Raw genomic sequence first — 114,015 nt, 5'->3', positions numbered from 1 at the left:
GGACGATGTCGCGCAGGTCGTAGGCGAAATGCTTGAGCGGCGAGAGACTGCCGGACTTCGCGTGCAGATGCGGAAAGTCGAAGCTCCAGCCGTATTCCTGCTTGCCGCCATGCTTGCGCACGAGGCGGTAGAGCCAGCGCTCCAGGCCGCCGGTCAGCCTGAAATAGTTGCGGTCGATCGTGAGGACGAGCGCATCATCGAGGACAGCCGCGTAGAACCAGTCGGGTACGATCAGTTCGAGCCCGAGCGGGCGGCCGCGGTGATCGGCTCGCTCCTTCCATTCGTTGATCCAGGAGAAGCGGTGCATCCGCCGCTCGGTCGGCTGGCGGATTGAGGTCGCTATGGTGGTGGACTGGAGGCGGTCGAGCGCGGCCTTAAGCCGGTCGTAATCGCGCAGCGAGACACCGCGTCCAATGAAGTTCAGAATCTCGTAAGGCGTGGTCGCCATCAGGCGTGACGGGCGCAGGCCGACGTCACGGGCCTCGACGATTTGCGAGGCCGCCCAGATCAGAACGTCCGCGTCCCAGATCGTCGCCATGCCGTGCTCGGGCACGGCTTCGACACGGATTTTCACCGAACCCGCCTTGAAGTCGATCGGCGTCAGGCGCTTCGACTTGGCAAGCGAGAAGAACGGATAGGCCATGAGGTCCTGCGCGTCGCGCGGCGCGAGATCGCCGGGCAGCGCCCGGAACAGATCGAGCTGCGCACGCTCGTCGTGCTGTGTGTGACGGGACGACATGGCGTGTCGTCTCAGCGCGGCTGGCGGCCGGCGAAGCGGCGATCCGACGGCTCCTGCCGCTTGGCGGGGAGCACCGTGCCGCGCGGATCAGAGGTCGAATTGACGAGGCCGCGATCGGCCCACGTCTGGAGATCCTCTATGGCGTAGACGACTCGGCCGCCGAGCTTCCTGTAAGACGGGCCGGTGCCGTAGGTGCGGTGCTTCTCCAGTGTGCGCTCGGACAGTCCGAGGAAGCGAGCGGCCTCCTGCGTGCGCAGGTAGCGTGGCGGGATGCCGGCGGTCGTATCGGCCATTGTCGAGCCTCCGTGGTCTCATCGGGGGCCGCTGCCGTCAGGCGGCGGTTCGAGAGCACGGTGGCGTGAAGGCGGTGGGTCGGACGATGTCGGAGATAGGAATCTAGTTTCGACACGCCGCAGGCGGTCGATGGCGGGCTATGATCGGCGGGGTCGGCGCAGGAGGGAGCGGTAGCCGCCTTCAACGAGTTTCACGCCGTCGCGCGCCAGCCGGATCGTGATTTCGCGCAGCGCGTCCCCGGCCCAGGAGGCGGCGTCGATTTTATGACCAGGGAACAGAACCTGCCCGATCGATCGATATGTCGCGCCGGCACGACGTCCATCGACCGCACGCAGCATTTGGCGCGCGCGCTCGCGGCGTTGCGGCGTCATTCGAGGGTCGTTCGGGACGCGCTTGCCTTTGATCGCGCTCCAGAACCGGGTCAGCGCGGTCTGTCGATCCGGTGTGAGGTCATCGAACATGACCATCGCCGCGAGCGGGTTCTCGTCCTGCGGGTCTGCGAGCGTGACGTCATACTGCTCGCCGCGGATATCGAGCCTGAGATGAGCAGGGTCGTGCTGGAATATGGTACGGAGGCGTAACTCGTCGGCAGTGATGGAAAACCCTTCAGGGCGCGGACCTGCGGCGAACATTATTGCCGACGGATCGACTTGAGGGGTCCAAAAAATCTGCTGGGCATGAGCCGCGATGAGCGGGTCGGCGCCGAAATCGCAACCCCCATAGGTTCGCAAATTCTTCGGCCGTTTCGAGTGAGAGTCGGCCGCTGGACACAAGCTCCCGATAGGCTTTCCGGTAGTCGGGGTTTCGGCGCAGAAATTCCCAGGCAAGGTCACCCGGAGTTAGATTGTCGATATAGTTGTAGGCGGTCTCAGACCGCCAACTTTCATCTTCGGACATCCTCCACCGCCTCCGCGAAATTATGACGCAACGCGAGTCAAGCAGCGGTCACGATCCCAAGTTGAGCGTGGCGTGGGAAGAACGAAGTCGGATCAACGTGATGCAGGTTCTGCATCACCTCAATGGAGGCGGGGGCCGAGAAGCTCGCAAAAGCCGTTCTCGGTCATCCATTTCGCGCGAGCGAGGTGGGCGGCATGAATTTTCGCTGCACGGTTGGGGTCCGCTGCGGGATCGAGGCCGAAGAGAAGCTCGACGACTTCCTCCCAGGTCGCACCGTCCGCCTCGGCGTCGAGCAGCCTCAGGTACAGCTTCAGATGCGCCTGGTCATAGGCGGTGAGCGCCGCGCCGAGCGGCGGTTCGTCCAGATATTCTGCGTTGGTCACAATGAGCCCCACGAGTCATTCGTATCCAATTTGGAGCAGTTTGTTAACCGTAATGATATCCCGCGCCACACCGCCGCGGTTTGACGCAAAATCAGGATGGTCGGGCGGGTTCGCCCGAAAAAGTCGTCAAGGGTTGTCCTTGTCACCAACCAGCATCACTCCCACGCTTTGGCCGGAGTTGAGCAGGACGATGCCACCGCCTTCAAAGGCTCGACGGACCTGATCGCGTGTTGATTCATACACCTCGAGCCCGCTGTCGGATTCAAGGCGCTTCAACGCGGTCAGTGATACCCGGGCCTTGTCAGCGAGCGTCTCCTGTGTCCAGCCGAGCAACGCGCGTGCGGCCCGTGATTGTCGGGCGGTGATCATGCATGATCACCTCCCACTCGGACCTACGCGTACGCCAGAACTACGGCTATAATAGTCGTTCTTACTGGAAAAGACCAGCGGTTCTGGCTTTAGCGGGCGCGATTCCGGTGTCCAGAACCAGAGGTGATTCGTTCCACCGTCAGGCGTTTGGCCCCGCCCGGATTGTCCGGGCGGGGCGTCGCGCTGGCCTTACTCGCCGTTGCGGCGGCCGCTAGGGCGGGACCAGATGAGGCTGAAGCCTTCGCCTTCCTCGTCGTCGAAGAGGTTGGCGTAGATCGGGGCATTGAAGCTGGGATCGTCGAGCTTCAGGCCCAGATAGGCGCGCCCCTCGTTGGAGGTCTTGGACCAGGCGGCGCCGATCTCGGCGCGGCCGACGAAGACGCGGTGGCTGGGGGCGTTCTCTCCGGTAGCGCGGGCCTCGGAGACGATGCGGACGTTCTTGGTCTGCAGGCTGAGGGTGACGATTTCGCCGGTGTACTCGTTGTTGCCGGTCTTCTTGAAGGTGCCGATGGTCGCCATGGTAGTTCTCCTTGAACTCTGTTCCGAGCCCGCACCATTGCGGCCTCGATGGCGATCGACAGGCCGGAGGCGATTGACGGCGCACCCCGCAGGGGCCTGACAGCAAAGGAGGGGCTTTCTTGGCTCGCGAGGAATGACGGCGCAGCCGGCAGGGGAAGAAAGTTTCGACGCCGCTGTTGCGGCATAGGCGATCGAGGCGCAGCCGACCTTCGGCCAGATCAGCCCATTGAAGAGGCCGTTTTGGAGCGGTCGACCTGACAGAGACGGCATCACAGGAGAACGCGGCGACCGCCCCGGACCGATGGACCGTGACGACGCCTGACACCGCGGTTCAAACCAGCTCCGGCGGACGCTCCGTTCCGCCGGCTCCTGCCCGTCGCCCACGCGATCGCCCCCTCTCAGCACTCGCACCGTCGTTGGGCGCGCCGTCAGGGCATTGCCCCCACCACCGTCACCGAGGGCATGGCGCGTCAGTTGGGTTAGCCGTTGATCCGATCAACGCGATTGCGAACGACCCTGCCGACGAAGAGCGCGACACGTAAGACATCAACCCACCGTCCTGCCGCCGCCGGCAACGATGTCAGGCGCGCGCGACGTTCTGCCCGGTTGGCCCGGGCGCGGCCATTGCTGTCACCCGAATCAGCGCCGTGACACCAACGGCGACTGCGCCGATGACGGAGAAGATGATCTGCCAGGTGTCGGAGGGCATGGTGTGTTTCACGATGCCATGTGTCGCATGGTAGCCGGCGAGCGCCGCAGGCGCGACGAAAGCGAGTGCGATCGCGAGCCGTATCCAGAGCGGACGGATGAAGGCGAGCAGGAACTGCCCGAGGCCGAGCGTCAGTGCGGCGGCGGCGAGGCCGACGAGGATTGCCCCGAGCCAACCGGCGCCGGTCTGGAAGGCCCAAGTCCCGGCACTGACGCCCGCGAAGAACGGAAGCGCGAAGACAGCCAGTGTGAATAGAAGCCAGCACAGGGCGCCGATCGCCACGATGCTGGAGAGGATGCCGATGAAAACCATGGTGGTGTTCTCCGTGAGATAGAGGTCTGACGGTCGCGCCTCCACCACCACCACGGCGCGTTGCCAGTATAGCCGAAGAGAAGGCGGGACGGGAGCGGAAATCCCGTAGGATTCCCGCTTGCAGTCGCGACGCCTTGCCCGCGGTCAGCGGGCGAAGGGATCGATCTCGTGAACGATGGCGGCGAGTTCGCCGTCATATTCGCCGGCCGGCATGACGCCCATGGTGCCGTCGCCGGCCTGGAAGATGACGATGGTGACCATGAGGCTGGTAGCGAGGCTGAAGGCGAAGGCGTGAGCTTGATTGAGGGACATCTGACCGGCTCCTGTCTTGGAGGCGGGAGACCATCTCCCGCGCGACAGGCGCCCGATGTGTCCGGCCGATGGCCGCGATCACCGCGCAGGCGAAGCCGGAGCGGCGGCACGCTTTGCGTAGTCCGACCCTTTACGGGTTGATGGCGTCAGGCCAGCGGCTGGACCAAGGATCAGCGCATTGGAAGCGGGGGATGGTTTTCCGCCATGACCGGGGCCACCATGGAAACGCCCGTTCAATGCTTTCGCGCCAAAGCATCGCCGCCATGCTGCCGGTCGTGATGCTGCCGACATGGCCGGGTATGATCATGCAAAGCGCAGTTGTCGAAGAGAATGCCCATGCCGAAGGTGCCTGAGAAGACCGACTTCCCCGTCAGCCAGGTGCGGCGCTATCTGGAGCCCGGTCCGATCGTGCTGGTGTCATCAAAGTGGCAGGGCGCGACCAACATCATGACGCTCGGTTGGCACACGATCCTGGAATTCTCGCCGTCTCTGGTCGGCCTGATGATCTCCGGCGGCAATCACAGCCACCACATGATCCGCGAAAGCCGGGAATGCGTGGTGAACCTGCCGACGACGGCGCTGACCGATACCGTGGTGGGGATCGGCAACACGTCGGGGGCCGAGATCGACAAGTTCGCCAAGTTCAATCTCACGCGGCAAGAGGCGAGCAAGGTCGATGCGCCGTTGATCGGCGAATGCCATGCCAGCTTCGAATGCCGCCTTCACGACGACGCGCTGGTCGACAAGTACAATTTCTTCATCTTCGAGGTGGTGAAGGTGCATGTCGCCACGTCGCCAAAGCATCCCGAGACGCTGCATTACACCGGCGATGGCGTGTTCGTGGTGTCCGGCAAGGTCATCAGCCGCAGATCGCTGTTTCGACCCGAGATGCTGTGAGAGGCAGCGCTCACGCGCCACCTCCCTTCGGGCGGAAGTCGAACAGCGGGATGCCGAGCTTCCTCGCCTTGTCGGCGAGATTGTCCTGAATGCCGGTGCCAGGGAAGACGATGACCCCGATCGGCAGGACGTCCAGCATCTGATCGTTGCGCTTGAACGGTGCGGCCTTGGCGTGTTTCGTCCAGTCGGGGGCGAAGCCGACCTGCGGCACCTTGCGGGCGTCGGCCCATTTGGCCGCGATCTTCTCGGCGCCCTTCGGCGACTTGCCGTGCAGCAGCACCATGTCGGGGTGCTTGGCGTGGACCTGATCGAGCTTGGCCCAGATCAGGTGGTGATCGTTGAAGTCGAGCCCACCGGTAAAGGCGATCTTTGCACCGGCAGGTAGTAGCACCTGATTGTCGGCGCGCTTCTTGGCGGCGAGGAAGTCGCGGCTGTCGATCATCGCCGAGGTCAGGTTGCGGTGGTTGACCATCGATCCGCTGCGCGGTCGCCAGTTCGATCCGGTGTGGCGCTCGTAGTGCTCGGCGGCCTGGTCGCGCATCAGCTCGAAGGCGTTGCGGCGTTCGATCATGGTCTGGCCCTCGGCCGTCAGGCGTTCCAGCTCGACGGCCTTCACTTCGCTGCCGTCCTGTTCGCGCTGGCCGCGGCGCTGCGCCTGCTCGTTGTCGTCCAGCTCGCGCTCGATCCGGTCGGTGGCTCGGTGGAAGACGTTGACCGTCGACCAGAGGAGATCGTCGAGGTCGGGCTCGAGGCGGGTGTCCTCAAGGGTGACGATCAGGGCGTCAAAGATGTCGGCGATGGCGCCGGCGACATGGTCGCCTTCCGGAAGCGGTCGGGGATCGGGTTCATCCGTGAAGGGACGGTAGCCGTAAAGCTGGAGTTCGCTGAGGACATGGTCGGTGGGTGAAGAGGCGTGGTGCGGTTCGTAGTCGTCGTGCTCGCTCATCGGGATGCTCCGTCGGTTCGACCGCGACCCTCGCGGCCTTCATGGCGACGAAAGCCGGCGGGCGGGCCGGACCTGCACCCGCAGCGAGGCGGAGGGCCGGAGCACAGCGGAGGATGACGAAGGCGGGCTATTTTGCCTCGCGATGGAAAGGCCCGCAGGGCCGCCGGAAAATAGTCCGCCGCAGGCATTGCGGGTCCAGGCCGTTTGCTGGCCGATCGCCCTCTCGAAGGCCGGGGCGCGGTTCTCTCCGACATCAAGATCATCCGAGCGACGCCGACGACGGCGCTCCCGCCGTCTGCATTCTCCTGTCGGCCTATGCCGCCAGCGCCATGAAGCGTGCGACGTCCTGGGGCGCGATCTGCACCCGGGCCGCTGCCCGGAGGCTGTCCAGACCAGCCAGGCGGAGATCCTCGTTGAAGTCGCCCAGGCGCGGAGACACCACGACCGCCTCGATCCCGGCGGCGTTCGCCCGTTCGATCAAGGTCGTCATCGCACCGTCGCCGGCCGGATCATTGTCGCGGGCGATGTAGAGCCGGCGCAGCGTGTCGGGGAACAGGATGGCCGAGAGATGCGCCGCCGAGAGCGCCGCCGCCATCGGCATAGTGGGCAGCGCCATTCTGAGCGACAGCATCGTCTCTATGCCTTCGCCCGCCGCCATCACTTCGCCCGCCACACCGAAGCGAACGGCGTGTCCCAGGAGGTCGCCCATCGCCCGTCTCGGTGTGTCGATCGGGGCCTTGTCCGAGCCGTCAGGGGCGAGCCAGGTGCGATGCGCGCCGGTCTGATGCTCGGCGAGATCGGTGACCGATGCGATCATCGCCGGCCAGGTCTCCGTCGGGGAATACTCGTCGGGCCGATAATAGCACCTGGGATGAAAACGCAGGCTTCCGGTTCCGTGCAAAGCCGTAATCGCACGGTTCCGTAGATACGTTTCCACGACAGTGCCCAAAATCGGCTGCGACATCCCGACGAGCCGCCGCGCTGCTTCCGGCGATCCGATCGGCGCTGGTGCTTTGCGTTCGCCATCATGCCGGCGGTCCGGCTCGGGATGCGGCATCGACAGGAAGGCGCGCGCCTCATCGGCGACGTCCTTGAAGTCGACCAGGCCGCAGCTCTCGCGGATGACGTCGAGGAGATCGCCATGCTCGCCGGTGGCGGCGTCGGTCCATTTGCCGGCGGTGCCCTTGCCGGTTTCGCCGCCCTTTAGCCGCACGAACATCGAGCGGCCGGGCGTGTTGCGCACATCGCCGACCAGCCAATAGCGGCCCTCCCGATGACCGGCAGAGAGGTAGTGGCGGCACACCGCCTCGGCCTGCCGGCCGAGACGGATTGCCAGTTCGGAGGCGTCCTGCCGTGCCATCACGCCGCCTCCCGCTCGCCGATACGCTCGACGGGATAGCGCTCCAGCACCTTGGCGAGGATGGTCGCCCCGGTCGTATCGGTCGGCACAAACATTCGCAGCTTCCACGAGATGATTTCGTGGAATAGGCCATATGCCCGCAGGCGATCGCGCATGGCGTCGGTGAAGCCCGACAGTTCGATGCGGTTGGCGCCCATGACCCGGACGCGGCGAAGCTGGAGACCCTCGGTCAGATCGAGGATGGTCTTGCCGTCCATCAGCGCCATGAACGCGTAGTCGGGCGTCAGGGTTGACGTGCCAGCCGCGAGCGCGCCGGCCACCCATGCCGGGGAGACGCGGCGGCCAACGATGCGCTCGCCGTCATCTGTCTGGAGTCGATAGACCCGCGTCGACTCGTTCGGCAGCCGCTTCCAGATCGGCAGCAAGAGCCCGCTGACGACATGGATGGTGCTATCGGCATATTCCGGCACCTCGGCGGCCTCGGCATTCCAGGCCGCTGTGAAGCCAGCCCGATCCGCGTCGACCCAATGGGTCTCGTCCATCATCTTGATGGGGATGTTGTGCGCCTCCATGGGCCGGATCAGCCGCACGCGCCGTTCGATCTCGCCATCGTCCAGCATGATGCTGGTGGTTGGTATCTGCACGGCGGCGCGGCCCGAACGCTCGTTGACCAGCAGCTTCGCGCCTGCGTCATCGAGATGGTCGAGCGCCTCGGCCAGCGTCACGGGACGGTTGCGCTGGCGCTGGTTGATGGTCAGCAGCCGGGCCTCGGCCCCGGTGCCAGGATGAACGTGGATCGTTCGGCGGTCGGTGACGATGAAGCTCTCGGCCTGCAGCGTCTCCAGCCCGACGTCGTAGCTGCCGGAAGCGATAGCGCCTTCGATCTTGGCGTTCAGCAGCCGCTCGAACGCCGTGAACAGGACGCCCTGAAGTTCGATGGTCAGCGCAAGCAGCCGGTTGAGAAAGGTGGTGATCGGCGGCAGTTCGTCCTTGATGCCGGTGGAATCCATCAGCGAGAGGCCGGTGGCATCCTCGAACATCTGGAGCGAGCAGCCGTCGACCTTGCCGCGCACCAGCAGCAGGTAGAGTTGCCGCAGGGCGTCGCGGGCGTAGTGGCTTTCCAGATTGTCTTCGGGCCGGAACAAGCCCTGGCCGCCGGTCTGGCGCTGGCCGCGCGTGATCGCGCCCAGGGTGTCGAGGCGGCGGGCGATGGTCGAGAGGAAGCGCTTTTCCGCCTTCACGTCGGTCGAGATTGGCCGGAACAGCGGCGGCTGCGCCTGGTTAGTCCGGTTGGTGCGGCCCAGGCCCTGAATGGCGGCGTCGGCCTTCCACCCCGGCTCCAGCAGGTAGTGGACGCGCAGTCGCTGGTTCCGCGCCGACAGGTCAGCATGGTAGCTGCGCCCGGTGCCGCCGGCGTCGGAGAAGATCAGGATGCGTTTTTGATCGTCCATGAACGCTTGGGTCTCGGCCAGATTGGCCGAGACGGCACGGTTCTCCACGGCGAGGCGGTCAATGCCGCCGGGACTGGTCTTGCGAACAATGCGCCGCGAACGTCCCGTCACCTCCGCTACGACATCGGTTCCGAAGCGCTGGACAATCTGGTCGAGCGCGCCGGGGACCGGTGGCAGCGAAGCGAGCCTCTCGATCAAACGGTCTCGACGGGCAACAGCGTCACGGCTCTCGACCGGCTGGCCGTCGCGAAACACCGGTCGCGACGACAGATTGCCCTCGCTGTCGGTGAACGGCTCGTAGAGCTGCACCGGAAAGGAATGGGCGAGGTAATCCAGAACGTATTCGCGCGGAGTGATGTCCACCCGGACGTCGTTCCATTCCTCGGTGGGGATTTCCGCCAGGCGGCGCTCCATCAGGGCTTCGCCGGTCGACACGATCTGGATCACGGCGGCATGGCCGTCGATCAGGTCCTGCTCGATCGAGCGGATCAGGGTTGGCGTCTTCATCGAGGTCAGCAGATGGCCGAAGAACCGCTGCTTGGCGGATTCGAAGGCTGAGCGCGCCGCGGACTTGGCCTGGCGGTTCAGCGTGCCGCCGTCGCCGGTGATGTTGGCGGCCTGCATCGCCGCGTCGAGATTGTTATGGATGACAGCGAAGGCGCCGGCATAGGCGTCGTAGATGCCGGTCTGCTCGGGGGTGAGCTGGTGCTCGACCAGTTCGTATTCGACGCCGTCGTAGGAGAGCGACCGGGCCGTGTAGAGCCCGAGCGAGCGCAGGTCGCGGGCCAGCACCTCCATCGCCGCCACGCCGCCGTCCTCGATCGCCTCGACGAATTCGGCGCGGGTCGAAAACGGGAAGTCCTCGCCGCCCCAGAGACCGAGGCGCTGGGCGTAGGCGAGATTGTGGACGGTGGTCGCGCCGGTCGCTGAGACATAGACGACACGCGCGTTCGGCAGGGCGTGCTGGAGCCGGAGGCCCGCACGGCCCTGCTGCGAGGCGGCGACGTCGCCGCGTTCGCCCTTTCCACCAGCGGCGTTCTGCATGGCGTGGCTCTCGTCGAAAATGATCACTCCATCGAAGTCGGAGCCCAACCATTCGACGATCTGCTTGACGCGGGAAAGCTTCTCGCCGCGATCGTCGGACCGTAGCGTGGCATAGGTGGTAAATAGGACGGCTTCCGAGAGCGTGATGTCCTTGCCCTGCGGGAAGCGCGACAGCGGCGTGACCAGCAGCCGCTCCATGCCGAGGGCGGACCAGTCGCGCTGGGCATCCTCCAGCAGCTTGTCGGATTTGGAGATCCACACCGCCTTGTGGCGGCCCTGCATCCAGTTGTCGAGGATGATGCCAGCCGACTGGCGACCCTTGCCAGCGCCGGTGCCGTCGCCAAGCATGAAGCCCCGGCGGAAGCGCACGGCGTTCGGCGCATCGTCGGGCGCGGCCGAGACGACGTCGAAGGCCTCATCGAGCGTCCATGATCCCGCGAGGAAGTCGGAATGCGCCTCGCCGGCGTAGATGACGGTTTCGAGCTGAGCATCGGAAAGAAGACCATCTGGGACGATGTTGGCGGGCAGCCGGGGCCGATAGCTGGGCTTCGGCGGCGCGACCGAGGCCATCGCCACGGATTGCACCAGCTTGGTCGGATGGGCCTGCGCCCCGGGAATAAGGATCGCCTGCAATCGGTATTCTTCATAAATTGCATCGGTGATCCGGCCGTCTTCGGCGGGCGTCCAGTCCACGGTTTCATAGGCGAGTTCGACGCCTTCGGGCTCGATGGACGCGGGCGTGGCGGGACGTGCAGCAGTGGTGCGCGCGAGATATCCGCGAACGGTCCGGGGCGTCGCGGCGGGTGCCAGGGCCGCCGCTGGCGGGAGGGCCGCAGTCTGGCGCGGTGGAACTTGCGCCTCGATCCAGCCGAGCAGCGTGGCGACGTCGGGCGCGGTGCCTGGCGAAGGGGGAAACGTAGCCTGATCGTCGGCCGGCAGCTTGTCGATGACTGTCAGCCGGGTGTCGATGGTCGTGCCGTGCTTGGCATAGACCGAGCCGTCCACAGCCGCTGTGAAGACGACGCGGCCACGCTCCTGAAGCCGGATGAAGGCCGCAGCCCAAGCCGGATGGTCGGGGCTGAAGTTGGCACCAGTGATCGCCACCAGCCGCCCGCCATCGGAGAGCCGGGCCAGCGCGGAAGCGACATGGCGATAGACTGTATCGGCCACGCGGCCGGTGACGTTTGCCATGGCAGAGAATGGCGGATTCATCAGCACGACGGAGGGGACGGATCCAGTCGCGAGATGATCATTGATCTGGGCAGCGTCGAAGCGCATGACGGCGACAGCCGGAAACAGCGCAGCGAGCAGATCAGCTCGGGTCTCGGCCAGCTCGTTGAGGAGGAGCGTTCCGCCTGATATCTCGGCCAGGATGGCGAGAAGACCCGTGCCAGCAGACGGCTCCAGCACGATGTCGCCAGCAGCAATGGAGGCGGCCGCCACGGCGGCGAGACCGAGCGGCGCCGGCGTCGAGAACTGCTGGAGCGCCTGCGATTCTTCCGAGCGCCGCGTATGCGTCGGCAGGAGTTCGGCGATCTTCGCGAGAGCGGAAAGCCGTGAAGCCGGAGACGCGGCCTTACGGAAAAGCGCCTTTCCGTATTTGCGCAGGAAGAGGACTGTCGCGACCTCGCACGCCTCATAGGCGGCCTTCCAGTTCCAGGCGCCGCTGGTGTCGGATGCGCCGAAGGCTTCTTCCATCGCTGCACGGAGGATCGCGGCGTCGATACGCTGGCCGCGCTCTAGATGATCGAGAAGCTGTAGCGCTACGTTGAGGATCGAGGACGCGGGGGTGACGGGCGCGGCCGGAAGGGCCACGGGAGACAGAATGTTCATGGAGGAACCTCGGGAGAGCGGAAGGGACAAACCCGGACGGCGCTCTCTCTCAACCGCCCGGACTCGACCCGTCCCGGCCGTCCTCTTCCTCTGATCAGCCGACATAAAAAAACGCCCGACCGTGAGGCCGGGCGCTGAGGGAGAGGGCAAATTTCAGTCGATCGCCTGGAAGATCTCGGCGGCTTCCAGATGGTCCGCGGCGTAGTCGTAGAGGCGGCCATATCCTTCCGACATCGCGTCGATCGGATATTTGAAGGAGAGATGGGAGAAGGCGAACAGCGTCGCGATGATGCCCGCGGCGTCGGCCGATACCTCGCCCTCATAGCCGTTAGTGTCGCAGACGATCTGAAAGCGGGGCTTAGAGGTCGGCGCGAGGTAGAGCGGCCTCCCGCCGCGCTCATAGAAGTCCCAGAGACCGCCACGATAATCGAGCGGGCTCAGGCGTCCCATCAGGTGATAGACGGTCATCTCCGCCACCAGGACGTGCTCACGGCCGAAGAGCAGCGGCAGGAAGCCCATCCGGCGACCCTCCGGTACGATTGCCACGGCGCGCGCCGCGGAATCGTCAGTGCTGGGGTTGGTGTCGGGCATGGGGGTTCTCCGGAGAGCGGATCGGGACGAACCGGCGGCGCTCTCTCTCGACCGGGCCGGCTCGAACCCGTCCCGGCAAACCTCTCGCTCTGACGCGCCGCATGAACGCCTGATCGCGCGGCCTTCCGAAGCGGGCCGCGCGCCACTACACTCCTTCATCTAACACATGGCGGACGGCGACCCTGGCGATCGGGGACGCATGTCCGCCCGACCAAGTGAGGTTCCGGAAGGAGACGGTGATGAAGGGAAGTGTGATCGGCATCGTGCCGCGGGCTGCCTCGTTGTGGGCTTCGGGGCGGGCTTTGCGCTCCGCCCGGTGATCGCACCGGGCGACGCATCGGCCGCTGCGGTCGCGGGCGTGGCTCAGCCGACGGAAGAAGAGGCCATCGCAGCCGTCCGCCGCCATCGCCCCTTCACGGGGACGTCGCTCGCAAATGCGACACTCAAGCTCGGTGATTGCTCGCCGGGCGGTGTTGGACCCGGCGTGACGTGCATGACGCAGCTCACGATGGATGTGACCCGGGCGAACGCCACGCCCCAGAACCGACCGGTCGGCTTCGCGCGCGTCAACGGTCAATGGGAAGTGGCCGTCTGGTAGAATTCAGGCAGCTATTTCGCCACCCGTATTGGGCGGAAGGTAGGCGTCGTAAGGATTGCCATCTGCCAGATGGCCGAACGGCGTGAACATATAGTCGCCACCGTCACGGCCGACCGCACAGATGACATAGCGCGGCTCGCCGGTCGCGGCGTCCGTGCATTCCATCAGCGCCAGATCGCCGCTTTCCGCGGCGCGCAGCAGGGTTTGGAAATTGGCTCGCGCATGGTCGGGGATCATCGCGCACCTCTTTCGGCGAGCCAGCGGCCCGTGCTCATCCATTCGATCGTGTGGCCTGTGGAGAGATCGAGCAGATGGGCGCCGCCGGAGAAACCGTCGACGACAGGTTCCGAGGCGACGCCGGCCCACTGAAAGCCCCAGGTGCCGGTGAGCCCGAACGTCTCCGCGCAGCGGGTGACGAAGGTGATCAGCAACTGCGGATCGGCGGTCCCGGGGTCGCGAAGCCAAAGTCGCGTGGCGCCATGCTCGGGCGTCAGCGAGAGCAGGAACGGCTCGGCGGGCGGATCCTCGCGACCGTTCTCGGCCATCAGCGCGGTGTAGATGTCGAAGGCCCGCGCGACATTGGCGACTGAGCCGACGTCGAGCAGGCAGGAGAAGCGGGTGAGAAAATCGGGCATGTCGGGCTCCTGAAACGAAAAGAGCCCGACGCTGGGCCGGGCTCGGGTGGATCGGGATCGTGGTTGAGAGGGGCTAGTAGCCGAATTGCCATGACGGCCACGATTGGCCGTCGTCGGCAGCCGCCGCGGCCTGGGTGAGGTATTCGGGATCGCGGTCGGCCACGGTGGGGTTGCGGACAGGCGTCTCGTCGATGACGGTCACGCGGGAAACGAGGCCATCCTCGACCTCGACGTGGACCGGCACGAAATACTGGAAGACGACACGCCGGATCGGCGCGGGGCTGAATTGCACCATGTGAACGCTCCTTCGATTGGGGGAGAGGTGCGGAGCGGCCGAAGCCGCCCCGCGAGCCACTCATTCGGCGGCTACGAGGTGACGGTCGTCATCCTCGCCATCGGCCGGCGATTCCGAGTCGTCGTCGGCGCTGAGGAAGTCGGGCAGCTCGGCCCCCTCGGCTTCGCTGCCGCCGTCCGCGCCCGCTGCAGAATCGCCGTCAACGCCAGCAAGCCGAAGCGGCTCAGGCAGCCAACCGCTATCGGCCAGGAGACGCTCGGCCTCCTTGGCCATGTCGCCCTTTTTCAGATGACCGATAAGCTCGGCCGCTCGCTCGCCGGCGCCTTCGCGGACGGCTTGGAGGATGCGCGGCTTGGTGACACGGTTGAGGTAGTTGCCGAAGGTCGGGCGCCAACCAGCCTCCACTATGTCGAGCCCGGTCGTCCGCGTCAGCCGGTCGGCCTGCGCGAGCCTCATGTCGAGCGTGTGCTGCGACACGCCGCCAGCGCTGTGCGGGTTCGGCCGCTCATAGAGCGCGTTGACCCCATAGCTGACGCAATGTGCCAGCAGCGCCATACGGCTGGCATCGTCGAGACCGGCGAGCCAATCCCACAGGGCGTCGTCGTCCTTCGGGATGTCAGTGGCCCAGGCGTCGTGACGCTCCTGCACGGCCCGCGCGGAGGGGCTGTCCTTCAGCGCCTCGTCCTGAACGGGGAAGAAGATGTGCTTCACCCCGGCCTCCATAGCGCCCGTGTACATGCGGGTCATGAAGTTGTCCGAGACGAGTTTGTGGAGAAGCGCCGTCATGGCGATGTGCGGGTTTTCAGCCACCGCGTTGCGCAGCGCGAGGGTGCGGTAGGCGGTCAGCTCGACGACGAGGCGTTCGGGCAACGGTTTGATGCTGTCGTCATCATCGTCCTCCTCCGGTTCGACAGGCCGGCCGCCGATAGTGATGACAGCGCGTTGCACCGAGGGGCTCGCGGTGCCGGCGGATTCGGTATCGGTCTCCGATCCTTCCTCACCATCGGTCCGGACCTGAGGCACATCCTCGGGCCGGACGAAGCCGCGATCGACCGAAAGCGATCCGTCGGCGTCGATGCTGACAAAGACGCCGGCGATGGCGATGTCGGCCGGATCGAAGTGCTCGGGGCGATCGTCGAACGCGGCCAGAGCCGTCTCGATCTCGCCCATGCGCTCGTCGACCTCATCGGGCAGTTCGTCGGCGTCCTGATATTCCGCTTCGAGCCTGGCCTGCTCGGCGGTGAGCGCCTCGATGGTCGCCTGTTCCTCCGCCGATAGATCGATCGGCGTGCCGGAGATTTCCTGCAGACCGCGCACGGCGTCGTAGGGGAAACTGACCGCGACCTCGATCCACTTCCAACCCTCGGCGGCGATCACCTCAGCCTCGGCCTTCAGCTTCTCGGCGACGAGGCGATCGAGAAGCCCGACGTCCTGCAGCCAGCCGCCATCGTCGGCCTGGAACAGGTCGCGCATGACGATGCCGCCAGCCGCCTCATAGGCTTCGAGGCCGAGGAAGACGGCACGCTTGTCGGAGGCGCGCACCGTGGTCTCGGTCAGCATGCGCCGGATCTGATAGGGCTCCTTCGACCAGGCGTCCTTGATCGCGTCCCAGACCTGGGTCTGACGCTCGTGGTCTTCGGAGACGGTGAAGGCCATGAGCTGCTCCAGCGTCATGCCGTCGTCGGCATAGACCTCGTGGAGGACGGGCGAGACGGCTGCGAGGCGCAGCCGCTGCTTGACCACGTTGACGGGGACGAAGAAAGCCGCAGCGATCTCCTCCTCGGTCATGCCTTTGGTCAGCATGTCGTGGAAGGCGCGGAACTGATCGAGCGGATGGAGCGGCGCGCGCTCGATATTCTCGGCCAGCGACACCTCTTCGGGGAGGATGGCGCCATCGCGATCACGGACCACGCAGGGCACTGGAGCGATCTTGGCGAGACGCTTCTGCTTCACCAGCAGTTCGAGCGCCCGGAAGCGGCGACCGCCGGCGGGCACCTCGAACATGCCGGTCTCCACGCCCTCGGCGTCAACGACGGGAAAGACGCTGAGACTCTGGATCAGGCCGCGACGAGCGATCGAGGCCGCAAGGTCCTCGATCGAGACGCCGGCCTTCACGCGCCGGACGTTGGACTGGCTGAGCACCAGCTTGTTGAAGGGGATGTCGCGCGAGGACGACAGGATGATCTTCTGAACGGCAGTAGCCATCGGGATTTACTCCGCGACGGGCGGCCGAGAGACTCTCTCTCAACCTCCAACCCGTCACGAAGCGAAGCGCCGCCCTCTTCCTCTAAAGGGGGCAGCGCAACGGACCGGCGAACCAGAAAGGCACGGAAGCGCAAAGCCGGAGATACGGAAAACCGCATCCCCGGCTTCGCGGAAATCAGGCGGCTCGATCGAGCAGCTTCTTCGCCTTGCCCTCCATGTCGAGGCGGGCGTCCTGATGGGGCTTGTCGCGCGCGACGGCGGTGATGCCCTGCACGAAATCGAAGATGGACTCCGGAGGGCGGCCTTCCTCGGCCAGCACTCTGTCGATGATCTTGCCAGTCTCGGCCTTGGAGAAGCCGCGCCGACGCAGGAAGTCGGTGCGGTCTTCGTCGGTCCTGGCGACGATCCGCTCGCGGGCGGCCCTGATGCCGTTGACGAACGGCAGGGGTGAGGAATTCGCGAAGTTCAGCAGCGCCGGGGCCGCCTCGTGCGCGAAGCGGTTGGCGGCATATTTGGAGTGGCGGATGGTGATTTCCTCGAAATCCTCCACGCCCCACAAATTGCGATTCTGGCAGACCGCCCGGAGATAGAAGCTCGCCATGCCGAGCGTCTTGGCGCCAACCTCGGAATTCCAACAATAGAATCCGCGGAAATAGAGATCCGGCGAGCCGTCAGGCAGGCGGCCAGCTTCGATCGGATTCAGGTCGTCGACCAGGAACAGGAAGACGTCGCGGTCGGAGGCATAGAGCGTGGTCGTATCCTTGGTGATGTCGACCCGCGGATTGTAGATGCCGGTCGACCAATCGAGCACGCCCGGCACCTTCCAGCGGGTGTCGCCCGTGCCATTGCCCGCGATACGCTGCACCGCCTCGACCAGTTCGTGGTCGAAGATCCGGCCGTAATCCGGGCCGGTGACGGCGCGCAGTTCGACGCGGCCAGTATCGGTTTCCAGCGTCTTGATCTGCTCGGCCCGACTGGAGGTCAGGCCGTATTGCAGGTTGATGGCGGCGAGCGCGGCCGGGAGCTGTCGCAAATAGGCGGCTGGTGCGCCGACCAGGCTGGCGAGCTGGCCGAAGGACCAGTGCGTCGGCGCGATTGACGCATCGGTGCCTGGCAGGATCAGCGCCAGCCGCTCCGAATCGTTGCGGTTCGCCTCGACGTGGATGAGCGCGCTTTCCACCACCCGCGTCCGGCTTCGTTCGGTGCGGTCGCGAACCGTGTGGGCCAGTTCCGACAGGGAGAGATAGCGCTCGTCGGCCGGACGCGAGAACCATTCCGACGAGACGCGGCCGATCCACTCCCCCCGGCTGACATCGACCTTGTAACCGCCGTTTGTGTCGCGGCGGGCGTCGAGGACTGAATCTTGGGACATGGGAACAATCTCCATGACGGGCGCCGGAGACCTCTTCTCCAGTCCTCAACCCGTCACGGAAATCAGTCCACTCTCTCACTCTCAGCAGGGCGTTGCGGGGCAGCCGCCCCGCAGAAGGGGTCGGTCGAGACCAGCGGGCTCGGGCGCAGGGGAAGGCTTTCCCCTCAAGGTCTAGTCCGGAGTAGAGATGCCTACTCTGGGCACGTTTCATGTCGAGCAAGTCGGATAGTGAAGAATCGTGTATTGGAAGAGTTAGTGCGATCGCAAAGGAAAACAGGTGGGCGACGTTTCAACCGAGAAAGAAACTTTCCGGGTGCTCAGCTTAGATGGCGGAGGCGCAAAGGGCTTCTACACACTGGGCGCGCTGAAGGAGATTGAAGCGCTCGCGGGTTGTAGATTGTGCGAGAAATTCGACCTGATCTACGGGACTTCGACTGGCTCCATCATCGCCGCGCTACTAGGCCTTGGGAAATCGGTGGACGAAATTGAGGCGCTCTACCGCAAGCATGTGGTGACCGTCATGTCGGCTTGGCGCCCGAGCCAAAAGACCGCGGCACTCGATGCGCTCGCAGCAGATGTTTTCCGGGAGCTGCGTTTCGACGCCTTCAAGACGGACATCGGCATTGTTGGCACGAGATGGAAGGAGGAGCGTCCCATCATCTTCAAGACGAACCGGCGTCAGGCTTTTCGTGGCAAGGCGACGTTTGAGCCCGGCTTTGGTTGTACGATCGCCGACGCGGTGATCGGGTCGTGCTCGGCGTATCCATTCTTCGAGAAGAAATTTGTAACTACCTCCGCAGGTGAGAGGATCGAGGTCCGGGACGGCGGTTTTGTCGCGAACAATCCTACGCTCTACGCAATCGTTGACGCGATTGAATCGTTGGGGATCGCGAGGAGCGATGTTCGCGTGGTGAGCATCGGCGTTGGCGAATATCCGTCACCGAAGCTTCCGACCTGGAGCGTTCGAAAATGGGCAAGCAAGCTGCCGACGATGGTCTTCCTTCAAAAGACGATGGAGATCAGCGCCCAGTCGATGGATCAGTTGCGGCGCGTGATGTTTCGAGATGTTGCGACGGTTCGGGTTCACGCCCGATATACCCAGCCAGAGATGGCGACGGACATGTTGGAAGTCGATTTGGAAAAGCTTGGCTTGCTGTGGCAGCGCGGGCGCGATTGCGCGCGCGAGGCGGAGGAGGAACTGAAGTCGTATTTGGCTTAAACGGGGGGAATTATGGCGATCGCGGAAGCGCAACTCGAGACGTGGTCTCAGCAAGGCAAGACGGGCCAGTTCACGGACACCTATAATTCAATTAGGGGGAATCTTCTCGACGGGTCGGCCTTCTATCCGGTGAAGGACATAGAAGTTCACCTGCAGGGCTCTTACGGCAACGATACGAACGTGTGGGCGGACAGCGACGTGGACGTCGTCCTCTGCCACAATGGCGCGTTCTACTACGATATTTCCGCGATGAGCCAAGCCGAACAGGATGCCTTCAAGGGCGTCTTTTCAGCAAATGCCGCATACGGTTATAACGAGTTCAAAGGCGATGCCGAGAGGTACATCAATCAACTGTACAACGGTGTCGTTGCGGGCGGAAAGGCGCTGCATGTTCCGGTAAATAATGGTCGCCGCAACGCGGACATACTCATCTGCCAGCAATTCCGGCGTTACTATTCCTATCAATCCGGCGTTCACGGCTACCATTCCGGGGTAGCGTTTTACGTGAACGGATCACGGATCGAGAATTTTCCGAAGCAACACTCGGACAACTGCACCGCAAAGCATCAGGCCACGAACCAGAACTTCAAGCGTGTGGTCCGGATCTTCAAGAACATGCGCAACACGATGATCGGCAAGGGGTTGCTCGCCGACAAGATCGCGCCCTCATACTTCATCGAGGGGATGCTTTCGAATGTGCCGAACGACAAATTCGTGGGCAGCTATCAGGATATGTTCGTCGAGTGCTTCAATTGGGTCGTGAACGCGGATCGGACGAAGTTGACGACCGCGAGCCAACTCCATTGGCTCGTAAGGGATGGTTCCTCGGTCTGCTGGTCGACGGCTAGCTTCGATGACTTCACGGCAGCGCTCAAGGAATTTTGGGAGAGTTGACGAACAGCGCGTAGTCGGGATCGGGACGAGACAGGTCGAGGATTTCGGGATCAAAGGTGTAACCGACGAAGTCGCGGACGTGCGGAGGCAGTTTACAGGCGAAGACCTGGCGGCAGGTGCAGGTCAAAGCCTCGTTTCGTTAGGAACAGGAACCGGGTGACGGCTGCGATCGCTTCCCGGCCGATGGCCGCGCGTGGACGTGTTTGCGATGCTGTCGATCAGCGTTCGTTATTGTCGTCTTCATAGTTGGACCAATCGTCGGCAGGCGCATAATATTCTGCCGCGTCGTAGGTCTGGGTTTTCTTGTAGCGATCGCTGAGACCCACGACAGCGAGTCTTGAGAGACCGGCGATCTTGAGACCGCATGCGACGCATTCGAAGTGGGTCGGAAGATACTCTTGGGTTTCGATGATTTCGTCGTCGTCGAGCTTCTGTGTTGGAGCAGAAACTGGCTCCCCCAGGACAAGAGCCGCCGAGCCGCACGATGGGCAGTCGACTCGGTGGCCGTTCTGACGGGTGGCCCACACTGCGGCCTGGGTTTGTAGCGTCGAGCGGTCGTCATCGAGCTTGGCGTTCCAGACCTTTTTGTGCGCCTCTACATCGCCCTTTACGGCCTTCGCGCTTTCGTCGTCGGCTGCGTCGATAAGCTTTTTTGCAACCTCCGCTTCGTCTTCACCTACGAACTCTGGGAGCGTCACTCCCATTGATGTCAGGAGGATCGCACAAGTCTGATAAAAACGTGGCTGCCAAGTCGACCCCTTGACGCCGTCGAATGCCAGTTCGCCGGAGTGGAGTTCGGCATTGCGCTTGCCGGTATGTACGACCCCGAAGCTCTCATGCTCCTTGGTAAATTCCGGCAGGATGCCTGAAAGGCGCTTGAACACCTCACTGATTGGAATGGATCTTGGTGAGAACCTCTCTTCGAAGGGAGCGAACCCCAACGCGAACAGGAGATTTGATCCGTTTTTATCGGCCTCAGCTAGCAGCGCTGGGCTGACATTCGCCAAAGCTGCGCGAGCGAGGAATTCCAGGGAGAAGCTAGACCAGAGCGCGTATTCCCATTCATCGCTGTCATAGTCATCCATGTTTTGAATGTAGCGCTCGGCCTTCGCGTATAGCGCTTCTGGATGATATGTTGCCGGTGTTGCGCCCGGCTCGATAGTCTTCTTCATTTAAGTGCCCCCAAATATACCCTTTGTATTGAACGATCCTCGCGCCCGGGTGGGATCGGAGACCGAGCGTGCAACATGCGCCAGTTGTCGATGATCAGAGTATCGCCAGGATGGGCGAGCGCGATCGACAATGGGACGCTCTTAGCGAGCCAATCGCGGATCTGCGTGTCGGCCGCGTCGCCAATTCTGCTTGCTGGCCGAAGGAATATTTCATCCCACCGTAATAGGTCGGCGCCATCCGCAGATTCGAAAAGGTGAAGCAGCGCAAGGGTGCCGTCGCGTGGACGCCGCGGTTTGAAGATTGCCCGTGTGAGAGTGTCGCGGGAAACGGCATCGATGAGCGCGCGACCGTCAAACAGCAGCGTGGGGACGTCGTCATATCCCACTTGGCATCGCAGCAACAGATAGCGCGGGGGCCGGCGCCAGTGTGCAAGATCGGTATGGAACGGAAAGCTGCCCAAGCCGAAGTTCCCGCTATAGGTATTTGGAGCAGCGTCCTCGCGAGGCACCAGGGTTTGAACAAGGCCTCCTTCCCAGGGCGTCAACGGATCGCCAAAATCGCTGGCGACTTCGACAGTACCGATGCCCAAGCGATGCCGTGGAATGAAGGAGTAACCGTTTTCGGCAATTTTGCTTCTGAGATCGGACGCTGTCACTTTTGCAGTCCCTCAGATTGCGTTCTCGGCCTTCAGCAGATCCCGAACACGGGCGCCGAGCGGCGTGAGGATGTAGACGGTTCCGCGATAAGCGCCATCGGGGAAGTGTGTCTTCTTGGGGATTGCGAGGCGGCGGACTGCTTGGTCGTGGGCGAAGACGGTTTTCAGTGCTTTAGAAATCGCCCCCATGGCGTTTCTGAGGGCGGGATCGGCTTGGCCGGTTTGGTTGCTGAAGGTGTCGTGGCCACTGAGAAGCTTTTGGAGCGCTTCTCTCCGCAGGGGCTGGCTGGGTTTGGGACGAACTGCGTCTACGACCTTTTGTGCAAGTTTCGCCAGTTCGTCGTCACCTTGGTCCTTTGGGACCGCAATCGGGCTGAAAAGCTTGAGATTTTCGTGCTTAACGTACGGAGACAAGGCCTCAAGCGCGCCCTTCAGACTGTGATCTGGTATCTCTGCAATAAGCGTCGCCATAGCTCTTCTCATTAGATCTGACTAACGAGAAACCTAAGGGGGTCGCTTGCCGCTTTCAAGGCCGATCGTTAAAAATCATCGAAAATCCCGCGTCTTCACCTTGATCGAGTCGATGTGCAGATCGCGGACGTAGATGTCGCGTGTGCGCAGCCCCTTCGGTGCCAGACCGCGCGGATCGGGGGTCGGCGAGCCATGGTGGAATTCGTCACCGCGTCCATGCGGCAGCGGGAATGCGGCGTCGCGATCGCCGACACTGGCGAGGTCCGCCGAGAGATCAGTCAGGCGCTGGGCGACGAGATGCACGACTTCGCCCTCGCGCTGGATGCGGCCGCGCACGGCGAACATGCCGGCTGACAGTATGATGCGCCGGTTCGGGACGATTTAGCGCTGTCTGCTTTTCGGGAAAACGGGACCGAAACGCTTGGCCCTCGCGAGGCGCTCGGCGCTCTCCAGTCTGCGCCGCGGCGCATCGGCGTCCTGACGGCACCTCAAAGATTGCCGCATCGGGACAATCTGAGTTTGCTAATCGGGCGACGCGACGGGATCATCCATCGAGCACACGAAATCAGTGAGGCCGAACTGGACGATGGAATGCGCCACGCAAGGCGCTTCATCGAGCGGTTTGCGAAATCGCTGCTCGATCTGAATCTTCTGCAGTAGGCGATCGTAGGGCCAGGCTGGGTGCCTATGGATTCTGCAGTTTCCATAGGCGGTATTGCTCGCGCAGCTTCGCTTCTATCGCCATCAGTTGGGCGGGATAGTGGTATCCTTCGAAGCCACGCGCTGCAATATCGGTTGACAACTGGACTAGGCGCCAAGGTGTGTATTCGTGAAATGGGTTTAGACCGATGACATTGCCAAGAGACAGGTCAGCCGGCGCCGGCGCCGTCAAGAGCTTCGCAAACGTTGCGATTGCCGCGTTCATATCCCACCGGCAGACAAACAACGACAGTGCGCAGAGGGCAAGGAGTGGAATCGGCGGTCCCTTCCACCTGTAGGAATCAGGATTGATCGGACTGAACTTGATGCCAGCGTTCTTCGCGACAAAACCACAGAGCGTGAGCGCTGCGTCGTAGTGCGGCCGCAAGGCACTGACGTCGAAAACCTCCTGATCCTTGTGCTTCGTGGCCAGTTCCTGGGCCCGACGCCAATGCGGCGGCTCGACCGGCGTCTCCCTGAGAAGTTCAAACAGGGCAAGGTGCTCTTCTGTGAATTGGTACTTTGCCGCGGCTGCCCAATCGAAGCCTGGCATTTCTGCTTGGGCAGGATGGAAGGTCCAGCGTTGATAATGCGAGTGGCGCCGTAGGCATCGGGTCCATTCAATTTGCTCAGGTGTGACCGTCACCCGGACGCGGCTAGAGGCTTTCAGTTCGAAAAACCATTGGCGCATGGCGCGGATCGTCGACTGATCGAATAGCTTCTGCTCGATACCTTTGCACACAAGCTCTCTGATCAGTCGTGTTTCTGCAGATTTCTCAGACCCGAGATTCACGAGCCCGTCAGGTTGGGTGAGCACGCCATCGTCTTCGCCATAGAATTCACAGAAAGGATGATGCGCGTCGTTGCCGTCCTGCCCGACGAACCGGAAGTGAGATTGCCTGATCAGCTTTTGCGTTGCGCGGGCGCGAGCCGAACGCACGACATGAGCGCCGGTGCTGCCGCACGACGAACATCGAACGTCCGAGCGAATCCAGTCGCTCCATTTGGGATCTATTTCGGGAACCTGCTCGGCGGCAATGGGCTGCCTTCCGCTCAGCAACCATGCGAGTTGCTCGACGTCGATCTCGCGAGCGTAGTGTTGCGAGTAAGCAGTGGTTGCCATAAATCCTCCTAGAATGACCTTCTATGTTCGTTGGACGTGTTGCCATTTGTCTTGGCGCAATGCTTCCACCGAGTTGTTGTTCTGAGTGAGAAGCGCGCTCTACGCCGCAGGCGTGAAGCGGACGCTCGGCGATATAATTCTTATAGTTTTCGTCGCGCGCGTGAGCGCTACATACAAATCCTTGCCGCTCATTGCGTCGGTTGATGTCACGATGGCTCGGTCGAACTCCAAACCTTTCACCAAGAGCGTGCTTCCAATACTGCGGATTCCCAATCGGCGACCGGCGTGACGACTTCGATTTTGAACCTCCCAGATCGACGCGTGGAGGCTCGGGGGTTGGGTCTTCGTCGTGGTCTGGAGGGCCGATTGCATCGCAAAGTACATTTCGCGGCGGTAGATGCGGACGCCCGGCCGATCTCGCAGCGCCTGGAGGAAGGCGAGCATCGAGTCATCGCCACCGTCCTGGATGATCGCATCGGTGAGCTGCAAAAGATCGCCGAATTTAGCCTGGCCCAAGCGGCGGCCCTGTTGGCGGGCGTCAACGGCGCGCTGGAGTTCTGCCTTGTCGGCCCCGATCATACATTTGGCGGCGAAAGCCAGGAGCATCTTGAAACGCGCTTGTCCGACCGACCCATCAATGGCTCTGGCCGTGGCGAAAAGCGTCTTGCAGCCGACCGCCTCGATATTGACGAACCCTTGCTGTGCGAGCTTCTGCGCCAGCGCCGATCGACGGTTTTCGCTAGTGCTGTCGCCGATGACTATGAGGTTTCCAAGCAGGTCATCGCGCATCGATTCGAGGCATTGCCGGACTACTGTAGCCTGCTGATGGCGCGGATCGGCGGGCAAGGCGGTCCAGGTTACGCAACTTGGACGATTGCTGAGATCAAGAATTTCGCCCTTCTGAAGCGCCAGCCGCACGGCTCGAAGCCATTCGGCGAGATCCTCGTTCCCGGCGTTCTTCCATCGCCATGGAGTTGCCAGTTCGGCTGCTTGTCCAAAGTTTGGAAAGACATCCTTCTCCCAGCTAACCGGCGTTTGGCCCCGGAAGTCGAAGATGGCCTGAAGCGGGTCGCCAAAAACGCACGTCGGCAAATGATTGGCGAGCCGTCGGATCACATCGTGCTGCTGCAGGGTGCAATCTTGGTACTCGTCAACGAAGCAGCCACCATATGAAGAATTGATCACCCCATCCACGGCGCCACTATCGAGTAGGCAGGCTCCGGCGGCATAAACTGCGTCCCACTCCGCCGTGGAGTTGGGGGCGGTCGAAAGGATGCCGGAGCGCCGAGGAAAGGAAGCCGCAAACCGGAGGCACCAGCCGGCGATCGTGTCGATGCGATACTTACCGCTAGGAATTTGAAGTTTCTTGAGGCGTCGCGTGAGCGCGTCGACGCCGGCATGCGTGTGCGTAAGAATGAGCCGGCGATGTTCGGACACGCCCACCGCACGGGCAATTTGCTCGGTTTTCCCGCAGCCAGCGGCCGCAATGATGCTCCCCCGTCGAACGCCGGCCGCCAATCGCGCAATATCTGCGTCTACCTCAGGAGCCATCGATCCATGTCCGCATGGCATCGAGCCCTTGGGCGAGTGGAGTTGCAGCCACGTTGGCCAAATGGGGGCCGACAACTGATGCCAACCCTTCGCCGCGTGAAATGTCCTTGAACCAACTCTTGTCGTTCGCGACCTTACCAATCAGCCGACGCAAATCCACGGTGTCGCGCTCCGGTCCCAGCTTGGCGGCGGAAACGGTCGGAAGGCCGGCGGCGTTCAAGGCATTGTCGAGGACGGCGATGACGCTGTCCTGTCCGACGCACTCGATTGCGAGGGCAATCAGTGCGCGTACTCCGGCCCAGGGTAGGTCGAGAAACAGCCGTTGCTCGGTCGAGCAGTTGTCAGGCCATTGCCAGAAGGCCGCGCCTTTGTCGGTCGCTCTGCGCAAGGCCTCCGCGTTTGGCGGCTGGTCGGAGTCCAGAAGAAGCCAGACCTCGTATCCAAGATCGCGAAGATGCTCGGCGATAAGTGGGGCCTTATCCTTGCCCCCGCCATCGATCGGGACCGCTCCCTGCAATGCGAACGAATCTCGGCCGCTAGTATGCCACCATCCATCTAGCCCGCGCATAAGGCCCTGTTCCGTTCGCCCCTCGCCAACAAGAACCTTGCGCGCGAGGAAGGCCTCAGGCGTTCCGCGAAGGTGACGCTGCGCCGTGTCGAGGTCTCTGGCCAGTCCCGAAACTGACGCCACGGTCGTCACACCCGCTGACGATCGAACGGCAAAAATATCCGAGGCGGTTAGCTCGCGGATGACGACTGGCGAGTGTGTCGTCACGAACATCTGCGGCTGGACGGCACCTTCCCCGCCCTTGGGCGTTTTCAGATACTTGAGCAGCCGGGCGACGCGATGCGGTTCCAGACCATGTTCGATTTCGTCGACGATAGCGATATGAGGCGGGCCGGCGTCGTGCTGAAGCGCGGACACGAGAAGGCGAGAGGACCCAGTTCCAAGTCGGCGGAGTGGAAGGTTGCCGTCATGCAATGCAATCCCGCCAGAGGTGATGCTGACCCCTTGAACGTCCAGTTCGGCTGTGAATTTCCCTCGGACGGGCACGGCGAATAGCTTGCTCAGCTCCTCTGCCCGGTCGACGGCTTTTTTGAAGATACCTTGATCGCCGGCCTTGAAGGCTGTGCGGGCCGCCCGGCCGGCTTCCGCCAGTTGAAGGCTATATCCCTCACCAGCCTCGCCGATGCGTGTCAGGACGGAGGTTCGGCCCCAGCCGAGATGTCGTTCGGCATACGGTCCCAAGCGATTGGTGCCCATCCGCTTGGCGTCTTTGTAACGTACGGTCGGTGGGTCCTTGTCGATGGCATCGATACGATCATTGTGGATCGACCATCGCGCCTCTAGCGATTGATCGATAACTACGGTGATGGATAGCGCGTCTTCCAAACCCGCGCCGGACTCGTCCTCGATTTTCGTAGCTGCCTGGTTCCAGCCCCGAAGGTGTAAACCGTATCGGTCCTCGGCTTTGAAGTCGCCGGGTAGCCCGGCCAACGTTACAGTGATCCGCAACGGCTTCTCGATATCGAGGTCGAAGAAGTCGCAATCATCGGCGAAGCTATACGAGCGGGGATTTAGACACAGCTCGATGGCATCGAGGATGGTCGTTTTTGTGGAGTCGCCGGGGCCGATCAGGCAGTTCATGCCCGCCGCAGGTGCCCAAACCAGAGATTTGATTCCACGGAAGTTCTGGACCTCCAGATAGACGATGCGCATTCCTGCCCCCAGGCCGCTGACGCAGATCGTCAGTCAAAGTTCTTTCTCATGCCAAATCGCTCACAAGGATCCTCGATCCGGGTAACTAGCGCCCACGGGCACCGCCGATCTGCGCGCCGATGCGCGGCCGACGAGCCGATTTCTGCGGTGCGGCACCGTCATCGCCGAGATGGTGAATTCGCAGAGCAGGACGCTCCGGCAGTTTGACGGTCAATTCGAGCTTACCCCCCACCGCCTCGACATAGCTGCGAAGCGTCGAGAGATACATGTCGGTCTGCTTCTCAATTTTAGAGACCGAAGGCTGCTTGATATTGAGCGCGGAGGCGATATCGGCCTGGGCCTTACCCGCTATCTGGCGCAACTCGCGCAGGCCTTCGACCTCCTGCTTGAGCTCCTGATAGCGCGTATCGATCGCGACCTGCTCCCCCGGAGGCAGCGTTGCGATGAAGTCGTTCAGGTTCCGGCCCATCTCACTTTCCCTTCTTTACGGCTTTCAGGCTTTCCAGATGCTCGGAAAACCGGAAATCCGCTTTTGCTATCAGCTTCCTATAGAAGCGTTTCTGGCTTCCGCCCGACTTGTCTCCTGCTACCAGCAGGATTGCTCTTCGTTCTGGATCGAAGGCGAAGGCTGCGCGCCATTCGCCGTCGGCCACTTCGAACCGCAGCTCCTTCATATTGGCATGGCTAGACCCCTTGAGCGTATCGGCATGGGGCCGACCAAGCTGCGGGCCGTAATCCGACAGCAGCTTGGCAACCGCGAGCAACGCCTCGCGGACATCGCGCTCAAAGGCCAAAACCTCGCCCTCAAAGGCCGGGTGGATTTGGACTTCCCACTTCATATAGCCTCCGGGCTATGTCGGGTCAATGGGAAGGATGCGCGGAGCGGCCGGCGACGCCGTGGTCACGCGACGGCAACTTTCGGCCCAAACATCGAGATCATCGACCGCGTAGCGGACCCATTTTCCAAACTTGTGAAATACGGGTCCGCCACCCAGCGAGCGGTAGCATTCCAGCGTATGCCCTTCGAGGGCGAGGTAGCGGGCGGCCGCCTCGGTATCGACGAAGCGGATCGGGCCTGCGTCATCGACAAACCTCGCGCGACGCAGGATGTCCGCCGTAGGCCACCGGCGCCGCTGGTTGGCGTCCTTACGCATGGCTCGCCTCCTTTGGCTCGTCGTGCTTGGTGCCGGGCGGAACGGCGCGATTGTCGCCGGAGCGATGACGGAACGGCCGATAGTTTCCGAGCTTGGTGCGCGAACCATACTGGCCGTCCTCGTAGCCGAGGGGTTTGCCGGTCGCGGTCAACACCGGCTCGATAACCTCGACTTCGGGCGCAACCGAAGGCACTTCCACAACCGGCGCCCGCGTAGGTGTGGGAGGCGGGCTCGCCGAGTGACCGCCAAGCAGAGCCTGCCGTCGCTGGTTCACCGCCTCCGCTGCGGCTCGCACCGGGTCGTCCTCGGTGTGGACGTACTTCATGAACATAGTCACCGTCTTGTGGGCGGTGAGCGCCATGCCGACTTTCACCGGGATGCCGGAGTTTGCAATGTCGGTCGCCGAGCGATGCCGGATGCCGTGAGTTCCGATATGCGGGAGGCCTGCACGCTCAAGGATGCGTCGCCAGCCCTGATAATAGGTGTGCTTCGACATCGGCAGGTCGGGGTCGAAGACGGACGGGCAGACGAAAGGCGATTCCTCAAGGAGAGGAGCGGTCTCGAACAGCCGCTGCGCTTCGGCACTCATGGGTTTGGACATGCCGCCGGTCTTGCTGTCGGGCCAGACGACGCGCCGGTTGTCGTAATCGACCCACGACCATTCGAGCTGGATGATCTCCGACATGCGCGCCGCGAATTCGAACTGGAGCCGGATCGCGAGGAGGATGAAGGGATGCTCAAGGCCCTCCGCCTCGGCGCGCGCAAGGTAGGCGAAGAGCTTCTTCATCTCGCTGTCGGTGATCAGCCGGGTCTTTCCCCGTTCCGGGTACTTCGGGACGTGGCGGCATGGGTTCGACCCGTCGGCGCGCATGCCCCAGACCTCGGCCATGTTGAACATCTTCCGCACGGCCGCCAGGACGCGGTTCGCGTTCGTGGGCTTGTGCGACATCTTCTTCATCAGATTCGAGATGTCGGCGCGGGTGACGTCGGGCACCTTCAGTTGGCCGAGCACCGGGATAATGTAGCGCTTGCCGTAGCCGCGGTTCGAATGAACGGTGGACGGCTTGTTGCGGCTCTCCGAGTAGTCGGTGATGAAGCGGTCGAAGAGTTCTTTGACCGTGGGTGCCTGCCGAGCTGTGGCCCGCTCGGCGCTGGGATCGAGGCCGCGGCGAACCTCGGCCAGCCAGTCCTGAGCGATCCCGCGGGCCTGCTCGACGGTGATCTCGCCGTAGCGGCCAATAGCGGGCTTTCGGCGCTGCCCGTTATGGGCGACATAGGCCACCATGAAAATCTTGCGACCGGCCGGGGTGACCTTGACAAGGAAGCCGGGTATCGTCGTATCCCGGAGTTCGTAATCGCGCTCCTGCGGGGTTGCGGCGTCTACAGCGGTCTTGGTGAGTTTGATTTTGGGCATTCCTAACCTCCGATGAGGTCGGATTTCAGGTGCAACATAGGTGCACCTAGAAAGCCAACCGTGGCGTACATCCGGTTAGGTATGGGTGACTCGATATCCGAAAAAAGCTAGTGCTGACAGTCGGTTATCGGGAAAACGGATACCCCCGGATACACAAAGGATAGGGCATCTGGGGTCTCTCAAAATCCGCCGTCCTCACGGATATGTCGGTTCGAGTCCGACCGCCCGCACCATCTTCGTTTTTCGAAATGCCGCAAGCAGACCCGCCGCACGGCCCCGCCGGCACGTTCGCGCCTGCGAGCGCCGCTTGCATCCTCATCCGACCACGCTGAACCAAATCGCCCCGCCGGCATTGACTGCAGGATGCAAGCTGGAGCGACGACGCCATGGCCGAGATGACGCTGGATGAAGTGGTTGAGAAGATGCGCGACATCGATTTCACCACCCTCTTCACCAAGACCGAGGCCGGCGCGCTGGCCGGTCGGCCCATGAGCAACAATGGCGACGTGGATTACGACGGCAGCAGCTTCTTCTTCGCGCAGGAGGACGCCCGCGCGGTGAGCGAGATCGCCCGCGATCCCAATGTGGGCCTCGCCCTCCAGGGCACGAGTGGCATTCTCGGCCAGCGCCCCTTCTTCACCACCGTGGAGGGGAAGGCGCAGATCATCCGCGATAAAGCCGCCTTCGAGGCGCGCTGGACCTCCGATCTCGACCGCTGGTTCCCCGCCGGCATCGATACGCCTGGCCTCGTCCTCATCAAGGTCGCGGCCCAGCGCCTTCATTGGTGGAACGGCGAGGACGACGGCGAACTCGTTCTTTAGAGATCGTCCATCCCTTGCGTCGGGCGTCGCTCAGGGTGGAGGATCGCCGCAAGGAGGAGCCTCATGGCCGCACAGCACACGCTCGACGCCCGCGTCGGGGAAATCACCGAGCGCATCGCAAGGCGCAGCCACGATGCCCGCCGTCGCTATCTCGATCGCATCGCGGCGGCAGCCCAGCGCAGGCCGCAGCGGCAGGCGCTGGGATGCGCCAACCAGGCCCACGGCTTCGCGGCCTGCGGTCCCTCGGACAAGGCGATGCTGCGCGCGGGCGACGGCCCTTCGCTGGGCATCGTCACCGCTTACAACGACATGCTTTCGGCCCACCGGCCCTATGAGCGCTATCCCGAGCTGCTGCGCGAGGCGGCGCGCGAGGCCGGTGGCGCGGCGCTGGTGGCGGGCGGCGTGCCCGCCATGTGCGACGGCATCACCCAGGGCGAAGCGGGGATGGAGCTTTCGCTGTTCTCCCGCGAGGTGATCGCCCTCTCGACTGCCGTGGCGCTTTCGCACCAAACGTTCGATGCGGCCGTCTTTCTCGGCATCTGCGACAAGATCGTGCCGGGTCTCGTCATCGGCGCGCTGTCGTTCGGCCACCTGCCGGCGGTGTTCATCCCCTCCGGCCCCATGACCAGCGGCCTGCCCAACAACGAGAAATCCCGCATCCGCCAGCTGTACGCGGAGGGCAAGGTCGGGCGCGACGCTCTGCTGGAGGCGGAAAGCCAGTCCTACCACGGCCCCGGCACCTGCACCTTCTACGGCACCGCCAACACCAACCAGATGCTCATGGAGATCATGGGCCTGCATTTGCCGGGTGCCTCCTTCGTGACGCCGGACACGCCCCTGCGCGATGCCCTCACCAAGGCCGCCGCCCAGCGCGCGCTCGCCATCACCGCGCTCGGCAACGACCACATCCCCGCCGGCCGGATGCTGGACGAGAAGGCATTCGTGAACGGCATCGTTGGCCTTCACGCCACCGGCGGCTCCACCAACCACACGCTTCACCTCGTCGCCATGGCGGCGGCGGCGGGCATCGCCCTGAGCTGGGACGATTTCTCCGCACTCGCCGAGGTGACGCCGCTGCTCGCCCGCCTCTATCCCAACGGCTCGGCGGACGTGAACCACTTCCACGCAGCGGGCGGCGTGCCCTTCGTGGTGCGCGAGCTGCTCTCCGCCGGCCTGCTGCACGCCGATGCCGAGACCATCCTCGGCCGCGGCCTGGAAGCCTATACCCGCGAGCCGGTGCTGGCGCCCGACGGCTCCCTCGACTGGCGGGACGGCGCGGCGACAAGCGGCGACGACAAGGTCTTGCGCGGTGTCGAGGCCCCGTTCCAGAGCACGGGCGGGCTCAAGGTGCTGGACGGCAGCCTCGGGCGCGCGGTCATCAAGACCTCAGCGGTGGCGCCCGAACGGCATGTGATCGAGGCGCCAGCCAAGGTCTTCCATTCTCAGGAGGAGCTTCAGGCCGCGTTCAAGGCGGGCGAACTCACGGGTGATCTCGTGGCCGTGGTGCGCTTCCAGGGGCCGAAGGCGAACGGCATGCCGGAGCTGCACAAGCTCATGCCGCCGCTGGGCGTGCTGCAGGATCGCGGGCAGAGGGTGGCCCTCGTCACCGACGGCCGCCTCTCGGGCGCGTCCGGCAAGGTGCCGGCGGCCATCCACGTCACGCCGGAGGCGCTGGACGGCGGCGCCATCGCCCGCATCCGCGACGGCGACATGATCCGGGTCGATGCGGTGGCGGGCCGGCTGGAGGTGCTTGTCCCGCCCGGCGAATGGGCTGCACGACCGAGCGCTACGGCCGACCTCTCCGCCAGCCATGTGGGCGTTGGCCGTGAACTCTTCGCCCCCTTCCGCGCCGCCGTGGGCGAGGCGGAGAACGGGGCGTCCATCTTCGCGGGGGTCTGAGGAGACAGAGCGCCATCATCCCCCGGCTCGTCCGGGGGATCCACTCCGCCGCTCTTCCGGCTGCTCGCGGTTTGAAGCACCCTTGCGGCCGGCCCATGGATGGCCCGCACAAGGTGGGCAATGACGGCAGGCTTCAGACTCAGCCCAGCGCTGTCCCATTGGCGGCGAGTACGGCGCCGGCCAGATACAGCGAACCGGCGATAAGCACGCGCGGCGGCGGCACCACGGCTTCCCGCGCGATGCCATCCAGCGCGCCGGCGACATCCCGCGCCACGCTCGCCTTCATGCCGAGGCCCACGGCGGCGGCCGCCACGTCCTCCGGCTTCAGGCCCGCATGCTCGCCGGGAACAGGCACGGCGATGGCTTCGCGCACGAGGCCGGCGAAGGGCTGGAGAAAGCCGGTGACATCCTTGGTGCCGAGCATGCCGAGGATCAGCACGAGGGGCCGCGAATAACGCTCCTCCAGCTCGCACAGGGCATGAGCGAGGGCGGCGCCGCCGGCAGCATTGTGCCCGCCGTCGAGCCAGAGCTCCACGCCCGCCGGCGCACGCGCGGTCAGCGGGCCGGGCGCGAGGCGCTGGAGGCGCGCCGGCCAGTCGGCCCTCAGGATTCCGGCCTCGGGGGCGGCGGGCAGCTTCACCGCGCGCAGCGCCGCGACCGCGAGCCCGGCATTGTCGATCTGGTGCGGCCCGACGAGGCGCGGGCGCGGCAGGTCGAGAAGGCCGTCCTCGTCCGCATAGACGAGCCGGCCGCCCTCCTCCTGCACATTCCACTGCTGGCCGCGCACGAACAAGGGCGCGAGTTTCCGTGCCGCCGCCCGCTCGATCACGGCGAGCGCCTCCGCCGTCTGGGCGCCCACCACGACCGGGCAGCGCGGCTTGATGATGCCGGCCTTCTCCCCCGCGATGGCCTCGACCGAGGTGCCGAGGAAGTCCACATGGTCGATCGAGACCGGGGTGATGACGCTGGCCAGCGGGTGATCGACCACGTTGGTGGCGTCGAGCCGGCCGCCGAGGCCCACCTCCAGCAGCAGCACGTCCGCCGGATGCTCGGCGAACAGCAGGAATCCCGCCGCCGTGGTGATCTCGAACAGGGTGATGGGGGCGCCGTCATTGGCGGCTTCCGCCCGGTCGAGGGCCTCTGCCAGCGCCGCGTCCGAGACGAGCCGCCCGCCGTCCCGGGCGCCGAGGCGGATGCGCTCGTTGAACCGCACCAGATGGGGCGAGGTGTAGACATGCACGCTCTGCCCGGCCGCCTCCAGCATGCCCCGCATGAAGGCGATGGTGGAGCCCTTGCCGTTGGTGCCGGCGACGTGGATCACCTTCGGCAGGCGCCGCTCGGGATGGCCGAGCGCCTCCAGCAGACGCTCCATCCGCGCGAGGGACAGATCGATCTTCTTCGGGTGAAGCGCGGCGAGGCGGGAGAGAATCTCGTCCGTGGCGCGGGCGGGCAGGGGCAGTGCCATGGTGCATCGAGCCGGGGCCACTGAGGCCCGCGATCAGGCCTCCCTCACGCCGCCGCCTGGGGAGCCGGTAGCCGGCCCTTGGGCGGCAAAGCCGGCGCCTTGGTCAGCATCCGGCACAGGCGGCCCAGCGTGTCGCGCATCTCGTGGCGATGCACCACCATGTCGAGCATGCCGTGGTCGCGCAGATATTCGGCGCGCTGGAAACCGTCCGGCAGCTTCTCGCGGATGGTCTGCTCGATCACGCGCGGGCCGGCGAAGCCGATCAGCGCGCCGGGCTCGGAGATCTGGATGTCGCCCAGCATGGCATAGGAGGCTGTGACGCCGCCGGTGGTCGGGTTGGTGAGCACGACGATGTAGGGCTTCTTCGTCTCGCGCAGTTCCTGGATGGCCGCGGTCGTGCGCGGCATCTGCATCAGGGAGAGGATACCCTCCTGCATGCGCGCGCCGCCGGAGGCCGCGAACATGATGAAGGGGGTGCCGCGCTCGGCGGCCGTCTCCAACCCCTTCACGACCGCCTCGCCGGCGGCCATGCCGAGCGAGCCGCCCATGAAGCCGAAATCCTGCACGGCGATGGTGACGGGCAGTTCGGTGAGCATACCGGTCGCGACCTTCACCGCGTCCTGGTAGCCGGTCTTGGTGCGGGCGTCCTTCAGGCGGTCCACGTAGCGGCGCTCGTCGCGGAACTTGAGCGGGTCTGTCGCCACCTCGGGAAGGGTGACCTCCTCGTAGGCGCCGTCGTCGAAGGTGTTCTTCAGCCGCGTCACCGCATCCATGCGCATGTGGTAGCCGGACGCCGGGATGACGTAGAGGTTCGCTTCCAGATCCTTGTGAAACACCATCTGCCCGGTCTCGGGGCATTTCACCCAGAGGTTCTCGGGCACCTCGCGCCGCGCCAGGAAGTCGCGGATCTTCGGGCGGACGACGTTGGAAATCCAGTTCACGGGATCATCTCCGGTACGGAGGGGCGCAGCGCCACGCTGCGGCGCACATAGTCCCCCCTCCGCCCTAATGGCAAGTCCGACACGGCGAAAGTACGGCAGCCGCCGCTATTCCCGGCGATCATACCACCTTGCTGACGCTGGGTCGAAGCCGGCTCAGCGCCGCACGCCGCGCACCGCCTCGGCCAGCTCGCTGACGAGGGCTTCCACGCCGATCACGGTGTTGGACGTGGCCTTGCCCTCCTCGTCGAGGGTGCGGCGCACCACCTCGACCAGCGCCGAGCCCACCACCACGGCGTCGGCGCCGGCAGCGATGGCAGCCGCCTGCTCGGGGGTCTTCACGCCGAAGCCAACGGCCACCGGAAGCGCGGTGTGGCTCTTGATGCGCGCCACCGCGGTCGCCACCGCATTCGCGTCCGGCGTCGCCGCGCCGGTGATGCCGGTGATGGAGACGTAGTAGACGAAGCCCGCGGTATTCGCGAGCACGGTGGGCAGGCGCTTGTCGTCGGTGGTCGGGGTGGCGAGGCGGATGAAGTCCAGTCCCGCATTCAGCGCCGGGATGCAGAGCTCGTCGTCCTCTTCCGGCGGCAGGTCGACGACGATCAGGCCATCGACGCCCGCAACCTTGGCGTCCACCAGGAAGCGATCCACGCCATAGACGTAGATGGGGTTGAAGTAGCCCATCAGCACCACCGGCGTCTTCTGGTCCTCCTCGCGGAAGACGCGGACCATCTCCAGCGTCTTGGCCAGCGTCTGGCCGCCCTTGAGCGCGCGCAGCCCCGCCGCCTGGATGGCCGGGCCATCGGCCATGGGATCGGTGAAGGGCACGCCCAGCTCGATCACGTCCGCCCCCGCGCCCGGCAGCGCCTTGAGGATGGCGAGCGAGGTCTCCCCGTCCGGATCGCCGGCGGTGACGAAGGTGACGAGGCCCGGCCGGCCCTCTTCCTTGAGGGCGGCGAAGCGGTCGGAGATGCGGGTGGTCATGGGCCTGCCTGGATGAGAGGAGATGCGGCGCTCTATTTCTGCCCGGCCAGCGTGCAGGTGGCGCGGGTGGCGTTGGTGCCGCCGAGGAAGCGCACCTGATCGGTACCGGTGACGCCGCCGACAATGGAGAAGAGCTTGGTGGATGCCTTGCCGAGGGAGCGCTTGCCGGCGAAGAACTCGCACGAGACCTGCACCTCGCCCACCGTGTCGGTGCCGGTGTTCTTCACCGCCACAGACACATAGGCGCCGGCCGCGTCCGTGTAGATCTTGCCCGGCGTCAGCTCGAGGCCGGCCGCCTGCGCAGCGCCGAGGCTGGCGGCGACCGCCGCGCCGACGATCGCGAACGACCCGACTTTCCCCCAGATGCCCTTCATGGTCATGCCCCCAGACGCGTTCCAAGAATTTCCGCCACCTGGGGGACATCCTTGTCCCCACGGCCGGAAAGGTTGACGACCATCAGGTGGTCCGCCGGCAGCTTGGGCGCGTGCTCGATCACCTTGGCGATGGCATGGGCCGTTTCCAGCGCGGGAATGATGCCCTCGAGCCGGGTCAGCACCTGGAAGGCGTCGAGCGCCTCCTGGTCGGTGCAGTTGAGGTAGGTGACGCGGCCCACGTCGTTCAGCCAGGAATGCTCCGGCCCGATGCCGGGATAGTCGAGGCCGGCCGAGATGGAATGGGCTTCAGTGATCTGGCCGTCGCCGTCCATGAGCAGGTAGGTGCGGTTGCCGTGCAGCACGCCCGGGCGCCCGCCGGCGATGGAGGCCGCATGCTCGTGCGTGTCGATGCCACGACCCGCCGCCTCGACGCCGTAGATCGCGACGCCCGGATCATCGAGGAAGGGGTGGAACAGGCCCATCGCGTTCGACCCGCCGCCGACGCAGGCGAAGAGGCTGTCGGGCAGGCGCCCTTCCATCTCCAGCATCTGCTCGCGGGTCTCGCGGCCGATGATGGACTGGAAGTCGCGCACCATGGCCGGGTATGGGTGCGGGCCGGCCACCGTGCCGATGCAGTAGAAGGTGTCGTGGACGTTGGTCACCCAGTCGCGGAGCGCCTCATTCATGGCGTCCTTGAGGGTGCGCGAACCGGACTGCACGGGCACCACCTCCGCACCCAGCATCTTCATGCGGAACACGTTGGGGGCCTGCCGCTCCACGTCCACCGCGCCCATATAGACGACGCACTTCAGGCCGAAGCGGGCGCACATGGTGGCGGTGGCGACGCCGTGCTGGCCGGCGCCGGTCTCGGCGATCACCCGCTCCTTGCCCATGCGGCGGGCGAGCAGGATCTGGCCGAGCACGTTGTTCACCTTGTGGGAGCCGGTGTGGTTCAGCTCCTCGCGCTTCAGGTAGATCTTGGCGCCGCCGAGATGGTTGGTGAGGCGCTCGGCGAAATAGAGCGGCGAGGGGCGGCCCACGTAATGGGTGAGGTAGCCGGCCATCTCCGCGTGATAGGCGGGATCGACCCTGGCGGCCTCATAGGCCTGCTCCAGCTCCAGGATGAGCGGCATCAGCGTCTCCGCGACGAAGCGGCCGCCATGGATGCCGAAATGGCCGCGGTGATCGGGGCCGGTGCGATAGGAATTGAGAACGGTCACGACGCGCGGGCCTTCGATAAGGGGTCTTGCAAGGATGAGGTGGATGCGGCGCGCCGCGCCGCAGCGACGAAGGCACGGATCTTGTCGGGACTTTTCACGCCGGGCGCGTCCTCCACGCCGGACGATACGTCCACGCCGTCCATCCGGACCAATCCGAGGGCCTGCGGCACGTTGTCGGCGGTAAGGCCACCGGAAAGCATGAGAGGCCGGTTGACGTCAAGGCCAGCGACCAGCGCCCAGTCGAACGGCCGGCCGTTGCCGCCGGGCAAAAGCGCGCCAGGATCGGGCTTGGCGTCGAACAGAATGCGGTCCGCCACCGCCGCGTAGGCGGGCAGGACGGCAAGGTCCTCGCGGCGGGCCACGGGCAGCGCTTTCATCACCGGCAGGCCGAAGCGGGCGCGGATGTCGGCGACGCGCTCGGGCGTCTCATGGCCGTGCAGCTGGAGAATGTCGGGCGAGACGGCGGCGATCACCGCCTGAAGCAGCGCGTCGTCCGGGTCCACCAGCAGCGCCACCTTGCCCGCCCGACCGGCGGCGCGGGCGACGAGGGCCGGTGCATCGGCCAGCGCGAGGTGACGCGGGCTCTTGGGAAAATGCACGAAGCCGACAAGATCGGCGCCCGCCTCAAGGGCGGCATCGAGGGCCTCCGCCGTGCGGATGCCGCAGATCTTGATCTCGAAGCGCCTGTCGTCGCCAGCCATGGATGAACCTGCGGTAAGCCTGCCGGTCGTGAACCTTCACACCGTGGAGGTGAGGGCCGCCATTGCGATGGCCCCGCGCGATGCGTCGGGAGCGACCGGCGCGCCGGTCAGGTCTCGACGCGGGTGAACTGGCCCGCCTTGCGGAACCGCCAGAGATAGGTCGGCAGCACCACGGCGAGGGAGGTGGGGGTCAGGCCGAGGCCGGCGAGGGTCCGGCCTTCGGCGATCGCAGCCTGCGACACCACATTGTCGGAGCGCAGCATCTCGACCTGATCGACGGTGAGCGGCGCGCCGGGGGCCCACTGGGTCAGCTTGGCCATCAGCGTCGCGAGGCCGAACGGCAGGTCCACCAGAACCCGCTTGGCGCAGATCTCAGCGAGCATCAGCTCCATCAGCTCCCGGAAAGTGCGCACCTCGGGGCCGCCCAGCTCATAGGTAGTGCCGGCCTTGGCCTTGCCATCGACTGCGGCGAGCACGGCCGCCGCCACATCGCCGGCAAACACCGGCTGGAACTTCGTCACCCCACCGCCGATCAGCGGCAGCGCCGGGGACAGGCGCGCCATGGCGGCGAAGCGGTTGAAGAACTCGTCCTCCTGCCCGAACACCACGGAGGGGCGGAAGATCACCGCATCGGGGACCGCGGCGCGCACCGCAGCCTCGCCGGCGGCCTTGCTGCGGCCGTAGCCGGAGGGGGAATTGGCATCGGCGCCGATGGCCGAGAGATGCACCAGCGGCACACCCTGGGCCGCGGTCGCCGCCGCCACGGCGCGAGCGCCGAAGGCATGCACCGCGTCGAAGGACTGCCGGCCGCCCTCGGCCAGCACGCCCACGAGGTTCACCACCGCCTCGGCGCCATCGACCGCGCGGGCGACGCTCTCGGGATAGCGCACATTGGCCTGGGAGATCTGGATCTGGCCAACGAAGCCCAACGGCTGGAGGAAGCCGGCCAGCTCCGGCCGACGCACCGCCACGCGCACGCGATAGCCGCGCATGGCCAGCGCCCGCACCACATGCCGGCCGAGAAAGCCGGAGCCGCCGAAGACCGTCACCAGGCTGTCGTTCACCGGACGATCGGTCACCGTCACATCGCTCATGCCGAACCCCCGCCTTGATGCGCCGCGCCGGCCTCAGCCTCGCGCTGCCGACATGCCATCCTGCCGGCATGCCATATATAGAGTGCGCGCAGCACATACGCGATGCCGGCGGGTTCCGTAAAGCCGCCACGGCGCCACGCTTGCAGGACTTTTCCGCACAACGTGTTGACGCGGACGCCGCGCGACCGTATAAGCCCGCCACCTAGCTGGCGGCATGGGCTGCCGGCTTGTTCACTCATTCATGCGCGACGCGAAGTGGCCAGATGGCCGTGCCGCCGGGCGCGAACCAGCAAGGACGGCCGATGGCCAATACGCCTTCCGCCAAAAAGGCGGTGCGCAAGATCGAGCGCCGCACCGAAGTTAACCGCTCGCGCCGTTCCCGCGTGCGCACCTACCTGCGCAAGCTTGAGGACGCGCTCGCCACCGGCGACGCCACCGCCGCTTCCGCCGCGTTCAAGGCGGCCGAGCCGGAGATCATGCGCGCCGTCACCAAGGGCGTCATTCACAAGAACACCGCGTCGCGCAAGGTCTCCCGCCTTGCCGCCCGCGTGAAGAAGCTCAGCGCTTGATCTAGATCAATCAAGTAGACTGACTGATCTTGAAGGCCCGGCTCTGCCGGGCCTTTTTGCTTTGGCTTGGCCGTGAAAGTCTCTCGACGCGCTTGTGGCGCGCGAGTCCCGATTCTCTTCCCGCGTCAAGGGCGCAGCGACGTGGGAGACGGCGGAATGCGGGGATTTCTCTCTGTATGGCGGGACTTTGAAGGCTGCCGCCAGAGCCGTCCCGACCGATCAGAAAAACCCGATCCAAGAGAACGGCTTAGAGGCCAAAGCCCGGAAGGCACCAAACCGGCCCGTTTTCTGGAGTATCCGGAAACCTTCTCACCGCGCGGGACGGGGCGTCGCATTTGCTTTGCCGACGTGCCGATTCTCATTGTCGCGACAGAGGTTTGCCGGCTGATGGGAATTCGGGGGTGTGGCGCGGGCGCACCGGCTTTTGCCCGCTATTCCGCGGCCAGGGTCAAAGGCGTTGCACCCCCCAAACCGGCTGTGTATGTTCAATCTCACTCCGGGAGCGACCTCGGGGTTCACCGATAGAATGAAGTTTTCACGGCTCTTCGTGGATGAGGAGGGGATGTATCGTGTCTGATTTCGTTCACGTACTCCTCGTCTCGGGCCGTACCCGTACTCTGCGTTACCTTCATTCGTTGGAGCCATGCTAAGGGCGGACATCTGCTCCACCCTGCAGCATCTACAAGACCAAACAAAAAACTGGTTTATTCCAACACCCGTCGATGGTTCGCATCGTCGGAGATGGGGCGGCTATGACTTCGGGCACATGCGCGGCAGCGGACACAGGATCTGGTCCTTTGGGCAATACGGTTCCGCGTTGCGTTCGAGCCTTCCGGAGCACCGTGTTCCGCTCCAGTTGCGCCCCGCCGCCCTGTAACGGCCAGGAGAGCGCATGACGGTGGACTGACCCCCGTTGCGCTTGTGCCGTGGGTGCCGTAGCACCCGTTTCTGAAACTCCCCATGAGACTGCGGCCGCGCTGCCCGCCCCAGGGCGCGGAAGGCTTTTGCGTCTCCAACCAGGGAACCGCGTTCCACGCGGTCGCGATCTTTATGCTCAAGCCTCATGCGCCGGTTGCCGCGCGCACCGTTCCTTTTCAGTCGACCCTTGCGGAGGCCGCCGAGATGGATTGCGCACCGACGTCCAGCGCGCCCTCTGCCCCGTGGGACCGGGTGCTGCAGCGCCTGCGCGAGGAGATCGGCGAGGAGAAGTTCACGAGCTGGTTCGCGCGCATGGACCTCGACGCGCTGACCGCGGACGTGGTGCGCCTGTCGGTGCCCACGCGATTCCTCAAGTCCTGGATCCAGGAGAATTATCTGCCGCGCATCGCCGACATCTGGGCGGAGGAGACCGGCGCCCGCCGCCGCGTGGATCTCGCCGTGCGCAGCGCCTTCGCACGCCCGGTGGCGCTGAAGGCGTCGACCCCACGCGAAGTGGTGAGCGAGCGCACCGAGCGTCCCGTCGAGACGAAGCCGGCGCCGCGCGCCGCCGAGCCGCGTGGCGAGGTGCGCGAGATGGTCGCCACCGGCGGTGACGTCGCCTCCGGCTCGCCGCTCGACCCGCGCCTCACTTTCGAATCGTTCGTGGTGGGCAAGTCCAATTCGCTGGCGTTCGCCGCCGCGCGCAAGGTGGCGGAAACCCCTGCCGGTGCCGCGCCCGTCTATAATCCGCTCTATCTCCACGCGGCCGTCGGCCTCGGCAAGACGCACCTCCTCCAGGCGGTGGCGCGCGCCGGCGCCGCCCATGGCCGGCGCACCACCTATCTCACCGCCGAGCGCTTCATGTACGGCTTCGTGTCGGCGTTGAAGTCCCATTCGGCCATCGCCTTCAAGGACACACTGCGCACCATCGACACGCTGGTGATCGACGACCTGCAGTTCCTGAAGGGCAATAATCTCCAGCAGGAATTCTGCCACACCCTCAATGCTTTGCTGGATGGCGGGCGGCAGGTGGTGCTGGCGGCGGACTGCCTGCCCGGCGAGCTCGAGCACCTCGACGAGCGCGTGCGCTCGCGCCTCGCCGGCGGTCTCGTGGTGGACCTTGCGCCGCTGGAGGAAGACCTGCGCCTCCAGATCCTGAAATCGCGCTACCAGACCCTCGCCGAGCAGCACCAGGGTTTCGCCGTGCCGGCGCCGGTGCTGGAATTCCTCGCCCGCAGCGTCGGCCAGTCCGGCCGCGACCTCGACGGCGCGCTCAACAAGCTGCTCGCCTTCAACCAGCTCACCGGCGAGCCGGTGACGCTCGACATGGCGGAAAATGCGGTCAAGGACCTCATCCGCCCGACCGATCCCAAGCGCGTGCGGGTGGACGACATCCTGCGCGTGGTGGCCAAGCACTACAACGTCTCGCGCGCCGACCTCCTGTCCCAGCGCCGCACCGCGACGGTGGTGAAGCCGCGCCAGATCGCCATGTATCTCGCCAAGACGCTGACACTGCGCTCCCTGCCGGAAATCGGCCGCCGGTTCGGTGGGCGCGACCACACCACCGTGCTCCACGCGGTCCGCAAGATCGACGGCCTCGTCGCCACGGACCGCGCGCTCGCCGACGAGATCGAGGTGCTGAAGCGGCTCGCCCTCGAAAGCTGAGCCACGCGCCTGTTGGTGAGGTGGAAGGGCGGCGCCGTACTGGTGCCGCCGGCCTTTCCTGCGCGAAAAGCCGGCCCTTCATCCCCGCCAACCAAAATCTCCCCGCGAGCCCTTGCCTTGCGCCCCTTGGGGCGGCAATGTCGGCGGCCCGGCGCCCGTACCCTCGGACGCCTGACGGCGCGCCCTGCGCCGTCGCGCCACGCCACACCGGCGCACGCGCCCCTCGCCCGCACCGGCGGATGAGGGGTTCCGCGGGCGTCATCCTTAGAATGTCGAGACGGACCCACCGGTGGGACATGCGATCCCGCGGCAGGCCGGCTCGGAAGCGAAGAGTGAACGGGCCAGGACGATGAAGGTCACCGTCGAGCGCGCCGAGCTTCTGAAATCGCTCAGCCACGTCCACCGCGTCGTCGAGCGGCGCAACACCATCCCGATCCTCGCCAACGTGCTCATCAAGGCGGCCAAGGGCACGCTGGAGCTGAAGGCCACCGATCTCGACCTCGAAGTGGTCGAGAGCGTGCCGGCCGAGACCGGCCAGGCGGGCGCCACCACCGTCCCCGCCCACGTGCTCTACGACATCGTGCGCAAGCTGCCCGACGGCGCGCAGGTGCAGCTTGAGGCCGGCGGCGAGCGCGGCACCCTCACGGTGCGCGCCTCCCGCGCCCGCTTCTCGCTCCAGACCCTGCCGGAAGCCGATTTCCCGGATCTCGCCGCGGGCGAATTCTCCCACACCTTCAAGGTGAAGGGCGCGGAATTTCGCCGCCTGGTGGACAAGACCCAGTTCGCCATCTCCACCGAGGAGACGCGCTATTATCTCAACGGCATCTACCTGCATGTGACCGAGGCGAACGGCAAAGCGATGCTGCGCGCTGTCGCCACCGACGGCCACCGCCTCGCCCAGGCGGAGCTGGAAGCCCCCGCCGGCTCGCAGGGCCTGCCGGGCGTGATCGTGCCGCGCAAGACCGTCGCCGAGATCCAGAAGCTCTTGGAGGACAAGGAAGCGGAGGTCACCATCTCCCTCTCCGCCACCAAGATCCGCGTGCAGGTGGGTGCCATCGTGCTCACCTCCAAGCTGATCGACGGCACCTTCCCGGACTATGGCCGGGTGATTCCCCAGGGCAACGACAAGACCCTCATCGTCGACAAGGACGAGTTCGCCGCCGCCGTGGACCGCGTGTCCACCGTGTCCAGCGAGCGCGGCCGCGCGGTGAAGCTGTCGCTGGGCGACGGCAAGATGGTGCTGTCCGTCACCAACCCCGATTCGGGCAGCGCCACCGAGGAGCTGGAGGTGGACTACACCGCCGAGCCTCTCGATATCGGCTTCAACTCCCGCTATTTGCTGGACATCACCTCCCAGCTCGAAGGCGACACGGCCGAGCTGAAGCTCGCCGATCCCGGCTCGCCCACGCTGGTGCGCGATTCCACCAAGACGGATGCGCTCTACGTCCTCATGCCCATGCGCGTTTGAGACTGCGGGTGTGAGGCGCACAAGGGCCTGTCCGGCAGCCGGCCGGGCGTGCCTGACGCCGCGGCGATCGTGACACCATGCTCCACGCCGGCATCCTGAAGCTGTCGCTCACCGGTTTCCGCTCCTATCCGGCGGCTCAGGTCGCGGTGGAGGCGCGCGCCATCGTGCTCACCGGGCCGAACGGCGCCGGCAAGACCAACATCCTCGAAGCCCTCTCCTTCCTCTCCCCCGGCCGCGGCCTGCGCCGGGCGCAGCTCGCCGACGTGGGCCACCGCCCGCTTGGTGCCCACGCGCCGGACGCGGACGGCGCGCCCTGGGCAGTCTCGGCCTTCATTGAGGGTGCGCTGGGCGAGGTGCGCCTCGGCACTGGCTATGATCCGGCGCAGGAAGGCGGGCAACGGCGCTGCCGCATCGACGGCGAGGCCGTGCCCTCGGCCAACGCCTTCCTCGATCATCTCAAGGTGCTCTGGCTGACCCCGGAGATGGACGGCCTGTTCCTCGGCCCGCCCGGCGACCGCCGCCGCTATCTCGACCGGCTGGTGCTGGCGGTGGATGCCTCCCACGGCACACGGGTCAACGGGCTGGAACGCGCTCTGCGCTCCCGCAACCGCTTGCTGGAGGAGAACGGCTCCGCCCGCTTCCTCGACGCGATGGAGCACGAGGTGGCCGAGCTGGCGGTGGCGGTGGCCGCCGCGCGGCTGGAGACGGTGGCCCGCCTCTCGGCCGAGATCGCCGCCCATCGCGACGAGGCCTCGCCCTTCCCCTTCGCTGAGATCGTCCTCGACGGCGCCGTGGAGCGGCTCATCGCGCAGCATCCGGCGCTGGAGGTGGAGGACCGCTATCGCGCGCTGCTGCGCGACAACCGCCCGCGCGACCGTGCGGCCGGCCGCACCCTTGAAGGTCCGCACCTCACCGATCTCTCGGTAAGTCACGGCGAGAAGCGCCTGCCCGCCGCGCGCTGCTCCACCGGCGAACAGAAATCCCTGCTGATCGGCCTCACCTTGTCCCACGCCCGGCTGGTGGGCAGCATGCAGGGCTTCTCCCCCGTGCTGCTGCTCGACGACGTGGTGGCCTATCTCGATGCCGCGCGCCGCACCGGCCTGTTCGAGGCGCTGGCCCGCCTCGGGGCGCAGGTCTGGATGACCGGGGCCGACCCCTCCGCCTTCGCCGCGCTGGAGACGGCGGCGCGCTTCACCGTCGCACCGGGCGCGATCACGCGGGCCTGACCTTTCGGCAAGCTTGGCGGAAGCGCGGCGGCGTCCTAAAAGAGGGTATGCCGATCCGTCCTACCACCCCCGCCGACATTCCCGCCATCACCGCCATCTATGACGAGGCGGTCCGCAATGGCACCGCCTCCTTCGAGCTGGAACCGCCGGGTCCCGAGGAGATGGCGCGCCGGCAGGCCGCCCTGATCGAGGGCGGCTATCCCTATCTGGTGCTGGAAGAAAACGGGAAGGTACTGGGCTATGCCTATGCCAGCGCCTTCCGTCCGCGCGTCGCCTATCGCTACACGGTGGAGAATTCCATCTACGTGGACGAGGCGGCCCGAGGAAAGAAGGTCGGCCGGCGGTTGCTCGAAGCGCTGATCGCCGAATGTGAGGCGCTGGGCTTCCGCCAGATGGTGGCGGTGATCGGCGACAGCGGCAATGCCGGCTCCATCGCGCTGCACCGCGCCTGCGGCTTCGGCTCCATCGGCACCCTGCCGGCCACCGGCCTCAAGTTCGGCCGGTGGATCGATACGGTCCTGATGCAGCGCGCCCTCGGCGAGGGCGCGAGCACCATTCCCGCGGACGCCGACCTCCTCAAGGGGTGACGTCAGCGAGTGATGAGCGTGCCGGCGCCGTGGTCGGTGAGCAGTTCCAGCAGCACGGCGTGGGGCACCTTGCCGTCGAGAATCACGACGCCCTCCACGCCCTTCTCCAGCGCGTAGATGCAGGTCTCCACCTTGGGGATCATGCCGCCCGAGATGGTGCCGTCCGCGATCAGCGCATGAGCCTCGGCGATGGTGAGCCGGGGGATCAGCTGCTTGTTCTTGTCGAGCACGCCCGGAACGTCGGTGAGCAGCAGGAAGCGCTTGGCGCCCAGCGCACCGGCGATGGCACCGGCGAAGGTGTCGGCATTGACGTTGTAGGTGCCGCCGTCCACCGCCGCCGCCACCGGGGCGAGCACGGGAATAAGCTCCCGGCCGAGGATCTGGTCGAGCACGGTGGTGTCCACGGTGTCGGGCTCGCCGACGAAGCCGAGGTCCACCTCCTGGGCATCGTCACCGGAAGAGACCACGACACGGCTCGCCTTGCGGGCGCGCACCATGTTGCCGTCCTTGCCGCACAGGCCGATGGCCTTGCCGCCCGCCTCGTTGATGAAGCCGACGATCTGCTTGTTGATCGAACCGGCCAGCACCATCTCGACGATCTCGACGGTCGCCTTGTCGGTGATGCGCAGGCCGGCCGCGAATTCCGACTTGATGCCGAGCTTGGCGAGCATGGCGCCGATCTGCGGGCCGCCGCCATGCACCACCACCGGATTGATGCCCGACTGCTCCATGAGCACGATGTCGGAGGCGAACGTGCGCGCCACGTCCTCGCTGCCCATGGCGTGGCCGCCGTATTTCACCACCACGATCGCATCGTCGTAGCGCTGCATGTGCGGCAGCGCCCGCGCCAGCACTTCGGCCTCGTGCTGGGCTTCCGACACGGACTGGGAACGGGGCTCGGTCATGGGGGGCTCGCAGGTGGTGCTCGCGGGGGCCGGCGGCGGGGCCACCGGGCGGCGCCCTTCTAGCGGTTTCGGTCGAGCGGTGAAAGGCCCGCCCGTCCGAGGGCCACGGCCGGCGCGGCGGAAATCTTCCGGGCAGCCTTTCTTCGCTCGCGAAAAGGTGATGATAAGCGGACCCGGCCGACACAATGGCGGCGTCAACGCCGGTCACCCGTTCGCCCGCCACAGCCCTCACCCGCCGCTGCTCCAGCCGTCGCCAGAGAGACCCGGCCTTCATGACGCCCCCGATTCTGCCTGCCACGCATTCCACGAGCGCCGCCGCGCACGCCCATCACCCGCCGGAGCGCCGGCCGCACGATTTGCGCGCCACGCAGATCCTGCTCCTGTTCGTGGCCTGTCTCGGGCTCGTGTCCATCCCCATCCTGACCCATCCGCTCCCGCCGCTGTCGGACTATGTGAACCATCTGGCGCGGATGCACGTGATCGCCTCGATCCCGCAGGATCAGGACCTGGCGCGCTTCTACACGCTGAAATGGTCGATCCTGCCCAACCTGATGATGGACCTCCTGGTCCCGGTCATCGACAGGGTGGTCGACATCTACACCGCCGGCGAGATCTACACCCTGATCTGCTTCGCGCTGATCGCCGGGGGCGTCATGACGCTGAACCGCGCGCTGTTCGGGGTGTGGTCGGCGCTGCCGCTCCTGGCGTTCCCGCTGCTCTACAACGGCATCTTCCTCATCGGGGTGATGAACTATTATTTCGGCATCGGTCTGGCGCTGTTCGCGCTCACGGCCTGGGTCGCGCTCAGGGACAGATGGTGGCCGTGGCGCTACCTCGTGTCGGCGGCGTTCGTGGTGGCGCTCTTCTTCTGCCACCTGTTCACGGCGGGCATCTACGGCATCGGCATCCTCGCCTACGAACTCGACCGCCTGCGCCTCGGCCGCGGGCCGATCTGGCCGCGGATCGGCGTGTTCGTCAGCGGAGGCCTGCCCTTCCTGCCCATACTCCCGCTGCTGGTGGCGAGCCCCACCTGGGGCCTCAGCGGACAGAATTACTGGGAGCCGCAGGGGAAGATCGACGGCATCGAGATGATCTTCAACGTCTACGTCGACCATGTGGCGGTCGCCGTGGCGGCGATCTTCATCCTGGCCGGCGTCTGGGCGGCGCGGCATCGCCTGCTCCACGTCCACTCGCTCATGCTGCCGCTGCTGCTGGTGGCGGGGCTCGTCTATCTCGCCATGCCGCGCGTGGTGTTCGCCACCTACATGGCGGACCAGCGCCTGCCCGTGGCCATCGCCTTCATGGTGCTCGCCGCCATGCGGGTCGACCTGCGCCACCGCCTCGCCCGTCGCGGTTTCGCGGTGGTTCTGGTCCTGATGCTGGCGGTGCGTGTGGGCGAGGTCCAGGTGGTCTGGGACCGCCTCTCGCAATGGACGGTGGCGTTCCGCGAATCGGTCGTTCAGATCCGTCCGGGCTCCCGGGTACTCGTCGCCTACGCCGACATCCAGGGCGGCAACGATCCGACCGATCTCGGCCTGATGCACGCCGCCTGCCTCGCCATGATCGAGAAGTCGTCCCTCGTCACCACCGCCTTCACGGTGGAGGGCAAGCAGATCCTGCGTGCCCGCAAGCCGTTCAACGCGCAGGTGGACACCGAGGACGGGACCCCGCCCCAGATCGAGCAGCTGCTGATCACCGAGGAAGACCCGACGCCCGATGGCCCGCGCTACTGGGACCTGTGGCCGTCGAAGTTCGACTATGTGTATCTGCTGTTCACCGAGCGCGGCGCGCGCAACCCCGACAGCGACCACCTCAAGCTGGTCGCCGAGGGCGAACGCTTCCAGCTCTACGAGGTGGTGCCGCGCCCGCCGGCACCGCCCGCCCCGCGCTCCTGAACGGTTTCGCTCAACCCGGGCGACGTCACCCGGGTGTCACGATAGGGTGCAACGCAGAACATCCGCGGGCCCGGCCGGAAGGCTGGCCCGCGCGTCTTTTTTTGACGACCCTGCTCCGGAGCCCCGATGGATACCGTTCTCACCAACGCCCGCCTCGTCCTCGACGATGCCGTCGTCGCGGGAACCATCACGCTGCGGGATGGGCGCATCCTCGCCATCGACGAAGGGCGCGCCACCGCGCCGGGCGCCGTCGATTGCGACGGCGATTTCATCGCCCCCGGCCTCATCGACCTGCACACGGATGCGCTGGAGGGCCATTTCGTCCCGCGGCCCAGGGTGTTCTGGCCGGACGCACGGGCGGCGGCTTTGGCTCATGACGGGCAGACCGTGGCGAGCGGCATCACCACCGTGTTCGATGCCATCTGCGCGGGCGGCTTCGACCAGGCGAAGGCGGAGCGGCGCGACCTGTTCGGCGTCATGCTCGATGCGGTGGAGCAGGGCGCGCCCCTGTTCCGGGCGGACCACAAGGTCCACCTGCGCTGCGAGATGACCGACCCGGATCTGCTGGATCTCGTCGAGCCGACGCTCGCGCGCCCGGGCCTCGCCTTCGCCTCGCTGATGGACCACACCCCCGGCGCCCGGCAGTGGCGCAACGTGGACGTGCTGCGCAACTTCCTGCTGGGCATCGGCAAGGATGCCGTCGAGGCCGACCGCGAGATCGGCGAGCGCACCGCCCGCGGCCGGGCCAATGTGGCGCGCAACCTGCCCCCGCTGGTGGAGATGCTGGCGGCGACTGGCCTCGTTTTGGCGAGCCACGACGACACCACCGAAGACCATGTGGCCGAGGCGCGGGCTGCCGGCTGCACGGTGAGCGAGTTTCCCACCACTCGCGGGGCGGCTGCGGCGGCCCGCGCGGCTGATCTCGCCACCATCGGCGGGGCGCCGAACGTGGTGCGCGGCGGCTCCCATTCCGGTGGGGTCGCCATGGGCGCTCTGGCGCAGGAGGGGCTGATCGACGCCCTCGCCTCGGATTACGTGCCCGCGAGCCTGCTGCAGGCGGCAACGCGCCTTCACACGGTGGACGGCATGCCGCTGCCGGAGGCCATGGCCCTCGTGACCCGCAACCCCGCGCGGATGGCGGGCCTCGAAGATCGCGGCCGGCTCGACGCCGGTCTGCGGGCAGACGTGGTGCGCTTCCGCATCTTCGAGGGCACGCCGGTGGTGCGGCAGGTGCTGGTGGAAGGCGAGCGCGTCTTCTGACGCGCCGCTCTTTCTTGAGTGTGAGGGCCATCCACCGGTCAAGTTGTTTCAACTTGATCGAATCGCTCTCTAGAACAGCGGCGGCACGATCCCCACCGGGAAGCCGGCGAGCTTGAGCGTGCCGGCATCGAAGGACAGCGCGAACAGCGCGCCCTTGCGGCCCTCCACCTGTCCCGGCTTGCCCACCATGGCGAGCGCGCCCACGATGGGCGCGACCTCGCGCGGGATCGCGCCGGCCCGGTCGAGGCCCTGCACCACGTCGTTGAGCCCGGCGAAGCCGAGGTCCAGCTTGCCGTTGAGCCGGCCCTGGGGGTCGAGCGCCACGATCCCGGTGGCCGACATGGCCACCTTCGGCGAGGTAATGTGGAAGCGGTCGAGCCGGGCGACGCCGCCGGCATCCGCCCACGCCCGCAGCCGCTGCGCCACCGGCATGGGGCGCAGGTCGGCCGACGCCGTCACCGTGCCCTGGAGTGCCATCTCCACGGGCCCCTGCATGCCAAGCCCATTGAGCAGCGCGCTCTCGCCGCCGGTGAGGCCGGAAGCATAGTCGACGCCATCCGGCTTGCCGTCCTTGCCCGCCGCGCGGCGGGCATGGAACTCGAACAGATGGGCGGACAGCAGCGCCACCGGCTGCGTCCCGGTCGCCCCCGGCTGCTCCAGCTTCAGGTCATGCGCCTGCAGCGAGAAGCGCTCCGGCCGGCCGGAAAGATCGCCCACGCCGCTCATCTGCAGCAGGGACCACACGGCGACATAGGATTGTCCGGTATTGAGATCCTCCACCCGCGCCGGGCCGGCGAACTCGGCGACGATGTGATTGGGCGCCCACACCTGCGCGACCGCCTCGGCCGAGGCGGCGGTGAAGCGCATGGCGTCGCCGCCGCGCGTCTCAAGCTTCGGCGACAGGCAGCGCAGCTCGAAGCGGAAGGGGAAGCCGGCGAGATGGCGGTCGGTGCAGGACCAGATGCGCCCGAGCTTCGCCTCGCGCCCGATCCAGGCGTCGATCTCCCGCTCGGCGCGGCCCGCCGCATAGAACCACAGGCCGCTCCAGACGATGGCGGCGACCACCACCAGCAGGAGGGGCACGATGACCAGCCACGGCTTCGGCCGGCTGGCGGGCGTTTCGGGAGACGGTGCTACGGGGGCGGACGGAGTGGGCGCGGTCATGGACATCCTTGCGGCTGGCCACGGTCGCCCGCGGCTTGCGATGGTCCTTGCCGGCTGTTAGGCGACGGTCCGGCGTTTCTGTCAACGCCGGGAAGGTGTGGCAGGCCCATGGCGGACGAGCGGTCGGCGAACGGAGATGGCGGGGCGCCGGCGGGGGCGGGGCAATCGGTCACGCCCGGGGCATCGCCCGCGAGCATCAAGGGCGATGTGTGGGTGTTCGCCTATGGCTCGCTGATGTGGAATCCGGGCTTCGCCTTCGTCGAGCGCTGCGAGGCGCGGCTCGTTGGCGCGCACCGCACCCTGTGCGTCTATTCCTTCCATCATCGTGGCACGCCGGAGAAGCCGGGGCTCGTGCTCGGCCTCGACCTCGGCGGCTCGTGCAGGGGCATCGCTTATCGGGTAGCGGCCGCGGACTGGCCGCAGACCCACGCCTATCTCACCGAGCGCGAGCAGATTTCCGGCGTCTATCGCGAGGTGATGCGGCGCGTGCGGCTGCTGGACGGATCGGGACGCGACGCGGCGGCCGTGGCCTATCTGGTCAACCGCGCCCATCCCCAATATGCGCGCGGCCTGACCCTGGACGACCAGCTCGCTCTGGTGCGCCGCTCCCACGGCAAGTCGGGGCCGAACACGGACTATGTGGTGGCGACGGTGAAGGCGCTGGAAAGCCTCGGCATCCGCGATCCCGGCCTCAGCTATCTCACGCAGCACCTGACGGCGAGCCATGCCCTGCCACCGGTGTTGCCGGACGATGCCGAGGGAGAAGGCTCACCCTGAGCCTCCGCCTCAGGCCGCGTGGCGGCGCGCGGGCAGGCAGAGCACCTGTGCCACCGGGCGGGGCAGCGCGGACGACGCCTCGGTGCGCTGCATGAGACGGCGCAGCGCCGGAGCGTTCTCCTCGCCGAACACATGGATGTGAATTTCATCGCCGCGCATGCGCAGCGCCGCTGTGCGGGCGCTGCTGGCGGGACCGGCCCACATGGCGATGGAGCCCGCGGGCGTGCGCCGCGAAACCACCGCGAGGGCGTCCGGATAGTCGGGGGCGGCGTCCGGCCGATAGACCGAAAACACATGGCGCACGCCGTCTTCGTCGCGCCAGAAACGGTAGCGCGCGCCGAGGGCGTCGTGCTTGAGGCCGTTCAGGCCACCGGCGTCCACAAGGGGGACAAGGAGCGAATCAGTTGCGTTCATGAGAACGAAACTAGAACGATCTCCGGCACTCGATCAAGAGTTTTCCACAGGGGTGGACAACGGGGAAGATTGGACCGTCTCGCGACCCCTCAGATGGGCCGGCGCGCGGGGTCCGAGTTCGGCCAGTCCCTCGGCGAGCAGGCGGTCGCTGGCGCCCTCGATGTCGGCCTGAAGCCGCCCCATGAACTGCCGCCGTGGCAGGCCCGGCGGAAGCGCCGGCAGGATCTCCACGAGGATGGTGCCGGGCCGCTTGAGGATGGATCGCCTCGGCCAGTAGAGGCCAGAATTGAGTGCGATGGGCAGGCAAGGCACACCGAGGCTGGAATAAAGATGCGCCACGCCGAACTTGTAGTCCGGCGGTGCCCCGGCTGGGCGTCGCGTGCCTTCCGGGAAGATGAGGATCTGCCGGCCCTCGGCCATGTCGGCCTGCGCTCGTCGCGTCATCGCCTTCATGGCGGACGAGCCGCCCTTGCGGTCCACCGGGATCATCCGCGCCCGCGCCGCGAACCAGCCGAAGACGGGGATCGACATCAGCTCGCGCTTCAGGATGAAGGCCGGGTCCGAGAACAGCGGCAGCAGCGCCAGCGTCTCCCACGCCGATTGATGCTTGGACGCGAGGAGGAGCGGGCCGTCCGGAATGTTCTCGACGCCCCTGATCTCAGCCCGCGTGCCCACGATGACCCGCAGCAGGAACATGATGGTGGCGACCCACCACATCACGCCGGTGCGCCACAGGCCCTTGCGCGACAGGAACGGCAGCGCGGGCAGGAAGGCCAGCATGTAGAGGATCGTCACCAGATAGAAGGCGATCTGGAAGACGAGCGAACGCAGGAAGGTCAAGGTGGTCTCCCTGCCCCGCGGCCGGGCGGCCGGGAGCGCATGATCAGTGCGGCGCGGAAGACCCGCCGGCCGACGGCGCGGTTTCGGCCTGAGGGCCGGCCACGGCCTTGGCGGGGCGGATCTTCACCGTGGCCATGATGTACTTCAAATACTCCTTCACCAGCAGCTTCAGCGTTCCGGTATCGCTCCACCAGTTCTCCGGCTCCGTGCGGCTGGTGACGACGGGATAGGCCACCAGTTCCACATCGGGAAGGGCGCGCGACAATTCCATCATGGCGCGCGGCATGTGCCAGGAGGAGGTCACCACCACCAGCGACCGGAACCGCCGTTCGCGGGTCCATTCGGCCGCCTCCAAGGCATTGCCCCGCGTGTTCAGCGCCTTGTGGCCGAGATCGATGCAGCAATCCATCAGCCGCTCGCCATCGGGCAGGGCGCGGCGCATCTCCTCCGATGAGATGGACTTGTTGACGCCGGTGATGAGCAGGCGCTGACCCAGCCCCTCGTTCAAAAGGGAGACGGCATCGACGATGCGCGAGGGGCCGCCGGTGAGCACGACGATGGCATCGGCCGGCTTGACCCCCGCAGGCTCGTGCCCCGCGATCTGGGTGGTGAAGGCGATGAAGCCGATGCCGCCGACGACTGCCCCGAGCCCGCCCAGCGCCAGCATGCCAATAAAGAGCCGGCGCATGGGGCCGCGGCGCGGCACCGGGGTGCCGGTCGCGCCTTTGCTGGCTCCGCTTCTGGCAGCGCCGGTATCGGATTGCCCGGGACCGATCCGCGCCTGCGTCCTGCGCTCGGTGCTCGACATGGTCATGCAGCCGAGGATGGCGCCGGAATGCGGCAGAGGCGAGGTGACGCACCCCCGGCCACCGCCACATCGATCGCCGCACGGCCGATCATGTGATCGTCCTCAACGTGCGGTAAACGGTGACGCGCGAGGTGAGCGCCGTCGCCAGCGCCACGATCGCCACCGACACGGCGATGCCGAAGAATCCCAGATAGCCCGGATTGAGCCAGCCCAGCACGGTCGGCAGTTCCGGATCGCCACCAAGGCCGAGGCGCGGGAGCGCGGCCAGCGCCCCGAACACTGCCGCCGCCGAAAGGCCTCCGATGAGCCCGCCTTCCGCACCGATCTTCAGAAAGTGGCGCTGGAACTGCGCGGCAATGAAACCGTCGCGCGCGCCGACGAAATGCAGCACCTCCACCACCGAACGGTTGGTGGCCACCGCCGCGCGGGTGGCGAAGACGACCGAAAGAACGGTCGCGAGCCCCACCAGCACGAGAAGCACCACCGCCACCAGCATCACCCCGTCCGTGACCGCCACGAGCCGGCGCGACCAGCCGCGGTGATCGTCGAGCGTGGCGGTGGGGATGCGGTCGGTCAGCGTGCGCTTGAGCCGGGCGAGATCGGGCGGGCTCGCGCCATCGAGGCGCACCACCATCACCCGCGGCACCGGCAGGTCGCCGAGGTCGAGACCGGAGCCGAGCCACGGCTCCAGCAGCCGGGAGGTCTCCTCCGGGGTGAGGATGTGCACGTCGGCGATGCCCGGGGTCTTGCGGGCGATGTCGGCGGCGGCCTGCACCTGGGCGTCGGTCGCCTGCTTCTCGCCGGCCCGGATCTGGATGGTGACTTCCTGCGTCACGTCGGAGCGCCACTGGCTGGCAGTCGCCCGCACCGCCACCGCCGTGCCGATGGTGAGGCCGGCAAGGAAGGTCATGATGGCCACCACCGCCACCAGCGCCCGCCCGGCGATGGTCGAGGACGGCACGATGGAGGCCAGCGCCCGTGCCTTGGCACGCGGCGCCTCGCCCCCCTCGGCCGGCGGCTTCTTGGGCTGCGGGTTCTGCGGCTGGGCGCCGGCGTCAGTCGTAGACATAGAGGCGGCCGTCGGCGATCACGAGGCGGCGGGCGTCGTACTGGTCCATGAGCGCGATGTCATGGGTCGCCAGAAGCACCGACGTGCCGGACTTGTTGAGTTCGATGAACAGGCGGAGCAGGCGGCGCGCGAGGGTGGGGTCCACATTGCCGGTGGGCTCGTCCGCGAGCAGGAATTCCGGCCGCCCGATGAGGGCGCGGGCGATGGCGGCGCGCTGCTTCTCGCCGCCCGAGAGCACAGGCGGCAGAACGTGCATCCGGTCGCCGAGGCCGACCCAGCTCAGAAGCTCCGTCACCTCGCCGCGATAGCTCGCCTCCTCCTTGCCGAGCACCCGCAGCGGCAGCGAGACGTTCTCGTAGGTGGTGAGGTGGTCGAGCAGGCGGAAATCCTGGAAGACGATGCCGATGCGCCGGCGCAGCACCGCCACCTCGTCGGGATCGAGCGACGACACATCCCGCCCGAACAGGGTGATGAGCCCGCGCGTCGGCTTCAGCTGGAGGAACAGGAGGCGCATGAGCGTCGTCTTGCCGGCTCCCGACGGGCCGGTCAGGAACTGGAACGAATTGGGCTCGATGCCGAAGGACACATCCTTCAGCACTTCCGGACCCATGCCGTACCTGAGGCCGACGTTCTCGAACCGGACCACGCCCCAACCCTTCACCCGAATCGCGCCGTGGCGCCCCGCCACACCATAAACGAAGCGGCAGGCGTCGCCACGGGGGCGCGGCACGGGCGCCCCGCGCGGACGGAAGGGCTGTCCCGCATTGCGCGCGCCGGGCACGGGGGCTATCTCGGGAGGGCGCCCGCGGCCGCGACGGCCATGTTCGCGCTCTGGCGAAGAGGGATCATGAACCTGCCGAACGTCAGCGTCCTTTATGACGAGAACCGCATCGCCGCGCGCAACCATGCGCTGGCGGTTGAGATCGCCGCGTTTGCGCCGGAGCGGCTGCTCGCGGTGGCGGTCCTGAAAGGCTCCTTCATCTTCGCCGCCGACCTGCTGCGCGCCATGCACACGTCCGGCCTCGCGCCGGAGGTGGAGTTCATGCACCTCTCGTCCTATCGCGAGGCGACCATCTCCTCCGGCCAGGTGGAGATCCTGAAGGACGTGGAGAGCGACGTGCGCGACCGCGACGTGCTGCTCATCGACGACATTCTGGAATCCGGCCGCACCCTCGCCTTCGCCAAGGACCTGCTCATGGCGCGGGGTGCCCGGCGGGTGCTGGTGTGCGTGCTTCTGGAGAAGCCGGGCAAAAGGGCGGTGCAGATCGAGGCCGATTTCGTCGGCTTCACCTGCCCGGACCTGTTCGTGGTGGGCTACGGCATGGATGTCGCCCACGCCTTCCGGCAACTGCCCTTCATCGGGCATGTGGAGGGGCTGGAGTAGCCGGCGCGCCGTCGCGCCCGCCGCGCTTACCTCTCAGCCCTTCACCTTCAGCCGCGCCTGGATCTGCTGGCCGATGTCGAAGGCCCGCTGCTCCAGCAGGACGGGCGTTTCGCAGACATAGGTGAGCGACTTGGCGCGCTCGTCGAAGATGCGGGTGTCCCAGTGGAGCTGCTCGTCGAGCTTGCGGCTCTCGGGTGTCTCCGGCGCGGTGATGGAGCTGCGCACCTTGCTCAGCTCGTCCGCCTCGTCGCGGATGCGGTCAGCGAGACGCTGCTGCCCGCGCGCATAGCGCTCGATGCCGTGCATGAGCTTGCCGCGCTGGTCGTTGATGATCTCGTAGACCCCCGCCATCACCCGGAGCAGCCCCTTGTCGGCCTCGGCGCCGGCCTCCTTCACGAAGCCGTCCAGCAAAGGCGCGAACTCCTTGGCCGGCGTGCGGCGGGAGGAGAGCTTGACCGCGAGGGCGGCGGCGTCCTGATCGTCCGTCCATTTGCCGGCGGAGGCGGGATCCGGCCCGTTCCACACCTGCGCGAGGTCGATCTCCGGCGTCTTGCGCTGCGGGCAGGGCCAGTCGGGGTCGGCCTTCGGCTGGGCGGCGAGCGGCGCGGCGCAGAACAAGGCCACGGTCGAAAAAAGCAGAGCCGTGGCCGATGCGGCGGCAAGCGAACGGATCACGCGGCTTCTCCTTTTGGTCCGCCCCGCCGCCCCATGATGCCGCGGCCCGGATCGTAGGCGACGACGGCGAGGGCGAAGAAGACGATGGTGGTGCCGGCGACGACCGCGAAGGCCTGCGGCTCGAACACGCCGTAGAGCGCGTTGCGCACCAGCTCCACGGCATGGGTGAAGGGGTTGATGAGGCAGACGATGTAGAGCGTCTCGCTGGCATCGCGGATGCGCCACAGCGGGTAGAGCGCGGACGAGGCGAAGAACATCGGGAAGATCACGAAGTTCATCACGCTCGCGAAGTTTTCCAGCTGCCGGATCAGCGAGGAGATGACGAGGCCGATGGATCCCAGCATCAGCCCGGTGAGGATGAAGGCGGGCAGCGCGGTGAGATAGCCCATGGGCGGGATGTCCACCTCCCACAGCCGGGCGATGGCGAGGAAGACATAGACCTGCGCCAGCGACACGCTGACCCCGGCCACCAGCTTGCAAAGCAGGAGATACCAGCGCGGGAACGGGCTCGTCAGCAGCACCCGCATGGAGCCCACCTCCCGGTCGTAGACCATGGAGAGGGACGACTGCATGCCGTTGAAGAGCTGGATCATCACCGCGAGGCCGGGCGTCACATAGACCTCGTAGAGCACGTAGGTCTCGTAGGGCGGGATGATCGAGACGCCGAGCGTCGAGCGGAAGCCGGCGGCGAAGATGAAGAGCCACACCAGCGGCCGCACCAGCGCCGAGAGGAAGCGCTCCTTCTGCTGCACGAAGCGCGTCAGCTCGCGGCCGACGATGCCGGTGAGGCACACGATATAGCCGGCCGGGCCAAGGTGGCGGCCCGGCGCGGCGGGTCTTTTTCCGACGCTGGCCTCGCTCATGCCGCGTCCTCCGCCCGTGCCGCCGTCATGGCCCGGAAGGCGGCCTCCAAAGCCGCCGTCGGGCCTTCGGGCGCGCGCGCCTCCGTCGGCCGCAGATGCGCGCCGGTCACCTCGCGCGCGGTGCCGTGGGCGATGATGCGGCCCTTGTCGAGCACATAGATGAGATCGTCGCCCCGCACCTCGTCGAAGATGTGGGTCGCCCACAGCACCGCGAGATGCTCCTCCTCCACCAGCCGCCGCACGATCTCGACGATGGCCGTGCGCGACGGCAGATCGAGCCCCACCGTCGCCTCGTCCAGCAGCAGCAGGCGGGGGCGGTGGATGAGCGCGCGGGCGATCTCCACCCGCCGCGACTGGCCGCCCGAGAGGGTTCGCACCTTGTCGTCGATGCGGTCGGCGAGGCCCACCAGCGCCAGCAGTTCGGCGATGCGGGCCTTCACCTCCCGTCCCGCCATGCCGTGCAGGGCGCCGTGATAGGCAAGGTTCTGCCGCACCGACAGATCGAGGTCGAGGGTGCGGCTCTGGAACACCACGCCCAGCTCCGCCAGTGCGGCGGAGGGCGCGCGGGAAAGGTCATGGCCGAAGATGCGCACCCGGCCCTCGCGCGTCGCATAGAGCCGCGTCGCCAGTGAGAACAGAGTGGTCTTGCCGGCGCCGTTCGGCCCCAGCAGCGCGACGAAGCAGCCGGCTGGAACGGTGAGCGAGACGCCATCCAGCGCGCGGCGGGCGCCGAAGGCGTGGCTCACCGCCTCGATCTCCAGAGCCGCAGCCTGTGCCGCAACCTGCGCGCCATCGTTCATTGCGGCGAGACCACCACGCCCCACGGCGCGCCGCCGACCTTGATGGACTTCAGCACCTTGAGGTCCTGAACGTCGATCACCGAAACGTCGTTGGAATTGCCGTTGGTGGTGAAGAGCAGCTTCTCGTCCGGGGTGAAGGCGAGCTGCCACACGCGCTGCCCGACGAGGAGATATTTCTGCACCTCGAAGGTCTCGGCATTCACCACCGCCACGCGGTTCGCCGGGCCCAGCGCGACGAAGGCGGTCTTGCCGTCCTTGGTCAGGCGCACGCCCACGGGCTGGATCGCCTCCTTGGACACGCCGGGGATCTGGAACGTGACCTTGTGGATGATCTTGCGCGTTTCGGGATCGATCACGGATACCGTGCCGCCGATCTCGGCCGAGACCCACAGGCGCTTGCCATTCTTGGAGAATTCGGCGAAGCGCGGCCGCGCGTCCACCAGTACGTTGGCGATGATCTTGTTGGTTTTGGTGTCGATGAAATGCGCCATGCTGGTGGTTTCGGACGTGGCGACCAGCGTCGCCCCGTCCGGGCTCACGGCCATGCCTTCCGGCTCGGTGCCCACCGGCACCTGCGCCACCACCTTGTTCTGCTCCACATCGAGGACCGTGACCTGGTTGTCGTCCTCATTGGCGATGTAGAGCGGATTGCCCGAGGGATGCAGGGCGAAGAGTTCCGGATCGGGACCGGACTTCAGCTTGCGCGTGACCTTGAGCGTCGCGGGATCGATGGCCAGCACCGCGTGGTCGTCGCTGGCGCACAGGAAGAGCACCTTCCCGTCCGGGCTCATGGTGATGCCGCGCGGCCGGCGGCCGATCTTCACCGTCTGCTTGGCTTCCAGCGTGGTGGAATCGATGACGGTGATGGAATTGCCGCGCTCGTTGGAGACGTAGACCGTATAGGCCGAGGCCACATCCGCCGCCGTCAGCGCGGCGGCGCCGGCGAGAAGGGCAACGAGGCGGCGCGGGACGGTCGGGATCATCGGGCTTCCTCCAGAATTGGCGCGCCTGCCGCGCTTTTGGGCCGGGCTCTCACTTCAGCCGGCATTTGGATTCCCGCTCGTCCACCCCGAGGGTGTCGAGGGGGGTGCGCTGGTGCAGGAAGCCCTCCTCCGGGGCCACCGAGACGATGCCGAGGGGCTGGGCGATGAGGAGCGGCTGGCGCACCTGCTGGTCCCATGGCCGCACGCTCACCGGCACGCCCTTGAAGGCGGCGAGATTGAAGTCAGGCGAGCGCATGAACTTCGCGAGCGCCACCGGGTCCGTGGTCTTGGCGCGGGTCGCGGCCTCGCCCACCATGCGCACGGCGAGCCATGCCTGATAATCGCTCGCCCGCATGGGGCGGTTGGTGGCGCGCAGGAAGCGGTTCTGCAACTGGGCGGAACCCCACGCATCCTGCGCCGGATGCCAGGTGCCGGCAGTGAGGCCCTGCGTACCCGCCACCAGGCGGGGCTCGAAGGTGCGGTAGGGAATGTAATTGCCGAAATCGTTGGCCTCGTCCGCCACGACGAGCACGTCCGCGTCCACGCCCCGGCTGAACACGAGGGCGTCGGAGCGGGTGATGCTGTCGGAGCGGTCGCGGCCGAGGGGACCGAAGGTCCACGGCTTGTCGGCGACGATCTTGAGACCGAACTTCTTCGCCGATTTGCGCAGCGCATCGGCATAGAGCTGGTCGCCGGGGTTCGGCCCGACGATGAGGAACAGCTTGCTCCAGCGCTTCATGGCCAGGAACTGCATCAGCGCGTCCGCCAGCATCGCCCGGCTCGGCGCGACGTGGAAGATGTCGGCCCGGCACTGTTCGGCGCGCAGCGCATCGTCGGTGGCTGCGATGTTGAACAAGGTGACGCCCCTGCCCTTCACCGCGTCGTCCACCTTGAGGAGGTCCGCCGCCGGCAGGTTGACGATGAGAAGCTTGATGCCGCCGTCCGCGAGCTTGCGCGCGGCGGCGCCCGCATCCTCGTCCTCGGCCAGCGTAACCGGCTCCAGCGCATAGCTCTGGCCGGTGAACTGGCCGGTCGTGTTGTTGTCCTTGATGGCCAGCTCCGCGCCCGACACCGCATCGTCTGCCGGCACCGCCAGAAGATCGTAGAGCGGCGGCGGGGGCACCTCGCGGGTGAGAAGGCCGAGCCGCAGCTCCATCGGAGCCGGCGTGGCATCCGGAGGGGGCGCCACGGCCGGCTGCGCCGACACCGGACCGCCCATGCCGAGAGCTCCCGCGCACAGCATCACGGCGCAGGCGGCGGCGAGGAGACGGCGGGACCCACCCGGACGCATCCAGTCGCGGCGCCGGGGAAGGCTCATGGGAAGGCGCATGGGCAATCGGGGCTCAGTCGATCCGAGTCGTCACAAGGGGAAGATGTAGCCATCATCAGCCAAAAACGGCAACCGAATAGACATAAGAAAACAATAAGATGATCTCTCCTTGCCAGCCGCGGGGAGGCTGTGACACCCTTCGACCTACCAAAGGTTCCCGATGATGTCCGGCGCCCGTTTCGTCTTTGTCCTGCTTCTCGCAAGCGCAACATTTTTCGGCGTGACCGGCCGCAGTATTGCTGCGCCTGCTCCCGTTGCGATCTTCGGCTTTGAATTATTTGATGATACGGCGGACCAGCGCGACAGCATCCGCGCCGAACAGGCCGCCCGGCTCAAGCTCATCAATGCCGAGCTGGAGCGCCTCGTCGTGGAAACCGGGCAGCTCACGCCCGTCGATCTCGCGCCCTTCGCCGCGCGCATCGAGGAGGCATCCCCCTTCTTCAAGTGCAATGCCTGCGAGAACGAGATCGCCGCCGCCGCCGGCGCGCGGTTCGAGGTGATGGGCGTGGTGCGCAAGGTGTCCAACCTCATCCTGTCCATCGAGCTGCAGGTGAAGGAGGTGGACCTCAAGGGCGTGGACGGCAGCGCGAAGGCAGTGCGCGTCGGCGTGGTGGACATTCGTGGCAACACGGACGAATCCTGGACCCGCGGCGTGCGCTATCTGGTGAAGAACCGCATCTTCGCCCCCGGCCTGCCGGACCTGTCCCAATGACGCGGCCCCAAGGCCCGACGGAACGACAAGACACTGTTGGAGGAAATTGTTCATGAGGCAGATGATTGCCGCCGCCGCGGCCCTTGCGATGGCGATGGTTCCGCTCGCCGCCGATGCCCACGGCCCCACCCGCAAGAAGATCACCGAGAGCGTCGAGATCAACGCGCCGGCGGACAAGGTGTGGGCCGTCATCGGCAACTTCCAGGACATGAGCTGGCACCCGGCCGTCGAGAAGAACGAGGGCAAGGGCGGCAACGCCGTGGATGCCACGCGCCTGCTCACCCTCAAGGGCGGCGGCACCATCGACGAGGTGCTGGTGAAGTATGAGCCGGAGCAGAAGAGCTACGCCTACCGCATCAACGCAGTGGACGTGAAAGTGCTGCCGGTGACCAACTATTCGTCCACCATCGCCGTCATCCCGGTCGATGCCACCCACACCAAGGTGGAATGGCGCGGCGCCTTCTATCGCGGCTACCCCAATAACGACCCGCCCCCGGAACTGAGCGACGAAGCCGCCATCGCCGCCGTGACCGCCGTCTATCGCGGCGGGCTGGACGCCCTCAAGGCCAAGGTCGAAAAGGGCTCCTGATGGCCTTCAACCGGCGCGCGGCGGCTGCGGCGATCCTCGCCGCGGCGGCCGCGCTGCTCGTCTCGCCCCGGCCTTCGATCGCGGCGGAGGCCTTCATCACCAATCAGCCCGGCAATGAGGTTGCGGTGGTGGCGCTGGATGGTGCCGCCGCCCCGCCCAAACTCGTCGCGCGCATTCCGGTCCCCGGCGAGCCGGCCGGAATCGCCGTGTCGCGGGACGGACGCCGTGCCTTCGTCACCAGCCCCGAGGGCAAGGCCCTTTCGGTGATCGATGCCGCGACCCGCAAGGTCGAGAAGCGCATCCCTGTCGGCGGCGGCCCGCTGGGCGTCGCGGTCGCGCCCTCCGGCAAGCCGGTCTACGTGGCGGACTGGTATGCGGCGCGCCTCGTGGTGGTCGATCCGGACAAGCCTGACGACCTGCGTGTCGCCCGGACCGGCGCCTCTCCCTCCGGCGTGGCGGTAACGCCCGACGGCGCCCTCGTGCTCAGCGCCGACCGCGACGACGATCAGGTCTCCATCATCGATGCCGCGACGCTGGAGCGCGTCGCCGTGGTGAAGGTCGGCACCCGCCCCTTCGGCATCACGCTGTCCGAGGACGGCCGCACGGCCTACACGGCCAATGTGGGCTCGGACGACGTGAGCATCATCGATGTCGCCGCGCGCCGGGTGATCGGCACGGTGAAGGTGGGCAACAGGCCCTATGCGCTGGCGCTGGCCGGCCCCCTCGCCTTCGTCACCAACCAGTATGCGGGAACGGTGAGCGTGTTCGACACCGCGACGCGCGCGCCGCGCGCCACAATCTCCGTGGGCGAATATCCGGAGGGCATCGCCGCCGCGCAGGACGGGCGCGCGGTCTATGTGGTGAACTGGTTCGACAACACCATGAGCGTCATCGACACGCAGACGCTGAAGGTGGTCTCCACCCTCGAAGTGGGCGACGGCCCCCGCGCCTTCGGCCTCTTCCTGCGCCAGTCGCCCTGACGACGGCTTTCACAAGAGCGACCTCAAACGAAAACGACCGGCGGGAGCACCGCCGGTCGTCGCTCTTTTGGCCTCTATCGCAGAAAGATGGCGGCCAACCGCTGGAGCAGACCCTTCGGCATGGGCGGAGGGTCGCCGCTCTGTCCAGGGTGGTTTCCGCTCTAGGCCGCGAAGGGGTGCTTGGCTTCGTTGCGCTTGTCGGTCGCTTCCTGGGCGGTGGGGGTACCGGCCACGGCGCGCGCGATGGAGAGCTTGGTCGCCTCGTAGTTGTACTGCTGGATCTTGGCGTCGTCCGCCGCCTCCCAGTGGATGAACACGCCGACGCAGATGAAGAGGTCGTCGGCTTCCTCGACCGGGATGACGCCTTCCGCCACCGAGTCCTGCACCGCCTTGGCGACGCCGTACTGGGCGGGGCCGAACATCTGGACGGCCTGGCGGGCGTCCTTGATGGTCACCTTGTTGAACATCACGGTGTTGGGCTTGCAGGGCAGGTTCGGCGCGAGCACCGCGAGGAGGGACGTGAAGCCATCCTTGTTGTTCGTCAGGCTGGTGACGAACGCCGTCTCGGCCGCGCTGCCGCGCGGACCGATGATGAGGTCGATGTGGGCCACCTCGTTGCCGTCCCCGACGAGCGCCTCACCAACCAGAACCTTGCTAATCTTAGCCACCTTCTGTCCTCCCTCGTAGATCGACTAGGGATGACCGCCCCCGAAGACATTTCCGGACGGCGGTCCTATGCCGCCTACCCTTGTTGTCAGCGCTCGGCGCGGAAGGCCGAACCGGTTCACCAGATAGCGCGCGGAGCCTAGCCGCGCGGAGGCTCGCCCGCAAGCCGCCGCGATCGCGAATCCATGCCGCGCCGCAGCGTGAAAAATGCGCCGGCAAAGGGCTTGCGGATCGGCCTGTCGGCGGCCCGAGGGACCGGCAAGCGACCTGCCCCAGCGGCCTCAACAGGAGGCCCGGAGGGGAGGGATGTATTGGCATAAGGCGGCGGGAAGTATTGCGGTTGTTCAATACCAATCTTCTCGCCAATGCTTGCCGAACATTCCTGTTGGCACTCTGCTTGCTTCTTATTTTTTGCACAGATGGCCCACGAGAAGGCAGCCTGCCGGGCAGTAGAGCGTCGAAGGCAAGCGAAGGTTTGTCGCAGCGGGACGGAAGCAGGGGGTGGCACGCGCAGCGCCGAACTCGGGAACCCTGGTCATGTTCATTGTTCTTTACGCCTGCCTCATCAGCGCTCCGGCGACGTGCCGGGAAGAGAAGCTGAGCTTCTCCCTGGAAGCGAGCGCGCCCATGACATGCATGATGTCCTCCCAGCAGGCCATTGCGCAGTGGAGCGAGAGTCACCCCCAGTGGCAGATCGGCCGATGGAAGTGCGTGGCCGCCGACCGCCTCATGCGGGACATCTGACCCACACGGCAGCCCTCCGACACGCAGCCCACGACACGACGGCCCCGGATGACGCAACGGCATATCGGCCCTTGAACGGGGCGAGGTGGCTTCCCATCCTCTAGATCAAGGTCCGCGTCCTGTGCGCGGCACCGGGAGGGATGGATGAATCACCTGAAGACGGCGATCCTGCTCGCAGGCATGACCGCCCTGTTCATGGCCGTCGGCTTCGCAATAGGCGGGCGCGGCGGCATGATGATCGCGTTCGTCGTGGCGGCAGGCATGAACCTGTTCAGCTACTGGAACGCCGACAAGATGGTCCTGCGCATGTACGGCGCGCGGGAGGTGGATGAGCGCACCGCGCCCGAGTTCGTCGGCATGGTGCGCGAGCTGGCGCAGCGGGCGGACCTGCCCATGCCGCGGGTGTTCATCATGGACAACCCCCAGCCCAATGCCTTCGCCACCGGCCGCAATCCGCAGAACGCTGCGGTCGCCGCCACCACCGGCCTGCTGGAAACGCTGACCCCCGAAGAGGTGGCGGGCGTGATGGCGCATGAACTGGCGCACATCAAGCATTACGACACCCTCACCATGACCATCACGGCAACCATTGCCGGCGCCATCTCCATGCTCGCGAACTTCGGCCTGCTGTTCGGCGGCGGAAACCGGGAGAACAACAACCCGTTCGGCTTCATCGGCACAATCCTGATGGTCATCCTGGCCCCGATGGCCGCCATGCTGGTGCAGATGGCCATCTCCCGCTCCCGCGAATACGAGGCCGACCGGGGCGGTGCGGAGATACTGGGGCGGCCTATGGCCCTCGCCTCGGCCCTGGCCAAGATCTCCGGAGCGAGCCATCAGGTGCCGAACTATGAGGCAGAAGCGAACCCCGCAACTGCCCACATGTTCATCATCAACCCGCTGTCCGGGGCGCGGATGGACAATCTCTTCTCCACGCATCCGGCAGTGGAGAACCGCATCGCCGCTTTGCGCGACCTGTCGCAGCGGATGGGCGGCGGCGGCTTCACAGCGCCCCGTTCGGCCCCGGCGCAGCCGCGTCGGGGACCGTGGGGCTAAGCTGAAGGCGCGCGTCCGGAGCGTCAGCCCCGGCCCGGCCGTGCGGAAGGCACGCTCTGGGCTTCCCGGGTGCGCACGAAGGTCCAGATGACGCGCGGCGTGCGCGCTACCTCTCCGGTGAGCACGAGCTGGGATGTGCGACGCGGCCCGCCGCTGGCGGCGAGGTCCACGCTTTCCTCCACCACGAGGGGCAGATGCGGCGCGGCAAAGGCCCAGGCCTCGCCGTTGGGCAGGCTGAGCAAGGCGGTATGGGGATCGTCCAGCCGCTCCACGGTCACGGACGGGTGCAAATGGAATCGGATGGCGAAGGTCTCCGCCGGCAGCGCGCCGCCCTCCTCTACCGGCTTGAAGATGTCCTCGCCGTCGAGCCGGTTGCCCTCCAGCGCCAGCCGCCATGAGCGCTGGTGCAGAAGGTTGAAGGCCTCGGCATAGCCGTCATGGCTGGCGCGCAGCAAAAGCGCGTTGTTCCGCGTGCCGCGCTGCACCTCCACATGCTTCGGGCCGGCCACGATGGGCGCGCCGAAGATGCGCGTCATGGAGCCGCCCTGCAGGAAGCGGCAGGACGACGTGTCGGCGATCACCGCGGTGGAATGCGCCGCGGTGGAGCGCGCCACCTGCCGCCACATCTCCCGATGCACCTCCGGCACGCCGCAATTGATGACGATGCGCTGGCGGGCTGAGGAGAATTCGAAGGCGAGGCAGCTCGCGTGCGCCTCCCAGCTCGCCACGGCGGGCGGCGGCGGGCCGGTGTCGGCGATCAGCATCAGCGAGCGGGCATCGAGCCGCTGGTAGCCGGAATAGGGCGCGTTCGCCACCGGCGCACCGCGCGCGTCGTCGAAGGCGAGGATGGTGGCGAGCTGGTCCGCCGCCGTGTGGCCCATGCCGTGGAAATGCGCGAAGGCGCCGTCGCCATGCCGGAAGAAGCGCAGCATGGGCATCATGCGGTCCACCGCATTCATCAGCGCGGCCGGAGCCTGCTGGTTGCGGGCGGTGAAGGCCTGGCGCAATGGGAGAAGATCCAGCAGCAGCTCGATGAGCATGCCGGGATTGCGGGTAAGCGGCCCGCCATCGGGCAGGATCTGCCGGTCCAGCTCCTCGCCGAGGCGCTTCTGCGCCGCCTTGAGGAGGCGCGGCTGGTCGGACATGCACAGCCCGGCGAACACCAGCGCGACGATGGAGATGAGGCGGGGATAGCCGTCCGGCGCATCGCTGGCCATCCGGCGCAGCTGGCGCACCTGCTTGGCCAGCGAGCGCATGAAGCGGCGGTAGAAATCGTGGTCGGCGTCCTGCAGCAGGAAGGTCGCCTGGGTGAGCCAGGAGATGATGCGCCGCGCCGCCACGTCCGGACGCGCCGCCACCGCCTTGGCCTTGCCGGGATCGCGGATGAAGTCACCGACAAGGGCGCGGGCATTTGCCCGGGCGATGGTGGTGTTGGCGGCTTTCAGGTGCCGCAGCCACCCGAACCCGTGCAGCGCTTCGGCCCATTCCACCGAGGGCGGCACCAGCTCGAACGCGGTGCGGCCATCCAGCGCCATCACCTTGCCGGCGAAAGCGAAGCGGCCGGAATAGATCTCGCTGGCGACGGTGGCGTCGCCGGTCCTCAGGTCCTGCGGGGCGATCAGGAGGCGTTCGGGCACCGGCACCGGCACGTAGCCGAGCGGCACCGCGCGGCCGCCGATGCGCGCGAGCACCGTCTGCGACCACAGCTCCACCAGGAGGGTCGCCAGTTGGGTGCGCTCTTTAAGCCCGCCTCGGCTCACGGCGCCTCCCGTCGGCGGCGCAGGGCTCTTCCCGGCCAGCGTGCCGAACAGATTTCTGGCCACGGCCTGAAGGGGGCCCGCCGATCCATTCCAGATACCCATGCGCCTGTCTTCACCAGCCTCGTGACCTAGAGGGCGGCTGACGGCGCCTCAGGTCATCCCTTGCGCCGCAGACGGGCGGCAAAGAAGCCGTCGAGACCCGACCGCTCCGCCTCCCCCCGCATCCACTGACTTGGAAGAGTGCGCACATCCCCTTGAGGAGTTATGAACAAATCGAGGCCATCCACCTCTTCGGCGCCAAGCGGTGCCCGCTCGACGTCGCTGCGGGCGGCCAGGAGGCGTTCGACCTGCGCCTCGCCCTCCTCCGGCTCCAGCGAGCAGGTGGAATAGACGACGAGGCCGCCGGGCTTCACGAGGTCGATGGCGTGGTCGAGCAGCCGCGCCTGCAGGGTGGCGAGGGTTGGGATATCGGCCGGGCGCTTGGACACCGCGATGTCCGGATGCCGGCGCAGGGTGCCGGTGGCCGAGCAGGGTGCATCGAGCAGCACCGCATCGAACGGCCCTCCGGCGAAGGTCGCGGCATCGCCCTCCACCACGGTCGCGGAGAGGCCGAGCCGCGCCAGATTGTCCCTGAGCCGGGTGAGGCGCGCGCCGGAGCGGTCCACCGCCGTCACCTCAGCGCCCGCGGCGACGAGCTGCGCCGTCTTGCCGCCAGGGGCGGCGCACAGGTCCGCCACCTTCAGCCCCTGGACTTTGCCGAGGAGCCGGGCGGGGAGCGCGGCGGCGGCATCCTGCACCCACCACGCGCCTTCCGCGAATCCGGGAAGCGCGCGCACCGGTCCGGCCTGGAGAATGCGCACCGTGCCGGTGGGCAGCACCTCGCCGGAGAGCTTCTGCGCCCAGTCGGCCGGATCGGCCTTCACGGTGATGTCGAGGGGCGGCTCCACCCGATGCATGGCGGCCATGTCGCGCGCGGTCTCGGCCCCATAGGCCTTGATCCAGCGTTGGCGCAGCCAGTCGGGCGTGTCGGCGAAATCGGGATCCACCCCGGCCATCAACGCCTCGCCCTCCCGCGCCACACGGCGCAGCACGGCGTTGACGAGGCCGGCGAAGCCCACGGTGGAGCGATCGGCGCGGGCAAGGTCCACGCTGAGGCCGACCGCCGCATGGCTCGGCACGTCCATGAACAGGATCTGCGTCGCCCCCGCCAGCAGGATGGATTCCAGCCGCGGCGCCGACTTGGGGAAGCCGCGCTCCATCAGCTTGCCGAGCACCGTGCGCAGCGTGCCGAGGCGCCGCAGGGCAGTGGCGACGATGCGGTAGGCGAGTGCCCGGTCGCGCGGCTCCAGTGCCGGGCCATCCAGCGCCTCTTCGAGCGCGGCGCCCTGCCGCAGCACGGCTTCCAGCGCATCGACGGCGACGACGCGGGCGGACAGGCCGGGGGTGGCGGCAACGGGCTTGGGGCTGCCGCCAGGGCGGCGGGACGGAGCGGGAGCGCTGCGGGGAGTCTTCATCGGGGAAGGTAGAGCACGAACCGGGGCCACCCGCCAACGCTCCAAAGGGTATCCCCGGGGCGGCTTGCCACGATGCCGCCCATTGCTACCGTCTCGCGAACGCGGTCCGCCCCGCAAACCTTGCCTCGCAAGCCCCGATCCCGTAAGACGCTTGCGTAACGCCCCGGACTTGAGCCGGGGCTTTCCTTTGTGCGCGCGGGCGTGGTCCGAACCGCCGGCGCCGGGTTAGGAGGCACCACCGCGTGGCCAATGTGGTCGTGGTCGGCTCTCAGTGGGGCGACGAAGGCAAGGGCAAGATCGTCGATTGGCTCTCCGAGCAGGCGGACGTGGTCGTCCGCTTCCAGGGCGGCCACAATGCCGGCCATACGCTGGTCGTCGGCGGCGTCACCTATAAACTGTCCCTGCTGCCGTCCGGCGTTGTGCGTCCGGGCAAGCTGTCGGTCATCGGCAACGGTGTCGTGCTCGACCCGCAGGCGCTGGTGGACGAGCTGGCGCGCCTCGCCGCCCAGGGCGTCGAGATCGGCCCCGACCGGCTGCGCATCGCCGAGACCGTCCCGCTCATCCTGCCGCTGCACCGCGAGCTCGACGCTTTGCGCGAAAGCGCGACCGCCGAGGGCGCGCGCATCGGCACCACCAAGCGCGGCATCGGCCCCGCCTATGAGGACAAGGTCGGCCGCCGCGCCATCCGCCTGGTGGACCTGACCGACCCGGAGAGCCTGCCGGCCAAGGTCGACCGTCTTCTCACCCATCACAACCTCATCCGCCGCGGTCTCGGCATGGAAGAGGTGGACGGCGTCGCGCTGGTCTCCGAGCTGATGGCGCTCGCCCCCAAGGTCCTGCCCTTCATGGACCGGGTGTGGGAACTGCTGGACAAGGCGCGCCGCGACGGGAAGAAGATCCTGTTCGAGGGGGCGCAGGGCGCGCTGCTCGACATCGACCACGGCACCTATCCTTACGTCACCTCGTCCAACACCGTCGCCGGCTCGGCGGCGAGCGGCACCGGCATCGGGCCGGGCGCGCTCGATTATGTTCTGGGCATCACCAAGGCCTACACCACCCGCGTGGGCGAAGGCCCCTTCCCCACCGAGCTGCTCGACGAAGTTGGCAAGACGCTGGGCACCAAGGGCCGCGAGTTCGGCGTCGTCACCGGCCGCGCCCGTCGCTGCGGCTGGTTCGATGCGGTGCTGGTGCGCCAGACGGTGCGCACCTGCGGCATCCACGGCATCGCCTTGACCAAGCTCGACGTGCTCGACGGCTTTAACGAGTTGAAAGTTTGCGTCGGCTACAAGGTTGACGGTAAGGAAATCGACTATCTGCCGGCGGAAAGCGGCGCGCAGGCCCGGGCCGAGCCCATATACGAGACCATGGAAGGCTGGCAGGATTCCACCGCCGGCGCCCGCTCGTGGGCCGACCTGCCGGCCGAGGCGGTGAAATACGTGCGGCGCGTGGAAGAGCTGATCGGTTGTCCGGTGGCGGTGCTGTCGACCAGCCCGGAACGCGACGACACGATCCTTGTTCACAACCCGTTTCAGGCATAATGCCGATCTGACGGCTCAAGGGGAACATCACCGCTCCGATGGCTGACTACTATCCCCTCCTGGTCCGCGCGATCTCCAGCCTGCCCCAGAAGACTGGGGAGAGCCGGCGCGCCGTCTATGATCGTGCCCGCACTGCCTTGATGCGCCAGCTGCGCGGGGTGGACCCGCCGCTGCCCGAAGGCGAGATCACCCGCGAGCGCATGGGCCTCGAGGAGGCAATCCGACGGGTAGAGGCGGAATTCGCCCAGCAGGACAATACGCCCGAGCCCGAAGACGATGACGAGGTGTTCGAGGACGAGGAGGCTGCTCCCCCGCCGCCCCCAGCCCGGTTCGAGCCACCCAAGCCCCCGGCCGCCCCCATCGAGGAGCCCGCGCGCCCGGTTGCCCCATCCGCCGCAGATCCGGACGGCCGCGCACCCGCCGAGCCGCCGGCCCGGCCCGACCGCCGCCTGCCGCCCCGCCAGCGCAGCGAAGACGAGACCGAAGGCGATCGCCGTCCACCGCTCCGCCGCGGCGAGGTCCGCAGCCGCGGCGCCGCCGCCAACGGCGGCCGTCGCGGGAACTCGGAAGGCGGCGCCTCCTGGAAGAAGTTCGTTCTGATTGCGATCCTCGCGCTGGTGGTGCTGGGCGGCATCGCTTTCGCCGTCGTCAATCGCGACCGCTTCTTGGGCGGCAGCGAAGGAGAGCCGCAAGCGGCGGCGCCCGCCGCGTCCAGCACCGCGCCGTCCGATCAGGCGAAGTCCGCCGACCGGATGACCCGGACCTCCAGCGACGCCGCGCGCCGCGCGCCGACCCCGCGCCCCGGCACCGCCTCGGGCAGCGCCCGCGCCGTGCTGATCGAGGAATCCCCCGGCAGCGCCCAGCCGCAGACCTTCGAGGGCACCATCACCTGGCGCACGGAAACCGTGAACGCCGGGCCGGGCCTGCCGCCCGATATCGGCCTGCGCGGCGACCTCACGATTCCCGAGCGCAAGATCGCCATGACCTTCGTGCTCCGGCGCAACACCGACCAGACACTGCCCGCCTCCCACACCATCGAGATCGGCTTCAAGCTGCCGGACGACTTCCCCTTCGGCGGCATCGCCAATGTGGATCAGGTGCGCTCCAAACCGAACCAGCAGTCGCTCGGCACGCCGCTGGCCGGCCTCGCGGTGCGGGTCAACCCGACCCTGTTCCTCGTGGGCCTTTCGGAAAAGGCGGCCGACCGGCAGCGCAACGTCGCCTTGCTTCAGGCTTATCCCTGGCTCGACGTGGTCGTCACCTACACCAACAACAAGAAGGCCGCGCTCGCCTTCGAGAAGGGTGTGGCCGGCGAGCAGGCATTCAACGACGCCTTCTCCGCCTGGGGCGAATTGCTCCAGCGTCCGCAGGCCGCCCCAGGCCAGTCAGACGGCAGCAGCAACTGAGGGTGACGGCAGGCAGGGGTGCGACCCTGCGACCCTAGTGGTCGCGCCGCAGACCCTTCAGCCGATAGAGCGCGTCCAGCGCCTCGCGCGGGCTTAGCGCGTCGGGATCGAGATCATCGAGCGCGCCGAGCACGGCCTCGGCGGCGGGATCGGCCTGCGCCGCTTTTTCGGCCGGCTTCGGGCGCGCCGCGAACAGCGGCAGGTCGTCGATCAGCTTCTGCGCCGGCGAGGCGCGCTCCGCCGCCTCCAGTTCCGCCAGCACCGCCTTGGCCCGCGTGATGACGGCTTCCGGCAGGCCCGCGAGCTTCGCCACCTGGATGCCGTAGGAGCGATCCGCCGCCCCCGGCACCACCTCGTGCAGGAAGATCACGTCGCCGTGCCATTCCGTCACCTTCACGGTGGCGTTGGAGAGGCGACGGCAGCGCTGGGAGAGCGCGGTCAGCTCGTGGAAATGGGTGGCGAACAGCGCCCGGCAGCGGTTCACCTCGTGCAGGTGCTCAAGGCTCGCCCAGGCGATGGACATACCGTCGAAGGTGGCCGTGCCGCGGCCGATCTCGTCGAGAATGACGAGGGAGCGCGGCGTCGCCTGATTGAGGATGGCGGCGGTCTCCACCATCTCCACCATGAAGGTGGAGCGCCCGCGCGCCAGATCGTCCGCCGCGCCGACGCGGGAGAACAGCCGGTCCACCACGCCGATGCGGGCGGAGCGGGCCGGCACGAAGGCCCCGGCCTGCGCCAGCACCGCGATCAGCGCGTTCTGCCTGAGGAAGGTAGATTTACCCGCCATGTTCGGCCCGGTGACGAGGACGATGCGGCCGTCCCTGTCCCCCTCCGGCGGGGAGAGGTCGCAATCGTTGGGCACGAAGGGGCCGCCATCCTTGGCCAACGCCTGCTCCACCACCGGGTGGCGTCCGCCGACGATGGCGAAGGCGACGCCCTCCTCCATCTGCGGGCGCACGTGGGCCTCGGTGGCCGCGAGTTCCGCAAGGCCCGAGGCCACATCCAGTTCGGCCAGCGCATTGGCGGCGGCACGGATGGCCTCCGTCTCGGCCACCACGGCGGCGGACAGGCGCTCGAAGATGGCCTGCTCTAGCGCCAGCGCCCGTTCCCCGGCGCTGGAGATGCGGCTTTCCAGATCGCCCAGCTCCACGGACGAGAAGCGCATGGCCCCCGCCATGGTCTGGCGATGGACGAAGACACCATCGTGCGGCGGCTCGCGCAGGCGGTCCGCATTCTGCTGGGATACCTCGACATAATAGCCAAGCACCGCATTGTGCCGGATCTTGAGGGCGCGGACGCCCGTCTCCTCCACATAGCGGCGCTCCAGCGCGGCCACGACGCGGCGGCTCTCGTCCCGCAGGGCGCGGGTGGCGTCGAGCTCGCCGTCGCAGCCCTCACGCACGAAGCCGCCGTCGCGGCGGTGGACGGGCAGGTTGTCCGCCAAGGCCGAAGCGAGGTCCAGCGCCACCGCATGGGGCGCATGGGAGAGGGCGCGGGCAGCGCGGGCAAGATCGTCCGGCGCATCGGCACCGATGAGGCGGGCGATGGAGAGCGCGCCGTCGAGGCCGTCGCGCACCGCCGCGAGATCGCGCGGGCCACCACGCTGCAAGGCAAGGCGGGTGACGGCGCGGGCCATGTCCGGGGCGCGGGCGAGCGCCTCCCGAAGCGCGCGGCGCAAGGTGCCGTCCTCGCACAGATGCCCTACTCCGTCGTGCCGGGCGCGGATGGCGTCGAGGTCGGTCAATGGCTCGGCGATGCGGCGGGCGAGAAGCCGCGCGCCGGCCGCCGTCACCGTGCGGTCCACGGCGGCAAGCAGCGAGCCGCGCCGGTCGCCGGACGTGGTGCGCACCAGTTCCAGATTGGCGCGGGTGCCGGCATCGATGGCCATGATGCCGCCCTCCGCCTCCCGCACCGGGCGGGCGAGGAGGGGCTTGGCGCCGAGTTGGGTACGGTCCACATAGGCGACCACCGCCGCCGCCGCGATCAGCTCCGCGCGGGAGAAGGCGCCGAAGGCGTCGAGCGCCGCCACCCCATAGAAGTCCGCGAGCCTTTTCTCCGCCCCGGCCCCGTCGAAGGACTGGCGGGGCAGCGGCGTCACCGCTGGCAGGTCCCGCAGCATGGCGCGCAGCTCGGCGTCGTCCATGAGCGCGTCGGAGACCAGCAGTTCCGCCGGGTCCACCCGCGCGAGATCGCCCGAAAGCGCGGCGCGCGTTGTCCCCGCAACCCGGAAGGCACCGGTGGACATGTCGGTGAAGGCGATCGCATAGGCGAAGTCCTCCGCCGCCGAGCCGGCCCGCACCCGCGCCAGCGCGGCCAGCACGTTCTCGCGGCGGGCGTCGAGCAGCGAGTCCTCGGTGATCGTGCCGGGGGTGACGAGGCGGGTGACGTCGCGCCGCACCACCGATTTGCCACCGCGCTTCTTCGCCTCGGCTGGGTCTTCCAGCTGCTCGCACACGGCGACGCGGAAGCCGAGGGCGATGAGCTTGTGCAGATATTCCTCGGCCCGGTCGATGGGCACCCCGCACATGGGGATGTCCTCGCCAAGATGCTTGCCGCGCTTGGTGAGCACGATGCCCAGCGCCTGCGAGGCCTGCTCCGCATCTCCGAAGAACAGCTCGTAGAAATCCCCCATGCGGTAGAACAGCAGGCTGTCCGGGTTCGCCGCCTTGATCTCCATGTACTGCGCCATCATGGGCGTCACGCGCGTCTCGTCCGCCTTCGGGGCCGGAGCCTTGGCGGGCGCGGGGGCCTCGTCCGGGGGCGTCTCGTCGGAGGCGGGCTTTGCAGCGGTCTTGGTGGCGGTCGGGCGCATGGCCGCACGGTATCGGGCGGGGCCGCGCCTGTCAGCGCGCCGGAGCCGCGCATCGACAGGAAATGCGCACGGCCGCACCCCTTCCGGCCGCGCATGCCGCCCGCCGATACCGGCCATGCGCGCACGACGGCCCGCGCGGCTGGTGATGTGCGGTCATTGGTGCTAGGCGAGCGGCAATCTATTCCCGGAGCCAATCGATGACCGCCGACATCCGTCCCGTGACCCGCGCCCTCCTCTCGGTGTCCGACAAGACGGGGTTGGTGCCGTTCGCGACCAGGCTCGTCGCCCACGGCGTGGAGCTGGTCTCCACCGGCGGCACCGCCAAGGCCATCGCCGACGCCGGCCTGCCGGTGAAGGACGTGAGCGAACTCACCGGCTTCCCGGAGATGATGGACGGGCGGGTGAAGACCCTGCACCCCAAGGTCCACGGCGGCATCCTCGCCATCCGCGCCGATGCGGGCCATCAGGCGTCCCTCGCCGAGCACGCCATCGCTCCCATCGATCTTGTGGTGGTGAACCTCTATCCCTTCGAGGCGACCGTCGCCCGCAAGGCGGATTTCGAGGAGACCATCGAGAACATCGACATCGGCGGCCCCTCCATGATCCGCGGCGCCGCCAAGAACCACAATGACGTGGCCGTCGTGGTGGAGGCCGTGGACTATGAGGCGGTGCTCAACGAGATCGCCGAGCATGGCGGCACCACCCTCGCCTTGCGCCGCAAGCTGGCGCAGAAGGCCTATGCCCGCACCGCCGCCTATGACGCGGCCATCTCCAACTGGTTCGCTCGCGAGCTGAAGGAGGAGGCCCCCACCTTCCGCGCCTTCGGCGGCAAGCTCATCGAGGCGCTGCGCTACGGCGAGAACCCGCACCAGTCGGCCGCCTTCTATGCCTCCGACGAGATCCGTCCCGGCGTCGCCACCGCCCGTCAGGTGCAGGGCAAACAGCTCTCCTACAACAACATCAACGACACCGACGCCGCCTTCGAGGCGGTGGCCGAGTTCCACCCCGCCCGCACGGCGGCGGTGGTGATCGTGAAGCACGCCAATCCCTGCGGCGTGGCCGAGGGCGCGGACCTCGCCGCCGCCTATGCCAAGGCGCTCGCCTGCGATCCGGTGTCGGCCTTCGGCGGCATCATCGCCGTCAACCGGACGCTGGATGCCGACGCCGCCCGGGCCATGGTGGAGATCTTCACCGAGGTGATCGTCGCCCCCGACGCCACTGAGGAGGCCATCGCCGTGGTGGCGGCCAAGAAGAATTTGCGCCTCCTCCTCACCGGCGGCCTGCCCGACCCGCGCGCGCCCGGCCTCACGGTGAAGACGGTGGCCGGCGGCCTCCTCGTGCAGGGCCGCGACAATGCCAGCGCCGATGACCTCGACCTCAAGGTCGTCACCAAGCGCGCGCCGACGGAGCAGGAGCTGACCGACATGCGCTTCGCCTTCCGCGTGGCGAAGCACGTGAAGTCCAACACCATCATCTATGCCAAGGACCTCGCCACCGTGGGCATCGGCGCCGGCCAGATGAGCCGGGTGGACAGTGCCCGCATCGCCGCCCGCAAGGCGCTGGACGCGGCCGAGGCGGCGGGCCTTTCGGTGCCGCTCACCAAGGGCTCGGTGGTCGCCTCCGACGCCTTCTTCCCCTTCGCCGACGGCCTGCTGGCGGCAGTGGAGGCGGGCGCCACGGCGGTGATCCAGCCGGGCGGGTCCATGCGCGATGCCGAGGTGATCGCCGCCGCCGACGAAGCCGGCCTCGCCATGGTCTTCACCGGCGTGCGCCACTTCCGGCACTGAGCCGAGGTTTTTAGCGGCTCCGCTCAAGCGCCACGCGGGCTTTTGCGGGGCTTCGCTCAAGCGCCGCGCGGGCTCTGGGGGGCTCTGCTCAGGCGCCGCGCGGGTCGCGCCCCGCCGTCAGCCCGCCATCAGCTGCTGAACGATGAGGCGGTCCACGTAATGGGGACCGTCGAAGACGAACACGTCGAAACCCGCATAGGCCTTCAGCTGCGGCAGCAGCTCCGCCGCCGTGGCGGCCCGGAATGTGCCGGTGCCGGCGGGACGGAAGGCTTCGGCGATCAGCTTGAAGCGCCGCGGCCCAAGGCGGCGGGAAAGAACCTCCGCATAGCTGCGGGCCGCTTCCGGCGTGCGGGTGTAGACGCCGCACCCGTCCTGAAAGAACAGGCCCACGTCGCGCGGCAGCCACAGATCGATCCAGTCCGCCAGTGCCTCGGGGCCAACGTTGGAATTGTCGTAGCAGCTGACCCAGAGCGGGCGCGGAATGGGGGCGAGGGCCTCGCGCATGCGCGAAACGTCTTTCCAGGTGGGGTCAGCCTCCACCGGGAAATAGAAGCCGGCCGGCCGGAACGGCAGCTTCTGCCGCGCCACCTTGGCCGAGAGGGCTCCGAGCTCCACCACATTGGCCCGCGCCTTGGGCTCGGAGAAATCACCGGCGAGGCCAGCGATGATTCGGCTTGCCCAGGGCTCGCGGGCGATCCGCTTCCAGTTGGGCGCGTCGGGGATGAGCTTCAGGCCGAGCTCCGGCAGCGGCACGAATGAGGTGCCATCGGCCACCAGCCATTGCAGAAGCAGGCTCCGGGCGCCGATGAAGTCCCAGTCGCCGCGGGGATCGAGCGCGCCCCCGTGAAGCTGCCAGACCACCCCGTCGATGAGGCCTTCGGGACGATGGTCGCGTGCAACGAGGGCAAGGTCGACGCCGACCAGGCCCGCACCCGCCGCGGCGGCGCCGAGGCCGAGGGCCGCGCGCCGGCTCAGACGCGCCATGGCAGGCAACCCGGTGCAGCCCGCCATCCGCGTTGCGCGGAAGCAAAAGTCGCCCGGCCAGAGGCCGCCCGGCAGCGGGCCGGATGGATCATACCGGCGCCAGCGACGCGGCGACGCGGCGCTCCTGCTCGCGGATCGTGGCGCGCAGGGCGTCTTCCGTCACAACGCCACAGCGAACGAGATACTCGCCGATACGGCCATCCTCGTCCGGGCGGTAGTTCTCCATGGCCGCCTCGAACGCCTCGCGCCGCATCAGCCCCTTTTCCAGCAGCAGGTCGCCCAGCAGCGGCGGCGACTTCTGGCCGTCCACGTTGCCGGTGCCGGCCCCGCGCAGCAGGCGCAGGCCGTCGTTGATCTCGCTCTCGCGGGCGATGCGCTGGAGCGGCTCGTCGCCGATGGCGCGGCGCAGCTCCTCCAGCGCCTTGTCGCCCAGCGGCGAGGGCACCGCCACGATGAGACGCCCGCCCGGATCGCGGCCGATGGGCAGCACGCGGCGCCGCACCATCAGGTCGATGGGCAGCAGATCGTTGAACTGCCGCACCATCTGCTCGGTCACCACGGTGCGCGGCAGGTTGGACTGGAAGGCCATGGCCTCCGCCAGCGTCTCCTCGTCGAGCCACCCGCGCGACACGAGGATGCGCCCCAGCGGCTGCTGCCGCTCGGCCTGCAGGGCCAGCGCCTCCTCCACATGCTCCGGCAGCACCGCCTGCCAGGTGAGCAGAAGCTCGCCAAGCCGCTGGCGCTGCTGGCCCAGCTCCCGCGCATCGGGGAAGTCGTGGGCGGTCTTGTCCCAGACGATCCGGCGGCCGAAGAAGGTATGGCCCAGGAACAGCTTCCAGGCGCGGATGGTGGCGGCGAAATTGACGAAGTTCGCCATCACCACGCGGGGGACGGACATCAGGCCCTGTTCCCAGCCATAGACCTTGGCGACGAAATAGTAGCGTTGCGCCAGCCGCAGCGCGAAGGCGATGGCGTTGCCCGTCAGCACCGCCAGCAGCCAGGTCTCGGTGGCGAAAATCGAAGGATAGCGGGCGGGCAGCAGGTCGAGCTTCTCCGCGCTCATGAAGATGAGGAAGTGCGCCGCGACCACATAGGCCAGCACCGCCACGAGGGAGGTGACGATGCCCTTGCGGTCACGGAACAGGAAGTATTTGGTCGCCCAGTTGCCGCGCCAGCCCATGGAGCGCCAGCCCTGGAAGGCGATGCCCAGCGCCCAGCGCGCCTTCTGGCGGTAGGAGGTGCGGAAGGTGTCGGGAAAGAACTCGCGCACGCACAATGGCATGGAGAGCAGGATTTCCTTCTCCTTGCCGAAGCCGAACAGGCTCTCGCGCCTGACGATATATTCCACCGGCAGGCGGGCGATGATGGACTGCATGTGCGCCGCGGCGAGGCGGGCGCTGATGTCGTAGTCCTCGGTCAGGCTCGCGGTGTTGAACACCTCGCCCGTGCCGTCGGAGAGGAGATGCAGCATCGCCCGGCGCGAGAAGCAGGTGCCCACGCCCGCGGACGGGACCGAGCCGGCGACGCTCTCGCGGACCACGAGGTCCTTGGCGTGCCATTCGGCGAATTCGTCCATGTAGATGCCGGCCACCAGCTCCGACCAGTGGCGCTCCAGCGAGAGCACCGGCACCTGGATGAGATCCTTGCGCGGCAGGAGATAGCTGAAATAGCGCAGTTCGAGCGGATGCAGCACGTCCTCGGCGTCGTGCAGCACCAGCCCGGCGAACTCCACGCCGGTCATCTGCTCGTGCTGGAAGATGGCGCGCACGACCGTGTTGAGGCAGTCCGCCTTGTTGGTGGGGCCGGGATTGCGCGTCTCCACCCGCACCAGCTGCTTGTAGCGCCGGCGCATGCGCTCGACCTCGGCGATGGTCTCCGGGTCGTTGGGATAGGTGCCGACGAAGATCACGTAACGCCGGTAGTCCAGCACGCTCACCATGTTCTCGATCATGGCCGCGATCACGGGGGATTCGAGCCAGGCGGGAATCATGATGGCCAGCGGCTGCTCGTCCTTCTGGTAGAGCGCGGCCGGCGTGAGCGGGCGGATGAACGGCTCGATGACGAAGCGGCGGTAGATCCGCCGCCCCCAGTACCAGGCATCGACCAACAGATCGTCGATGGACGAGATCAGGATGATGACCGCCACCACGGCCGCCACGTATTCGACGAAGCGGATGTAATCGGCCAGGAGAAAGGGCCAATAGAGTGCCATGGGGGCGGTCCCGATCCGGTCAGTTGCCGCGGCGCCGCACCTGCGAGGCGCGGATCAGCAGCAGGAAGAACAGGGCGGCGGCGCCGATGCCGAGCGGCAGGCCCCAGTCCGACGAGTTCTGCCACAGGCGCTGAAGGGTGCCGGCCGGGCCGTCGGTGTCGGCGACACGGACGGTGCCGGGCGCGGCGCCCGAGGCGGTGAGTTCGGTCAGCGTGCCGTCGACACCCACAAGGGCCACGTCACCCTTCGACAGGCGCACCGGCTTGGCGGGCGTCATCGCCACCGGCCCGATGCTCTGCCACAGGATGCCGCGGGCATCGTCGCCGCGGACCGCCTGCACCAAGGCCACGTTCCTGAGGCCGGTGATGTCGAGCAGGCGGGCCCGCTCGTCGGTGCCGACGATGAGACGGTCGCCGTCCACCTTCGCCTTCGCCGTCACGCCCTGGACCGGCACATCGAGGGCGAGGAAGCCGCCGGTGGCGCGGAACGGGGTGCCGAGGGAGGCCACCTCGAAGGTGCTCGTGCCTGCGGGCATGCCGGCCGCCGCGGCGGCGCGCACCACGCGCGGAAGGCTCGCCTTGGCGGTGGCGAGATAGGAGTCCGGCACAAGCAGCTTGCCGCCCGCGGCCATGGCCGAGATCACGCCCAGGAAGTCGCCGCTCGGAGCCGCGCCGCCCAGCTCGAAATGGCTGGTGGGCAGCACCGAGACCGGGAAGGCCTGGGGCGTCTCGCGGCAGCGGTCGCTCACCGGCTGGCGCTGGAAGGTCACGCGCAGGACGTTGCGGGCGGCCAGCGCGTAGGGCGGGACGGCGGCGGAGATGTGCTCGGGGTGGCCGTTGGCATCGAGCCGCTTGGCCGCCAGAAGCACGTCGTTGAGGAAGACCGCCGCCACGGGTTCCGAGGTGGAGGCGCCGGGCGCGGCCGCGACATCGAGGTTGAGGCGGCTCGGCAGGCTGCGGCCACCGGTGGCCGCGGCGAGATCGAACGTCACCACCCAGTCGCCGCGGGCGAGAACGTCGAGATTGCCTTCGGTCGGGCCGAGGGTGTTGAGCAGCACGGAGGAGGGCCGGTCGGCGCCCGCGTCCACAGCCCGGATCATGACCGAGCCGGAGGTCAGCGAGGTCCGCCAGAAGCCGTCGAACAGCTGGGTGGCCTTGCCGCCCGCGGCGCCGCCGACCGCGATGATCGGGCGTCCGGCGAGGAACTGCAGGCTCACCTCATCGGGAGCGATGGTCGCGGAGCCGAGGCTCGCCGACTTGCCGCGCCATTCGGTGAAGGCGGCGGAGGCCGTCCCCAGGCGCGCGCCGAGCGCGTCGAGGGCACCACGGATGCCCGAGAGAAGAGCCACGTCCGCCACCGCCACGTCCGCGCCGAGCGGCGAGCCGGGCAGAACCAGCAGAGCGCCGAGTTCGGACGCATCGCGGATACGGTAGCTCCTGACGCCCACGAAGCTGGAGAAGGGGGCGACGGCGCGCAGCGACGCCGGCACGTCGAGATTGGAAAGGTCCACCTCGTCGCCGATGGAAGGCAGCGTCTTCACCACCAGGCGCTTGCCGGCGGTTTCGAGCGCGAGGCCGAGGCGCCAGGCGGTGTCGTAGGTGTCCTTGGACAGGGTGCCGCCGGCCACCAGAAGCGCGCCCGAGCCGGGCATGCCACTCCAGGCGGTGGCGAGGGTGCGCACCTGCCCGGCGTCAAAGCTGTAGGTGAAGCGGGTGGAGGGACGCAGCTTCAGCACGTTGCCGATGCCGCGCTCGTCGGCGCAGAGCGCCTCGCCGATCACCGACGACCAGGCGGTGCCGAACCGCACGAAGCCGGTGTCGCGCGGCCGGTTGTCCACCGCCACCGTGGCGCTGGCGCTGCCGGTGTCGCCTTCCAGGCGCCGCGAGTAGACGGGCGTGCCGTCCACCGAGAGCACCATGGTGGTGCGGCCGCCGTCGCCGCGCAGATACTCGCCGTCGACCGCGATCGAGGCATTTTCGAGCGCAACGCCGGCGGGCACGGGCAGATAGATGTCGCGGCGGGCGTCCATGCCCTGCAGCACGACGGGTCCCTCGATGCCCAGGTCTCCGAGGGTGACGGACCGTGTCACGCGGCTGTCGGCCGCCCGCTCCTGGATCGCCGAGAGGATCGGATCCACCGGCGGCACATAGGCCGGGACCGGCTGCGGCACGATCGGCATCTGCGCGGCAGGCGCCTGCGCGACGACGGGTGCCGGCGTGCGCGACTGGGCCGCGGCCGGCCAGGCCGCAAGCAGGGTCACCGGCAAGACGAGCGCGGCGGCGAATGTCGGAATCCGCCGCGCGGCGCGGCCCCGGGCGGCCCCGCCACGGGCGATGAGGGAGGGAACGTGTCGCATGTCAGTCTCTCACGAGCAGGGCGTCGAGGCCGGCGGGGCGCCGAGGGGCGGACGCGGCAGGCGGGAAGGGCAGAGGGGAAAATTCCTGCACCGGCCGCCCGCAGATGCAGTCCACGATCCGGCGGCAGGCATGCCCGTCGCCGTAGGGATTGATGCGCCCGGCATAGGCCGCATAGGCCGCCGAGTCGTCGAGAAGGCGGGTCACCGCGTTGACGATGTCGGCGCGTCCCGTGCCGACGAGCTGGACCGTGCCGGCATGGACCGCCTCCGGGCGTTCCGTCACCTCGCGCATGACGAGGACGGGCTTGCCCAGCGCGGGCGCCTCCTCCTGCACGCCACCGGAATCGGTGAGCACGAGATGGCTGCGCTGCATCAGCCGCTGGAACGGCAAATAGTCGAGCGGCGGCACGAGATGCACATTGGGCCGGCCGGCAAGCGCCGCCGTCACCGGACCCTTGACGTTGGGATTGAGGTGGACGGGATAGACGATTTCCACGTCGCCGCGGTCGGCGATCTGGTCCAGGGCCTCGCAGATGGTGCGGAAGCCCTCGCCGAAATTCTCCCGCCGGTGCCCCGTCACAAGCAGGATGCGATGGCGCGGATCGAGCTGCGGCAAATCGGCGTCGAGGGCGGCACGCAGGCCGGGATCGGCGTCGAGGCGGTGCTGAATCGCCTGCAGGGCGTCGATCACCGTGTTTCCGGTGACGAACACCTGCCCCTCCAGTTGCTCCGACAGGAGGTTGTCGCGGGAGCCGGGGGTGGGCGCGAACAGGAGGTCGCTGCACAGATCGACGATGCGGCGGTTCATCTCCTCGGGGAACGGCTGGCCGAGGTGATAGGTGCGCAGGCCCGCCTCCACATGTCCCACCGGAATGCGCCGGTGGAAGGCGGCGAGTGCGGCGGCCATGGCGGTCGTCGTGTCCCCGTGGACGAGCACGCGGTCGGGCCTGACCTCATCGAGCACGCGGTCGATGGCGGTCAGCGCTCCACCGGCCAGATCATTCAACCCCTGATTGTGAGACATAAGGCCAAGATCGAAGTCGGGCGAGAGGTCGAAAAGGCGCAAAACCTGGTCCAGCATCTCCCGGTGCTGTCCGGTCACACAGACGAGCGACTGCACGGCCGGTTCCCGGTTCAAAGCCTGAACCAGGGGCGCCATCTTGATCGCTTCGGGCCGTGTGCCGAAAATCGATAATATTTTCAAAGGCTGTACCAATGATTCGATCTTGACTTCGCGTGTAGGCACACGCTGTCAAGAGCAAGATATACCAGCTCCGGGCGCGCAAATGAAACATGAGTGAAAGGAAGGTAAACGGCACCACGGCACCCGAGGGCCGCCCGCACGGAGATTCCCCATCCCTCAGGTTGCAGCGCTACTGTGCCGCCCGAAGGTTGCGAGAGATTTAAGCGGGTCGATATTTTAGCAGATTGGGAATGGCCGGGCGCCCGGAAATAGGTATCCTAATCCGCCCCGCTCCAGCTTATCGGGCGGCACCGGCATCGGCGCGGCCGGCCCCGATGGCGGCTTTCACCAGCGCCTCGGCATCGGCACCGCCCCATTCCGCCGGGCCGGCCAGATAGGCCATCTCGCAGCCGTTGCGGTCGATCAGGAGGGTGGTGGGCAGGCCGAAGCCGCGCCCCACCCCGCGCAGGGCCTGGAATGTCTTGGTGGCGGGATCAGCATAGAAAGCGAGGCTGTTGACGCCGATCTCTGAGAGGAAGGCCTTCGGCTTGTCGGGGTCGCGCGTATCCAGATTGACCGCCACCACGGCGAAGTCGGGCCCGCCAAGCCTCTTCTCCAGATGGTCGAGAGCCGGCATCTCCTTGCGGCAGGGCACGCACCAGGTGGCCCAGAGATTGAGCAGCACCACCCGGCCCTTGAAGTCGGCCAGCGTCACGGGCTTGCCGGAAGCATCGGCGAAGGTGAGGGGCGGCAGGCGGCGCGGCTCGGTGGCCAGCGCCAGCGCAGCCAGCTCGCCTTTCGCGAGGGGCGCGAAGGCCCGGACCCGCTCCACGGTTCCGGCGCAGGCGGGGTCTGCGGCGCCGGCCAGCGGGGCCGCCGCCGGCACGTTCGCGACGCTCTGGCCCTGCGGTGCATTGCCGGGAAGGCGGTTCATCCCGTATAGGGCGAGCGCGCCGGCCACGGCGCCTGCGAGCGTCGCCAGCGCGACCACGCCGATCGTCCTCACCGCGGAAGAGCGCCTCGCCACCGGCGCGCCCGGCGCGGGGCCGGTTGCCGTGTTCTGAGGGTCTGTCGCGCGGCTGTCGTCGGCATTCGTCATCACCGGAGGGTCCGTCATGAGCAACAAGATGTGGGGCGGGCGCTTCAGCACTGCCCCCGACGCCATCATGGAGGAGATCAACGCCTCCATCGGCTTCGACCAGCGTCTTTATGCGCAGGATATCGCCGGTTCCAAGGCGCACGCGGCCATGCTGGCCGCCCAGGGCATCGTGGCGGCGAAAGATGCCCAGAAGATCACCAAGGGTCTAGACACGATCCTGTCAGAGATCGAGGCGGGCAAGTTCTCCTTCCGGCGCGAGCTGGAGGACATCCACATGAACGTGGAATCGCGCCTCGCCGAACTCATCGGCGCCCCCGCCGGGCGCCTCCACACAGCCCGCTCGCGCAACGACCAGGTGGCCACCGACTTCCGCCTCTACGTGCGCGACACGGTGGACGCCCTCGATGCGCAATTGGCCGACCTCCAGCGCGCGCTGGCGGAGAAGGCGCTTGAACACGCCGCGACCGTCATGCCCGGGTTCACCCATCTGCAGACCGCCCAGCCGGTGACCTTCGGCCACCATCTGATGGCCTATGTGGAAATGGTGGCACGCGACCGCAGCCGCTTCGCCGATGCGAGGAAGCGCCTCAATGAATGCCCGCTGGGCTCGGCGGCGCTGGCCGGCACCTCCTTCCCCATCGATCGCGAGGCGACCGCCGCCGCGCTCGGCTTCGACCGGCCCACCGCCAATTCGCTCGATGCCGTCTCCGACCGCGACTTCGTGATGGAGACGCTCTCGGCGGCGTCCATCTGCGCCATCCACCTCTCGCGTTTTGCCGAGGAGGTGGTGATCTGGACCTCGCCCTCCTTCGCGCTGGTGAAGCTGTCGGATGCCTTCACCACCGGCTCGTCCATCATGCCGCAGAAGCGCAACCCCGATGCCGCCGAGCTGGTGCGCGCCAAGGCCGGGCGCATTATCGGCGCGCTCACCGGCATCCTCGTGGTGATGAAGGGCCTGCCTTTGGCCTATGCCAAGGACATGCAGGAGGACAAGGAAGGCGCGTTCGATGCCTTCTCCGCCCTCTCCTTGGTGATCGCCGCCTCCGCCGGCATGGTCCGCGACATGGTGCCCGACGAGAAGCGCATGGCCGCCGCCGCCGGCCAGGGCTATTCCACCGCCACCGACCTCGCCGACTGGCTGGTGCGGGCGCTGAACATCCCGTTCCGCGAGGCGCACCACATCACGGGACGCATCGTGGCTCTGGCCTCGGACCGCGGCATTGCGCTGCACAAGGTGTCGCTCGAAGAGATGCAGGCGGTGGACAAGCGCATCACCGGCGACGTGTTCTCCGTACTGTCCGTGGTGCGCTCGGTGCGCAGCCGCACCAGCTATGGCGGCACCGCGCCGCAGCGGGTGCGCGCTCAGGCGCGGCGCTGGCTGAAGCGCCTCGGGGCCGCCCCGGACGCGGCCTGATGCCGGCCGGAGGAAGCCCCCGCTGCGCCGGGGGCTCGCCTTTGCCGCAGCGCGGGCTATAGTGTCGCCAACATTGATGCCAATGGCACGGACGAAGATGCGATCCCTTGCGACCCTTATGGCCCTCTGCGGCACCCTCGCCCTCGCGGCGTGCGGGGTGAAGGGTCCGCTGGAGCCCCCGCCCGGCGCCCATGCCGCCGCCCCCCCGCCGAAGCCGGCCACCACGGCAGCGGCTTCCGGCGATGCGAGCACCTCCTACACGGCCCCCAAGACCGCAGCGGAATTCAACGAGAGCGCCGTTCCGCACGCCTCCTGGGAGAAGAAGAAGACCACCGGCACCAACAGCTCCCAGAAGCTGCTGCAGGGCATCGATCGCCCCGACCAGCCGCTCCTCATCGACGGCCTGCTCTGACCCGCAGGCCGGAAGGCCGGGCCGAACGGCCCTTCCACACAGCAACCCTTCCTCGCCCACCCGCGCACGCCTGACGGCGCCGCCCCCGGCCGGCGCGCGGAACGAGCCTTCGACAAGCCGCCCCGATGCACCATTTCGATTATCGCAACGGCCGCCTCCATGCCGAGGACGTGGACCTGACCCGGCTCGCCGCCGAGGTGGGCACGCCCTTCTATTGCTATGCCACCGCCACGCTGGAGCGGCACTACCGCGTGTTCATGGAGGCGTTCGCCGGCCGCGACGTGCTGCTGTGCTACGCGCTGAAGGCCAATTCCAACCAGTCGGTCATCTCCACCCTCGGCCGGCTCGGCGCGGGGGCGGACATCGTTTCCGCCGGTGAGCTGATGCGCGCGCGCGCCGCCGGCGTGCCCGGACAGCGCATCGTCTTCTCCGGCGTCGGCAAGACGCGCGAGGAGATGACGCAGGCGCTCGATGCCGGCATCCTGTGCTTCAACGTGGAGAGCGAGCCGGAGCTTGACGCCTTGTCGCAGGTCGCGGTCTCGAAGGGCGTGAAGGCGCCGGTCTCCATCCGCGTCAATCCGGACGTGGACGCGAAGACCCACAAGAAGATCTCCACCGGCAAGTCGGCCACCAAGTTCGGCATCCCCATCTCCCGCGCCCGGGAGGTGTATGATTACGCCGCCCGCCTGCCCGGCCTCGCCATCACCGGCGTGGACATGCACATCGGCAGCCAGATCACCGACATGGCGCCGTTCGAGAATGCGGTGACGCTGCTGGCGGAGCTGGCGCGCGACCTGATGGCCGCCGGCCACAGGCTGCACCACATGGACCTCGGCGGCGGCCTCGGCGTGCCTTACGCGGCTTCCGACCCCATCCCCCCCTCCCCCGCCGCCTATGCCGAGGTGGTGGGCCGGGCGCTCGGCGACATCAAGCTGCCGCTGGTGTTCGAGATGGGCCGCATGCTGGTGGCCAACGCGGGCATCCTCGTCACCCGGGTGATCTATGTGAAGAAGGGCGAGGGCAAGACCTTCGTGGTGGTGGACGCCGCCATGAACGACCTCATCCGCCCCACCCTCTACGAGGCCCACCACGACATCCTGCCCGTGGCCGAGCCCGCGGCCGACGCCGCCATGGTGGTGGCCGACGTGGTCGGGCCGGTGTGCGAGACCGGCGATTTCCTCGCCCTCGACCGGCCGCTGCCGGAGGTGCAGCCTGGCGACCTCCTCGCGGTGATGACGGCGGGCGCCTATGGCGCCGTCCAGTCCGGCACCTACAACACCCGCGCGCTCGTGCCCGAAGTGCTGGTGCGCGGGGATGAGGCGGCGGTGGTACGCCCGCGCGTCGATCCGGCCGCGCTGATCGCGCTGGATCGACCGGCGCCATGGCTCGACTGACCGGAATTCGCCCGCCGTTCTGCGCGTGTTCGCAACGGCCGGACGGCGACGGCGGGGAAAGAGCTTGAGCCCTCAGCTCGCGAGGCGCCGCTCGGCGATATAGGCGCGCAGCGCCTCCTCGGTCATGGGGCGGCCGAGATAGAAGCCCTGCACCTCGTCGCAGGAATCGGCCTTGAGGACGGCGAGCTGCGTCTCCGTCTCCACCCCTTCCGCCACCACCTGCATGCCGAGCGCCCGGCCGAGGCCGAGGATGGCCTGCACGATGGCGAGGGCACCCTTGCTCTGGTCGAGGTCGCCGACGAAACGGCGATCGATCTTCAGGGCATCGAAGGGGAAGGTGCGCAGATAGCCGAGCGAGGAATAGCCGGTGCCGAAGTCGTCCATGGAGAGGCGGACGCCCAGCTTCTTGAGCCCCTCGAGGATGTCGAGGGCCTTGTCCGTATTCTCGATGAGCACGCTCTCGGTGATCTCCAGCTCCAGCCGGTGGGCCGGCAGGCTGGTGGCCCGGAGCGCGGATTCCACGGTGCCGACCAGTTCGCCGTTGCGGAACTGCACCACCGAGACGTTCACCGAGACATTCAGCTCCGGCAGGCGGGAGATGGTGTCGCAGGCCTTGCGCAGCACCCATTCGCCGAGCGGAATCACCAGCCCGCTCTTCTCGGCGATCGGCACGAACTCGTCCGGCGCGAGCCGGCCGAGCTGGGGATGATCCCAGCGGATCAGGGCCTCGACACCCAGCAGTTCCAGCGTGCGCGCGTCGCAGCGCGGCTGGAACAGCAGCACGAACTCGTCCGACACGATGGCGCGCCGGAGGTCGCCTTCCAGCGTGCGGCGCCCGGCCATCTCGTCGTTCATGTCGGCGGCGAAATAGCAGCAGGCGCCCGGCCCCTCGTCCTTCGCCCGGTTGAGAGCAAGCTCGGCGCAGTGCACCAGACGGTCGGGTTCCTGCGCATCCAGCGGCGCGAGGGCGATGCCCATGTCGGCCTGCGGATAGGCGACGGCGCCGGACGGCAGGGCAACAGGAACGCTCAGCGCGGCCTGCAGACGGCGCTGAAGCCCGTCCACCGCCTTCGTGTCGGCGAGACCCGTGGCCACCAGCACGAACTCGTCGGCGCCCACGCGGGCAACGAGGTCGTTGTCGCGCACGCAGCGGCGCAACCGGCGGGCGGTCTCGGCGAGGATCAGATCACCGGAGGCCAGGCCGTACATGTCGTTCAGCTGGCGGAAATTGTCGATGTCGAGCGCGAACACGGCAAGCGTCCGCCTGCCTTCCTGCGGCGAGCTGAGCGCGCCGGACAGGAACTCCATCATGAGAAGGCGGTTCGGCAGGCTGGTGACGGGATCATGCAGCGCAAGATACTCCGATTGCCAGGGCCCTCGCGCTACTTCATTGGCATCGCTCACGATTCACTCATGCAGATCATGGCGACGGCGTTCCCGTTCCTTGCCACCAGACTGGTGGCCGGGCGGCCTCCGGCGCATCTTCTCCTCCCCCGAACCCTTCCGGCGCTCGACGTCGCCGGTTGTCCGAGTTCGGAAACCAACGGTATCGTGGGCCTTGCCTGAACGGGTGGCAATAGGGATATCGCCGGAACGGTCACAGCCGTCAAACCTCCAACGGTACATTGGCACCAACAGCCGACGGCATGTCGAGATTGAGCACCACCCGCATCACGGAGGGATCCTCGCTGCCCGGCGTCACCTTGAAGCCGAGGTCCTCGGCGAGGCGCAGCATCGGACCGTTCTCGCGCATCACGTCGCCGAACACCTGCCTCAGTCCCCGCTTCCGCGCATGGGCGAGAATCTCGCTCATCAGCTGGAAGCCCAGACCCTTGCCCTTGAAATCCGACCGAACCATGATCGCGTATTCGGCGGCGTCGTTGTCCGGATCGGCGATGATGCGCACCACGCCGCAGATGTCCCCATTGTCCTCCTGCGCCACGAAGGCCATCTCGCGGTCGTAGTCGATCTGCGAGAGGCGCGCCGCCATCAGGTGCGGGAAGTCCTTCACCGAGCCGAGGAAGCGCATCCGCACGTCCTGCGGATCGGAGCGATGCACCACATCCACGAGGCCCGGCTCGTCCTCCGGCCGGATCGGCCGCAGGGCCACCGTCGAACCGTCCGTCAGGTCCAGCCTCTTGGACATGTCGGAGGGATAGGGCTTGATGGCGAAGCGGCGGGTGCCCTCCACCCGCGTCGGATGCACGACAATGCGGGCATCGAGGGCGAGGACCCCGTGCTCGTCGGCAAGCAGCGGGTTGATGTCCAGCTCGGCGATCTGCGGCAGGTCCGCCAGCAGTTCGGCCACCTTCACCAGCGTACAGGCGACCGCGTTCATGTCGGCCGGGGGATGGTCGCGATAGCCGGCGAGCAGCTTGGCCACGCGGGTCCGCTCGATCATCTCGCGCGCCAGCACGCCGTTGAGCGGCGGCAGAGCCACCGCCCGGTCGCCGATGACCTCCACCGCCGTGCCGCCTTGCCCGAACAGAACCACCGGGCCGAAAGTCTCGTCATAGCCGATGCCGGCGATCAGCTCCTGGGCATTGGGCCGGCGGATCATCGCCTGCACCGTGAAGCCCTCGATGCGGGCGCCGGGGCGCTTCTCCGCCACCGAGGCGATGATGGCCCTGCACGCGTCCTCGACTGCGGCGCAGGTGCGCAGGTCGAGCCGCACGCCACCCACGTCGGACTTGTGCGTGAGATCGTGCGACAGCACCTTCACCACCACCGGGAAGCCGATCTCCGCGGCGAGGCGGCCCGCTTCCTCCGGGGTCGTGGCGATGCGGGTGTCCACCACCGGGATGTCGTAGGCGGCGAGCACCGCCTTCGCCTCCACCTCGGTGAGGGCGGACCGTCCGGCGGCGAGAACCCCCTCCACCAGCCGGCGGGCGGCGGGACGGTCCGGCTCGTCGAAGGAGCGCGCGGGCGGGGTTTCCATGAGAAGGGTCTGGTTGCGCTGGTAGGCCACCAGATGGCCGAACGCGCGCACCGCTTCGTCCGGCGTGTCGTAGGTCGGGATGCGGCGGCCGGCGAAGCGGCGGCGGGCATTGGCGGCCGCGCTCTCGCCGAGCCAGCAGGTGAGCACGGGGGCACGGGGGCGCGTTTCCAGCACGGCCATTACCCCCTCGGCGGCGGCACTGCTGTCGGAGAGCGCGTTCGGCGCGTGCAGCACCAGCACCGCGTCGGAGCCCTTGTCGGCCAGAAGCGCCTTGAGGGCGGCGCCGTAGCGCGCCCCGTCCGCATCGGCCTGGATATCCACCGGATTGGAGCGGGACCAGGTGCGCGGCAGGGCTTTGTCCAGCGCCTCGACCGTCCCCGGCAGGAGGGTGCCGAGCCGGCCGGCGCTGCCCTCCAGCGCATCCACCGCCACGACGCCGGCACCGCCGCCGTTGGTGAGGATGGCGAGCCGCTCGCCGGCCAGGCGGATGCCGGCGGAGAGCGTCGTCACCGCCTCGAACAGTTCGCGCATCTCGTGGACGCGCAGCATGCCGGCGCGCCGCAGGGCGGCATCGAACACGAGGTCGCTGCCGGCAAGCACGCCGGTGTGGGACAAGGCAGCCTGCGCCCCGGCCACGCTGCGCCCGGCCTTGATGACGATGACCGGCTTGGCGCGCGCCGCGATGCGCCCGGCCGACATGAATTTGCGGGCATCGGCGATGCTCTCGACATAGAGCAGGATCGCGCGAGTGGTGTTGTCGAGGGCGAGATAGTCGAGCAGGTCGCCGAAATCCACGTCCGCCTTCTCGCCCAGCGCCGCCACATGGGAGAAGCCGATACCGCGGGCATGCGCCCAGTCCAGAACGGCCGCCGTCATGGTGTCGGACTGGCTGACGAAGGCGACATCGCCCTTGGCCGGCATCAGGTGGGCGATGCTGGCGTTGATGTGGGCGCGGGTGGAGATGAAGCCGAGGCCGTTGGGCCCGATGATGCGCAAGAGATGCGGGCGCGCCGCATCCAGCAGCGCCTGGCGCTGCTCCGCCCCCTCGAACTGCTCGCCCGGCCCGTAGCCGGCGGGCAGCACCACGGCGGCACGGCAACCCTTCTCGCCGAGCTGGGAGATCACCCCCGGCACCTGGTCCGGCGGCGCGGCGACGACGGCGAGGTCCACCGGGATCGGCAGGTCCGCCACCGAGGCGTAATTGAGCGAAGAGCGGATCGCCCGCTCCTTCGGGTTCACGGAGAGTATCGGTCCCTCGAACCCCGCCTCGAACAGGTTGCGCGCGGCCAGCGCGCCGACGGTGCCGGTGCGGTTGCTGGCGCCCACGAGGGCGATGGCGCGGGGGTGGAAGAGGGCGTCGAGATTGCGCGTGGTCATGGCGGCCTCGATGCTTCGGGCACGGAGTCAGGCCGGCCCGCTGTCCGTCGATAACGCTAGGGAATACGAAGCGTCCGGGAAAGGTGAAATCGTCAGCAGGGGCGCGAGCGGTCGAAGCTGTCGCGCACCGCCTCGGCTAGTTGGTTGCCAAGGAGCGGCTTCTCGATGATGGCGACCCCCTGGTCGGTGGCGCGCCGACGCACATGAAGCGCCGGATTGCTGGTGATGAGGAAGGCCGGGAGATGAACGTGCCGCCGGTCCAGCTCCCGCAGGAGGTCGAGGCCGTTGATGCCGGGAAGATTGTAGTCCACAATCATGCAACCACCGCAGGACAGGTCGGCCGCGAGCACTTCCTCCGAGCGCGCATAGGTCTGCACGTTGAAGCCGTCCACTTCCAGGGCGAATTTCAGTGAATTGCAGACCGCCGGGTCATCGTCGACGATGTGGACGACGAACGCGGGCGGCTCTTCCAACGCCATCATCCCAAAACATCTCCCACGACCCGCTCGCGGGTCCGCGTGGTCGCCGGGTTACAATCTACTTTGGGAGGGGGTCGAGGGGCCTTGCGCTAGATCAAGACGATTCGGGCCAAGCTCGCCAGAGCGCGCGGAACGGTAGCCCGATCACGCCTGACGCGGCGCGATGCCGGCGAGCAGCGCCATGCGCACCAGCTCTGACAGGCTCTGCGCCTTCATCTTGGTCATCACGTTGGCGCGGTAGACCTCCACCGTTCGGGGGCTGATCCCAAGCTCGTAGGCGATGGTCTTGTTGGCCTGTCCGGCAACCAGACATTCCAGCACCTGCCGCTCGCGCTGGGAAAGGCCGGAGATGCGGTCCACCACCTGCCCGCGCATGGCGTCGTGCTGGTTGGTCTTCTGGCGGCGGTCCAGCGCGGATTTCACCGTGTCGAGGATGGCCACGTCGTCGAACGGCTTTTCCAGGAAATCGGCCGCGCCGAGCTTCATCGCTTCCACCGCCAGCGGCACGTCGCCATGGCCGGTGACGACGATGACCGGGACGCTGGAGCCCTTCTCCTTCAGGTGCTGAAGCAGATCGATGCCTGTCATGTCCGGCATGCGCACGTCGGTGATGATGCAGCTCGCGGAGGGGTCCGCGCCGGGCAGCCCCGCCTCCACGAACAGCCGGGCGGATGCGTGCTCGTGAACCACGTGGCCGGCGGTCGAGAGCAGGAAGGCGAGGGATTCGCGCACCGCATCGTCGTCGTCGATGACGTGGATCACCGCTGTCTCCTGCTCAATCATGCACCGCCTCCGCATCGCCCACGGCGCGGAGGGTGAATCGGAATACGGCGCCGCCGCCAGGATTGGGCTCGGCCCAGATGCGGCCGCCGTGCGCCTCGATGATGGTGCGGGAAATCGACAGCCCCACGCCCATGCCGTGCCGCTTGGTGGTGACGAACGGCGTGAACAGCTGCGCCCCCATTTCGGCGGAGATGCCGTGCCCGGTGTCCGAGACGCTGACCATCACCATATCGTCCTCTACCGCCTCGGTCCGGACCAGAAGCTGGCGGCGCGGCGTCTCCATCATTGCCTCCAGGGCGTTGCGCATCAAGTTCAGCAGCACCTGCTGGACTTGAACCTTGTCAGCCAGGACGAGATCGCACTTGGGATCATAGAGGAAACGCACCTGAATACCATGCTCCTTGGCTCCGACCAGGGCCAGGGCGCTCGCCTCCTCCACCAGCTTGGCGAGGCTCTCCACCCGCCGCTCGCTTTCCCCGCGGGACACGAAATCCCGGAGGCGGCGAATGATCTGGCCGGCGCGCAGGGCCTGCTCGCCGGCTTTCTCCAGCGCCCCCTGCAACACCTCCACCTGCACCGTCCCGCTGTCGAGAAGGCGACGCGAGCCCTTGATGTAGTTGGCGATGGCCGAGAGCGGCTGGTTCAGCTCGTGGGCCAGCGTCGAGGCCATCTCGCCCATGGCCGTGAGGCGGGAGATGTGCACAAGCTCGGCCTGAAGCTCCTGCAGGCGTGCCTCGGTCTGCTGCCGCTCGGTCAGGTCGCGGATGAAGCCGGTGAAGAATCGCTCCGAAGTGGAGCGCATCTCGCCCACCGCCAGCTCCATGGGAAAGGTGGTGCCGTCCTTGCGCTCGCCCACCACCACCCGCCCGATGCCGATGATCCGGCGCTCGCCCGTGGTCAGATAGCGCGTGATGTAGCCGTCGTGCCCTTCGCGATGGGGCGAGGGCATGAGCACCGAGACATTCTGCCCCACCGCCTCGGCCGCGGTGTAGCCGAACAGGCGCTCCGCCGCCGTGGAGAAGGAGCGCATGATGCCGCGCTCGTCGATCACCACCATGGCGTCCGGCACGGTGTCGAGAATGGAAGAGAGGTGCGCCTCGCGCGCCAGCAGGTCGCGGTCGCGCGCGACGGCAGCGAGGCGGGTGCGGCGCAGCCGCTCGCCGAGCACCGCGATGCCGAGCCCCACGGCCAGGAACAGCGCCGGTGCCGCGAGGTCCACCCGGGCGTCGATGCCGGAAAGACCGCGCAACGCGATGCCGCCGGCAAAGGCGACGGCCACCGCCGCGCCGCCGGCGAAGAGCCCACGCCCGGACACGAGGATGATGACCGCGAGCTGGAGCAGGAGCGCGTTTCCGCCGAGCGGTTGCAGCCCGGCGACGCGGCACAGCAGCAGCGCCACGAGCCCGGCGCCGGCGCCGCGCGCGGCATCGCCAAGCATTTCCTTCCGCCCGCGCGTCAAAGGCACATCCCCCCCACCACTTGATTTCTTTGGGCCAGTTTATGCGACCTCCGGCCGCTACGTAATAGTACCTAAGGGGACCGACTTAAGTGTTCGATCCGAATTTTTCCCGTGCGTTCCGCCGGTTATCCCTTTCCCAACACCGATGGAAGGGTCAACCGATGCCGAGCCCCGCAGCAGCGATCGCCCACAAGCCCTACGCCCAGTCCCGGACGTATGACAGCAAGTCCTACGCAGCGCCCCTGTCTTCCGCACGGCCCGCCCATCGCTGGACCGAGGAGGCTAACACGCGAACCCCCACCGAAGTGGTCGCGCGCCTCGGAGTGGTTGCGAGCTACGCCCGCAACGCGGAGATTTTCGGCGAGGATCAGCCGGCCGAAAACCTCTACATCGTCCTGTCCGGCGCGGTGCGCATCTGCAAGCTGCTCGGCGACGGCCGGCGCCAGATCGAGACTTTCTGCCTGCCCGGCGACGTGTTCGGCTGGGAAATGACCGGCCGTCACCGCTTCTCCGCCGAGGCGGTGAGCGAATGCAAGATCGTCCGGGTGAAGCGCTCGATCCTCTTTTCCCGCGCCTCCGACGATACCGAGCTCGCCCACGCCTTGTGGGCGCTGACCGCGGCCGAGCTTGGCCGCGCGCAGAATCACCTTCTCGTCCTGGGCCGCAAGACCGCCCAGGAACGGGTCGCCACCTTCCTCCTGGACATGGCCGAGCGCGCCGGCGCCGGCCAGGGTCCGAACGGGACCGAAGTCACGCTGCCCATGTCGCGGCAGGACATCGCCGATTTCCTCGGCCTCACCATCGAGACCGTGTCGCGGACCCTGACCCATCTGGAAGAGATTTCCGCCATCGCCCTGCCGTCCTCGCGCCGGGTGGTGCTGCGCGATGGCGCGACCCTGAAGCGCCTGAACTCCTGAGTTCTTCCCCCGGCACGCTGCATCCTCTCCGATCAGCAGCGTTCCCCCTTGGCCCGCTCCCGGCCCACCGGCCCCGGCGGGCCTTTTCTTTTGCGTCAAGAGGTGAGGTCGGTCGGATTCCGGAAGCGCTGGTCTGCTGACATCGCAGCCGGGGATGCGGCAGCTCGAGCGCGATCCGATCAAATTGAATCAATTTGATCGGTGAATCGCCCTCTCACTTATGGATAGAGAACGCGTTATCCGATCAGCTCGCGTTGCACGCTGATCGGCGCGTGCTCTAGACTGCGGCCGCGTGCCGCTTCTTCTCCGGCGCTGCCGCCCGGCTGGCGGAAAGGCGGGCATCGAACACGGCGCACACCACCCGGGTGAACGGCCGCGCCGCCTCCGGCACTTCCACCACGCCACCACGCCGCACCGCCAGGCCGTCGGCGACCAGGGGCTCCAGCGCCGCCATCTCGTCCGCGAACGTGTCCGGCGGGAAGCCGAGGCTCCCGCAGGCGGCATCGAGATCGACGGCGAGGTCGCACATGAGCCGCTCGATGACATGGCGGCGCAGCCGGTCCTCGTCGCTCACCGCGATGCCCCGCGCGATGGGCAGCGCGCCGCCCTCCACCGCCTTGTGCCACTGGGGCGTGGCGGCGAGATTCTGTACATAGCCCTGCGGCAGTGCGCCGATGGCCGAGGCGCCGAAGCCGATCAGCACCGGGGCGTCATCCGTGGTGTAGCCCTGGAAATTGCGCTTGAGCGAGCCGTCGGCCGCGCGCCGCGCCATGGGGTCGTCCGCCTTGGCGAAATGGTCGAGCCCCACCGCCCGGTAGCCGTGCCCCGCCAGGATATCGGCGACCAGCTCGGCCTGGGCGAGGCGCTCGGCCGCGCCGGGCAGGGCCTGTTCGGGGATGAGGGCCTGATGCTTCTTCATCCACGGCACATGCGCATAGCCGAACACGGCGATGCGGTCGGGATCGAGCGCCAGCGCCGCCTCCACCGTGCGGCGCACGGAGGCCTGATCCTGATGCGGCAGTCCATACATGAGATCGAGGTTCAGCGCGCCGATGCCGGCCGCCCGGAGCGCGTCCGCGACCTGTTGCGTCTCCTCCAGCGACTGGTGACGGCCGATGGCCTCCTGCACCTTCGGGTCGAAATCCTGCACGCCGAGGCTGGCGCGGTTGAAGCCCTCCCGGGCGAGCACCGCCACCTTGTCCGCATCCATCACCCGCGGATCGATCTCGATGGCAATTTCGGCATCGTCCGCGAAGGCGAAGACATCCCGCAGCGCCAGCATAATCGCGGCAAAGTCCTCGTCCGCCAGCATGGTGGGCGTGCCGCCGCCGAAATGCAGATGGGTAAGCGTCATCCGCCCCGGAAGATGGCGGGCGACGAGGCCGATCTCGTCCACGAGCCGGTCGGCATAAGCCTTCACCGGCGTGCGGCTGCGTGCAACGGCGGTCTGGCAGCCGCAATACAGGCACAGCTCGGCGCAGAACGGCACGTGGATATAGACCGAGACCGTTCCGTCCGGCCGCAGCGCCTTCAGCCAGCCTGCGTAGGTCGCGGCATCGACCTCGGGCGAGAAATGGGGGGCGGTGGGGTAGCTGGTGTAGCGTGGCACCGGCTGCCCGTAGCGGGCGAGGAGGGTGTTCGTATCGGGGCAGGTCATGCCCCGATCATGCCGCCCCTCGGGAGCTTGCGCCTTGATGTGGCGCAAGCCCTTGTTTCCCAACACCCTTGCTGCGTCTTCCGGCTCAGTAGGAGAGGAAGGCGCCGGCGAAGATGCCCTGGGCGCGATCGTCGCCCGCAAGCTTGAAGCGATACTGGAGCGTGAAGTCGAGATACGAGCGCGGCGCCGTGTATTCGTCCTCATTGAACCAGTAGCGGGCGGTGAGACCCGGGCCGATGCCCATGGCGAACGGCGTCGCATAGCCGGTGTCGTAGCCACCGCCGATGGCGAGATAGGGCCACAACACCAGATGGTCGGAGATCGCGTCCATCCGGAAGGCGTGGCCATAGCGCCCCTCGAAGGTGGCGATCGTCTGCGGCTGGCTCACGAAGTAATTGTAGTCGGCATAGATCTGCCAGGCCCGCCAGTTGTCCACGTCGACCCGAAGATCCGTGCCCTCCGCCTTCGAATAGGCGGTGCGCAGCAGCATGTCGTTGCGCGAGAACTGGCCAACCGGGAAGAGATAGGAAATCTCGAACACCAGGTTCTCGGTCGAGAAGGGCTTCCAGCGCGCACCCACCGAGCCCTGGATGGTGTCGAAGCCCGTGGCCCCGCCGGCGTCGGAATAGAGCGTGCCGAAGCCGCGCACGAACAGTTCGAAGATCGAACCGTCGCGATAGCCGATGCCGGGGGGGCGCCAGTAGATTTCACCGCCCGCGCCCAGCGTGTTGTTGGCGCCGTTGGACGTTTGCGGAACCAGGAACGAACCGGGCGCCACGCCCACCGGGCCGTAGCTCACCGAGGCGTAGGCGCCCCAGGTGCGCGTCAGCTCGGCGACCTCGCGCCTCAGACCGAACAGATATTGCGGATCGAGCTGAAGCTTGCCCTCCCGCGCCTCGTCGATGGCGGACTTGAAGTAATCGACCGCCTCGGCGTTGTGATAGGTGCGGCGCGCATTGTAGGCGGCATTGATCAAATTGGTGCCGCGCAGCCGCCAGCGGCTGTTGGCTTCGGAGAAGTATTCGTAGGCAAGCTCGTCCTCTCCCGCCTGGCTGGCCAGAACCGCGAGGTCCACCGGCTTCATGCCGCGCAGGGCGCCGCTGTTGTAGGCCTGCTGGAACAGCGCGCGCGCCTCGTCCTTGCGGCCGAGCTGCGTGAGCACGCTGACGCGGGCGGTGAGCATCGCCATGCGCTCCTGCGGGGTGCGCGCCCGCGCCGCCGCGCGGGTGAAGGCATTGAGCGCGCCCTCCTTGTCCTCGAGCGCGAGGGAGGCGAAGCCGAGGCGGGCCTGCACCTCGTAGCTGTCCTCGTTGGCGTAGGGCTGGAGCGCCCAGATGGCGACCTCCGGCTGCTTGGCGTTGAGCGCGGCGTCGGCGAGACCAAGGCGCACGATGCGCACCTGGGCCGGCGGCAGGTTGGGCGAGCCGAGCGCCGCCTTGTAGTCGGCGACGGCGCCGGAGAAATCCTTCGCCTGCAGGCGCAGATTGGCCCGCTGCACCAGCAGGGTGGCATCGCGCGGGCTCGCCGCCAGCAGCCGGCTGGCGACCGCCTCGGCCTCGCCGTAGCGGCCGGCGGAGGACAAGGCGTTGAGCAGCAGCGTCTGGTAATTGCGATTTCCGGGGTCGGCATCCACCGCGCGGCGCGCCTCGGTGATGGCGGTCCCGTAGTCCTTTCGGGCGAATGCGGCATAGGCGGCGGTGGCCGCCGCATAGCCCGGCGCACCCGGATTGAGCCCGGCCACGCCCGGCGCCTGCATCTGCGGATTGGCGAACACCGAGCAGATGACGCCATAGCTCGTCGGCTGGCACAGCACGGCCGGCTGCTGAAGCGCGGGCTTGGCGGCGTTCGGCGCCTTCGCCTGGGCCTCCGCCTGCTTGCGCAGGACGCCGACCTCCTTGTTCTTGGCCGCGTCGAGGGGTTCGAGCGCCTTCAGCGCCTCCTCGGGCTTGCCGTCCGCCATGGCCGCGTTCGCCGCGATCAGCCGGTAGTTCAGCTCCTCCAGGTCGGTGAGGAGGTTGCTGTTGAGAACGGTGTCGAATTCCCGCGCCGCTTCCTCGCGCTGGCCGGTCTTCTGCAGCAGCCAGGCGCGCAGGATGTGCGGCAGCGGCTCGTTGGGATTGTCCGCGACCGCGCCGGTGGCGGCCGTCTCGGCGTCCTTGAACTGGTTCGCCGCCATCAGCGCATTGATGAGCACGATGCGGAAGATGAGGGCGTCGGGCGCCCGCTCCACCGCCTGCCGGGCGGAGGTGACGGCGCTCGCGGCCTTGCCGCGGCCGATGTCCTTGATGGCCTGCACGGCCATGGGCTCGGCGAGGCGCTTGTCGTTGGCCGCGCGGAGCGCGATCAGGGCCGGATCGTTGTCGCCTTGGCTGATGGCCTCGCGCAGGACGACATCCAGCTCCTTGTACTTCTTCGAGCGGTCGAGCGAATCGATCAGCAGCCGGCGCCACTGGGCATTGCCGGGGTTTTCCTTCAGCGCCTCACGGATGCGGGCCTCGGACAGATTGTCGTTGCCCTCGCGATAGGCACCGAAGGCTTCGAGCGCGGCGTCGTAGCCGGGCGTGTCGCTCACGCCCCCGCCGGGCGGCGTGGTGGCGGGGATGAGGCTGCAGGAGGGGCCATAGGGCGTGTCGATGCACTTCTGGAACGGCACCGGCAGGGTCTGGGCCGCATTGGCGGGAACAGTCTTCGGGTTGCGCTCCTGCGCGCGGGCGACCCGCAGCCGCGCCTGGACCGCCGCATCGGGCTCGACCGATTCCAGAAGCTTGAGCGCCCGCTGGGGGTGGTTCGCGGCAATGGCGGCGTCGGCCATCACCACGCGCGCGTCGCGGGCGGTCGGCCCGGAGAGCACCTCATCCTTCAGGGCGGCGTCGAAATCCTGTTCTGCCTCCGCCACCTTGCCGAGGCGCATGCGGACATAGCCGCGCAGGGTGCGCGGCAGGAAAGACTGGGGATCGACCTGGATGGCTTCGCTCGCCGCCTTGTCGGCCGCGTCCAGCTGGCCATCGGCCAGCAGCGTGTAGATGAGGAGCACGCGATAGCTGAGATCGTCCGGCACCAGCGCGATGGCCTTGCGCGCCTGCTCGATGGCGGCCTTCGGGTTCTGGGCCTCCAGCGCCTTGTTGGCGGCGACGGACGGTTCCTGCGCCAGCACGCGGCTCTGAGAGCGGACACGGGCCGTGAGCGCCTGATCGGTGATGCCGGCGGCGATCGCCTCGTTGCCCACCACCACCGCCTCGGCAGTCTTGCCTTGGGCGTCCAGCGCATCCATCAGCAAGAGCCAGAGCCGCGCCACGTCGGGGCGCAGCTTCAGCGCCTCGCGGGCATAGGTCACGACATCCGCGTATCTTTTGTCCCGCTGCGCGGCATAGGCGCGATCAGCCGCCACCCAAGCCGCCCCCGTCAGCTCCGGCGTTCGCGTGGCCTGGGGCGCCGGCTGGGCCTGCGGCGGTTGCTGCGCCTGCGGCGCTGGCTGGGTCTGGGCCCCGGCGGGGGTCGCCGCGAGCGTCAGCGCGGCGGCCGAGCTCGCCAGCACGAGGCTGAGCGCGATGCCGCGCGAAAGCCTCTTCCGATCCCGGTCGAGGGTGGGGGCAAGGCAGGTGCGGAAATGAATCGCGGTGCTCATGGCCTCACCATGGCACCGACTACTTAAACCACAGTTAACCTTAACGAGACCCGATAATATTCGCCCGCGTAAACGAATTTTTTACTTCGCCGCCCCAGACGTTACCCGATCGTAAACAAAAACGGCGCCCGAGAAGATTGCCTCCGGGCGCCGTTAACACTTCTGCAGGGTTTATTAACCGAACCCTATCTGCGGATCGCCGCCAGCATCCGCTCCCGCCAGGTCTGGGGGGGCATGATGGAGGGGACGTCCCATTGGTCGGTCGCCTGCGGGCCGCTGTGGAACGGCCCCTCGTTGAACTGCCAGAGCAGCACCTGCGGCGGGCTCTTCGCGAAGTCCGGAGATCCCACATATTGCAGGAAGGTCGCCCAGGGGCCGACATTCCCCGGATTCCAGGTCAGCGACACCGGCCGGTCGAGGGCGTTGGAGAGCTTCTGCGGAAACCCGAGATAGGGCTGCACGAAGCTGTTGCCGATGATGTGGACCGGCGCTGGCGCGGAATCCACCAGCGAGGCCTTGGCCGGCGCCGGCGTGCGGACGGTGTAGAGGTCCGGTCCAATCTGCTTCTGCTGGTCCGGCGTGAGAAAGCGCTGGGCAAGATCGCCGAGATGGCGCTGCGTGACCCATTCGCCGAGCTTGTCGCCGGGCGGGCTGCCGGCGAGCTTGCCCACCTTCGCCTTGATGGCCTGCGCCACCGCGTCCGCCGCCGCCTCGGATGCCCAGGCGGTCCAATGGTAGTCGGCGCGGTAGAAGCTGGTCTGCTTGCCGGTCTGCACCGATTTCATCGCCGGGCGCAGGTCCACCGTGTCGATGCCAGCCTTCCTCAGCTGGTCGAGGATGAAGTCATACTGGCCGGCGACGTCGGCCGAGAGCGTCGTCCCGTCCGGCAGCTTCTCCCTGTAGAAGGGCGCCTTCATGGGAACCACCATGACCATCAGCGTCACGTTGCGTGCGGCAAGCGCCGCCTTCGTCTCCTGCATCAGCATGACGTTGGCGGTAATGCCCGAGCGGTCGAGGACGGAGATGCTCTCCCAGCCCGGAAACAGCCAGCCGTCCTTGCCGGAAATGATGCCGCTGTTCTGCGCCGCCGCTGGGGTGGACAGGCCGGCGATGCCCGCCGCCAGCAGGCCGCCCAGCATGCTCGTCGCCAGGAAGCCGCGGCGGGTGAATGCGCGTCCAGCGCCGGCGACCTTCATCATTTCGCATCTCCCAGAAAGCGGCGCTCGACATCCGTCAGCGGCCGGGTGAGGGCTCGCATGGGGAATTCCCACACCACGAGGCGGGTTTCAGCCAGAATCTGCGGCTCGTCCATCAGAAGTTCGAGAAGCTGGCCGGCAAAGCCGGAGCCGTCGCGGCTCCTCTGCGCGACCTCGGTGCCGGACGCGGCCTGAAGATATTCGAGGAAGCCGGAATTTCGGGAGAAGGAGGAGCCGGCGAGCACCACCTGCGGTCCCGGCACGTCATCGAGAAGCCCGCCGGTGCGGGCGATGGCGGCTGACACTTCCGGCTCCTCGTCCGGCTGCGGGCCGGACCAGCTGTACGTGCGCTCCAGCCCCGCGAGACGCATGAGGTCGCCCACGCGCGCCTTGGGTGGGCTTTGCGAAAGGGTGATCTTCTGCGTGCCCGGACCGATGCGCCGGCGCACCGCCTCCGCCACCCGGCCGGCGGCGAGCTTGGCGCCGGCAACGTTCCAATGGGTGTCCGTGCGCAGGAAGCCGTCGGCACCGGGAAAGCCGGGCGCGATCTCCACCTGATCGAGCCCGAGCGCACCGCTCTGCGACCACCACGCCTGCGACCGCCAGCGCGCCTCGCCGGAGACGGAGGCGCCGCACAGATGCTCCGCCGCCAGCAACGCCTTGTCCGGAACGGGGAGCACCACCAAAGCGAGGTTTCGCGCCGCGAACGCATCCCGGATCTTCGCCGCGATCTTCAGCCGGGTTTCGAAATTGGCTCGTGCGCCCCGCGTCTCGATCAGCTCCTCGCGGTAGAACAGCCAGCCGGGGCAGCCGGCGCGCACGAGATCGCCGGCATCCCCCAGCACCTTGTAGGCGAGGCCGGAGACCACATCCTCAAGCCCTGTCAGCTGGGGCAAGCCGGCGGTGATCTGCTTGTCGAGCACGGCGGTGAAGCGGCCATCCAGCACATTCTCGCGGGTCGCCGCTGCCGCGAGCGCGGTGCGCGCCTCCTCACCCCTGAGATGCACGGCGACGAAGCCGAGGCCGGTCAGCATCAACGCCAGGAAGGCGAGGGTCGCGAGGGCGCGGGCGAGATGCGGCATCGTCCCCCCTCAGAACTGGAAATAGAGGAAGGGCACCACCATGCGCCCCTGCAGCACCAGCACGGCGAACAGGAACAGCGGCAGCGCCGCCCAGGCCCTGAGCCAGTGGCCGGGATTGGGCGCGGACGGATCGATGCGTAGAAGCTTCGGCAGGTAGATCAGGCCGATGCCGAGTACGAGCGTCGCGATCTCCACCGGGCGGATGGCCGCGCCCATGGACGGGCTCAGCGCGACGCCGTTGCTCCCGGTGAGTCCGGAGAAGATCACCCCCGCCTCGGCCCAGCTCTGCGCCCGGAACAATGCCCAGCCGACCATGACGAAGGCGAGCGTGAGGACGTGGCCGAGCCATGCGCCGGTCCCCGGCAGGCCGAGATTCTTCCACACGCGACCCACCATGAGACCGAAGCCGTGCCACAGGCCCCAGATGAGAAAGGTCCAGCTGGCCCCATGCCACAGGCCCCCGAGCCCCATGGTGATGAGGAGGTTCGCGGACACGCGGCCCGTGGACCCGCGATTGCCGCCGAGCGGGATATAGAGATAGTCCCGCAGCCAGCTCGACAGCGAGATGTGCCAGCGCCGCCAGAACTCCGCCAGCGAGGTGGAGAGATAGGGATTGTCGAAATTCTCCGGGAACTTAAGGCCCACCATGAGGCCGAGGCCGATGGCCATGGCGCTGTAGCCGGAGAAATCGAAATAGAGCTGGAGCGTGTAGCCGGTGACGGCCAGCAGCACGTCCATCGTGGTGGGATGGGCGATGGCATAGCCCGCATCCACCATGGGGGCGAGCGTATCGGCGATCAGCACCTTCTGGGCGAAGCCGAGCATGAAGCGCTCGACGCCGAACATGAACTCGGCCCGGTGGAAGGTGCGCTCCTTCAGGCGCTGCGCCACCCATTCGTAGCGCACCACCGGGCCGGCCACGAGGTGGCCGAACATGGACTGGTAGGTGGCATAGTTCACGAACGAGGGCTCGGCCTTCACCGTCCCCCGGAACACGTCCGTGGAATAGGAGATGGCCCCGAAGACAAAGAACGAAAGCCCGATGGGCAAAAGCACGTCCGGCCAGCCCCAGACCGAGGCGGTGAGCACCTCGGCCGAATGCACCAGCATGTTGGCGTACTTGAACCAGACGAGGGACGCGAGCGGCCAGACGATGCCGATGAACAGCGCCCATCCCCGGGCCCTTCCCTCCGCGCGGGAGATCCACAGGCCCGTCGCCCACGACCAGATGGCGATGGAGACGATGAGGGGGAGGAAGTCCGCGCGCCACCAGGCATAGAACAGCCAGGAAAAGGCGAGAATGACGACGTTGCGCGCGAGGCCCGGCGTCAGCGCATAGACGATGAGGAAGACCGGCAGGAACAGGAACAGGAAGCTGTCGGAGGCGAAGACCATGGGGCCGGATCAGTTGCCCGGACCGCGATAGGGCTCGGTCTCGTCGCGCTGGCCGGCGAGCTTCGGCCCGTTCGCGCCGGGCAGCAGGAACAGGCTGTAGTGGTCGCCGGCCTTGAGCGGCGGCAGCTTCAGCGGCTGCGACACCGCGGCGCCGCAGGTGGCGGCCAGCACCGCCTCGATGGGGTTGATGGCGCGCTGGCGGGTGTCGTTGGTGGCGACGCCCTCGAACACGACGGGGCCGCCGTCCGCCACCGTCACGCTCGCGGCGCAGCCGGGCACCAGATTGTAGACGCGCAGCTGCGCCTTCAGATCGTTACGGCCCTCGGTGGGATCGGTGATGACCACTGCGGGCCCCGAGGCCGGCACGATGACGGTGGAGAAGGCATCGGCCGCCGGCATGATGCTCCCTTCGGCCGGCTTGCCGGCAAGGCTGACCGAAAGCGGCGCGCCGCCCTTCACGATGCGGTAGATGGTGGCGGTGTCGCCGGCGGGGATGGGCGCGGCCGGCGCCGTCCCGATGCCGATGGGTGCGCCGCTGGCGGCAAGGTCCACCACGCGGACATAGGCAGATCCGGCGGGCGGCTTCGGCGCATAGAGGCGCGTCAGCTCCTGCGCAGCCGCAGGGGTCGCGGCGATGGGGGCGGCGAGAACGGCGAGCGCGGACATCACCGCGAGCCGCCGCACGGTGCGGCCTGAAACGGTCAAAGCGGCACTCGACGCAGACATGAGCGCGACCCCGGACTGACCGGCAGACCCTGCGCCGGATTTACCTTCGACAGTTAGGGGCTGCATCTGGCCAAGGCAACGGAGCCGCCCCTTCAACTGCCATTAAGGTTACGGGATAAGGGGAACCAACGCCACCGGCCCCGCTTCAGCAGGGCCTAACGCACACGGCCTCACGCACATGTCGCAGCCAGCGCTTGCGCCACCTTGGAAGCCGGCGCTCGGCCGAGCGCCGCGGTGATGGCCCGCCCGGCCGCCGCGAGGCGATCGAGATCAACGCCGGTCTCGATGCCGAGGCCATTCAGCATGTAGACCAGATCCTCGGTGGCGAGATTGCCCGACGCCCCCTTGGCATAGGGACAGCCGCCGAGCCCGGCCACCGCCGAATCCACGGACGACACGCCGATGTCGAGACAGGCCAGCACATTGGCCAGCGCCTGCCCGTAGGTGTCGTGGAAATGGATGGCGGTGCGCTCCAGCCCGATGCGGTCGGCCACCGCGCCGGTCACCGCCTGCGCCTTGTCCGGAGTACCGACGCCGATGGTGTCGCTCACCGACACCTCGTAGCAGCCCATGGCGGTGAGGGCTTCCGACACCTCCACCACCTTCGCCATCGGCACTTCGCCCTGATAGGGGCAGCCCAGCGCGCAGCTCACATAGCCGCGCACCGCGACGCCGCGCGCGCGGGCGAGATCGATGAGCGGGGTGAAGCGCTCCAGGCTCTCGGCGATGGTGCAGTTGATATTCTTTTGCGTGAACGCCTCCGAGGCTGCGGTGAACACCGCCACCTCCTCGATGCCGCAGGCGAGCGCCAGCTCCAGCCCCTTCAGATTGGGCGCCAGAACGGTGTAGCGCACGCCGGGCCGGCGATCGATCGAGCCCAGCACCTCGGCGGTGTCGGCCATCTGCGGCACCCATTTGGGCGAGACGAACGAGCCGGCCTCGATCATCCTCAGCCCGGCGTCGGCCAGGGCGTCGATGAGCGCCACCTTGGCGGCCAGCGGCACGATGCCCGGCTCGTTCTGCAGGCCGTCGCGGGGGCCGACCTCGACGATGCGGACGGAAGCGGGGCGGGCCATCAGGCGTCCTCCAGAACCAGCAGCTCGGCGCCCTCGTCCACGAGGTCGCCCACGGCGAACTTCAGCGCCTTCACCTTGCCGTCGCGGGGCGCGGCGACGGTATGCTCCATCTTCATGGCTTCCACAACGACGAGGGCGGCGCCCTTCGTCACCTCCTGCCCTTCCTCCACCGCGATGCGGATGATGGTGCCGGGCATGGGCGCGACGAGCCGGCCGGCAGTACCGGTGGCGGCCTGCGAGGCGAGGCGCGGGTCGATGAAGTCCACCGCATATTCTCCGCCGCGCACGAACACGGTGAGGCGGTTGCCGGTGCGGATCACTCGCGCCGACAGCGCCACGCCATCGAGCCGCACGCGCAGGCTGCCATCCGCCTCCGCATCGCCCTCCACCGCCACGTCGCCGCCCGGCAAAGCGAGGACAAAGCCGTGGGGGCGGAAATGGGCGCGGATGTCGATGCGGCGTTCCCTGTCCGCAAAGGTCAGGTCCACATGGGCGTCGCGGTTGAGCCGCCAGCCGGGCGCGAGGCCCCAGGGCGACCAGGGATCGGCGGCATCCACCGTCTCGGCGGACTGGCGCGCCTCCTCCTTGAGAATGAAGAGGGCGGCGAGGGCCAGCACGGTGTCGTCCACCGGTGCCGGGCCGGGGAGCAGCACGTCCTGATGGCGGGCGATGAAATTGGTGTCCAGCTCCGCCGCCGCGAAGGCCGGATGGGCGGCGATGGCTTTGAGGAAAACCCGGTTGGTGGCGAGCCCGACGACCTCGGTGGCGGCCAGCGCCGCCTCCAGCCGCCGCACTGCCTCGAGGCGGTCAGCGCCGGAGACGATGATCTTGGCGATCATCGGGTCATAATGGATGGAGACCGTATCGCCCGCCCGCACGCCGGTATCCACCCGCGTGTGGTCGAGGTGGGACGGCAGCTGAAGATGGTCCAGCCGGCCGACCTGGGGCAGGAAGTCCCGCTCCGGGTCTTCCGCATAGAGCCGCACCTCGATGGCGTGACCCTCAAGCGGGATCTCCTCCTGCGTCAGCGGCAGGGTCTCGCCCTGCGCGACGCGGAGCTGCCATTGCACAAGGTCCTGCCCGGTGATGGCCTCCGTCACCGGATGCTCCACCTGGAGGCGGGTGTTCATCTCCATGAAGTAGAAATGCTCGCCCTCGGCGATGAACTCCACGGTGCCGGCGCCGCGATAGCCCACGGCCTTGGCGGCATCCACCGCCGCCTTGCCCATGGCCGCGCGACGCTCCGGCGTCATGCCGGGGGCGGGGGCCTCCTCCACCACCTTCTGATGGCGGCGCTGGATGGAGCAGTCGCGCTCGTGGAGATAGACGCAATTGCCGTGGCTGTCGGCGAAGACCTGCACCTCGATGTGACGGGGGGTAGTGAGATATTTCTCCACCAGCACCTTGTCGTCGCCGAACGCGCTCTTCGCCTCGCGCTGGGCGGAAGCGAGGGCCTCTGGAAACTCGTCCGCCGCGCGCACCACCTTCATGCCCTTGCCGCCGCCGCCCGCCGAGGCCTTGATGAGCACCGGGAAGCCGATGCGCTCCGCCTCGCGGGCGAGCAGCGCTGCGTCCTGGTCCTCGCCGTGATAGCCGGGCACAAGCGGCACGCCCGCCTTCTCCATCAGCGCCTTGGCCGCGCTCTTGGAGCCCATGGCGCGGATGGCCGAGGCCGGTGGGCCGACGAAGACGATGCCGGCCTGTTCGCAGGCATCCGCGAAGGCGGCGTTTTCCGAGAGGAAGCCGTAGCCGGGATGGATCGCATCCGCCCCGCTCTTCTTCGCCGCATCGAGAATGGCATCGATGCGCAGATAGCTCTCGCGCGCTGGCGCCGGGCCGATGGGGTAGGCCTCGTCCGCCACCGCCACGTGCAGCGCGTTGGCGTCGGCCTCCGAATAGACCGCGACGGTGCGCAGGCCGAGCGCCTTGGCAGTGCGCATCACGCGCACGGCGATCTCGCCGCGATTGGCGACGAGCAAGGTGCGGATGGGACGGATCATGCGGCCCCCCAATTGGGTTTTCTCTTTTCGAGGAAGGCGGTGACACCCTCGCGGCCGTCGGCGCTGGCGCGCTGGTCGGCGATGCGGCGGGCAGTGTCGGAGATGACGGCGTCGTCGAGCGGCCGGTCCACGGCGGCGACGAGGGCCTTGGTGGCGGCGAGCGCGGCGGGGCTCGCCGCCTTCAGCGCCTTGAGGTGACGGGCGATGGCGGCGTCCAGATCGTCCGCCGGCACCACCTCATGGACGAGGCCCAGTTCCAGCGCGGTGGCGGCGGAGAAGCGTTCGGCGGTGAGGAAATAGCGCCGTGCCTGTCGTGCCCCCATGGCCCGCACCAGATAGGGGCTGATGACCGCCGGGATCAGGCCGATGCGCACCTCGGTGACGGCGAATTCCGCCTCCGGCACCGCCACCGCGATGTCGCTGGCCGCGATCAACCCGGTGGCTCCAGCGAAGGCCGAGCCGTGGATGCGCACGAGGGTGGGCTTGGGCGAGCGGTCGATGGTGCGCATGAGCGCGCCCAGCCGCTCCGCGTCCGCGAGGTTCTCCTCCCGCGAATAGCCGGCCATGCGGCGCATCCAGTTGAGATCGCCGCCGGAGCAGAACACCGGGCCATTGGCGCGCAGCAGGATGGCGACGGCGGCAGGGTCTGCGATGGCCGCCTCGTATGCGTCCGTCAGCGCGGCAATAAGCGCATCGTCGAAGGCGTTGCGCACTTCGGGCCGGTCGAGGGTGAGGACGGCGACGCCATCCTCGGTGGTGCGGGTGAGGCCGGTGCTCAGGCTCATGCCATCCGCCTTTCACGCAGGATATCGCCACGCCCCTCTCCCCTCGCGGGAGAGGGGACGGGGGTGAGGGGGCTGTCGCCACCGGGAACGACTCTGGCCGAGCCATACCCCTCACCCGTCTCGCGGCTGAGCCGCGATCCACCCTCTCCCGCAAGGGGAGAGGGGAGCAGCCCGATAATTGCGACCCGCCCCATCACATGCGGAACACGCCGAAGCGTGTCTCCTGCTCGGGGGCGTTGAGGGCGGCGGACAAAGCGAGGGCCAGCACCATGCGGGTGTCGGCGGGGTCGATGACGCCGTCGTCCCACAGCCGGGCCGAGGAATAATAGGGATGGCCCTGCACCTCGTACTGATGGCGGATGGGGGCCTTGAAGGCTTCCTCCTCCTCCGTCGGCCAGCTCCCGCCGCGCCCCTCGATGCCGTCGCGCTTCACCTGCGCCAGCACGCCCGCCGCCTGCTCGCCACCCATCACCGAGATGCGCGCATTGGGCCACATCCACAGGAAGCGCGGATCGAAGGCGCGGCCGCACATGCCGTAGTTTCCCGCGCCGAAGGAATTGCCGATCACCACCGTGAACTTCGGCACGCTCGCGCAGGACACGGCCGTGACGAACTTCGCCCCGTCCTTGGCGATGCCGCCGCTCTCATACTTCCGCCCCACCATGAAGCCGGTGATGTTCTGCAGGAAGACGAGGGGAATATTGCGCTGGCAGCACAATTCCACGAAATGCGCGCCCTTCAGCGCGCTCTCGGAGAACAGGATGCCGTTGTTGGCGATGATGCCCACCGGATAGCCGAAGATGCGGGCGAAGCCCGTCACCAGCGTGGGGCCATAGAGCGGCTTGAACTCGTCGAACTCGGAGCCGTCCACGATGCGGGCGATGATCTGCCTCACGTCGAACGGCTGCTTCGGGTCGGCCGAGACGATGCCATAGATCTCCTTCGCATCGAAGAGCGGCGGGCGCGGCTCGCGGATGTCGAGGGAATGGGCCTTGGTGGTGTTGAGATCGGCCACGATGGAGCGGGCGATGCCCAGGGCATGGGCGTCGTTCTCCGCCATGTGATCGGCGACGCCGGAGGTGCGGGTGTGGACGTCCGCGCCGCCCAGCTCCTCTGCCGTGACGACCTCGCCGGTGGCCGCCTTCACCAAAGGCGGGCCGCCGAGGAAGATGGTGGCCTGGTTCTTCACCATGATGGACTGGTCCGCCATGGCCGGCACATAGGCGCCGCCGGCGGTGCACGAGCCCATCACCACCGCAATCTGCGGGATGCCGGCAGCGGACATGTTGGCCTGGTTGAAGAAGATGCGGCCGAAATGCTCGCGGTCGGGGAAGACCTCGTCCTGGTTCGGCAAATTGGCGCCGCCGGAATCGACGAGATAGATGCACGGCAGGTGGTTTTCCTGCGCCACGCGCTGGGCGCGCAGATGCTTCTTCACCGTCATGGGGAAATAGGTGCCGCCCTTCACCGTCGCGTCGTTGGCGACGATGACGCATTCGCGGCCCGAGACGCGGCCGATGCCGGTGATGATGCCGGCGGCGGGCACCTCGTCGTCATACATGCCGTAGCCGGCGAGCTGGCTGAATTCCAGGAAGGGCGAGCCGGTGTCGAGCAGGGTGCGGATGCGGTCCCGCGGCAGCAGCTTGCCGCGCTTCAGGTGCCGCTCGCGGGCGACGGTCCCGCCGCCTTCCGCCACCTTCTCCACGACGGACCGAAGCTCCGCAACCGAGGCTTCCAGCGCCTCGCGATTGCGGCGGAATGCGTCGGAGCGGCGGTCGACCGCATCCTCGATGATGGCCATGAGCGATCTCGCCCCAAATGTTCGGGCGCGCTACCGCCGGATCGACAATCCGGCAAGGCCTCACGCCCTCTCGCCTCAAGAGAAGCAGCCTCCGCACGGATCGACGATCCTTGCAGGAGCCCGGCTCTCGCGAACCGGCAGCGGGGCAGCCTGGGAAAGACGCGCCAAGGCCGGCGCAAACGGGCGCACGGCGGCTCGGGCGTCATCCTCGGCGCCGGTCGTTGCCGGCTTGGAAACGATCGTACGTTTTTTTAATGCCGGTGCAAGGGCTTTCGCGATGTCGTCGGACGGCGCCGGATCAGGCGTTCTATCAGGCCCTTGCGGCCTTGCGCACCGGCTTCCCGCGCGCCGGAAGATCCGCGGGAGCAGCGACGGGAGCGAGAGGCGCAGAAAGGGATTCGGCAAGCGGCGTCCCGCCCGTGACACCGCCGATGACGAGGGCGGTGTAGGCGTCGACGATCTCGTCCTGGCTCAGCCGCCCGCCCGGCAGGTACCACATGCAGATGCCGGTGAGCATGGAGATGATGGCGTAGGTCGCGACCTTGGGCTCGCGCACCTCGAAGACGCCGAGTTCCGCCCCCTGGCGCAGGATGCCCTCCAGCAGCCCCTCATAGCGCCGGCGCAGGCCGACCACGACCGCGCGGTGGGCCTCGTCGAGGCTGCGGATCTCCATGTTGGCAATGAAGACGTGGGCGAGCCGCGTCATGTGATAGCGCAGATGGAAGGCGCAGAAGACCTTGAGGCGGGCCAGCGGATCCTCGACTCCAGCGAGATCCGCCTCGGCCTTGCCGAGCAGATCCTCCATATGGTCGCGGACGATATCGAACAGCAGGGACTGCTTGTTGTCGAAATATTTGTAGAGCGAGCCGGACTGCAGGCCAACCTCAGCCGCCAGCTGCCTGAGGCTCATGGCCTCGTAGCCGTGCCGATAGATGAGCTGGACGCCCGCCTGCCGAATGGCTTGTGCGGTACGGGCGCCGTTGGAACCGATGGTGCGCGCCATTGCCTTTGAACGCTCAAGGTCCGGCCTCGGCTCAATCGGCGCAGGAGCTGACGTCGAAACCCGGTCCGGACGGAAACCGCGATGGCGGACCAGCTTCCCGGCCACCAGATGGAACGATATCTTGCGACAAGAGCCGGCGCTTGGCCAGATTGAAAAGAACGTTCGATTTTTTATCCCGCCCGGCGAACGGCCCGGACATCTTTCACCGCTGCCATCATCCCTGCCATCATCCCTGCATGGAGATCGCGTGGGACGCGCGCCCGCTGTAGTGCACGCAGCCGTCCGCATCGATATGGCCGGTATCTCCGAGGATGAAATAATCGTCGCCGAACCTGAACCGCGCCTTAGTTCCCGGATCGTCCTTCCTGTAGCCGCGGAACCAGAACAAGGGCGACCGTCGGATATCGATCGCCAGCGTGCCCTCGGCCCCCGCGCCGAGCACGGCGCCGTCCGGGTCGAGCACCACGAGGGAAAATCCCGGCGCGATCCGGCCGACCGAGGCATGGCCGAGGGCGCGCGGATTGTGCGGATCATGCCGCATGCCCATGATCATCCCCGTTTCCCGCTGCCCGTACTGGTTCACGAGGGGCACTTCCAGCTTCCGCGTGACCCACGAAACGAGATCGGACGGCAGCGGCTCCCCGCAGACCGAAACCAGCCGGAGCGCGAGCCGGTTCGGCGCCCGGGTGAGGTCCCTGCGCCGCCACGCCTTGATCTGGGACGGGGCCGCCGTGAGGTTGGTCACACGGAACTTGGACAGGACGCGATAGCCCTGCGACACGTCATAGGGACCATCGCAGAACAGGATCGAGCAGCCGATCAGCAGCGGCCCGACAAGACCGTAGAAAATCCCGTACTCCCACCCCTGGTCCGCCATGTTCCAGTAGACGTCCTCGTCCCGGACATCGAGCCCGACGCGCATGCATTGCTCGAATTCAGCCAGCGCCCTCACCGGTATCATCAGGCCCAATTTTGCTGCTATCGATTTGGGCGAATATGTCATTATGAATGGATCATTCTCACCATACATGGCGACGTCATCGAGCGGCTCTGTTGAATAAATCGATGACCAGAACTGCTTGACGATACCGTCAATGCGGTTGATCTGCTCTCCTTCTATGAGAAAGACCGGAGTGGACGAGTCGATATAATTCCGAGCCCGATCGACGAGTGTGCGGGTTGCAACGATGGCCTTCACCTCCCCCGACTCCAGCCGGGAGTTCACGGCCGACGTGGCATAGGTGGAAAACAGCGGCATATAGACCGCGCCGACGCGCCAGATCGCCAGAGCGGCGATGACCAGCTCGACCCCCTTGGGCAGCATGACCGCAACGCAGTCGCCTTTCCTGACCCCCACGGATGCCAGCACGCGCGCAAAGCGCGCGGAATACTCAGCCAGCTTGCCGAAGCTCAGTTCCGATGTCTGGCCCGAAACGGTTTCGTGGATCATGGCCGGATGCGCGCGCTTGCCGGGCAGATGCCGGTCGCAGAGCAGATGGGCGAGAGCAATCGCATCCCCGCCGTATTCCGGCCGCTGGTACAGGCTCGGGTCGGGGGCGTGATCGGCTTCGGCCACGCTGCCGGCCGCCCCCCCGCCCGCGCGACTTCCGGCATCCAGCAGGAACTGGCCGAGGCCGTAGTATCGGCTGGCCGGATCGTAGGCGAGCAGGCCCTCGTGGACGAGCGCGGCCGCCAGGCGATGCGCCGTCGCCTTGGACAGTCCGGTGCCCTTCACCAGATCGGCAAGGCGCGCGCCCTGCGTCGGCGCCGCCGCCACGACGCGCAGCACGGACACCGCACGGGAAAGGCTTTGGGCGCCCCTGGGAGAGGCGGCATCCATATCCGAAGAAGAAGACATATCTCAATATGTGAGACGTTTTTGGCGAGATCGCAATATTTTTCTCCATTGCAGAAAGATGCTCTTGAAAGATTCAAACGGTCGTTCGATAATGAATGCAATTAGCGTCTCATAATATGAGATACGGCTCGCAGAAGCCAACCCGCAATGCGGGATAGGGAGGGGATCATGTTGCAACCTGCCGCTTCGGCCGGGGCTGCCACGGGCGCGTCTGCCCTGCTTGATGTCCAGAATATCTCGCTGCGTTTCGGCGGCCTGAAGGCGCTGTCGGACGTCAGCTTCCATGTGCGTCCCAGCGAGCTGTTCTCCA

At 67.4% G+C, this 114,015-nt stretch carries 102 protein-coding genes (2 of these 102 only partly in view); 28 read left to right on the top strand and 74 right to left on the bottom strand.

Going from position 1 to position 114,015, the window contains the following annotated elements:
* From J2126_RS12470 to J2126_RS12435, 9 genes are all read right to left on the bottom strand, one after another.
* Positions 1-739: the 5' portion of a replication initiator protein A gene (locus J2126_RS12470; protein WP_052819646.1), read on the bottom strand. The gene continues 149 nt to the left of window position 1, outside the view; 739 of the gene's 888 nt are visible here — the first part of the coding sequence; its start codon is at positions 737-739; its stop codon lies beyond the left edge, outside the window.
* Positions 740-750: 11 nt separating this feature from the next.
* The gene (locus J2126_RS12465; RefSeq protein WP_052819645.1) at positions 751-1,032 is read right to left on the bottom strand and encodes a helix-turn-helix transcriptional regulator; all 282 of its coding nucleotides are present in this window, start codon (positions 1,030-1,032) and stop codon (positions 751-753) included.
* Positions 1,033-1,170: 138 nt separating this feature from the next.
* Positions 1,171-1,665 (bottom strand): DUF2285 domain-containing protein, encoded by a 495-nt coding sequence (locus J2126_RS12460; protein ID WP_052819644.1) that lies wholly within the window; start codon positions 1,663-1,665, stop codon positions 1,171-1,173.
* Positions 1,640-1,930, bottom strand: coding sequence for a transcriptional regulator domain-containing protein (locus tag J2126_RS25945; protein ID WP_350640215.1), 291 nt, complete (start codon positions 1,928-1,930; stop codon positions 1,640-1,642). The genes J2126_RS12460 and J2126_RS25945 overlap by 26 nt, the downstream gene beginning before the upstream one ends.
* Positions 1,931-2,049: 119 nt before the next feature.
* Positions 2,050-2,313, bottom strand: a complete 264-nt coding sequence (locus tag J2126_RS12455) for a DNA -binding domain-containing protein (RefSeq protein WP_108609713.1) — start codon at positions 2,311-2,313, stop codon at positions 2,050-2,052.
* Between the two features lie 126 nt (positions 2,314-2,439).
* Positions 2,440-2,682 carry a helix-turn-helix domain-containing protein gene (locus tag J2126_RS12450; RefSeq protein ID WP_026227536.1) on the bottom strand — a complete coding sequence of 81 codons (243 nt, stop codon included), beginning with the start codon at positions 2,680-2,682 and terminating at the stop codon, positions 2,440-2,442.
* Positions 2,683-2,871: 189 nt separating this feature from the next.
* Positions 2,872-3,201: a DUF736 domain-containing protein gene (locus tag J2126_RS12445; protein WP_018429585.1), complete on the bottom strand. Its 330-nt coding sequence runs from the start codon at positions 3,199-3,201 to the stop codon at positions 2,872-2,874.
* Positions 3,202-3,781: 580 nt separating this feature from the next.
* Positions 3,782-4,222, bottom strand: a complete 441-nt coding sequence (locus tag J2126_RS12440) for a hypothetical protein (RefSeq protein WP_052819643.1) — start codon at positions 4,220-4,222, stop codon at positions 3,782-3,784.
* Between the two features lie 144 nt (positions 4,223-4,366).
* Positions 4,367-4,534 (bottom strand): hypothetical protein, encoded by a 168-nt coding sequence (locus J2126_RS12435; protein ID WP_197283329.1) that lies wholly within the window; start codon positions 4,532-4,534, stop codon positions 4,367-4,369.
* Between the two features lie 68 nt (positions 4,535-4,602).
* Between J2126_RS12435 and J2126_RS12430 the strand changes: the two genes are divergently transcribed.
* Both J2126_RS12430 and J2126_RS12425 read left to right on the top strand, forming a co-directional pair.
* On the top strand, positions 4,603-4,887 hold the full coding sequence (locus J2126_RS12430; RefSeq protein WP_066115908.1) for a hypothetical protein: 285 nt from the start codon (positions 4,603-4,605) through the stop codon (positions 4,885-4,887).
* Complete coding sequence (locus J2126_RS12425; RefSeq protein ID WP_052819642.1) at positions 4,871-5,431, top strand: flavin reductase family protein; 561 nt, start codon at positions 4,871-4,873, stop codon at positions 5,429-5,431. Before J2126_RS12430 ends, J2126_RS12425 begins: the two co-directional genes overlap by 17 nt.
* Before the next feature lie 10 nt (positions 5,432-5,441).
* Here J2126_RS12425 and J2126_RS12420 read toward each other — a convergent pair whose 3' ends face one another.
* From J2126_RS12420 to J2126_RS12380, 9 genes are all read right to left on the bottom strand, one after another.
* The gene (locus J2126_RS12420; RefSeq protein WP_052819641.1) at positions 5,442-6,377 is read right to left on the bottom strand and encodes a DUF2493 domain-containing protein; all 936 of its coding nucleotides are present in this window, start codon (positions 6,375-6,377) and stop codon (positions 5,442-5,444) included.
* Between the two features lie 313 nt (positions 6,378-6,690).
* Positions 6,691-7,737 carry a DUF7146 domain-containing protein gene (locus J2126_RS12415; RefSeq protein WP_052819640.1) on the bottom strand — a complete coding sequence of 349 codons (1,047 nt, stop codon included), beginning with the start codon at positions 7,735-7,737 and terminating at the stop codon, positions 6,691-6,693.
* Complete coding sequence (locus J2126_RS12410) at positions 7,737-12,065, bottom strand: strawberry notch family protein (protein ID WP_052819639.1); 4,329 nt, start codon at positions 12,063-12,065, stop codon at positions 7,737-7,739. The genes J2126_RS12415 and J2126_RS12410 overlap by 1 nt, the downstream gene beginning before the upstream one ends.
* A gap of 153 nt (positions 12,066-12,218) precedes the next feature.
* Complete coding sequence (locus tag J2126_RS12405; protein WP_052819638.1) at positions 12,219-12,656, bottom strand: antirestriction protein; 438 nt, start codon at positions 12,654-12,656, stop codon at positions 12,219-12,221.
* A gap of 601 nt (positions 12,657-13,257) precedes the next feature.
* Positions 13,258-13,491 (bottom strand): DUF6117 family protein, encoded by a 234-nt coding sequence (locus tag J2126_RS12400; RefSeq protein ID WP_052819637.1) that lies wholly within the window; start codon positions 13,489-13,491, stop codon positions 13,258-13,260.
* On the bottom strand, positions 13,488-13,889 hold the full coding sequence (locus tag J2126_RS12395; protein ID WP_052819636.1) for a hypothetical protein: 402 nt from the start codon (positions 13,887-13,889) through the stop codon (positions 13,488-13,490). The genes J2126_RS12400 and J2126_RS12395 overlap by 4 nt, the downstream gene beginning before the upstream one ends.
* A 73-nt stretch (positions 13,890-13,962) precedes the next feature.
* Positions 13,963-14,184, bottom strand: coding sequence for a hypothetical protein (locus J2126_RS12390; RefSeq protein ID WP_052819635.1), 222 nt, complete (start codon positions 14,182-14,184; stop codon positions 13,963-13,965).
* Positions 14,185-14,244: 60 nt separating this feature from the next.
* Positions 14,245-16,389, bottom strand: coding sequence for a ParB/RepB/Spo0J family partition protein (locus J2126_RS12385; RefSeq protein ID WP_052819634.1), 2,145 nt, complete (start codon positions 16,387-16,389; stop codon positions 14,245-14,247).
* Between the two features lie 175 nt (positions 16,390-16,564).
* A complete protein-coding gene (locus J2126_RS12380; RefSeq protein ID WP_052819698.1) occupies positions 16,565-17,761 on the bottom strand; it encodes a hypothetical protein in 1,197 nt (398 codons plus the stop codon).
* A 277-nt stretch (positions 17,762-18,038) separates the two neighbouring features.
* On the opposite strand from J2126_RS12380, the gene J2126_RS12375 reads away from it, so the two are divergent.
* Both J2126_RS12375 and J2126_RS12370 read left to right on the top strand, forming a co-directional pair.
* The gene (locus J2126_RS12375; protein ID WP_052819633.1) at positions 18,039-18,980 is read left to right on the top strand and encodes a patatin-like phospholipase family protein; all 942 of its coding nucleotides are present in this window, start codon (positions 18,039-18,041) and stop codon (positions 18,978-18,980) included.
* A 12-nt stretch (positions 18,981-18,992) separates the two neighbouring features.
* A complete protein-coding gene (locus J2126_RS12370; protein ID WP_209487307.1) occupies positions 18,993-19,874 on the top strand; it encodes a nucleotidyltransferase domain-containing protein in 882 nt (293 codons plus the stop codon).
* Between the two features lie 218 nt (positions 19,875-20,092).
* Here J2126_RS12370 and J2126_RS12365 read toward each other — a convergent pair whose 3' ends face one another.
* From J2126_RS12365 to J2126_RS12315, 11 genes are all read right to left on the bottom strand, one after another.
* Entirely contained in the window at positions 20,093-21,046 is a 954-nt protein-coding gene (locus tag J2126_RS12365; protein ID WP_052819631.1) for a hypothetical protein, read from the bottom strand.
* Entirely contained in the window at positions 21,043-21,702 is a 660-nt protein-coding gene (locus J2126_RS25780) for a TauD/TfdA family dioxygenase (RefSeq protein ID WP_052819630.1), read from the bottom strand. Before J2126_RS25780 ends, J2126_RS12365 begins: the two co-directional genes overlap by 4 nt.
* 12 nt (positions 21,703-21,714) lie before the next feature.
* Positions 21,715-22,173: a hypothetical protein gene (locus J2126_RS12355; protein ID WP_209487305.1), complete on the bottom strand. Its 459-nt coding sequence runs from the start codon at positions 22,171-22,173 to the stop codon at positions 21,715-21,717.
* Between the two features lie 75 nt (positions 22,174-22,248).
* Positions 22,249-22,518 (bottom strand): DNA polymerase, encoded by a 270-nt coding sequence (locus tag J2126_RS12350; protein WP_245327298.1) that lies wholly within the window; start codon positions 22,516-22,518, stop codon positions 22,249-22,251.
* Between the two features lie 340 nt (positions 22,519-22,858).
* On the bottom strand, positions 22,859-23,995 hold the full coding sequence (locus tag J2126_RS12345; RefSeq protein WP_052819627.1) for a hypothetical protein: 1,137 nt from the start codon (positions 23,993-23,995) through the stop codon (positions 22,859-22,861).
* Positions 23,996-24,094: 99 nt separating this feature from the next.
* Complete coding sequence (locus J2126_RS12340) at positions 24,095-25,546, bottom strand: UvrD-helicase domain-containing protein (protein WP_052819626.1); 1,452 nt, start codon at positions 25,544-25,546, stop codon at positions 24,095-24,097.
* Positions 25,536-27,266 carry an ATP-dependent nuclease gene (locus tag J2126_RS12335; RefSeq protein WP_052819625.1) on the bottom strand — a complete coding sequence of 577 codons (1,731 nt, stop codon included), beginning with the start codon at positions 27,264-27,266 and terminating at the stop codon, positions 25,536-25,538. The genes J2126_RS12340 and J2126_RS12335 overlap by 11 nt, the downstream gene beginning before the upstream one ends.
* A gap of 85 nt (positions 27,267-27,351) precedes the next feature.
* Positions 27,352-27,735 (bottom strand): XRE family transcriptional regulator, encoded by a 384-nt coding sequence (locus J2126_RS12330; protein ID WP_082178886.1) that lies wholly within the window; start codon positions 27,733-27,735, stop codon positions 27,352-27,354.
* Between the two features lies 1 nt (position 27,736).
* A complete protein-coding gene (locus tag J2126_RS12325; protein ID WP_052819624.1) occupies positions 27,737-28,105 on the bottom strand; it encodes a type II toxin-antitoxin system RelE/ParE family toxin in 369 nt (122 codons plus the stop codon).
* A 12-nt stretch (positions 28,106-28,117) separates the two neighbouring features.
* Entirely contained in the window at positions 28,118-28,420 is a 303-nt protein-coding gene (locus tag J2126_RS12320; protein WP_052819623.1) for a hypothetical protein, read from the bottom strand.
* Positions 28,413-29,834: a tyrosine-type recombinase/integrase gene (locus J2126_RS12315; RefSeq protein ID WP_052819622.1), complete on the bottom strand. Its 1,422-nt coding sequence runs from the start codon at positions 29,832-29,834 to the stop codon at positions 28,413-28,415. The genes J2126_RS12320 and J2126_RS12315 overlap by 8 nt, the downstream gene beginning before the upstream one ends.
* Before the next feature lie 386 nt (positions 29,835-30,220).
* Between J2126_RS12315 and J2126_RS12310 the strand changes: the two genes are divergently transcribed.
* Both J2126_RS12310 and edd read left to right on the top strand, forming a co-directional pair.
* Positions 30,221-30,655 (top strand): pyridoxamine 5'-phosphate oxidase family protein, encoded by a 435-nt coding sequence (locus J2126_RS12310; protein ID WP_209487303.1) that lies wholly within the window; start codon positions 30,221-30,223, stop codon positions 30,653-30,655.
* Positions 30,656-30,718: 63 nt separating this feature from the next.
* Positions 30,719-32,554, top strand: a complete 1,836-nt coding sequence (gene edd / locus J2126_RS12305) for a phosphogluconate dehydratase (RefSeq protein WP_209487301.1) — start codon at positions 30,719-30,721, stop codon at positions 32,552-32,554.
* Positions 32,555-32,693: 139 nt separating this feature from the next.
* On the opposite strand, the gene J2126_RS12300 is transcribed toward edd, so the two are convergent.
* The 7 genes from J2126_RS12300 to J2126_RS12270 all read right to left on the bottom strand — a co-directional run bounded on the left by J2126_RS12300 (position 32,694) and on the right by J2126_RS12270 (position 39,330).
* Positions 32,694-34,019, bottom strand: a complete 1,326-nt coding sequence (locus J2126_RS12300; protein ID WP_209487299.1) for a bifunctional folylpolyglutamate synthase/dihydrofolate synthase — start codon at positions 34,017-34,019, stop codon at positions 32,694-32,696.
* A 44-nt stretch (positions 34,020-34,063) separates the two neighbouring features.
* On the bottom strand, positions 34,064-34,960 hold the full coding sequence (gene accD, locus J2126_RS12295) for an acetyl-CoA carboxylase, carboxyltransferase subunit beta (protein WP_209487298.1): 897 nt from the start codon (positions 34,958-34,960) through the stop codon (positions 34,064-34,066).
* Between the two features lie 153 nt (positions 34,961-35,113).
* Positions 35,114-35,941 carry a tryptophan synthase subunit alpha gene (gene trpA, locus J2126_RS12290; protein WP_209487296.1) on the bottom strand — a complete coding sequence of 276 codons (828 nt, stop codon included), beginning with the start codon at positions 35,939-35,941 and terminating at the stop codon, positions 35,114-35,116.
* Positions 35,942-35,973: 32 nt separating this feature from the next.
* On the bottom strand, positions 35,974-36,315 hold the full coding sequence (locus tag J2126_RS12285; protein ID WP_209487294.1) for a hypothetical protein: 342 nt from the start codon (positions 36,313-36,315) through the stop codon (positions 35,974-35,976).
* Between the two features lie 2 nt (positions 36,316-36,317).
* Entirely contained in the window at positions 36,318-37,535 is a 1,218-nt protein-coding gene (trpB, locus tag J2126_RS12280) for a tryptophan synthase subunit beta (RefSeq protein WP_209487292.1), read from the bottom strand.
* Positions 37,532-38,236: a phosphoribosylanthranilate isomerase gene (locus J2126_RS12275; RefSeq protein ID WP_209487290.1), complete on the bottom strand. Its 705-nt coding sequence runs from the start codon at positions 38,234-38,236 to the stop codon at positions 37,532-37,534. The genes trpB and J2126_RS12275 overlap by 4 nt, the downstream gene beginning before the upstream one ends.
* 107 nt (positions 38,237-38,343) lie before the next feature.
* Positions 38,344-39,330, bottom strand: coding sequence for a complex I NDUFA9 subunit family protein (locus J2126_RS12270; protein WP_209487288.1), 987 nt, complete (start codon positions 39,328-39,330; stop codon positions 38,344-38,346).
* Positions 39,331-39,632: 302 nt separating this feature from the next.
* On the opposite strand from J2126_RS12270, the gene rpsT reads away from it, so the two are divergent.
* The 5 genes from rpsT (at position 39,633) to J2126_RS12245 (ending at position 45,763) form a co-directional block, all read left to right on the top strand.
* A complete protein-coding gene (gene rpsT / locus J2126_RS12265) occupies positions 39,633-39,899 on the top strand; it encodes a 30S ribosomal protein S20 (RefSeq protein WP_024276666.1) in 267 nt (88 codons plus the stop codon).
* Positions 39,900-41,021: 1,122 nt separating this feature from the next.
* The gene (gene dnaA, locus J2126_RS12260) at positions 41,022-42,482 is read left to right on the top strand and encodes a chromosomal replication initiator protein DnaA (protein WP_209487286.1); all 1,461 of its coding nucleotides are present in this window, start codon (positions 41,022-41,024) and stop codon (positions 42,480-42,482) included.
* Positions 42,483-42,831: 349 nt separating this feature from the next.
* On the top strand, positions 42,832-43,950 hold the full coding sequence (dnaN, locus tag J2126_RS12255; RefSeq protein ID WP_209487284.1) for a DNA polymerase III subunit beta: 1,119 nt from the start codon (positions 42,832-42,834) through the stop codon (positions 43,948-43,950).
* Positions 43,951-44,027: 77 nt separating this feature from the next.
* Positions 44,028-45,176, top strand: coding sequence for a DNA replication/repair protein RecF (gene recF / locus J2126_RS12250; RefSeq protein ID WP_209487282.1), 1,149 nt, complete (start codon positions 44,028-44,030; stop codon positions 45,174-45,176).
* 47 nt (positions 45,177-45,223) lie between these two features.
* Positions 45,224-45,763, top strand: coding sequence for a GNAT family N-acetyltransferase (locus tag J2126_RS12245; RefSeq protein ID WP_209487280.1), 540 nt, complete (start codon positions 45,224-45,226; stop codon positions 45,761-45,763).
* A gap of 2 nt (positions 45,764-45,765) precedes the next feature.
* Here the strand turns inward: J2126_RS12245 and argB are convergent, their stop codons facing one another.
* Positions 45,766-46,668, bottom strand: coding sequence for an acetylglutamate kinase (argB, locus tag J2126_RS12240; RefSeq protein ID WP_209487279.1), 903 nt, complete (start codon positions 46,666-46,668; stop codon positions 45,766-45,768).
* Between the two features lie 272 nt (positions 46,669-46,940).
* On the opposite strand from argB, the gene J2126_RS12235 reads away from it, so the two are divergent.
* Together J2126_RS12235 and J2126_RS12230 are read left to right on the top strand one after the other, a co-directional pair.
* A complete protein-coding gene (locus J2126_RS12235; protein WP_209487277.1) occupies positions 46,941-48,563 on the top strand; it encodes a hypothetical protein in 1,623 nt (540 codons plus the stop codon).
* 126 nt (positions 48,564-48,689) lie between these two features.
* Complete coding sequence (locus J2126_RS12230) at positions 48,690-49,823, top strand: alpha-D-ribose 1-methylphosphonate 5-triphosphate diphosphatase (protein WP_209487275.1); 1,134 nt, start codon at positions 48,690-48,692, stop codon at positions 49,821-49,823.
* 69 nt (positions 49,824-49,892) lie between these two features.
* Here J2126_RS12230 and J2126_RS12225 read toward each other — a convergent pair whose 3' ends face one another.
* On the bottom strand, positions 49,893-50,987 hold the full coding sequence (locus tag J2126_RS12225) for a DUF2125 domain-containing protein (RefSeq protein WP_209487273.1): 1,095 nt from the start codon (positions 50,985-50,987) through the stop codon (positions 49,893-49,895).
* A 108-nt stretch (positions 50,988-51,095) separates the two neighbouring features.
* Between J2126_RS12225 and J2126_RS12220 the strand changes: the two genes are divergently transcribed.
* The gene (locus J2126_RS12220; protein WP_209487271.1) at positions 51,096-51,764 is read left to right on the top strand and encodes a gamma-glutamylcyclotransferase; all 669 of its coding nucleotides are present in this window, start codon (positions 51,096-51,098) and stop codon (positions 51,762-51,764) included.
* A 9-nt stretch (positions 51,765-51,773) separates the two neighbouring features.
* On the opposite strand, the gene J2126_RS12215 is transcribed toward J2126_RS12220, so the two are convergent.
* From J2126_RS12215 to ftsE, 5 genes are all read right to left on the bottom strand, one after another.
* Positions 51,774-52,178 carry a hypothetical protein gene (locus J2126_RS12215; protein WP_209487263.1) on the bottom strand — a complete coding sequence of 135 codons (405 nt, stop codon included), beginning with the start codon at positions 52,176-52,178 and terminating at the stop codon, positions 51,774-51,776.
* Positions 52,179-52,211: 33 nt separating this feature from the next.
* Positions 52,212-53,018, bottom strand: coding sequence for a lysophospholipid acyltransferase family protein (locus tag J2126_RS12210; RefSeq protein ID WP_245327297.1), 807 nt, complete (start codon positions 53,016-53,018; stop codon positions 52,212-52,214).
* 43 nt (positions 53,019-53,061) lie between these two features.
* Positions 53,062-53,706: a YdcF family protein gene (locus J2126_RS12205; protein ID WP_209487261.1), complete on the bottom strand. Its 645-nt coding sequence runs from the start codon at positions 53,704-53,706 to the stop codon at positions 53,062-53,064.
* A gap of 208 nt (positions 53,707-53,914) precedes the next feature.
* Positions 53,915-54,895: a cell division protein FtsX gene (locus J2126_RS12200; protein ID WP_209487259.1), complete on the bottom strand. Its 981-nt coding sequence runs from the start codon at positions 54,893-54,895 to the stop codon at positions 53,915-53,917.
* Positions 54,882-55,541, bottom strand: coding sequence for a cell division ATP-binding protein FtsE (ftsE, locus tag J2126_RS12195; RefSeq protein ID WP_024276652.1), 660 nt, complete (start codon positions 55,539-55,541; stop codon positions 54,882-54,884). Before ftsE ends, J2126_RS12200 begins: the two co-directional genes overlap by 14 nt.
* Positions 55,542-55,742: 201 nt before the next feature.
* Here ftsE and hpt point away from each other — a divergent pair, with 201 nt between their 5' ends.
* On the top strand, positions 55,743-56,279 hold the full coding sequence (gene hpt / locus J2126_RS12190; RefSeq protein ID WP_209487257.1) for a hypoxanthine phosphoribosyltransferase: 537 nt from the start codon (positions 55,743-55,745) through the stop codon (positions 56,277-56,279).
* Positions 56,280-56,312: 33 nt separating this feature from the next.
* Here the strand turns inward: hpt and J2126_RS12185 are convergent, their stop codons facing one another.
* Genes J2126_RS12185 through J2126_RS12165 form a run of 5 tightly spaced genes read right to left on the bottom strand, consistent with a single transcriptional unit; the run spans position 56,313 to position 60,918 of the window.
* Complete coding sequence (locus J2126_RS12185) at positions 56,313-56,954, bottom strand: hypothetical protein (RefSeq protein ID WP_348634294.1); 642 nt, start codon at positions 56,952-56,954, stop codon at positions 56,313-56,315.
* The gene (locus J2126_RS12180) at positions 56,951-57,817 is read right to left on the bottom strand and encodes an ABC transporter permease (protein ID WP_209487255.1); all 867 of its coding nucleotides are present in this window, start codon (positions 57,815-57,817) and stop codon (positions 56,951-56,953) included. The genes J2126_RS12185 and J2126_RS12180 overlap by 4 nt, the downstream gene beginning before the upstream one ends.
* Positions 57,814-58,617, bottom strand: coding sequence for an ABC transporter ATP-binding protein (locus tag J2126_RS12175; RefSeq protein ID WP_209487247.1), 804 nt, complete (start codon positions 58,615-58,617; stop codon positions 57,814-57,816). The genes J2126_RS12180 and J2126_RS12175 overlap by 4 nt, the downstream gene beginning before the upstream one ends.
* On the bottom strand, positions 58,614-59,600 hold the full coding sequence (locus tag J2126_RS12170) for a YVTN family beta-propeller repeat protein (protein ID WP_209487245.1): 987 nt from the start codon (positions 59,598-59,600) through the stop codon (positions 58,614-58,616). Before J2126_RS12170 ends, J2126_RS12175 begins: the two co-directional genes overlap by 4 nt.
* Positions 59,601-59,649: 49 nt before the next feature.
* Entirely contained in the window at positions 59,650-60,918 is a 1,269-nt protein-coding gene (locus J2126_RS12165) for an ABC transporter substrate-binding protein (protein WP_245327296.1), read from the bottom strand.
* Between the two features lie 232 nt (positions 60,919-61,150).
* Here J2126_RS12165 and J2126_RS12160 point away from each other — a divergent pair, with 232 nt between their 5' ends.
* The 3 genes from J2126_RS12160 to J2126_RS12150 are packed head-to-tail and all read left to right on the top strand — an operon-like array spanning position 61,151 to position 63,211.
* On the top strand, positions 61,151-61,642 hold the full coding sequence (locus J2126_RS12160) for a DUF3280 domain-containing protein (RefSeq protein ID WP_209487243.1): 492 nt from the start codon (positions 61,151-61,153) through the stop codon (positions 61,640-61,642).
* Positions 61,643-61,694: 52 nt separating this feature from the next.
* Positions 61,695-62,231 carry an SRPBCC family protein gene (locus tag J2126_RS12155; protein WP_209487242.1) on the top strand — a complete coding sequence of 179 codons (537 nt, stop codon included), beginning with the start codon at positions 61,695-61,697 and terminating at the stop codon, positions 62,229-62,231.
* Positions 62,231-63,211 carry a YncE family protein gene (locus J2126_RS12150; RefSeq protein ID WP_209487240.1) on the top strand — a complete coding sequence of 327 codons (981 nt, stop codon included), beginning with the start codon at positions 62,231-62,233 and terminating at the stop codon, positions 63,209-63,211. The genes J2126_RS12155 and J2126_RS12150 overlap by 1 nt, the downstream gene beginning before the upstream one ends.
* A gap of 161 nt (positions 63,212-63,372) precedes the next feature.
* Here the strand turns inward: J2126_RS12150 and fae are convergent, their stop codons facing one another.
* The gene (fae, locus tag J2126_RS12145) at positions 63,373-63,879 is read right to left on the bottom strand and encodes a formaldehyde-activating enzyme (RefSeq protein WP_209487238.1); all 507 of its coding nucleotides are present in this window, start codon (positions 63,877-63,879) and stop codon (positions 63,373-63,375) included.
* Between the two features lie 535 nt (positions 63,880-64,414).
* Here fae and J2126_RS12140 point away from each other — a divergent pair.
* Positions 64,415-64,621: a hypothetical protein gene (locus tag J2126_RS12140; RefSeq protein ID WP_209487236.1), complete on the top strand. Its 207-nt coding sequence runs from the start codon at positions 64,415-64,417 to the stop codon at positions 64,619-64,621.
* Between the two features lie 144 nt (positions 64,622-64,765).
* Positions 64,766-65,677 carry a zinc metalloprotease HtpX gene (gene htpX / locus J2126_RS12135; protein WP_209487234.1) on the top strand — a complete coding sequence of 304 codons (912 nt, stop codon included), beginning with the start codon at positions 64,766-64,768 and terminating at the stop codon, positions 65,675-65,677.
* 23 nt (positions 65,678-65,700) lie between these two features.
* Here htpX and J2126_RS12130 read toward each other — a convergent pair whose 3' ends face one another.
* On the bottom strand, positions 65,701-67,539 hold the full coding sequence (locus J2126_RS12130) for a heparinase II/III family protein (protein ID WP_209487233.1): 1,839 nt from the start codon (positions 67,537-67,539) through the stop codon (positions 65,701-65,703).
* A gap of 53 nt (positions 67,540-67,592) precedes the next feature.
* Complete coding sequence (rsmB, locus tag J2126_RS12125) at positions 67,593-68,951, bottom strand: 16S rRNA (cytosine(967)-C(5))-methyltransferase RsmB (protein WP_209487225.1); 1,359 nt, start codon at positions 68,949-68,951, stop codon at positions 67,593-67,595.
* A gap of 242 nt (positions 68,952-69,193) precedes the next feature.
* On the opposite strand from rsmB, the gene J2126_RS12120 reads away from it, so the two are divergent.
* The gene (locus J2126_RS12120; RefSeq protein WP_209487223.1) at positions 69,194-70,489 is read left to right on the top strand and encodes an adenylosuccinate synthase; all 1,296 of its coding nucleotides are present in this window, start codon (positions 69,194-69,196) and stop codon (positions 70,487-70,489) included.
* A gap of 38 nt (positions 70,490-70,527) precedes the next feature.
* The gene (locus J2126_RS12115; RefSeq protein WP_209487221.1) at positions 70,528-71,895 is read left to right on the top strand and encodes a hypothetical protein; all 1,368 of its coding nucleotides are present in this window, start codon (positions 70,528-70,530) and stop codon (positions 71,893-71,895) included.
* 34 nt (positions 71,896-71,929) lie between these two features.
* Here J2126_RS12115 and mutS read toward each other — a convergent pair whose 3' ends face one another.
* Entirely contained in the window at positions 71,930-74,707 is a 2,778-nt protein-coding gene (gene mutS / locus J2126_RS12110; RefSeq protein ID WP_209487214.1) for a DNA mismatch repair protein MutS, read from the bottom strand.
* A 197-nt stretch (positions 74,708-74,904) separates the two neighbouring features.
* Here mutS and purH point away from each other — a divergent pair, with 197 nt between their 5' ends.
* Positions 74,905-76,494, top strand: coding sequence for a bifunctional phosphoribosylaminoimidazolecarboxamide formyltransferase/IMP cyclohydrolase (gene purH, locus J2126_RS12105; protein WP_209487203.1), 1,590 nt, complete (start codon positions 74,905-74,907; stop codon positions 76,492-76,494).
* 117 nt (positions 76,495-76,611) lie between these two features.
* Here the strand turns inward: purH and J2126_RS12100 are convergent, their stop codons facing one another.
* From J2126_RS12100 to tlpA, 5 genes are all read right to left on the bottom strand, one after another.
* A complete protein-coding gene (locus J2126_RS12100; RefSeq protein ID WP_209487201.1) occupies positions 76,612-77,478 on the bottom strand; it encodes a hypothetical protein in 867 nt (288 codons plus the stop codon).
* Positions 77,479-77,566: 88 nt separating this feature from the next.
* A complete protein-coding gene (locus J2126_RS12095) occupies positions 77,567-79,690 on the bottom strand; it encodes a glycosyl transferase family protein (RefSeq protein ID WP_209487199.1) in 2,124 nt (707 codons plus the stop codon).
* A gap of 19 nt (positions 79,691-79,709) precedes the next feature.
* The gene (locus tag J2126_RS12090; protein ID WP_209487197.1) at positions 79,710-82,046 is read right to left on the bottom strand and encodes a cellulose biosynthesis cyclic di-GMP-binding regulatory protein BcsB; all 2,337 of its coding nucleotides are present in this window, start codon (positions 82,044-82,046) and stop codon (positions 79,710-79,712) included.
* 1 nt (position 82,047) lies between these two features.
* Positions 82,048-83,250 carry a non-hydrolyzing UDP-N-acetylglucosamine 2-epimerase gene (wecB, locus tag J2126_RS12085; RefSeq protein ID WP_209487195.1) on the bottom strand — a complete coding sequence of 401 codons (1,203 nt, stop codon included), beginning with the start codon at positions 83,248-83,250 and terminating at the stop codon, positions 82,048-82,050.
* 277 nt (positions 83,251-83,527) lie between these two features.
* Positions 83,528-84,328, bottom strand: a complete 801-nt coding sequence (tlpA, locus tag J2126_RS12080; protein ID WP_245327293.1) for a thiol:disulfide interchange protein TlpA — start codon at positions 84,326-84,328, stop codon at positions 83,528-83,530.
* 16 nt (positions 84,329-84,344) lie between these two features.
* Here tlpA and argH point away from each other — a divergent pair, with 16 nt between their 5' ends.
* The 3 genes from argH (at position 84,345) to lysA (ending at position 87,548) form a co-directional block, all read left to right on the top strand.
* On the top strand, positions 84,345-85,742 hold the full coding sequence (gene argH, locus J2126_RS12075) for an argininosuccinate lyase (protein ID WP_209487193.1): 1,398 nt from the start codon (positions 84,345-84,347) through the stop codon (positions 85,740-85,742).
* A 97-nt stretch (positions 85,743-85,839) separates the two neighbouring features.
* Positions 85,840-86,154, top strand: coding sequence for an LPS translocon maturation chaperone LptM (lptM, locus tag J2126_RS12070; protein ID WP_245327292.1), 315 nt, complete (start codon positions 85,840-85,842; stop codon positions 86,152-86,154).
* A gap of 125 nt (positions 86,155-86,279) precedes the next feature.
* A complete protein-coding gene (lysA, locus tag J2126_RS12065; RefSeq protein WP_209487190.1) occupies positions 86,280-87,548 on the top strand; it encodes a diaminopimelate decarboxylase in 1,269 nt (422 codons plus the stop codon).
* 72 nt (positions 87,549-87,620) lie between these two features.
* Here lysA and J2126_RS12060 read toward each other — a convergent pair whose 3' ends face one another.
* The 5 genes from J2126_RS12060 to J2126_RS12040 all read right to left on the bottom strand — a co-directional run bounded on the left by J2126_RS12060 (position 87,621) and on the right by J2126_RS12040 (position 94,563).
* Positions 87,621-88,952, bottom strand: a complete 1,332-nt coding sequence (locus J2126_RS12060; RefSeq protein ID WP_209487188.1) for a putative bifunctional diguanylate cyclase/phosphodiesterase — start codon at positions 88,950-88,952, stop codon at positions 87,621-87,623.
* A 202-nt stretch (positions 88,953-89,154) separates the two neighbouring features.
* A complete protein-coding gene (locus J2126_RS12055) occupies positions 89,155-91,863 on the bottom strand; it encodes a bifunctional acetate--CoA ligase family protein/GNAT family N-acetyltransferase (RefSeq protein ID WP_209487186.1) in 2,709 nt (902 codons plus the stop codon).
* A 92-nt stretch (positions 91,864-91,955) separates the two neighbouring features.
* On the bottom strand, positions 91,956-92,345 hold the full coding sequence (locus J2126_RS12050) for a response regulator transcription factor (RefSeq protein ID WP_209487184.1): 390 nt from the start codon (positions 92,343-92,345) through the stop codon (positions 91,956-91,958).
* Between the two features lie 141 nt (positions 92,346-92,486).
* A complete protein-coding gene (gene fixJ, locus J2126_RS12045) occupies positions 92,487-93,125 on the bottom strand; it encodes a response regulator FixJ (protein ID WP_209487183.1) in 639 nt (212 codons plus the stop codon).
* Entirely contained in the window at positions 93,118-94,563 is a 1,446-nt protein-coding gene (locus J2126_RS12040) for a sensor histidine kinase (RefSeq protein ID WP_209487181.1), read from the bottom strand. The genes fixJ and J2126_RS12040 overlap by 8 nt, the downstream gene beginning before the upstream one ends.
* A 182-nt stretch (positions 94,564-94,745) precedes the next feature.
* Between J2126_RS12040 and J2126_RS12035 the strand changes: the two genes are divergently transcribed.
* On the top strand, positions 94,746-95,501 hold the full coding sequence (locus tag J2126_RS12035; RefSeq protein WP_209487179.1) for a helix-turn-helix domain-containing protein: 756 nt from the start codon (positions 94,746-94,748) through the stop codon (positions 95,499-95,501).
* Between the two features lie 277 nt (positions 95,502-95,778).
* Here the strand turns inward: J2126_RS12035 and hemN are convergent, their stop codons facing one another.
* The 12 genes from hemN to J2126_RS11975 form a co-directional block, all read right to left on the bottom strand.
* Complete coding sequence (hemN, locus tag J2126_RS12030) at positions 95,779-97,158, bottom strand: oxygen-independent coproporphyrinogen III oxidase (protein ID WP_209487177.1); 1,380 nt, start codon at positions 97,156-97,158, stop codon at positions 95,779-95,781.
* 85 nt (positions 97,159-97,243) lie between these two features.
* Positions 97,244-100,783, bottom strand: coding sequence for a bacteriophage N4 adsorption protein A (locus tag J2126_RS12025; RefSeq protein ID WP_209487176.1), 3,540 nt, complete (start codon positions 100,781-100,783; stop codon positions 97,244-97,246).
* Positions 100,784-100,968: 185 nt separating this feature from the next.
* Positions 100,969-101,982 (bottom strand): alginate O-acetyltransferase AlgX-related protein, encoded by a 1,014-nt coding sequence (locus J2126_RS12020; protein ID WP_245327291.1) that lies wholly within the window; start codon positions 101,980-101,982, stop codon positions 100,969-100,971.
* Complete coding sequence (locus tag J2126_RS12015) at positions 101,979-103,061, bottom strand: alginate O-acetyltransferase AlgX-related protein (protein WP_209487174.1); 1,083 nt, start codon at positions 103,059-103,061, stop codon at positions 101,979-101,981. The genes J2126_RS12020 and J2126_RS12015 overlap by 4 nt, the downstream gene beginning before the upstream one ends.
* 9 nt (positions 103,062-103,070) lie before the next feature.
* Positions 103,071-104,456, bottom strand: coding sequence for an MBOAT family O-acyltransferase (locus J2126_RS12010; protein ID WP_209487172.1), 1,386 nt, complete (start codon positions 104,454-104,456; stop codon positions 103,071-103,073).
* 9 nt (positions 104,457-104,465) lie between these two features.
* Positions 104,466-105,182 carry an alginate O-acetyltransferase AlgF gene (locus tag J2126_RS12005; protein ID WP_209487170.1) on the bottom strand — a complete coding sequence of 239 codons (717 nt, stop codon included), beginning with the start codon at positions 105,180-105,182 and terminating at the stop codon, positions 104,466-104,468.
* 170 nt (positions 105,183-105,352) lie between these two features.
* Complete coding sequence (locus J2126_RS12000; protein ID WP_209487168.1) at positions 105,353-106,258, bottom strand: hydroxymethylglutaryl-CoA lyase; 906 nt, start codon at positions 106,256-106,258, stop codon at positions 105,353-105,355.
* Entirely contained in the window at positions 106,258-108,258 is a 2,001-nt protein-coding gene (locus J2126_RS11995) for an acetyl/propionyl/methylcrotonyl-CoA carboxylase subunit alpha (RefSeq protein ID WP_209487166.1), read from the bottom strand. The genes J2126_RS12000 and J2126_RS11995 overlap by 1 nt, the downstream gene beginning before the upstream one ends.
* A complete protein-coding gene (locus J2126_RS11990) occupies positions 108,255-109,043 on the bottom strand; it encodes an enoyl-CoA hydratase-related protein (protein ID WP_209487165.1) in 789 nt (262 codons plus the stop codon). The genes J2126_RS11995 and J2126_RS11990 overlap by 4 nt, the downstream gene beginning before the upstream one ends.
* Before the next feature lie 193 nt (positions 109,044-109,236).
* On the bottom strand, positions 109,237-110,844 hold the full coding sequence (locus J2126_RS11985; RefSeq protein WP_209487158.1) for a carboxyl transferase domain-containing protein: 1,608 nt from the start codon (positions 110,842-110,844) through the stop codon (positions 109,237-109,239).
* Positions 110,845-111,154: 310 nt separating this feature from the next.
* Entirely contained in the window at positions 111,155-111,847 is a 693-nt protein-coding gene (locus J2126_RS11980) for a TetR/AcrR family transcriptional regulator (protein ID WP_209487156.1), read from the bottom strand.
* Between the two features lie 226 nt (positions 111,848-112,073).
* Positions 112,074-113,687, bottom strand: a complete 1,614-nt coding sequence (locus J2126_RS11975) for an AMP-binding protein (protein ID WP_281066388.1) — start codon at positions 113,685-113,687, stop codon at positions 112,074-112,076.
* A gap of 186 nt (positions 113,688-113,873) precedes the next feature.
* Between J2126_RS11975 and J2126_RS11970 the strand changes: the two genes are divergently transcribed.
* On the top strand, positions 113,874-114,015 hold the 5' portion of the coding sequence (locus J2126_RS11970; RefSeq protein WP_209487152.1) for an ABC transporter ATP-binding protein. 707 nt of this gene lie beyond the right edge of the window; only the first 142 of its 849 coding nucleotides appear in the window; it begins with the start codon at positions 113,874-113,876; its stop codon lies beyond the right edge, outside the window.

The sequence above is a fragment of the Xanthobacter flavus genome, assembly GCF_017875275.1.
In the GTDB taxonomy this organism is placed as follows: domain Bacteria; phylum Pseudomonadota; class Alphaproteobacteria; order Rhizobiales; family Xanthobacteraceae; genus Xanthobacter; species Xanthobacter flavus_A.
The sequence above is the reverse complement of the archived record's forward strand: the minus strand, read 5'-3'. Positions and strand labels throughout refer to the sequence as shown.

Coding starts and splice junctions, on each gene's coding strand:
- J2126_RS12465 (WP_052819645.1), bottom strand. CDS start 1,032: ATGGCCGATACGACCGCCGGCATCCCGCCACGCTACCTGCGCACGCAG.
- J2126_RS12460 (WP_052819644.1), bottom strand. CDS start 1,665: ATGTTCGCCGCAGGTCCGCGCCCTGAAGGGTTTTCCATCACTGCCGAC.
- J2126_RS25945 (WP_350640215.1), bottom strand. CDS start 1,930: ATGTCCGAAGATGAAAGTTGGCGGTCTGAGACCGCCTACAACTATATC.
- J2126_RS12450 (WP_026227536.1), bottom strand. CDS start 2,682: ATGATCACCGCCCGACAATCACGGGCCGCACGCGCGTTGCTCGGCTGG.
- J2126_RS12445 (WP_018429585.1), bottom strand. CDS start 3,201: ATGGCGACCATCGGCACCTTCAAGAAGACCGGCAACAACGAGTACACC.
- J2126_RS12440 (WP_052819643.1), bottom strand. CDS start 4,222: ATGGTTTTCATCGGCATCCTCTCCAGCATCGTGGCGATCGGCGCCCTG.
- J2126_RS12435 (WP_197283329.1), bottom strand. CDS start 4,534: ATGTCCCTCAATCAAGCTCACGCCTTCGCCTTCAGCCTCGCTACCAGC.
- J2126_RS12430 (WP_066115908.1), top strand. CDS start 4,603: ATGGCCGCGATCACCGCGCAGGCGAAGCCGGAGCGGCGGCACGCTTTG.
- J2126_RS12425 (WP_052819642.1), top strand. CDS start 4,871: ATGCCGAAGGTGCCTGAGAAGACCGACTTCCCCGTCAGCCAGGTGCGG.
- J2126_RS12420 (WP_052819641.1), bottom strand. CDS start 6,377: ATGAGCGAGCACGACGACTACGAACCGCACCACGCCTCTTCACCCACC.
- J2126_RS12415 (WP_052819640.1), bottom strand. CDS start 7,737: ATGGCACGGCAGGACGCCTCCGAACTGGCAATCCGTCTCGGCCGGCAG.
- J2126_RS12410 (WP_052819639.1), bottom strand. CDS start 12,065: ATGAACATTCTGTCTCCCGTGGCCCTTCCGGCCGCGCCCGTCACCCCC.
- J2126_RS12405 (WP_052819638.1), bottom strand. CDS start 12,656: ATGCCCGACACCAACCCCAGCACTGACGATTCCGCGGCGCGCGCCGTG.
- J2126_RS12400 (WP_052819637.1), bottom strand. CDS start 13,491: ATGATCCCCGACCATGCGCGAGCCAATTTCCAAACCCTGCTGCGCGCC.
- J2126_RS12395 (WP_052819636.1), bottom strand. CDS start 13,889: ATGCCCGATTTTCTCACCCGCTTCTCCTGCCTGCTCGACGTCGGCTCA.
- J2126_RS12390 (WP_052819635.1), bottom strand. CDS start 14,184: ATGGTGCAATTCAGCCCCGCGCCGATCCGGCGTGTCGTCTTCCAGTAT.
- J2126_RS12385 (WP_052819634.1), bottom strand. CDS start 16,389: ATGGCTACTGCCGTTCAGAAGATCATCCTGTCGTCCTCGCGCGACATC.
- J2126_RS12380 (WP_052819698.1), bottom strand. CDS start 17,761: ATGTCCCAAGATTCAGTCCTCGACGCCCGCCGCGACACAAACGGCGGT.
- J2126_RS12370 (WP_209487307.1), top strand. CDS start 18,993: ATGGCGATCGCGGAAGCGCAACTCGAGACGTGGTCTCAGCAAGGCAAG.
- J2126_RS12365 (WP_052819631.1), bottom strand. CDS start 21,046: ATGAAGAAGACTATCGAGCCGGGCGCAACACCGGCAACATATCATCCA.
- J2126_RS12355 (WP_209487305.1), bottom strand. CDS start 22,173: ATGGCGACGCTTATTGCAGAGATACCAGATCACAGTCTGAAGGGCGCG.
- J2126_RS12350 (WP_245327298.1), bottom strand. CDS start 22,518: ATGTTCGCCGTGCGCGGCCGCATCCAGCGCGAGGGCGAAGTCGTGCAT.
- J2126_RS12345 (WP_052819627.1), bottom strand. CDS start 23,995: ATGGCAACCACTGCTTACTCGCAACACTACGCTCGCGAGATCGACGTC.
- J2126_RS12340 (WP_052819626.1), bottom strand. CDS start 25,546: ATGGCTCCTGAGGTAGACGCAGATATTGCGCGATTGGCGGCCGGCGTT.
- J2126_RS12335 (WP_052819625.1), bottom strand. CDS start 27,266: ATGCGCATCGTCTATCTGGAGGTCCAGAACTTCCGTGGAATCAAATCT.
- J2126_RS12330 (WP_082178886.1), bottom strand. CDS start 27,735: ATGGGCCGGAACCTGAACGACTTCATCGCAACGCTGCCTCCGGGGGAG.
- J2126_RS12325 (WP_052819624.1), bottom strand. CDS start 28,105: ATGAAGTGGGAAGTCCAAATCCACCCGGCCTTTGAGGGCGAGGTTTTG.
- J2126_RS12320 (WP_052819623.1), bottom strand. CDS start 28,420: ATGCGTAAGGACGCCAACCAGCGGCGCCGGTGGCCTACGGCGGACATC.
- J2126_RS12315 (WP_052819622.1), bottom strand. CDS start 29,834: ATGCCCAAAATCAAACTCACCAAGACCGCTGTAGACGCCGCAACCCCG.
- J2126_RS12310 (WP_209487303.1), top strand. CDS start 30,221: ATGGCCGAGATGACGCTGGATGAAGTGGTTGAGAAGATGCGCGACATC.
- edd (WP_209487301.1), top strand. CDS start 30,719: ATGGCCGCACAGCACACGCTCGACGCCCGCGTCGGGGAAATCACCGAG.
- J2126_RS12300 (WP_209487299.1), bottom strand. CDS start 34,019: ATGGCACTGCCCCTGCCCGCCCGCGCCACGGACGAGATTCTCTCCCGC.
- trpA (WP_209487296.1), bottom strand. CDS start 35,941: ATGACCACCCGCATCTCCGACCGCTTCGCCGCCCTCAAGGAAGAGGGC.
- J2126_RS12285 (WP_209487294.1), bottom strand. CDS start 36,315: ATGAAGGGCATCTGGGGGAAAGTCGGGTCGTTCGCGATCGTCGGCGCG.
- J2126_RS12275 (WP_209487290.1), bottom strand. CDS start 38,236: ATGGCTGGCGACGACAGGCGCTTCGAGATCAAGATCTGCGGCATCCGC.
- J2126_RS12270 (WP_209487288.1), bottom strand. CDS start 39,330: ATGAGCGATGTGACGGTGACCGATCGTCCGGTGAACGACAGCCTGGTG.
- rpsT (WP_024276666.1), top strand. CDS start 39,633: ATGGCCAATACGCCTTCCGCCAAAAAGGCGGTGCGCAAGATCGAGCGC.
- dnaA (WP_209487286.1), top strand. CDS start 41,022: ATGGATTGCGCACCGACGTCCAGCGCGCCCTCTGCCCCGTGGGACCGG.
- dnaN (WP_209487284.1), top strand. CDS start 42,832: ATGAAGGTCACCGTCGAGCGCGCCGAGCTTCTGAAATCGCTCAGCCAC.
- recF (WP_209487282.1), top strand. CDS start 44,028: ATGCTCCACGCCGGCATCCTGAAGCTGTCGCTCACCGGTTTCCGCTCC.
- J2126_RS12245 (WP_209487280.1), top strand. CDS start 45,224: ATGCCGATCCGTCCTACCACCCCCGCCGACATTCCCGCCATCACCGCC.
- argB (WP_209487279.1), bottom strand. CDS start 46,668: ATGACCGAGCCCCGTTCCCAGTCCGTGTCGGAAGCCCAGCACGAGGCC.
- J2126_RS12235 (WP_209487277.1), top strand. CDS start 46,941: ATGACGCCCCCGATTCTGCCTGCCACGCATTCCACGAGCGCCGCCGCG.
- J2126_RS12230 (WP_209487275.1), top strand. CDS start 48,690: ATGGATACCGTTCTCACCAACGCCCGCCTCGTCCTCGACGATGCCGTC.
- J2126_RS12225 (WP_209487273.1), bottom strand. CDS start 50,987: ATGACCGCGCCCACTCCGTCCGCCCCCGTAGCACCGTCTCCCGAAACG.
- J2126_RS12220 (WP_209487271.1), top strand. CDS start 51,096: ATGGCGGACGAGCGGTCGGCGAACGGAGATGGCGGGGCGCCGGCGGGG.
- J2126_RS12215 (WP_209487263.1), bottom strand. CDS start 52,178: ATGAACGCAACTGATTCGCTCCTTGTCCCCCTTGTGGACGCCGGTGGC.
- J2126_RS12205 (WP_209487261.1), bottom strand. CDS start 53,706: ATGCGCCGGCTCTTTATTGGCATGCTGGCGCTGGGCGGGCTCGGGGCA.
- J2126_RS12200 (WP_209487259.1), bottom strand. CDS start 54,895: ATGTCTACGACTGACGCCGGCGCCCAGCCGCAGAACCCGCAGCCCAAG.
- hpt (WP_209487257.1), top strand. CDS start 55,743: ATGAACCTGCCGAACGTCAGCGTCCTTTATGACGAGAACCGCATCGCC.
- J2126_RS12180 (WP_209487255.1), bottom strand. CDS start 57,817: ATGAGCGAGGCCAGCGTCGGAAAAAGACCCGCCGCGCCGGGCCGCCAC.
- J2126_RS12175 (WP_209487247.1), bottom strand. CDS start 58,617: ATGAACGATGGCGCGCAGGTTGCGGCACAGGCTGCGGCTCTGGAGATC.
- J2126_RS12170 (WP_209487245.1), bottom strand. CDS start 59,600: ATGATCCCGACCGTCCCGCGCCGCCTCGTTGCCCTTCTCGCCGGCGCC.
- J2126_RS12165 (WP_245327296.1), bottom strand. CDS start 60,918: ATGAGCCTTCCCCGGCGCCGCGACTGGATGCGTCCGGGTGGGTCCCGC.
- J2126_RS12155 (WP_209487242.1), top strand. CDS start 61,695: ATGAGGCAGATGATTGCCGCCGCCGCGGCCCTTGCGATGGCGATGGTT.
- J2126_RS12150 (WP_209487240.1), top strand. CDS start 62,231: ATGGCCTTCAACCGGCGCGCGGCGGCTGCGGCGATCCTCGCCGCGGCG.
- J2126_RS12140 (WP_209487236.1), top strand. CDS start 64,415: ATGTTCATTGTTCTTTACGCCTGCCTCATCAGCGCTCCGGCGACGTGC.
- htpX (WP_209487234.1), top strand. CDS start 64,766: ATGAATCACCTGAAGACGGCGATCCTGCTCGCAGGCATGACCGCCCTG.
- J2126_RS12130 (WP_209487233.1), bottom strand. CDS start 67,539: ATGGGTATCTGGAATGGATCGGCGGGCCCCCTTCAGGCCGTGGCCAGA.
- rsmB (WP_209487225.1), bottom strand. CDS start 68,951: ATGAAGACTCCCCGCAGCGCTCCCGCTCCGTCCCGCCGCCCTGGCGGC.
- J2126_RS12115 (WP_209487221.1), top strand. CDS start 70,528: ATGGCTGACTACTATCCCCTCCTGGTCCGCGCGATCTCCAGCCTGCCC.
- mutS (WP_209487214.1), bottom strand. CDS start 74,707: ATGCGCCCGACCGCCACCAAGACCGCTGCAAAGCCCGCCTCCGACGAG.
- purH (WP_209487203.1), top strand. CDS start 74,905: ATGACCGCCGACATCCGTCCCGTGACCCGCGCCCTCCTCTCGGTGTCC.
- J2126_RS12100 (WP_209487201.1), bottom strand. CDS start 77,478: ATGGCGCGTCTGAGCCGGCGCGCGGCCCTCGGCCTCGGCGCCGCCGCG.
- J2126_RS12095 (WP_209487199.1), bottom strand. CDS start 79,690: ATGGCACTCTATTGGCCCTTTCTCCTGGCCGATTACATCCGCTTCGTC.
- J2126_RS12090 (WP_209487197.1), bottom strand. CDS start 82,046: ATGCGACACGTTCCCTCCCTCATCGCCCGTGGCGGGGCCGCCCGGGGC.
- tlpA (WP_245327293.1), bottom strand. CDS start 84,328: ATGACGAATGCCGACGACAGCCGCGCGACAGACCCTCAGAACACGGCA.
- argH (WP_209487193.1), top strand. CDS start 84,345: ATGAGCAACAAGATGTGGGGCGGGCGCTTCAGCACTGCCCCCGACGCC.
- lptM (WP_245327292.1), top strand. CDS start 85,840: ATGCGATCCCTTGCGACCCTTATGGCCCTCTGCGGCACCCTCGCCCTC.
- lysA (WP_209487190.1), top strand. CDS start 86,280: ATGCACCATTTCGATTATCGCAACGGCCGCCTCCATGCCGAGGACGTG.
- J2126_RS12055 (WP_209487186.1), bottom strand. CDS start 91,863: ATGACCACGCGCAATCTCGACGCCCTCTTCCACCCCCGCGCCATCGCC.
- J2126_RS12050 (WP_209487184.1), bottom strand. CDS start 92,345: ATGATGGCGTTGGAAGAGCCGCCCGCGTTCGTCGTCCACATCGTCGAC.
- fixJ (WP_209487183.1), bottom strand. CDS start 93,125: ATGATTGAGCAGGAGACAGCGGTGATCCACGTCATCGACGACGACGAT.
- J2126_RS12040 (WP_209487181.1), bottom strand. CDS start 94,563: ATGCTTGGCGATGCCGCGCGCGGCGCCGGCGCCGGGCTCGTGGCGCTG.
- J2126_RS12035 (WP_209487179.1), top strand. CDS start 94,746: ATGCCGAGCCCCGCAGCAGCGATCGCCCACAAGCCCTACGCCCAGTCC.
- hemN (WP_209487177.1), bottom strand. CDS start 97,158: ATGACCTGCCCCGATACGAACACCCTCCTCGCCCGCTACGGGCAGCCG.
- J2126_RS12025 (WP_209487176.1), bottom strand. CDS start 100,783: ATGAGCACCGCGATTCATTTCCGCACCTGCCTTGCCCCCACCCTCGAC.
- J2126_RS12020 (WP_245327291.1), bottom strand. CDS start 101,982: ATGATGAAGGTCGCCGGCGCTGGACGCGCATTCACCCGCCGCGGCTTC.
- J2126_RS12015 (WP_209487174.1), bottom strand. CDS start 103,061: ATGCCGCATCTCGCCCGCGCCCTCGCGACCCTCGCCTTCCTGGCGTTG.
- J2126_RS12010 (WP_209487172.1), bottom strand. CDS start 104,456: ATGGTCTTCGCCTCCGACAGCTTCCTGTTCCTGTTCCTGCCGGTCTTC.
- J2126_RS12005 (WP_209487170.1), bottom strand. CDS start 105,182: ATGTCTGCGTCGAGTGCCGCTTTGACCGTTTCAGGCCGCACCGTGCGG.
- J2126_RS12000 (WP_209487168.1), bottom strand. CDS start 106,258: ATGGCCCGCCCCGCTTCCGTCCGCATCGTCGAGGTCGGCCCCCGCGAC.
- J2126_RS11995 (WP_209487166.1), bottom strand. CDS start 108,258: ATGATCCGTCCCATCCGCACCTTGCTCGTCGCCAATCGCGGCGAGATC.
- J2126_RS11990 (WP_209487165.1), bottom strand. CDS start 109,043: ATGAGCCTGAGCACCGGCCTCACCCGCACCACCGAGGATGGCGTCGCC.
- J2126_RS11985 (WP_209487158.1), bottom strand. CDS start 110,844: ATGGCCATCATCGAGGATGCGGTCGACCGCCGCTCCGACGCATTCCGC.
- J2126_RS11980 (WP_209487156.1), bottom strand. CDS start 111,847: ATGGCGCGCACCATCGGTTCCAACGGCGCCCGTACCGCACAAGCCATT.
- J2126_RS11975 (WP_281066388.1), bottom strand. CDS start 113,687: ATGGATGCCGCCTCTCCCAGGGGCGCCCAAAGCCTTTCCCGTGCGGTG.